Genomic DNA, 115,343 nt, shown 5'->3' with positions numbered 1-115,343 from the left:
TCTGCCGTTGGCCTGGCCACTTCGCTGTCGCGTATCGGCGCGGCCGTGGGCACCTACCTGGTGCCTATTTCCCTGGCCACCTATGGCATTGCCAACACCATGTTCGCCGCCGCGTTGATCTCACTGTTCGGTGCACTGATCTCGTGGTGGCTCGCCCCAGAGACCAGCAAGCTCGACCTGCAGCAAGCCGCCGCGTTGGGCGGGGCCGCCCCTGCACCGTCACCGTCCTACAAAACCGTTGCCCGTAAAGCCTGAAGGAGCCACACCATGAGCCACGTGCTTACCGTTGTCCGCAATGCCGCTGCCTCGCCCCTGGGCACGCCAGCCCCTGCCCGGCTGCCGATCGGCGAACCGATCGCCCACGCCGCCAGCGCCCAGGACCAGACCGATGAAGCGGTGGGCGCCAGCATCGGCGTCTGGGAAAGCAGCCCCGGGGTGTTCCGCCGCTTCCTGAAAAACCGCGAGTTCAGCCATATCGTCAGCGGCAGCTGCACCTTTACCCCCGACGGTGGCGAGCCGGTCGAGCTGCGGGCGGGCGATGCGGTGCTGTTCCCAGAGAACTGCGAAGGCGTGTGGGAGATCCACGAGACCCTGCGCAAGACCTACGTACTGTTCTGAGGAGCGCGCTGATGATCGAACGTATCAACCCCGGCAAACGGGCCAGCCAGATGGTTCTGGTGGATGGCCGCCTGGAAACCTCCGGGATCGTCGCCCTTGCACCGGGCGATATCGCTGCGCAGACGCGGTGCGTGCTGGCGCAGCTGGAGCAGTGGCTGGCACAGGTTGGCGCAGGTAAGGGCAACCTCACCCGCGTGCAGATCTGGCTGGCTGACATGGGGGAGTTTGCGGCGATGAATGAGGTGTATGACGCCTGGGTCGGGCAGCAACCACCGGTGCGGGCGTGTGTGGGCGCTGCACTGGCGGCGCCTGAGTATCGGATCGAAATTCAGGCATTTGGTCAGCTTTGATAGCGCCGGGGCCGCTTTGCGGCCCATTCGCAGGCAAGCCAGCGCCTACACGGGTAGCGCTGGAGATGGCTACACAGCTACAGCTCCGGGTCCAAGCCTACTTTGTCCCCATGCCAGTCAAACCGCTCCACTTCATGGCGCCGTTTGCGGAAGCTGTAAGGCGTCTCGCCGTACTGCTTGCGGAACCACAAGATGAAGTGCGACGCATCGGAAAAGCCACACGCCAAGGCAATGGTGGTGATGTTCTGGCTGGTATTCACCAGCAAGCGCCGGGCATGGTCCAGGCGCAGCTTGCGCCAGTAGTTGGCCGGTGGCTCTTGGGTGTTGGCGACGAATTCGCGGTGCAACTGCCGCGGGTGCGTGCCCACTGCCTCGGCCACGGCCTTGAGGGTCATCGAGGCATCCAGGTTGGCGCGCATGAAGGCAATGGCCCGTTGCACACGGTCGTTCTGGTAAACGCTTTCGCTGGCGGCCTTGTCCTCTTGCGCGTCGGCACGCTCGTCCACCAGCAGGTACTCCAAGCCCTTCTGCGCCCGCACCGCTCCGCAGTGCCGGCGAATCAGGTTGGCCGCCAGGTCGATGGCCGTGCCGCCCGGGCAAGTGATAATGCCGCGGTCATCCACATAGCTCTTGTCGATCACGGCGGTGGACAGCGGGAAGCGCTCCTTGAACTCATCGCGCAAGGTAAAATGCAACGCGCACCGCCGGCCATCGAGCAGGCCGGCCTTGCCCAGCACGAACGAACCTGAACACAGGGCGATGATCGGGATATTGGCGGCGTACACCTCACGCAGCGCATCGAGTAGCCAGTCTGGGGGGTTACGCGTTTCGCCCAGCAGCCCGCCCGCCAGCACGATGTAGTCGTAATGGGCAAACAGGTTGAGCGGTTTGGTCGGCGAAATGGGCATGCCGCAACTGGCGGTGATCGGCTGGTCGTCCAGGGTCATCCAGTCCCATTGGCAATACACTTGCTGGCTGCGGAACGACTTGTCGGCGGCGAAGCGCAACGAGTCGACCAGGCCGGCGACCGGGACCAGGGTGAACTGGTTGAGGAGCACGAAGCCGACCCGCAGTTCAGGTTTGATCTGCAAGGCGGCTTCGGGGGGCTGTGGTTGTTGTTGATCTTGTAGGGCGACCATGGACGCTGCTCACATGACATCCGAAGTGGGTATCATTCTAGGCGTCTTCAGGCGTCCGCCATATCATATTTAGCGCCAAGAATAGTAGATTTCCGACATGAAATAGCTCATCAGCTACAATATACGCAACTGCTGCCAGTCCCTTTTCTCTCGGTAATTGACGCCCTGCGCCTTAGGATTGGCACCCAACACACTGTTGTCATCTTTGAGCTGAACCGCGAGGAGGCGCTTGGTCCCTTTGAAATCGAACTCATAAATCGGTCGGCCGACTTTGCCTGGTTTGACACCTTGCATGCCGACGATGCTACCGTGAATCAAGGCCGTCATCACCACATTGACGATGGGTTTTCTTCCAACAAAGCCCATGCGCGCGAAGTCGGCTCTGTGCTCGGTGGTAATATGGCTTAAACCCTGTGTTGTTGTACCCTCGTCCAAGAAAACAACCTGTCGTTTACCTGTATCGGGGTTTATCCTTTGGCCTATTGCCGCAACGCTGCTCATATTCAATTGTCTATCCCGAGGAATCTCCGACTTCAGACGATCAAATAGTTCGCTGCCGTTAAGACCGAACTCACTCTCGAAATTGACTTCCTTTGCCGTACTCTCCTTCTTTTTTTCCGCCTTTTTTTCCTTTTTTTCCTTACGAGTAGGTACGGATTCCCATTCCTCCTTGGCCGGACTATCTGCAGTAGGTAGCTCTGGGCCGGAAGATAAGGCCACCGCGCCAGCACCGTCACGGCTCGGCCCTGCTGAAGATGAGGTTGACGCGACCGGTTCACTTACAGCTCCATCACTGCCGTTCGCAACCGGCGTGCCTTGTGCTCCGGAACTGTTCCCCCCGCCCTTTTTCTTGCCCCCTCGCAACCCCAGCTCATCAACCAATGTCATCGGGTTGTTACGCACCATCGCGTACAAATTCAAGCCATCCACGGTACCTGCCGGATCCGCACTCAACCACCGCCCCAGCCAAGATTGGTAATAGCGATACCCGTAGTAGTACAGCCCCGTCGCATCACGCTCCTTGCCCGAATAACGAACGAACTTGTAGCGCCCCTGCACTTCGCTGCTAGCGGCCCATACCGCAGTGCCGCCGTACGGGTAGTACTCCTCTCGGCTGATCACCGCACCACTGCCATCGACTTCCAGGCAACCGCTGCCCAGCTGGTCGGCATAGCTGTAACGCAATTGCGCGTCGGCAAGTTCTGGCGGCTTACCTGTAGCCCAGTGCAAGGCCCGCACCTGGGCGTGCCCGGCTTCGCCCACCAGCACCACCTGCAACTGCTCGGTCAGCGTGCCGCCCTGGGTTGTACTGCGCAGCTCCAGGCCTGGCAGGTACTGCACACGTTGCGTGCGCATGTGGGTCGCAGTCTTTTGGGTACTGACCTTGAGCACCCGTTGGTTGCCGATGTCGTAGCGGTAACTTTCGCCATCGTCCGCCGCCCCTTCGCGCATGACCTGGGTAACGGCGTGCAACTCACCGCGCGGTGTCCAGCTCAGTTGCTGCCCCGGCAACAACGCCTTTTGCTGGCCACTGGCATTGAACAACGCGTCGACGGCGGCCGGGTCCTGGGTGAGCGCGCTGTGCACCGCCCGGTTGCTGCGGTCGCTGACAGTGATATCGGTGGTGTAGCTATGATTTGTGGCAGGCGCGCTGTGGCGGATGCGGGTCAGGTTGCCCGCCATGTCGTAGGTATAGGAGCGGTTGTAGCGGCTGTAGGTGATGTTATCGAGGGGCGCCATATCCGGCAGGTTGACGCCCTGCTGGCCGGCATTGGCCATCTCGCGCCCGGTGGCGCTGGCCAGCTGGTACAGGCTGTCATAGACATAGGTGCTTAGCGGTTCGACTTTCTGATTGCGCCAGAAGCGGGTTTCTTCGGCGTCGTTGCGCACACTGAGCACATTGCCCACCGGGTCGTAGGCGTAGCGCAGGTCTTGCAGCACCTTGGCCCCTTGCGCGTGCCCTGTCGGGCGCTCGGTACGGACTTCGGCCAGCCGCTGGGTGCGCGGTTCGTAGCAGTAATGGGTGACCAAGCCGTTACCGTGCTCCTCGCGCAGCTTTTGCCCAGCCGCCGAATAGCTCAGGGCTTTGAGAATGACCTGCTCAGGGCCGCCCTTGAGCGTCAGCCAACGCTGCGTGAGCAGGCCCGCCACGTCGTAGGCCAGACGGCGCAGATGGCCTGCGGCATCACGCGTGGCCAAGGGGGCGCCGGTCGCATCCACCGTGGTCAGCGTGGTGCAGGCTTCGCTTTCCGGCTGCAGTTGGGCCTCCCAATCAGCAGGCTGCTCACTTTGCCAATCCGCCCCCACCTGCGGGTTATCGGCATCCGCCAGCAAGCGTTGCGTGGTCGCTAGCGGGACGCCGGTCAAGCCAACGCCATGGGTCTGCAGCAAACCGGCGGTGTGGTAGTGCCGGCTCGCCTGGCCCGCCAAATTGTGGGCTTTTTCTGCGGCGCTGTTGCCGGCATAAATCAGCCGCTCCAGCCGACACGCCACGTGGCCATTGGCCTGTTCGCTGATGCCCAGGAGGCGCCCTGGCAGGTTGGCGTTCTCGTAATGCCAGGTGCGAGTGACCGCTTCACTGCGCAGGTGCTCGCCGTGTTCATCGAGCGCGATTCGCGATACGGCCAGCAACGGGCGCCCTGCTGCGTCGCTCAGGTTGATCGACACGCCGGCGTCGGCGCTTTGGGTGCACACCGGGGTGCCGGCCAGGTCGGTCAGCCAGGCAAAGTTACCCCGGCCGCTGGCGTGCAGGCGCGGGTCGCTGCTGTGGGTCATGGAGCCCTTGGCGTCATGCTGCTGACGCGTAATCCGAGGTTGCGTCAGGGTCGGCGTGTCTGGGTGGCGGTGGTAGTGGATGGTCCGGGCCACCAGGCCGCGGTTGTCCACGACCGTGACGGTAGGGGTATTACGATGGACAGCGTTGTCCGAAAGAGCAGGCATCGCGTGCCTCCTGTTCTTGAATTCTGCATGGGGTTGAGTGGATGGCGCGCGCCAGGTAGCGCGCGCCATCAAGGTCGCGTTCAGGCCGTGTCGTTCTCGTCCTGCGCTACCGTGAACCAGGGGTAGTACTCGGTACGCCGTTCCCAGCCGGCGGCGGTGAGGACGCGGTAAACGCGCCCCATGGCGTCATACAGCTGGGTATCGGCATACAGCCCGGGCTGGCCGCTGTCATCGCTTACAGGGCGCCAGTCATCGAGGTAGTACGGCAACCAGGTGCGCACTGGCTGGCCTTTGTTGTCGTACTCGGTCTTGCCGGTTACCGCCCAGCGTCGCGCTGCCGGCTGCACGAGCGCAGCACCGTTGGCATCGCGCTCGAGGCTGCCTGCGGCGGTACGCACCCACGCATCGCCAGGCGCACTCAGCACAGCGGTCTGCAACAGGCGGCCGGCGCCATCGCTATGCGCCATGTTTACGCGCAGCTGCTGCGCGGGGTCACCGTCGTAGCGGTCGGTCTGCAGGCTGATGATGTGCGGTGGCTGGCGGCTTTCGCCGTCATCCACAGCGGGCAGGCCAGTCGTCTTGAGCAGGCGACGCAGCGCCAACTCGCCGATACGGGTAGCCAGAGGGCGCCCTTGGCTGTCACGTGCCAAGGGCATCCAGCTGTCGGTCACTATCCGGTGCGCCGTGGCCACGGGTACCTCGCCTCCTTCGAGTGCCAGGATGCCGTCGACCGTTGCCGGCAGCGTGAATGCCTTGCTGCTATAGCCGGCCAACTGGCCTTGCTCTGTGCCGTGGAAGCGGGTTTGTGTCACTCGCCCCAAGGCATCGAGGCTAACTTGGTGCTGGTTGTCGTTGGCATCGGTCATGGCTACGGGCGTGAGGAAACGCCAGTCATATTCGAAGCCGGTTTCCAGGCCAGCGGCGTCGGTTATCTTCAGCACTTGCAGGGCGTGTGGGCTCCAGTCAACACGCTGCTCGCCAAGCAGCTCGCTGGCACGCAGCGTGGCCAGTCGATAAAACAGAGGCGCCCCCTGGTGCTTGATCAGGTCGTGGCGGCTGACATACACCTGCTTGCCGTCCTCGGCCAAGGCGATGAGGTGATAGCCGCCGTTGGCCTGCCACTGTGCCAGCTCGTGCGGCAAAAGCGTTGTCTCGAGCGCAGCCAAGGTGGCGTGTTCGAGCATGGCGGTTTCGCGGTAGGCCACCAGCGCCTGGCGGATTGGCGCCGTGGTCGGTTGCCCCTGGGCATCACACCATTGCTTGCGCTGGTAGCCCGACAGCGTGGCAGCGTCCAGGCCCTCCAACGGGCTGCCAGGTGCCAGCAGATTCTCCACGCTGAAGCCGCCCTGCGGCAGCGCGTGCGCTGGCAGCGCCAGCACATCGGTACGGGTCGCTTCGATCAGCCCGGACACGTAATCATGGCCGTCCTCCAGGTTGCGTACCCGATGGCGCGCGTGCTCAAGCCAGGCCATGTCCTGCTGAGGGTCGCGGGCATCGTCCAGCAAACCGGCTGGCAGCGAGGCTGGATAAGGCGATGGGGAGACTGCAACCCGGCGCGGGTAATGCACCTGCACCTGCTGCAGGACATGGCCGTACTTGTCTTGGCCAAGCACCAGGGTCTGCGTGATAACCGGGTCCTGGACAATGCGCTCGGCGGTGAACGCCAGGGTCTCCACTGCCGTTACCAAGGCCGCAGGCCGGTCGGCGTGCGCGGTCTCGTAAACCCGCACTTGCCAGCGCTGACGGGTGATGCTGTACGGCACCCCAGCGTGTTCAGTGCCGTCAAGGCCGTAGGTTTCACTGCGCACTTGCGCCCCTTTCAAGGCACAAAGCAGCCAACGCCGGGCTGCACCTTGCGGCGAGTAAGGCACATCGCAGTCACCTTCAAGGCGAGTGAAGCGCACCGGTTGCAAGGGAAAGTCCGCCTCTGCGCTGCGCTGCCCATCAAGGCCCTGTGGCGCGATGCTATCCAGGTCTTCGATGCCACTGAGGAACCAATGGCGTATTTGCGCCGGCGGCGAACGCTCGGCGGCCGTGCCCTGGGCGTCGCTCAGGGTGTCGGTCTGGATCAACTGCCTGAAACCGCGAAACTCGCGCTCGACAGGGTCCCAGACCGGGCTCTGATAGCGCATGCCACTGACGGTACGCAGGCCACTGATGTCGTCCACAAGGGTCACCTGGGCCAAGGTGTGAACCGGGAACGGCAAGCGACTGATCGCTGCCTTGCCTTCCCCTTGCAGGGCACGCTTTTCATCCAGCCAGCTCTGCGCCGAACTGCGGTAGTCGAACAGCGTACGGCCACCGGTGTTGCTGCACACCTCAGCCAGCAACCAGGGGCGTCGGTCGTTGAAGCGGTACGCCCAGCTACGGGGAGAGAGGTGCGGCACAGTCAGCACCAGCTCTGCACAACCCTGCCCGCGCAAATCGACCAGTTGCAGCTTACAGCTGGCGTCGAGCACGACCCCCTCTGGCGCCGGCACGCAATCGCTTTCGACGAAGCGATTGCCGTTATGGCTGACGAATACCCGGATGCGGTCCGCGTCCACATAAAGGATATCGGTAGTACCACTGCCGTCGGTATCGCCAAGCAATACCCGCGCGGCGTTGAAATGTTCGATGGCAAAACCCGGCATCTGCACAGGGTTGGCAAAATGACCGTGGCCAAGCATCGGCCAGTAGGTGACGCCTTCGGCCGTGACCTCGATCAATTGCTGCAAACCTGTGCCCGCCAGGTCGGCAAATGCCACCAGCCGGTGCTCGCCGCCAGGCAATGGCAGCGCGGTGCCTGCCACGATGTCGCTGGCCGGCTGCCAGCCGGCACCACACACCCTGGCAGACAAGCGCACGCTACGTGGCCCGATCATCACCAGGTCCTGCTGCCCGCCACCGCTGAAGTCGACCAGTTGCGCATCCCCATGGGCCAGCTCGCTGGGCATGGCGTCGGCGGCAATGAAGTCACGCCATTGCCCATCCGGCGTCAGGGTGAAGCTGCCGCGAACACCCGGCAGGTTGACCAGCCATTGTGGCTGGCCGTCACCCTCGAGGTCGGCCAGCATCCCGGTGCCTGGACGTGGTGCTCCCGGTAATACCTGTGACTCGCCCCACGTGATGGCATCGCCACCCAGGTCACTGTTGCGTTCTGGCGCGCGATACCACCAGGCACCGGCATCCTGGAACAGCAAACCCGGCACCCCCTCGCCGTGAAGATCTACCATCTGCCAGTGCGGCGCACTGAAGCCATCGAGGTCGGGCAATGCCTCCCAGCTTGAGTGCTGACGCCCTGGGCGACTCGGCTCGAATTCCACCGGCGGCAGCAACAACGGCGTGCCATCCGTTTCGTAAGCGACCTGTTGCGCGGCGACCAGCACCGAGGCGACGCCCGATGCGTCATACCCCAGGTGCAAGCGCGAAACCAGTTGCGGGCTTGGGTCAGCCTCCCCGGCCATCATGCGCGTACGGTGCCACAGCAGCACCTCGTGACAAAGCCGCCGCACCCGTTTATCGAAGCCCCAGCGCCAGTACGAAAAGCAGTCCTCGCGCACCGGCCAGGGTGCCTTCACCTCGAACGCTGGTGGGGTGTTCACATCCACGCCGCGCTCGCCGTAATCCAGCTGCATCACGGTCATGAAATCATCCGGGCGAAAGGCCTGCTGCGGTATCAGCAGCGCTGCGCTTGGGGTTGCATTCATGGCGTGGACGGCAACCAGGTAGGTGTTGGCAACCTGCGGGTGCATGGCCTGTTCGTGCGCATCGCAGCCCGCCTGGTCTTCGTTGCGGTAGGTGTAGACCACATGCTCACCCGTGGCACTGACGATCTCTTCGGCATACCAGCACGCGACCTCTGCCGGTACGCCGGGCTTGGCCAGGCGTGCCGAGGCCGACCAGCCAAACAGCGTAATGCTGCCGTCGGCATGGTATTGCAGCCAGAAGCCCGGCGAGTCGGGGCTCGCTTGCGCTTGCCAATGCTCCAAGCGCTGGTCGCGGCCGCCGCTGCGCTGCACCCAGGCGGTTACCGTGTGAGCAGCGGGGGTATCGGAAAACGGCAAACTGGCAACAGTGCGCGGCGCCCCGTGGTCGAGCAGGATTTCTTCGCCATCGGGGCCCTGCCAACGGTCACTGCTGGTGTAACGGGGGACCCCCAGGCGGTCCAGGCGGCAGACAGTGGGCGGGCTACACTGCCAGCCAGCACCGAAGGCGCCATTACCTGCCGAAGAACGGTAGGCCAGGCTCAACGACGGCGACAACGCGCGGCCGACCGGCAATGGCAATGGCAGCGACCAACCTGCGGCGCCGTCGGCGCTGCCGACTGACAGCATGCCTCCGCCCGCCGAAACCGTACCGCCGCCCTTGGGCAGCGAGGGGGGGCTGAACACAGGTTCACCGCCGGCACCCGAAGGGGTGACAGACATATCATTCATGATGTTGCTCCTTGACGACCCCCGCGCCTTGGCGCAAGGGTCAGGAATAGGAAGTCGGCCTCAGCGGGAGGGCACCGGGGTACCCTCCCCTGCTCCTTAGCGGACGGTGAACTGCACGTGCAAAATGATGTCGTTGAGACGTTCCAGCAGTGCCCGCTGATCGCCCTGGGCCTGGTCGAAGTTCAACGTCATCTGGGTCTGGTCTTCGCGATCATCCGCCTTGGCGATGTGCAGCCCTTCGAACGGCAGCAACTGGTTACCTGGGCGGAATGCCGGGTAACCATTGAGCTGGCTGAACTGGCCGTTGTCCTGCATGGCATGGGAGATGTTCATCTGCTCACAGCCCGCAGGCAGGCCTTGGGCATTGGTCAGCAGCCGTGCATGCACATCCTGGTAGGGGCCCAGCAAGGCCGGCAGAGAGACCGCAATACTGCGGATACGTCGCGAAGCTGCAGTTTCGAAGCCTGCTGCCAGGTTCAACGCTTTCAGGCCGAACTGGATCGACAGCATGCCGTTCGCAGCCAGTGCAAAGCTGCTGTTTTCAAGCGTGTCATCGACCTCAACTGTTTTACCGTCAAGCAGCGCCTTGACCGCCTCACCCAGGGTGACGGCTTGGTCTTGCGAGCTGAGCTTGCCGTCGAAGAGCCTGGCCAGTGACACCGTGCGCGTGACCTCTAGTTCGCGCTTCTGCCATTTGACCCAGGCCGTTTCCATCTGCCCCAGTGCCAGCATCAGCCCCTCACCACACAGCAAACCCGACCAGGCGCTGTTCCAGGTGCCGGTGCGCAGGTACATATCCGTGTCGCCTTTTTCCCACTGCAGGGCCTTTTGTGCCATCAGGCAGCGCGACACAGTGAGGTCGTAATAGGTGTAGAAAATGCTCGCCAAGCGTGCGCGCAGCCAGCTGTACATGGCCTTGCCAGTGTACTTGCCTTGGAACAAGGCAAGCTGGGCCTGTGAATGGGCAGCTTGGGTGTTCAAGTGGGCAATGTGCATCTGGGCGGAGGCTTCACGTACTGCCAGGGCATCGAGTTGCGCTTGTACGGTCGCCATCTGTTTTTCTGCCGACTCATACTGGAACTTCCAGTCAGCACGACGACGCGCGAAGGCCTCCTCTTGGCTAAGGCGCGACGCCTTGATGCCATACACTTTCGAGCGCGCGCCAAAGCCGTAGGCAACGGCCTTCAAGGCGTCTTCCGGTTTACCGCCACCGTTGGAGAAACCAAAGATCTTGGGGAAGGCGGCAATGATCGCAGCCCCGGCCATGAGGGCAGATTCAGCCGCACCTGCCTGTTCAGACTCGGTTCGCAACTTCAGCGCAAGGTGCTCGCGATCAGAGATGTTCCTTTGGTAGAGGTTCAAGTAGTGATTCCGACTGGCCGTGGCCGCCACCAGCGAGCTTTGCAAGGTCACGCGGTCGGCTGCCAGCTCCTTGAGGGTGTGCTTGAACAGCGCCACATTGCTCTCGGCAAGCTCCGCACCCTGGCTGGCCAGCATGCCTGCCAACGCCTCGGCATCCTGGCGCTCGAGAATCCATTGCAGCTCGCTGCCAAAATGAATCAGCTGGGCGGCCATGCTACGGGCACCGTCGAGCAACACGGTGAAGCGCAGCGCCGGCACGTCGTTGACTTCCGTCAGGCCACGTTCGCCACTGGCCTCTGCTGCCACTGCCGCGGCCAGCAACGCCTTGGGATCGGCCGGTGTGGCGTAGAGCGGCAAGCTTAGCGGCTGGCCATCGAGGGTCAGGTTGTGGCGCAGGTTGTACTGTCGAATGCGCAGCGCCTCCCAGTAACCGAGCATAGTCCGGTTAACCTCTGGCAGAAACGGGCTTTCGCCGGGCGCTGCGGCCTGCCCCAGCACGGGTTCGTTCCAGCCCGTTGCCGGCGGTGCCCAGGGGGCGTCGCCCAGCAGGCTCACCGCGCGCTGATACCAGACGCTGGCTTCGCTGAGGGTGTCGCGCTGCAGCCTGCGGTAGGCGGCATCGCCGCGGCCGATGCAAATGTCCAGCAGGCGCATGAAGACGTTGTACTTGTAGTGCATCGGGTCGTTCTGCGCCACGGCATCCGGGTCGAGCGACTTCAGGGGGTCGTCGTTCCAGCTGGTGTCTTCTTCCAGCGGCCGTACATTCCACATCCGCTGTGTGCCTACGCCGGATACTGAGTAGCCAGCCGGGTTGAACACGTACTTCAGCCACTGTTCGGCAAGGTCAAAGCGTTCTTCCTGAAGAAAGCGCTGCATGACCAACATGGGGGTGTAGTAGAACAACTCCCAGAAATACAGGGCATTGGCGCCGGTGAAGTCCATGCTTTCAGTGTCGTTCCTGCCAAATACCTGCACACTGTCCACATTGTCCTTGAGCAGCACTTGGCCGGTAGATGCCGCATCAGAGTCACGCTGAATTGCCAGGGTCTCGCTTGAGATCATGATGCTAAGGCCTGATATGGCCTTGTTGTGTTTAGCGCTGTATTTCGTCTCCAGGTGGTAGGACTGTTGCCCGACATACCGCTGATCCGACTCGAACATCATGCTGGCGAGCACCTTGGCGTTGCTGAGCTGGCCCCTCCAAAGCAAGGTGCGCTCCTCTTTGTCGGTAGCAAGCCAGACCTCGGCCCAGCGCTCTGGGCCGTGATACGTTTCCTTGTACACCGGAAGTGTCAGACGCACGACGACGCCCAGTTTCGGCTCGGGCATGAGCTGGGTGTCGTAGTTCAGGATTGAGTCGATCCCTGAGACCGCCTTTACCGTCAGCTCCCGGGCGAACAGGGTGTTGAGGCGGGTTACCTGCCCTCTGTGCGCCAGATACTGAGCGCCTTGATCAGTGGCACCGATGATGGCGGTCTTAAGCACATCGGCATCTTTGTAAACCTTGAGGGTGTAGTTGCGGGTGTTGCCGTTGCCGAACATGTACTCGACCCGGTGCAGGGCTTCGCTCGCCCCCTCCCACTCGCTGATATCGCCCATGGGTGCGGTGGTGTTCAACCGTATCTGTGCCGGCCCTTGTGCCAGATCGTACTCCTGGCTGGCCTGTGCGGTTTTAAAGCGCTTGCCATCGACGCTGTAGACGCGGCATAACACTTCATTAGCGGGAACTCTGCCAAGCAGGTTCAGGTAATCCCGAGGGTAGAGGGTGTCGTCAAAATGGCGCTGTGTGTAGCCCAAAACCCCAGGTACATCATTTGGTGGAGGAGGATTTGAGCCTATGCCCTCACTAAAGTAGAGACTCGCGTGCCTTAAGTCACCCTGTTGCGGAAAATTGACTTGTGCGACCACTGCGTTCCCGGCAACGGTCTCAACCCTCCTCAACACAGTCCAATTAGAAGTGCCCAGTACGTTAGCGACCCATACAATAGAGCCACTGTTGTGCCCGAAGTAGGAGCTCATTTGTGACTCACTGATGACCAGATACCCATAACTGACTGAGTTTACTCGACGCACCAGCAATGCACCCTCCTCACTGCGTATCAGGCCGCGTACTTGTCCTGTTACTAAGGCCAATGCAGGGTATTGCTCAAGGAGGACCTCAACCCATTTATTTTCAATGGGTGGCCGCTTTTGCGCTACCGATAACTGGCTGCGAAAATACAGGCTGTAGCTGTTCCCAGCCTCCCCTGCATCACCGACAACCTTGGCTTCATCGAGCCTTGCCTCAAATTGCGTAAAACCGCTGGGCGTACCATTCCCGGCAGTGACCGGCATGTGATTTTCCGCAGTTGGCAGCTCCTGCCATTCGAAAACCGCGCACATGCCGGTATCAAGGGTGGTATCCAGCCAGTGCTGCACCGGCCCCAGCAACAGTTCGACCCTGTCCAGCGTGCGGCTGCTGAAGTTCTCGGAAATCTCCAAGCCGGCAACAATAGAAGCTTCGCTAACTTTCTCTGCAGCCCGATCATAGATGGCTGCCAGCAGCCCATCACGTTGCGGCCAGGCGGCAAGAAACAACGAGAGGTCTTCCAGAACCGCTTCACCGCCAATATTGACCGCCAGCGGGTACTCGATAGGCACGCTCCACTTGCCGTCATAACGCAGCCAGGCCAGCTTGAACGTCCAGTTCCACTCGCGCAGTTTCGGCTGCCCGTTGTCATCGCGGGTAATAATCTGCTCCTGGCGCTCTACCCAGCCCAGGTGCAGACGCCCGCGGAATACCACAGGCCGAATCAGGCGCCCTTGCACCTGCGGGGCCAGTTCGATTTTCGTCCAGGCGGTCCAGGCATTGGCTGGCAGCACGCCTTCTGTGGCACGCTTGGCTTCGTCTACCGTGCGCCACCAGTACTGGTGAGGCTGGCTGCGGCTACGCCCGATAAACCAGGATTTGCCCGTGTCGTCTTCGCGGCTGTCGTGATAGCCACTGATGGTCTCCAGGTTGGCCACTTCCTCGAACGCACTCAGGTAGCCCTGGAAGGCATCGCCCACGGTATCGTCATTGATCTGCGCCTGCCCCAGCGTTTGCAGCATGTCGTCCATTGCCGGGGTTTGCCCCAGGCGTACCGTCGGGTCGATGTAGTTTTCTGGGTAGTACATCAGCATTTGCCCTGCAGCCCAGTTGGCATAGCTGGCGTTCCAACGCGTCCAGTCCTTGAAAAACTGGCGACCCAGCACAGCATGGCACACGTTGGCCGGGTCTTCTGGGGTCGACAGGGTGCAGTGGATGAACTGCTGCAGGGCCGACATCGCTTCGGCGATACGGCTGCTTATCACCTGTTCGGCGTTCAGCACGTCGATCAACAAGTGCTTGTTCAGCGCTTCGACAGTGAAGTGCTCTTTCGCGCCCAGCACGCCGGTCAGCGCCAGGCTAAGCGGCCGCTCCGTGGCAGCATGGGCCGCCGTGACCTGCGACGGTTTCAGGCCTGCCTGAAAAGCGTCTGCCATCTGCCGCCATGCGGCCCAGTCGTCGTCCTGGGCCAGCAATTTTGCCAGCGTGTCCGGCATCACGGCATAGGCCTCGGCCAGTTTCGCCCATTGCATCAGCAGTTCGATTTCCTGCCAGCTGTGGACCTTTGTCGGCTCTGTCAGCTCGTCTTGGTCATGTGCATGCACAGCCGCCTGCGCCAATGTCGCTTGAGCAACACCGGTAGTCATGGAAAGCTGGGGCAACGATACGCCTGCACCTTCACCAAGTTCCGCCAGCAGTGCGCCGCCTGCGCCTGATTGGTCCGCTAGCTTACTCAGCCAGTCACTGAAGTTGCCGAGCGCCATGACGGTCTGGACATCCCGCAGCAAGCCAGCGCTGCCACTGTGCCCGGCGTTGGCTGCCAGCAACTGCGGCTTTTCCACCAGCAGGAGCAGCGCATCGCCTGTGACGCCGCATCCATGTGCGATGAGTGCCGTTTGCGCGAGGGTGTAGGCAAAGTCGACCAAGGCACGTTCATGCGGGGCCGATGGGTCGGCCTTGCGCAGGCGTTCGCAGGCCTGCTGCAGCGTGAGCCCACTCGGCTCGGCAAGGTTTACCCAGTTCAACAAGGCTTGCGCCAACGCATCACCACTGAGGTTGAACGTGGAGGCGGTCAAGGGCGACAGCACGCCTAGCAGATCCTGCACGGTCGGTGCTTCGGGGAGTTGCGCGGCGCTCAAGGCGGCCCGCATGTCGTTGAGCAGATTGCCGACTTCCGTACTGGCTGGGATGGCCTCGACAGCGCGGGTCATCAGTTGCAGATCGTGAACGGTCCAGCCACGGGCAGCCATCCAGTCGGTGGTACTGCGCACCTCCTGCAACAACAGCTGCCATCCGCTGTTGTCCAGCGAATGCATCGGATGCGGCGCGCCCATCATCTGCAGCAGTTGGCGCAGCTCAGTAAGCGTCAGACCGTGATGCCGAGCCCACAGGCTCAAGGTGTACAGCGCGGACAAATGGGACATGATGACATTCATGCCGACGTCGGCATCCGCAAGGCCACTGATAAGCCGGCCCAGCTCGAGCAGCCCTTCGTCATCGGTTTGGTAGGCACGCTTGAGGGTTGCCTTGATGTCGGCATGCTCGCTGGCATGGTCCGGGTGCAGGCGCAGCCGCGTATTGTCTCTGATCAAACCGCCTGCAACCAGTGGCGGGTCATTGAACAGGCGGTCGAACTGGCTTTTTTCAGTGCCGTCGGACGCTTCGGAGATAAACCCCCTGGCCATGAGCAGCGCGTCCTGGTGATCGATGCCGTAACGCTTTACTGAATGGGCGGTGCGGAAAACAATGGCCAGCGTCTGGTCAGTGATCTGGCTTGGCTCGACGCTATTAATGATGTCTTGCAGTGCCCGTGGGGACAGCTGGGTCACTTTGTACAGGCGAACGATCTTGTTCAACTGAAGCAGGTATGCAGCGGTCGACAACCGCGTGCAGGTAACATTTAACGCGCTTTCACGGCTCTCATGGTCAGCGCTAGTGGACCGCGTCCATTTAGCGGTGAGCGCGGCCTCGGCCGGCACGTCGGCCCATTCGAAACTGTGGCGATACTCTACATCGGGCAAGAACAAGTCGTACCCATAATCTGAAGCTCTCAGTTCAAGCGCAAAAGGGCCGCTGAGTTCAAATTTAACAACGCGATTGATCTGGAACTTGAACGACAACTGCCAGGTGCCGTCATGCAATGGATACAGTCGAACATAACGCATGTTGGGAGGCGTATCACTCAACGTCAACTGGATAATTTCGTCATCGGCACGTGCCGTTAGCGTGCGCCCAATGTATTCAGCTTTATCCATTTCCCCCATGAAGCCTTGCAGCTCAGCGTCTGTCAGGCCAAACCAACTGCGCAAGCGCGCGGGCTGCATCATGGAGGTTGGCGTCATGCCAGGGAAGTACTTGATAAACTGCGCTTCAGCATTCTCCTCGTTGATGTCGTCCGTCAATAAACAGCGCAAGGCGGGCGAGATATCATAGTGAAGGCACGCCAGTGCAGCGTCATTCAGATGTTTGGCGAAACGGGAGGCCGCCAGCAAGTGCGACAAATCCGCATCGTTCTGGACAAACACCTGACGCAGGCGGTTGTAATGATGATGGTACGGCGTAGTGCTAGTACCGACATCAGCCGACAGGGCTTCAAGGAGCTGGTCATTATTCAACGCTGGGCTGCCCGGCGGGGTAAGCGCCGCAATCGCCCGGCTCAGCAATATCTCATTGGACAGGCTGAGGGCACTGATCGGCGTGTCCAGATTGTTCTGGCTGAGTACCAATTGCCGCAGGTCGGGGCGGCGTTCGTCGATATGCCAGGGGTTTTTCGCGGGGTATAACTCCTTCGCCTGTTTATACAGCTCTGCCAGATAAGCCGCCGGCGAAAACATCGAGGCCACATCCCCAGGGGCACAGTATCGTCCTGGGCGCTCGATCGGCCGATCGTTAACGTTCTGGAGACGCTTCGGCACAAGCGGAGAATGACGGATGATGATACTTTTCTCATCGAGCAGGGTTTGGTTGCGTGCCCGGCGTACGTGTTCGTGCAACTGGCGAGCTTCGTCAATATCAACCATATCGCCCAATTGCTCACGCAGTTCTTCAGCAGATAGATCGCCCATAGACGCCAGCGAATCGACCTTCAACTTGCTCATGAGAGACTTACTCTGTTCAGAAAAATCTTGAATCATTAGATAACCTTGCCGCAATAAACCACTAGACAAGCCCACCCCTAGGGTGAGCCACTTTTTAACTTGGCGAGCCAATTCAAACGCGGCAACACTAATGGATCACTCCTAAAAAAAGACCTCTCAGAACTGCTAGCTAGTAACTGTCACCCTCGAAAACATGCCGTCAGTTTCATTCCCTCATGTTGTAAGGGTTTTCAGAACGCACCCTCCAGGCACGCGCCCACGTCCTATCAATTGTCATGACTGTAATATCGCGCCCCGGCCGCACTGAGCATCATGTGTACACAAGACAAACATGCTCAGAGGCACCCCTCATGTACCGTGGATTCTGGTATGCCCAGGCGCTGGACCTGGACAGCGACCTCGCCCCTGCCCTGCAGGACTCGATTCAAGCCGACGTGTGCATTGTCGGCGGTGGCTTCCTTGGCCTGTGGTCGGCCATCCGCCTGAAACAGGCCCACCCGGAAAAAACCATCGTCATCGTCGAACGCGACCGTTGTGGCTCGGGTGCCAGTGGGCGCAACGGTGGCGTGGCCACCAACTGGTGGGGCAAGTACCTGTCGGTGCGGACCATTTGCGGCGACGTCGAGGCGCGGCGCATCTGCGAGGCTGCAGAGTCGGCCATCGACGAGATCGGCAGTTTCTGCCAGGAACACGGCATCGACGCGCAGTACCGCAAGGATGGCTGGTTGTGGACGGCCACCAACCAACGCCAGATGAACTCCTGGCGGGTGCTGACCGATGGCCTGCAAAAGCTAGACGTCAACCCGTTCCAAGAGCTTGACCGCCAGACCATTCGCGGGCGCGTCGGCTCACCGCTGGTACTGGGTGGCATCTATGACCCCAACGCCGCCACCGTGCAGCCCGCCATGCTCGCGCGGGGCCTGCGCCGGGTGGCGCTGAAGCTTGGTGTGCAGATCTTCGAGAAATCGCCATTCACCCACCTGCAACGTGGCGCCAACCCGGTGGTGCACACCGCCAAGGGCCATGTGAAGGCCAAGCACGTGGTGCTGGCACTCAACGCTTGGGGCGCGCAGTTCCCGGAGTTGCGCCGGATGATCGCGATCATGTCCAGCGACATGGTGGCGACAGCACCCGTCAAGGCCAAGCTCGATGCCATCGGTTTCAGCCGCGGCGAATGCATGACCGACTCGCGCACCGTGCTCAACTACTGGCGCAACACCCCTGATGGCCGCGTAGTCTTCGGCAAGCCGCTGGGCCAGTTCGCTTATGCCGGACGCATCGGCAACCTCTACGAGAAGCCTTCCCCTGCTGCCGACAAGGTGGCTGCCGAGCTGCGCCGGCTGTACCCGCAACTTGCCGATGTACCGGTGGTCAGCAGCTGGACCGGCCCCATCGACCGGGCCATGAAGGGCTTGCCGAACTTCGGCTACCTCGATCACCACCAGAACATCAGTTACGGCATCGGCTTCTCTGGCAATGGCGTGGCCACCACCGTGTTTGCCAGCCGCATCATCAAGTCGCTGGTCGAGCATGCCAATGACGAATGGGCCAACTGCGGCCTGGTCAACCAGAAGATGAAAATGCTGCCGCCAGAGCCGTTCCGCTTCTTTGGCGCGCACATGGTGCGTGACGCCCTGGTCCGCAAGGAATCCCTCGAAGACCATGATCAGGACGCCGGTTTCCTCACCCGTCGCCTGGTGGCCATGGCCCCGGCCGGCTACGTGCCGGCCCAGAAAAAATAAGGAAACGGACCGTGAGCGAACATATCGTACTGCTCGACGACGAGGGCCTGGCGCCCTCCACCCGCCTCAAGCGCCCGGCCTGCGAGCACACCTGGCAGCAGTTTGCCTACACCCACCCCGAGCAGGTGCTCGAACACCTCAAGGACGCAACCATCGCCTTTACCTGCAGCGTGCCGCTGCGTGAGGAACACCTGCGCCAGTTGCCGAAACTGAAGATGATTTCGCTGGCCCTCACCGGCCGCGATATCGTCGATGTCGATTACTGCGATGCCCATGGCATCGAAGTGGCCAGTGTGCCGGGCTATGCCGCCAATACCGTGGCCGAGCACAGCCTGGCGATGATCCTCGAACTGTTTCGCCGCCCGGCCGCGTTCACGCGTTTGATGCGCCAGGTGCATGCCGGCGAGAAGCCACAGCAGAACATCTACTTCAACCACCGCATCCGTGACGTGCGCGACAAGCAATTGGCAATCATCGGCAGCGGCCCGATCGCCCTGCGCCTGGCGCACCTGGCGCGGGCCTTCGGCATGCAGGTGCTGTTCGAAGACCGTGGCGGCAAGCGCCAGGGGCCGGACTGCCGACCGCTGGCCGAACTGCTGCGCAGTTGCGACGTGCTGTCGATCAACTGCCCGCTGACGCCCGACACCTACAACCTCATCGATGCCGAACAACTGGCCCTGATGAAGCCCGACGCCCTGGTGGTCAATACCGGCCGTGGCGGCGTGGTCAACGAAGCTGCGCTGATCCAGGCGCTACGGGACGGCCGCCTGGGCGGTGTGGCGCTGGATGTGGTCGAGCACGAGCCGCTGCAACCGAGCAACCCGCTGTTCCAGCTGATCGAGCGCGATGATTTCTTGCTCAACCCGCACATCGCCTGGAGCAGTGAAGATGCCATGCAGCAATTGATGGACAGCGCCGTGGACAACATCAGCGACTTCGTCGCCCGCCAAGCCAACGTAAAAAGGAGCCGAACCGCATGACCCTGGTCACCAAGAGCAGCTATGTCGATGGCGCCTTCGTCGCCCCAGGCGGCAGCGATGTGCTGGAAAACCGCAACCCGTCCAACCCGAGCGACGTGGTCGAGCGCTTCGCCCGCGCCGATCAGGCGCTGACCGAACAGGCGCTGCTTGCTGCCCGCCGCGCCGCTCCCGCTTGGGCGCGCAGCAACCCGCAGCAACGCGCCGATGCACTGGACTTTATCGGCAGCGAAATCCTCGCACGCCGAGAAGAACTGGCCACGCTGCTGGCCCGCGAAGAAGGCAAGGTGGTGCGTGAGGCACTGGGCGAAGTCGACCGTGCCGGCCGCTCGTTCAAGTTCTACGCCCAGGAAGCCCTGCGCGCCGAAGGCGAAAAATACCCGTCGGTACGCCAGGACGTAGGCATCGACGTGTTCACTCAGCCGTTGGGCGTGGTCGCCATCATCGCGCCGTGGAACTTCCCGATCGCCATCCCGGCCTGGAAGATTGCCCCAGCCCTGTGTTTCGGCAACTGTGTAGTGTTCAAGCCGGCCGAATTGGTGCCCTCCTCGGCCTGGGCGCTGGCCGAAATCATCTCGCGGGCCGGTTTGCCCGCCGGTGTGTTCAACCTGCTGATCGGGCCGGGCCGCAGCGTGGGTGACACCCTGATCCGCTCGCCGCTGGTGGATGGCATCAGCTTCACCGGCTCCGAGCACACCGGCCGGCAGATCGCCAGGCTGGCGGCCGATGGCATGAAGAAAGTGCAACTGGAGATGGGGGGCAAAAACCCATTGATCGTGCTGGACGATGCGAACCTGGAGCAGGCCGTGGAGGTGGCATTGAACGGCTCGTTCTACAGCACCGGCCAACGCTGCACGGCAAGCTCCCGGGTGATCGTCACCGCCGGTATTCATGACGCCTTCGTGGCGCGCCTGGCCGAGCGTACCCGGGCGCTGAAGGTGGGCGATGCATTGCAGCCCACCACCGACATAGGCCCCGTGGTCGATAGCCGGCAGTTGGAGCAGAACCTGTCGTACGTGGCCTCAGGCCTTGAGCAAGGCGCGAAGCTGGTGTGTGGCGGGGAGCGCATCGACAACGAGGCTGGGGCATACCTGTTCACGCCCGCACTGTTCACCGACGTGACGCCGAAGATGCGCATCTACCGCGAAGAAATCTTCGGCCCGGTACTGAGTGTGCTGAAGGTGCGTGACTACGACGAGGCGTTTGCGGCTGCCGAGGACACCGTGTTTGGTTTGGCGGCCGGGATCGTCACCACGTCGCTGCGCCATGCCGAGCATTTCAAGCGCAACAGTTCGGCGGGCATGGTCATGGTCAACCTGCCCACGGCAGGCGTGGATTACCACGTACCATTTGGTGGCAATGGTGCATCGAGCCTGGGCTCACGAGAGCAAGGCACTCACGCACGGCAGTTCTTCACCCGGGTAAAAACCACGTACCAGTTGGCCTGACCTTACGCACTGTGTAGAAGCAGCCTTGTGCTGCGAAGAGGCCGGTGACAGCAGCGAAGATTTACTGTGCTGTCACCGGCCTCTTCGCAGCACAAGGCTGCTCCTATAGGGAAATGCATAACGGCCGATGGTCTGGCCGGGCCCCATTCTGTTTTATCAGCTCGGCGATTCGACAACCGTGGTTTCGGCAGCCTCTGCCAGCTTCAACCGGTCAGCTTTGCTGATGTACTTGGGCTTGCTTTTCGGCGCCAGCTTGGCACTGGCTTTCTTGGCATGCGCCTGCATCAACTGTTTGATCTTCTTACGACGGTTCATGGTTCCACTGGGCCTGTAGGTCTGGTTACGCTGTAGGCATCATACCTGTACGCCTGAGAAATCAAACCCGCGAATATCCGCTACGAAAACTGCCCGGCGTCAGCCCCACCACCTTTTTGAATGCCCGGTTCAAATGGCTCTGGTCGAAGAACCCGCACGCGATGGCGGCATCGGCGATGCTCAGGCCTGCACGCAACAGGCGCTGGGCGTGGGCGACCCGCACCTGGATCTGGTAGCTGTGGGGCGAGATGCCCACGCTCTTCTTGAATACCCGGATCAAGTACAACGGCTCAAGGCCTACCAGGCTGGCCAGGTGCTCCAGCGAGACGTGCTGGTGGTATTCGTCTTCGAGCTTGTGCCGCACCTGCTGCACTGCCCGCTTTTCGATGGCCTCGGTGGCTGCATCGCACACGCCGCTGGGCGCGAACAGCAAGGGCAGCAACTCCAGTAACAGGCTTTCTCGCTCCAGGCTACAGTGCGACGCCTCGAGCGCTTGATGGTGATGCAAAAACGTGCTGGCCAGTGCCGGGCGCTTGGCGAACGCAGCCCGGAACAGGTGGATGAAGTCGCTGGCCTGCTTCGGCATCAAGGTGCCATTGAGCCAGTGCGGGTCCACATACAGCATGCGGTACATCCAGCCCTGCTCATGGGCGGGCACGCCATCGTGGATCTCCCCGGGGCTGATGGTAACTACACTCCCCGGCCCGCCCAGGTCATGGCGACCGCGGTAGTACATGCGCTCCATGCCGGCGCTGATAACGCCCACGGCATAGCGATCATGCGAGTGGCGGCCGAACGCCTGGTGGCTGTATCGCGCGGTCAGCAGTTCACACCCCCCTTCAGGTATGCGCCGGAACGCAGCGAAGTCCTTGTTCACCCTGTCCCCCACTCCCAAGCTCAACCACCGCGTGTGCAGTTTTTTACAATACGTTCCGACGGTAGCTGGCTACGTTATCACGCCTTAAACAGGCACAGATCAACGGGTACCCTCATGTCGACCAACAACAACCGCGCAATCCTCGAACTGACGTTCGGCGGGTTGATGCTCAGCCTTTCCGCCTTGACTGTCGCATTCGCCCAGATAGGCGCCGGCGGCGCGGGCTTCTACCGGATGCTGTTTGCCTCCATCCTGTTCTTCCTGCTGCTCAAGGCGCGCCGTACGCCGGTCATGCTCAAGGGCTTCAAGGCGCAGCTGTACACCGGGCTTGCCGGCGTGTTTCTGGCCATCGACCTGGCACTCTGGCACCAGAGCATCTACATCGTCGGCCCTGGCATCGGTTCGATCCTGACCAATTGCCAGGTGTTTTTCATGACCTTCCTGGGTTTTTACCTGCTCAAGGAACGGCCCTCGGCCAACTTCCTCGTCTCGATCACCTTGGCCTTTATCGGGCTGTACCTGTTGCTGATGCCAGAAATGAGCAGTGCGCTGGGCATGAAGGGCGTCATCTATGGGGTACTGTCGGGGCTGGCCTATGCCGTCTGTGTGTACTTCCTCAAGGTCAACACCCAGTTGCCCGACGGCGGTGGCGACAAGATCGCGCAGATGCTCAACCTGAGCCTGTGGGCTGCGCTGGTCTTGCTTGGCTACGCCATGGCCAACGGTGAGAGCCTGGTGATCAACGATGGGCAGACCTGGCTGATGCTGGTGATCTATGGCGTGCTGGTGCAGTTCGTCGGCTGGCTGTTGGTCAACCGTTCGATTGGCGCGATCAGCCTGGGCTTGGCGGGCTTGATCCTGCTGCTGGAGCCGGTGATCACCTACTTCATCGACATCGCCTTCCTCGGCAAGGCCAACTCGACGCTCCAGGTGTGCGGTGCGTTACTGACCATTGTGGCGGTGTACATCGGCTCGATCCGCCCCCCGAAAAAAGCCAACGCGACCCTGCCCGAGGCCACCTGAAACGCCCCGGGCGGGCGTGCATCCCGTCTCATTGCGCTGCGCCTTGACGTTATTTTCACAACCTTCAGATTAGCGTCACGCCCTTTCCGGCCACGCGCACATTGGGTGGCTGCCAAGGTTCTACGAGGCATACGTGTCAGCTATTAAAAAAATCCCCACGCGCAAAGGCGTGGACTGGGCCGGCCTGGGCTGGCTCCTGCTGTTCTTCTGGTATTTCTCCGGCGTTACCCAGGCGCTGCTGCTGTTCAGTGGCACCACCGGCTTTGCCGGATTTCGCGATGCGCTGTTTCTCAGCAGCCTGTGGCTGGCCCCTGTACTGCTGCTGCCGCGCTTTACCCGCGCCACCGCGGCAGTCATCGGCCTGGTGCTGTGGGCCGCCTCGCTGGTCGGCCTGAGCTACTTCGGCATCTATCGCCAGGAGTTCTCGCAAAGCGTCATCTTCGTGATGTTCGAATCCAATACCGCGGAGGCTGGCGAGTATTTCAGCCAATACTTCAGCCTCTGGCTGGGCCTGGCGCTGCTGCTGTATACCGTGGTGGCCGTGCTGCTGTACAAGCGCGTGCGCCCGGTCACGCTGCCCTTGCGCAGCCGCATTCCGGTGGTTGTCCTGCTGCTGGTGGCCAACCTGGTGTACCCCTTCTACAAACAGATGGTCACCCAGGAACGCAACTTTGCCGACGCTGCCGAAAAGGTTCAGCAGCGCATGGAACCTGCCGTGCCGTGGCAGTTGCTGGTCGGCTACAAGCAATACCGCCAACAGCTGAACAACATGCAGGAACTGTTGGCGCAGAACGCTGCGCTGCCGCCCTTGCAGAACCTGCGCAACAGCAGCGGTGACGCGCCGCGCACGTTGGTCCTGGTGCTGGGCGAATCGACCACCCGCGAGCACATGCACCTGTACGGCTACCCGCGCGATACCACGCCCAACCTCGATGCGCTGGCCGCCAGCGACAAGGGCCTGACGGTGTTCAGCAACGTCGTGTCGCCACGCCCCTACACCATCGAAGTGATGCAGCAGATCCTGACCTTTGGTGACGAACAGCACCCGGACCGCTTCCTCACCGACCCGTCGCTGATCAACTTGATGAAACAGGCAGGCTACAAGACCTTCTGGATCACCAACCAGCAGACCATGACCAAGCGCAACACCATGCTGACCACCTTCTCCCAGCAAACGGACGTGCCGGTCTACCTGAACAACCAGCGCAACCAGAACGCCAGCCAGTATGACGAAGTGGTGCTGGACCCGTTCGAGAAAGCCTTGCAAGACCCTGCACCGAACAAGTTCATCATCATCCATCTGCTGGGTACGCACATGGATTACCGCTACCGCTACCCGAATGCCTTCCAGCATTTCAGCGATCGCCAGGGCGTGCCGGCCAAGCTCTCGCCCAGCGAGGTGGAAACCTACAACTTCTATGACAACGCAGTGCGCTACAACGACCACGTGGTGTCGAGCCTGATCAAGCGCTACTCGGCCACCACCCCCAACGGCTTCTTGCTGTACCTCTCCGACCACGGTGAGGATGTTTACAGCTCGGGCGATCACGACCGCCTGGGGCGCAACGAAGGCGCCCCAACCCGGCCGATGTACACCATCCCGTTCCTGCTGTGGACCTCACCCAGCTGGCAAGCGGCCCACCCGCGCGACCTGCAGGCCACGACCAACCGTGCCTACAGCAGTTCGCACCTGATTCACACGCTGTCCGATCTGGCCGGGCTCAGCTATGACCTGTACGAGCCTGCCAAAAGCATCGTCAACCCGCAGTTCGAGGTTGTGCCGCGCTGGATCGGTGACCCCTACCGCAACAACGGCCTGCGCGAGTTCGACCACCTGCCACAGGACAAGGCCGAGCCTGTGCAGGAGACGGCCAGCAACGTGAAATAACCCCCTCACAACCACCGGGAGCGGCCTTGCGCCGCGCCCGGTCGGCGCTTAAATTAAATTTAAATTGATTTTAGACTAAGCCTGTTACAAGCTCTGCCTACACCCCCACAGCACAGAGCCCGCCATGCCCGCAGCCCCCCGAGAACCCCGCAAGGACGGTGCCGTCACCCGTACCCGGATCCTGGAATCCGCCGGTGAACTGTTCGCCGCGCTCGGTTATGCCGAAACCAGCAACAAGGCCGTGGCCGCCAAGGCAGAGGTCGACCTGGCGTCGATCAACTACCACTTTGGCAGCCGCAATGGCCTGTACCTGGCCGTGCTCGACGAGGCGCGCCAGCGCTTTCTGGATATCAGCGACTTGCAGCGGATCACCCAGGGCACACAGCCGGCTGCAGAAAAACTGCGGGTATTGGTAGAACTGGTGGTTCGCAAGGCCTCCCAGGCCCAGGACAATTGGCACCTGCGTGTGCTGGCCGCCGAAATCCTCGCCCCCAGCCCCCACGGCCAGGCTCACCTGCAGGCCGCAGCGCCGCTGAAGCTGGCGCTGTTGAAGGGGCTGTTCAGCGAAATCACCGCCATCCCCGTGGAGGCCCCTGCCCTCACCCGCTGCATCCTCTGCGTCACCGCGCCCTGGGCCATGCTGCTGATCGGCCCGCGCGGTGGCTCCGGGGCGCTGCACGAGATTCTTCAAATGCCCGGCGATGCAGTGGCTGCCCAACTGTACAGCTTCGCCCTGGCAGGCCTGCAGGAAGTTGGCCGCCAGTATGCCCAGGCGGGCTTCAACTGATCACGCACGGACCGCGGCCCCCACGAACGCCTCACTCAGTTCAGGTCAGCCCCATGCACTCGACAGCCGATAACACCTCCCTCACCGCGCAGGCCGCAGCGGATACGCACACGTCTATTCCGCTGCTGCTGGCCGCACTGATGCTGGTGATGTTCCTCGCGGCCCTCGACCAGACCATCGTCTCGACCGCGCTGCCGACCATCGTCAGCGACCTCGGCGGGCTGCGCTGGCTGTCCTGGGTCGTGACCGCCTACCTGCTGGCGTCCACGGTGGTGGTGCCGTTGTACGGCAAGTTCGGTGACCTGTATGGCCGCAAGCGGGTATTGCAGATTGCCATCGTGCTGTTCCTGCTGGGATCGGGGCTGTGCGGTGCGGCGCAAGACATGGCCCAGCTGATCGCCTTCCGGGCCCTGCAAGGCTTGGGCGGCGGCGGGCTGATGGTGGTGGCGATGGCCGCGATCGGCGATGTCATCGCGCCAGCCGAACGCGGCCGTTACCAAGGCTTGTTCGGGGGCGTGTTCGGCCTGGCGACGGTGGTAGGCCCGCTGATCGGCGGTTTTTTGGTGGAGCACCTGTCCTGGCACTGGATCTTCTACATCAATCTGCCGCTGGGCCTGCTCGCGCTGCTGGTGATCGGCGGCGTGTTCCGGCCACACGTGGCCCGGGTCAAACACGTGGTCGACTACATCGGTGCGTTTTTTCTGACCGTCGCCCTGGCGGCCGTGGTGCTCATCACCAGCCTGGGCGGCAGCCTGCTGCCGTGGGCTTCGCTCGATGTGCTGTGCCTGGCGTTGTTCGCCCTGATCGGCCTGGTCGGCTTCGTTTTCGAACAACGTCGCGCCGCCGAACCGATCATGCCGCTGCACCTGTTTCGCCATCGCACCTTCGTGCTCGCCGGCCTGATCGGCTTTATCGTCGGGGTGTCGCTGTTCGGTGCGGTGACCTTCCTGCCGCTGTACATGCAGGTGGTGAAAAACGCCACGCCGACCAGTGCCGGCTTGCAGATGCTGCCTTTGATGGGCGGCCTGCTGGTGGTGTCGGCGATTACCGGGCGGTTGATCAGTCGCTGGGGCCGCTACCGGATCTTCCCGATCGTCGGCACCCTGCTTCAGGTGATTGCCCTGGGCCTGCTCAGCCGGCTCGACCTGCACACCCCCATGGCGTTGATGAACGTCTACATGGGCCTGCTGGGTGCCGGGCTGGGCATGGTCATGCAGGTGCTGATCCTGGCCGTGCAGAACAGTGTCGAGCCTCGCCACATGGGCGTGGCAACGTCTGGCGCCACGCTGTTCCGCTCGATTGGCGGCTCCATCGGCGTGTCGCTGTTCGGCGCATTGTTTTCCCATGCGTTGCTGGGGCAACTGAGCGGCGACTTCGCTACCCAGGCTGGGGCAGCGGCCAGCCTGTCACCCACCGCGGTGCATGCATTGCCGGCCGCCTTGCAACAGGCCTACCTGGAAGCGTTTTCCGCCGCCATGCACGAGGTGTTCCTGATGGCCTGCCTGATTACCAGTGTGGCATTCGCCTTGTCGTGGTTGCTGCGCGAGGTGCCACTGCGCCGGGCTCAAGCGCCTGACAAGGCTGCACCCGTCGCTGTGCCCAGCCGTCGATAGCTGTAAAGCGCCACCAACGCGACCGCCACCCCCGCGACTACCGCGACTTGATAACCCGCCTTGGCGCCCACCAGGTCGACCACCTGCCCGGACGCCACCGCCCCCAGCGCGACACCGACATTCAACCCCGCCAGCAGCCAGGTCATGCCCTCGGTCAGCTGCTGTGCGGGCACACGGCGCTCCACCAGCGACATCGCCACGATCAGCGTCGGCGCAAAGAACAGGCCCGCCAGCAAGACGGCGGCAGCTAGCCCGAAGACGCTGTCAGCCAGCAGCAACGGCAAGGTCGTTACTGCTGTCGCCAGGCCGCCCAGCAACAGCAGCCGGTGCAAGGGCGTTGGCAATTTCAAGGCCCCGAATACCAGGCCAGCAGCGCAGGAACCGACGGCATAGCACGCCAATACCACGCTGGCCGCTGCCGGCATGCCGGCCTGTTCGGCAAAGGCCACGCTGACGATGTCGACGCTGCCGACGATTACGCCCATGGCCACCATCAGCAACGCCAGCAGCCGAACATCCCAGTGCTGCAACACCGAGCCCTGGCCTTTCGATGCACCCGCGTCTGCATCCACGGGCGGTTCGCTGCCGGTTTGAGCGACCAGGGCGAACACCCCGATCGCCAACAGCAGCGCCGCGACCAATGGCCCGGCCTGGGGCAGCACGCCCACGCAGAGCCCCACCGACACTGGCGGGCCAGCAATAAAGGTGACCTCGTCGAGCACCGTCTCCAGGGAATACGCCACCTGCAACTGCGGCGTGCCCCGGTACAGCGCCGTCCAGCGCGCACGCACCATCGCCGACATGCTGGGCATGAAGCCCGCCAACGCGGCCCCGACGAACAGCCCCCAATCGGGCGCTTGCCACCAGGTACAAGCCAGCAGCACCAACAGGCCCACCACACACAAGCCTGCAGCGGCGGGCAGCACACGGCGCTGCCCGTGCCGGTCGACCAAGCGGGACACCTGCGGTGACATCAGCGCATAGGTCAACACAAACGTCGCCGCCACGGCCCCCGCCAGGGCATAGCTACCGCGTAGCTGCGAGAGCAGGGTGATGATGCCGATGCCCGTCATTGGCAAAGGCAAACGTGCCACCAGGCCTGCCAAGGCGAAGCCGGCCGTGCCTTTTGCCTGGAACAGCTGGCGGTAAGGGTTGAGCATGATCGACTCTCCGTATCGAAAAAAAGCGGCTTACATACAAACCGTATGATTAAAACCCTATTATCATACGCACTGAATGTAAAGCCGCGTTTCCAGGAGCCCCAATGGTCAGACGTACCCGCGCCGACATGGAACAGACCCGCGCCACCCTGCTGGAGACCGCTCGCCAGGTTTTCAGCGAACGTGGTTATGGTGAGACATCGATGGACGACCTGACGGCCCAGGCCAACCTCACCCGTGGTGCCCTTTATCATCATTTCGGCGACAAGAAGGGCCTTTTGGCCGCCGTTATCGCGCAAATCGACGCAGAAATGGACGCGCGGCTGCACGCGATTTCCGACACGGCCAGCGACCCCTGGGAGGGCTTTCGCAACCGCTGCCGCGCCTACCTGGAAATGGCCCGCGAGCCGGAGATTCAGCGCATCGTGTTGCGTGATGGGCGTGCCGTATTGGGTGCCCCTACCCCGCAAGCGCAGCTGCACTGCGTCGCGTCGCTGCGCAGCATGCTGGAGCAGTTGATGGCGCAGGGCGTGGTCGCCCAGGCCAATCCACAGGCGTTGGCGTCGCTGATCTGCGGGGGCCTGGCAGAAACGGCATTCTGGATTGCCGAAGAAGAGGGCCAAGGCCAAAGGCTGGAGCAGGCCCTGGACGCCATGGAACTGATGCTCAAGGGGCTGCGCAACCCCTGCTGAAAAACCGCGCAGGCGGACTATCCTGTGAGAGGGGGTTCACGCCCACAGGAGGTGTGCCATGCGTTCGCTCACATGGAGTTACCTGCTGGTGCTGCTGTGCACAGCACCTGCCGCCCAGGCGCAGTCAGTGGTACCGCTGAAAGGCCAGAGCAGCCAGCAGATGCAATTGGACATCAATGATTGCAATACCGTCGCCACCAATGCCGCAAACAGCGCCTCGACATCCAGCGATGCCCACGTTGGTGGCCGGGTACGCGGCGCAGCAGCTGGCGCAGCTGCAGGTGCCGTGGGTGCGCAGGTCCGCGGCAATCAGCATGAAGAGCTATACGACCGGGCCAGCGACGATGCCAAGCAGCAATACCGGCAAAATCGCGCCGGTGAAACCGCCGCTGCCGGTGCGGCAGTGGGTGGCATGCGCCAGCGCCAGGATCGCCGCCAGGACCGGCGTACCCAGGGCGAAGCGCAGAGCTCGGCCCATGCCAGCGCGTACAGCGGTTGCCTGCAAGGGCGTGGGTACCAGGTCAACCCTTGAACGTTTGATGCACCAAGGTCAGGCCGACGACAGGCATTAGAACTTGGCCAGTTCTTCCCGGCAAAACTCGACGAACAGTTGTGCCGGCTTGGTCAACTGAACCCGCTTCAAGCGGGCTGCCGCCAGCCCCGACAGCGCCACAGGTTCGGCGATATCGACCATCGCCAAGCGCTGCCCATCGTAGGTGCATTCTGAATGTGGGCGGGTCACCAACAGCGAAAAGCCGAACCCCTGCCCCACCATCCCGCGCACCATCTCGATCGACGGCGAGCTGAAGACGATGTTCGGGGTCAGGCCCATTTCGTTGAACAGGCTGACGAAGTAGGTCCGGCTGGGCGCCACGTCCAGCAGAATCATCGGCTCGGGGCAGAGATCGCGCAGCGAGACCTGGCTTTGCCCAGCAAACCGGTGCTTTTCGGGCAACAGCACATAGGGTTTTTGCGGCGGCATCAGCGGCTCGGCCTCGATGGTGCCGTCCAGGTCGTGGTCGTAGAGAAACGCCAGGTCGAAGGTGCCGGCGGTCAGGCCCTGAATCAGGTCCTGCTGCTCGCCATCGCGCAACCGAATGTCGACGCCGGGGTAGCGTTCGCGAAAGCCGGCGATCAGGCGTGGCAAGTACAGCGGCGCCACCGTCTCGAAACAGCCGATATCGATTTGCCCGGCAACGGTGTCGTTATCGGCTAGGGCGTTCTGCTCGAACTCGTGGGCCATCTGTAGCAGCGATTTGGTCTTGGCGTAGAAGCGCTTGCCGCTGGGTGTCAGCGACACACCTTGGGCGTGGTGGCGGATGAACAGTTGTACGCCGAAGCTTTCCTCCAGGCTTTTGATGGCCGTGGAGATCGAAGGCTGGGCGATGTAGAGCTGGCGCGAGGCCTCGGCGACACTGCCAGCCTCCACGGTGGTGACGAAATACTTGAGTTGTCGCAAGGTATAGGAAGCCACAGGCACCTCTCCGGCGCCGCCTGGGCGCGCTGGTATTTTGCCTGTCACTTTAACGTGGCGCCTGGCTGGCGGGGGATTGGGTGATGAAGGATTTACCTATGGCTTGAGCATGTTTTTTAGTGAGGGGCGCCATGCGCCCCCCGTTACGCGGCTCACTCAAAGGGAATGTTCTCTAACACGCACTCGTCACCGACGTGCTTGTAGCCTGGCGCACAAGGCATGCCGACTACAGGGGCTGCACCTCGGGTACGCCACGATACGGTTTTCTGAGTTACCACTTCCTCCACGTGCTCAAGGTGATCAAGGGATGGCGATTCGTTCTTCGGTTCATCTTGCATGGTCATTTCTCCGGTTTATGTGAATTGCCTATTCAAGCTACAACCTGCTCGCGCCCATACCCACCGGGAAATGCCCCTGCACACTGAAATGAACCCCGGCGCTGCCCAAAAGGTCTTTACTGAAAGTGGACAAGTCCCAAAAAACGGTGTGCGCCTATGAAGATCGTTGTCACCAGTATTCTTGTCGACGACCAGGCCAAGGCCTTGGCTTTCTATCACTACGTGCTCGGCTTCATGCCCAAACATGACATCCCCCTGGGCCGGCACCGCTGGCTTACCCTGACCTCACCCCACGAGCCAAACGGCGTCGAGCTGCTGCTGGAGCCTGATGCCCACCCTGCCGCCAAGGTGTACAAGGCTGCGCTCAAGCAGGACGGCATCCCTGTAACCTCGTTCGGCGTGCGCGACATCCAGGCTGAATACACCCGTCTGTGCGCGGCCGGTGTGCAGTTCACCCAACCGCCAACGGCCGCAGGCCCGGTCACCGTGGCTGTGTTCGACGACACCTGTGGCAACTTGATCCAGATCGCCCAGAAACACTAACGGCCACCCCCGCCTGGCGGGCACCCGTGGCCAGCCGTCCGCTATAGTTGCCTTTGCTTACTTGCGCAGCCAACAAGGAAAACAAATGCGCCACGAATTCAGTGAGGTCCTCAACGACCTGATCGATTACTTCCTGGTCGGCGACATTCAGTTGCTTGAGCGGTTTAAGCAAGACAACGACTTGGCGGACGACTTGGCCCACGCATTCACCCATGACGACAGCGGTGACAAGGCGGTGCGCGAAGGTGTGGTGCTGCCCATTGCCGGCATCGATAACCTGCCCTATCGGATCATCTTCACCCTCGATGGTCACACCCCTGCCCTGCGTGAGCCGGGTAGCCGCCTGAAGCATCAGCGTGCCGGCTACGTACTGCGCGTTGAGCACCGCGCGTTGATGCTGTACACCTGGCGCATCCTGCAGCACTTCACCAACAAGGCCCTCGGCGATCTGCTGGCACGCTACCAGGCGCCTGGGCGGCCGATCATCGAGCTGGACAACGGCTGGTATGACGTGGAGGTGCTCGGCGGTGCGGTGGTGCGGGATGGGTTGTACGAGCCGGCGTTCGAGTTCGTTTTGAAGAAGCGCTGGAGCCGCGGGGAAGCCACCGGGGTGGATACCGGGTACGCCTTTACCCTGCGAGGGTATTTTGACTGAGGCGGGCCATGCACGCTTCGGTAGGAGCAGCCTTGTGCTGCGAAGAGGGATAGCAACGGAGATCTTCGCTGCTGTCACCGGCCTCTTCGCAGCACAAGGCTGCTCCTACACGGGTGCCATAGCCTGACTCAGGTGTGGCTGATATCGCGGCAAGATCCCCAGCACTTCGGGGAAGCCACCGGGGTGGATACCGGGTACATCTTTACCCTGCGAGGGTATTTTGACTGAGGCGGGCCATTCACGCTTCGGTAGGAGCAGCCTTGTGCTGCGAAGAGGCCGGGGATAGCAGCGAAGATCTTCGTTGTTATCACCGGCCTCTTCGCAGCACAAGGCTGCTCCTACACGGGTTTCATGGCCTGACTCAGGTGTGGCTGATATCGCGGTCCTTGGTCTCTGGCATGAAGAAGATCCCCAGCACCGCCGTCATCAGCGCAATCACGATCGGGTACCACAAGCCGTAGTAGATATCCCCGGTCGCCGCCACCATGGCAAACGCCACGGTCGGCAGGAAGCCGCCGAACCAGCCGTTGCCGATGTGGTACGGCAACGACATCGAGGTATAGCGGATGCGCGCCGGGAACAGCTCGACCAGCCAGGCCGCAATCGGCCCGTAGACCATGGTCACGTAGATCACCAGGATGGTCAGCAGCAACAGCACCATCGGGTAGTGAATCTTCGCCGGGTCGGCCTTCTCGGGGTAACCCGCCTCCTTCAGCGCCCCGACGAGGGTGGCGGTAAAGGCATCGCTCTGCGTCTTGAGGTCGGCGGCGGCCAGGCTGCGGCCATCAAAGCTTGGGATCACCCGCTCGCCAATCCGGATCTGCGCCACGCTACCAGGCTCGGCCTTCTCGTTCGAATACGGGATCGCCCGCTTGGCCAGCAGGCTCTTGGCGATGTCGCAGGAGCTGGTGAATTTGGCCTTGCCCACCGGGTCGAACTGGAACGCGCACTGGCCAGGGTCAGCTACCACCACGACCGGGTTCTGCTCCTGGGCGACGAACACGTCCGGGTTGCCGTACTCGGTCAGCGCCTTGAAGATCGGGAAGTAGGTCAGCGCAGCGATGATGCAACCGGCCATGATGATCTTCTTGCGGCCGATGCGGTCCGACAGGCTGCCAAAGATGATGAAGAACGGCGTGCCGATCAGTAGCGAACCTGCGATGAGCAAGTTGGCAGTCTGCGGGTCGATTTTGAGCGTCTGCAACAGGAAGAACAGCGCATAGAACTGCCCGGTGTACCACACCACCGCCTGGCCGGCGGTGCCGCCAAGCAGCGACATGATCACCACCTTGAGGTTTTCCCAACGGGCGAACGACTCGGTCAACGGCGCCTTGGACGCCTTGCCCTCGGCCTTCATCTTCAAGAACACCGGCGACTCGTTGAGCTGCATGCGGATGTACACCGAAATGGCCAACAGCAGGATCGACAGCAAGAACGGAATGCGCCAGCCCCATGCCTCGAACGCCTCGGTGCCCATGGCCGTGCGGCAGGCCATGATCACCAGCAGCGACAGGAACAGCCCCAGCGTCGCGGTGGTCTGGATCCAGGCAGTAAAGAAGCCACGCCGGCCCTTGGGTGCATGTTCGGCCACGTAGGTCGCCGCGCCGCCGTATTCACCGCCCAGTGCCAGGCCCTGCAACAGGCGCAGGCTGATCAGGATGACCGGCGCCGCCACGCCAATCGACGCATAGCTGGGCAACAACCCGACCAGCGCGGTGGACAGGCCCATGATGACGATGGTGATCAGGAAGGTGTGCTTGCGCCCGATCAAGTCACCGAGGCGGCCAAACACAATGGCCCCGAACGGCCGCACGGCAAAGCCTGCGGCAAACGCTAAGAGGGCGAAGATGAACGAGGTGGTTTCATTGACGCCGGCAAAGAAGTGCTTGGCGATGATCGCGGCCAGTGAGCCGTACAGGTAAAAGTCGTACCATTCGAACACCGTGCCCAGGGATGATGCGAAGATGACCTTGCGCTCCTCCCGGGTGATACCGCGTTGGGGCGCGCTACTGCCCGTGGATGCGCTGTCGAGAACCGCCATGGGTTGCCTCCGTCTTGTCGTTATCGCAGGCCGGAGTACCTCACACCCATTTCACCGTCGCACCCAGGCCCTAGGGCTTGCATTGGTTGCGCGAAGCACGACGAGGCAGGCCGCCTCGAATCGCAGCAAGGTATCTGAAGCATAATCGGCTTTGCCGGGATATCCACTCGCCTTGATGGCGAGCGGCCACAGGGTGGACTGCCCCCGAAACTCGAACAATTTACCGCAGAAAACGCCCAACCTCCGCCAACACCCCATCGGCCTGTTCCCGGTGCGGCACATGCCCACAGCCCGGTATCAGCCGCAACACGCCGGGGCCTGAAGTAAGCGCGACAAGGCGCTCGGGGTGAGCCTGGGAGCCGAACTCATCGTTATCACCGTGCAGGCTCAGCAAGGGGCAATGTACCTGCGGCAACAGCGCATCCAGGCTCCACTCGGCGAAGTCTTCACTCAGCCAGTTATCCACCCACGCACGCAATACCCATTCGGCCTTGTCGCCATGATAACGGCGCAGCCGCTGCAACTGCCCGGGCTCTGCAAACTGCAGATCCGCCGCACGAATACCCTCCAGCGTCCGTGCTTCGACAAAGGCCTGGGCAGACTCCGTGATCAGCCCCTGGCAATGGTCCGCGAACGCTGCCGCACACCCCACCGCCATGCCCCCGCCCACGCTGTGGCCGAAGACAATGAAGGCATTGATATGCAAGTGTTCGCGCACCGCCGCAAAGCCCTGGCGCGCTTCGGCCTCGACAAAGCCCAGGCGCAACCGGGTGGGATGCGCGTCGGAGCGACCGAAACCGAGGCGGTCATAGGCGATTACCGGGTGCCCGGTGCTGCGCGCCAGTTGCGCAGGGAAGTCTCGCCACAAGGCCACACACCCCAGCGAATCGTGCAACAGAATGATGGGGGCACCCTGCGCCTGCGACGGCGACCACTCGTGGGCGAACAGCATGCCTTGGGCCGTGGCGATCCAGTGCTCGTGCGTCTGCAAACCCGTCATGACGCCTCCGGCACCGGCCCTTTGAGCTCGACCTGGTTGCCATCGGGGTCGAAGCAGTACAACGACGGCCCTTCGCCCTCAGCGCCGTAGCGTTTCTCGGCAGGCTCCACCGTTACACCCGCAGCGCGCAGGTAAGCGGTCAAAGCCGGCTCATCGAAGGGCTCGATACGCAGGCACAAATGATGCAGGTTACGCCCCTCTGCGCCCGGCGCGGCGCCACCCGGCTGCCCCAGCACACCGTCCAACGCGACCAGGTCGATCATGGCAGTGCCCGTCGCCAGGTGGACCATGCCCAGGTCTTTACGCACCTTGCTGACCGTGCAGCCCAGCACGTCCACATAGAAGGCGAGGCTGCGCGGCAGGTCGCTGACCCGCAGGACGAGGTGGTCGATGTGCTTGATGGCAAACGGTCGCATGCCGGGGACTCCTTGTGGCGTGTGCGCGAGGGTCAGACGCCACCATAGCCCACTATTCGGCGTGCTCGCTACTCATTGACCAAGCGCTGTAACTGGCCACCTTCATGACGTGCCAGCAGCCGCAGCAACTGATCGACCAAAGCCCGGTCCGGTGCCTCAAGGTGGAAGTGATGCCCGCCAGGGTGCCACGAAACCCGCGCATGGCCAGGCAAGGCCGTTTCACGCTGGGCGTACGCGTTGCCGCTAAAGGCCCCTTGTCGGCCGAACATCAGGTACAGCGGGCATTGGATCTGGCTGAGCAGGTCACAGGCCTCTCGCTCGGTCAACGGCATGGGTTCGGGCAGCACCAAGCGTGGATCGTGGCGCCAACAATAGCCGTCGCCAACCTGCAGCAGGTCACGACGGGCCAGCAACCGCGCAGCGTCCTCCGACAGCTCGCCGTCCAGGCGCTGGCGGCGCTGCTGCAAGGCCGCTTCAATCGTGTCGAAGCGGCTCGCGTCGGGTTCGCCGAACCCCTGTAGCTGGCTGCGCTGGACCATCCGCTTGAGCCGGTAGGAGCGCGCCAGATGCTGCACGCGGTCATCCTCCGCGACCGTGAACGGCGCGCCCATGCCATCGAGGAAGGTCATGCTGGAAATGCCGCTGGACAGGGCGGCGAGCAACGAGGCGATGCCGCTGCCCATGCCGTGGGCCAGCACATGGAAGTGCGCCAGACCCAGGCTGTCGACCACCGCCAGCATATCCTCGGCATGCTCCCAGAGGTAATAGCCGCTGTCGTGGCGCCGATGGCTGGAGCGGCCATGGCCGACCAAGTCTGGCGCCACCACGAAACAGCCGTCGAGCAACGGCCCGAGCCGATCGAACGAGGCGGCGTTATCCAGCCACCCATGCAAGGCCAGCACCGGGATACCGTCTTCCGGCCCCCAGGTGCGTACCGCTATTTCAATACCGTCGAGGTCAAGCAAATGATCCTTGGGACCGCACAGCGAACGCATAGAAGCTCCCCTTGGCTGCAAACCGGCCGCCATGGCCTACCCCACCCTCTCGCAGATGCACCTGCACTGTTGGCCCCTCACCGACCCGTACATGCGCGAGACCGACTGCTGCCGGCAATTATCTACCGCCACTCGGCACCCGGATGAGTGTCGACTACCGCCTCCCTGCTCAAGAGGTCGGTACCATGACAAGCACCCCACCCTTACATCACGCGCAGATCACGCGCACGCTGCCGCTATGGAGCAAAGCCCTGCACCCCGGCCATGCCGAACGCGTCGTGCAGCGGGTACGCAAGGATTACCTGGCGGCCGATGGCACGCCTTACAGCTGGTACGCCAGCGCCGAACCCGAGCAACGCCTGCAACTTCGACTGCTTGTCGAGGCACGCGACACTTGCCTCGCCCAGCTCCGTCAGGCACTGCCCGGCTTCAAAGGCATCATCGAATTCTGCCGACCGCTGCTGACTGATCGCCTAGGCCTGAACATGGCCGTGGACCAGGCCCAGTACGTGTTCCAGCCCTTCGAGCCCATCATCAACCCATGGGTCGGCGTACCCGACCCCCAATACCCGTTGGTGCCGGACCAGCCGGTAGACGTGCTCGCAACCCGCCCCGTCGGCGCGCCGCAACCGCGCAGCTTGCTGGAAGCCGCCCTGCACAACTTCGAAGGCCTCACGGAAGTCGGTGCCTATAGCCGGCTGACCCGCGCCGCAGGCGATGATTCACCCTTGCTGGGCCTGAACATGGCCAGTTTCGTTGAGCAGTGCCGGGCGCTGGACCTGGGCCAACAGTATCAGGGCCACCTGCAGGCTACCCATGAAGGCGCGAACCGGCTGGAGGTCGAGCGCCTGTCGATTCAGGCGAGCCGCGAGTCCTTGCGGGTGCAGGCGCAAGTTGCCTGGCTCAAGGGCTTGCTGAGCGAACGCGGGCGAACCGCACTGATGCAACTGTGCAGCAATGTCAGCGCCCCGGCCTATGGTGAACACAATCTGCAGTGCTGGCGTTTCAGCCTGTTCGATATCCCTCTGCACGAAATCCTGCTTATCGGGCCTGATGCGCCGCACCAGAGCAACCCTTGTATCCTCTACATCCCGGACGACAGTGAGCACCCGGTGCGCGAGTTCGTCTCGGTTCAGGCGGTCGGGCAGCACCTGCGGCACCGACTGCAGCGCAGCGAATTCCGTCGTGCATTGCTGCAGTTCGCCTACAAAGATCGCCAAGTGGAACTATCGGCCAAACTGGAGCACGCGCTGTTCGAGGTGGATGCGAGCGGCAACCGCACGCTGCGTAGCAATCCGCTTTTGCACGTTACCCCTTCGCCTTTGGGCAATGCGCCCTGGCCGACGTTGTACAGAGCACACCTGGCACGCATGAAGGCCGACGCCAAAACCATCGCTGTGCCCACCGCCGAGGTTGACGCCAAAGCGCGCAACGCGCGCCTGCAACACTGGTTTGAAATGGGCATGAACGTACTCAATGTCGCCGCGTTCTTCGTGCCGGGCCTGAACACCGCTATGCTCGGGGTATTTGCCTATGACCTGATGAGTTCGGTGTTCACCGGATTCGAAGCCTGGGAGGAAGGCGACACCGCGCAGGCGCTGCAGCAGGTGCAATCGTTGGCCATCAATGCCGCAGTGATCGCCGGGTTCGCCGCTGGCGCCAAGGTTATCCAGGCATCCGGTTTCGTCGATGCGTTGAAGGCGGTGTGGCAGGAAGACCGTGAACTGCTGTGGCACCCGGACATGGCGCCGTATGCCAGCAATGTGGCGCTTGCTGAAGGTGCAAAGCCCGATGCGCTCGGGCTTCATCAACACCAGGGCAAGACTTACATGGCGCTGGAAGGCAACCTGTACGAAGTGTTCCAGGACCCTGAACAGCACTGGCGCGTGCGTCACCCCGACTCCCCTCAGGCTTATGCGCCGCACGTGCGGCCAATCGGTGACGGCCGCTGGCAGCTGGCCCATGAACATGCTCACGAGTGGGACGACATACAGCTGCTACGCCGTCTCGGCCATCGCAGCCAGGGGCTGGACGATGCGCAATTGCTCACAGCCCTGCGCAGCACCGGCACCGACACGGCCAGCCTGCGCCGTGCCCATGCTGCTGGCTTACGCCCCCCGGCATTGCTGGCCGACACGCTGCTGCGCCTGCAACTGGACAACGAAGTGGGCACCCTCATTGAGCACGTACGGCACGGCCTGCCGCTCGCGGCCCACAAAAACTATGCCCTGCCCGAACTGCTCAACCTGCCGAAGTGGCCGCAGGATCACGTACTCAAAGTCTTCGAAGGCCCAGAGCCGTGGGGCAAGGCAGTGCGCTATGGTCCGCCCGCCGTACCAGGGCAGACAGAGATCGAGATCACCCGCGCCGACCTCGACAGTGGCGCACTGAGCCAGACCGTGTTGGCGCAGATGGATGAGCCCACGGTGCAATTGATGCTAGGTGATACCCCACACGCACAACGTGCCTCGGTACTGAACGACACGCTCGCTGAGCATCTGACCAACCGCCGCAAGGCGATATTTGACAGTTTGCAGCAAGGCCATCGTGAACCGCAGCGCCCCGCAGCGCAGGCCCTTGCCCGCCAGTTCCCAGGGCTGCCGGACAGCGCCCTCGACGAAATTCTCGACCATGCCAACAGCACTGAACGTCAGCGCCTGGCCGCAGGCCGATTGCCCCTGCGCATCGGCGAAGAGGCGCGCCTATTGCAAGCCCGCGCCAGGCTGGACCGGGCCGTCATCGGCCTGTTTCGGCACAGCCTGGCCAATACTGACACTGAACGATTGCAGCAGGCCTTGCAGGCCGAACACCCAGAGGCCACAGCCGCCGAACTGCTCGAGATCGCGCTTGCCGATCGGCAGCACTGTGCCGTCCTGTTGGGCCAGCAACCGATCAAGCCGGGGTTCCGCTCGCCTCTACGCCTGGCAAGTGGCAGGCTCGGTTACCCGCTCAGTGGCCGTGGTCAGACGGGGGCGGCAGCGCGCCGTTTGCGAGCGCTCTACCCAGAGCTCGACAATGCGCAAATCAGCGCGTTGCAAACCGAACTGGAAGAAGTAAGTGACCTGGGCACAGCGATCAACCGCCTGGAAGCCGAGCAGCGTACCCTAGACCGTGATCTGGGTCGCTGGATCGATACCGCGCAGGACCTGGAAGACCGTCGAAGCCGCCAGCAGTGTGCTGAGCGCCTGATGAGCGCCTGCCGCCGCGAAGGCGGCGAACAACGCAACCTGTTATGGCTGGAGCGTATTCACTTGCGCGAGTTGCCAACCATCACTGCCACCATGCCGCATATCCATGAATTACGGCTCGACGGCTTGCAACTGGAGCGCCTGGAAGGCGCTTTCCTGGCCAACTTCCCTCACTTGCACGCATTGGACGTGAACCGCAATCCGAACATGAATGTCGAGGCACTGTTCGAGGCGCTGAGGGCTGCCCCCAGGCTGCGCGATCTGAACCTGACCGGCAATGCTCTAAGGGCCCTCACCCCTGCGGGTCGGCAAGCCATTGGCGCGATGCCGGGCCTGCGCATACTCAATTTGCGCAGTAATTTTCTGGAACTGGATGACGCCAGTTTGCAGTTTCTGACCCGCCTGCGCTTGGGTGCGCTGGGCCTGGGGGACAATCACATCACTTTGGATGAAAGGCTTGCCGCACGCTTCCAGGACATGGTCCACCCAATCGTCTTGCACCTGGATTCCAACCCGCTTCAAGTGGCCCCCGACCTGCGCTTCATGGCCCGCCTCAGCCACCTCAACCTGCACCGCTGCGACTTGCAGCAATGGCCCGAAGGCCTGACCATACTGATGAGCCAGCCACAGTACCGGCTGCGCCACCTTAACCTGTCTTACAATCGCATCCGCAACGTGCCCGACCTGCCTGGGGTACTACGTACACCGTTTGCCCGTGATGTCTCGGCGCGCTTGCCCGAGCGCCACTGGCTGTTCAACTACAACGACCTGGAGGCCGAAACACGTACACGCCTGGGCGACAGTGGCGTCAACGTCTTTGAGCGCGCAGGGGCGATGGCCGAGTGGCAAGCGCTCTGGCGCAACCCGGCGAGCGATGCCGAGGAGAAGCTGTGGCGCGACCTGTTCGAGCCGGGGGAGAACAACGCCCTGCAAGGGGTCTTGGAACGCCTGAGCCAATCCGCTGAAGCACAGCGCGATGCGCAGAGCCTGCGCAACCGTGTTTGGGCCTTGCTGGAAAAAGCGGCTGGGGACAGTGCGCTGCGCCAACGCCTGAACACGGTGGCCCAAGACTTCCCGCCCACCTGCGGGGATGCCGGGGCCGACGCCTTCAGTGCCCTGGAGATCGAAGTGCTGGCTTACGAGGCGGCGGGCGGCGCCGGTACTCGCCCTGGCGAGTTGCTGGCGCTGTATCGCAAGCTGTACCGGCGCGATCAGGTCAATCAAATGGCCGACCGCATCAGTGTCCAAAGGTTGATGCGCAAGCGAGCCCTGCAGAACGGCGTGCTCGACGAAGCCCTACCACCTCACGATGAACTCGATGACCCCGCTGCTTATCCCGATGTCGAACTGATCGGCGGCGCAGTGGACGATATCGAGCTTCGCCTGGCCTTGCGCCAATCCCTGGCTGAGCCGCTGAGCTTCCCAGAGCCCAGCCACGGCATGCGCTACCGCGCTACTGCCAACGTTAACCAGGTCATCATCGACAGGGTCGAGGCCGCCGTGCTCGCCCTCGACGCCGACCCCGATGCCCGGCTGCAATGGCTTCTCGAGCAGCCGGGGTGGGTAAGCTACCTGGAACGCGAGTATGCCGCGCAGTTCACGCTGCTCACCGACTTCTGGCGACAGGGCCACGACTATCTCTTCTACTGCGTGAATGAAACACACGAAGCCGTTACCCGCCTGGACAGATCGGTAATACGTGCGTTGATCGATGTCCTGCCAGCGTCGCCCGTGGACGAGCAAGGCAACCTTCACCGGGTGCCACTCAACGAGGGGCAGTTCAACAACGCCATGGATGCATTGACCGTCGAACAGCAAGCGGTGCAAGCGGGGTTGCTAGCCAGCCTCACCCGCCAGGCGCAAACCCTGGGCGGTTAAACCGCCCTCACTGCCCGCGCAGGTCTTCGAAGAAGGCCTGCCGGCCATCTACCTGGCTCGAGGCACGCGGCGCCGCCGGCGCTTCACTGTTGGCCGCTTCCACGTGCCAGTAGCAGTGCCTGACCGCACGCGTGACCGCAACGTAGGCCAAGCGCTGTACTTCTTCCTTCTGCGCGGTATCGAATGCCTGGGCATCACCGGCCTTACCCAGGCCGGCCAGGCGATAGACCTGGTTCTTGTACGGCGAGCTGGTCAGGTACTGGCAGTCACCAAGCATGAACACCGCATCGGCCTGCAAACCTTTGGCGCTGTGGTAGGTCAACTGCCGCAGCCGGCGTTGCTCGGCCGGCAGCGCTGCCTCAGCGTGCAGCACGGCCTGCAGGTGGTCGTTCATCAGGGCTTTGTCGCTGCCCTTGCGGTACAGCATCATCACCGACTCGCCGCGTTGATAATGCTCGATCAGGGTCTCGCCCAGCGCGGCCTCGTCGCGGTCGAATACCTTGACCGGCGAGCCCGGCAACTCGGCTGCCGGGCCACTGGCGCGGGCCTTCTTGCCAGTAATCGCGGGCGTGCCCTTGACCAGGAATTCCGCCGCATCGATGACCTGCTGTTGGCACCGGTAGTTCTCGACCATCATCACCCGCGTGTTGGCCGGTGACACAAAGGCCTTGGTGAACTCCATGAAGTACTTCGGCGAACTGCCGCGCCAGCCATAGATCGATTGCCAGTCGTCACCCACGCACAACAGCGACGAATGCTGGGCATTACGGCCGGTGTGCATCGACGGCCCACGCCGGCGGATCTCGGCAAGGCAGGCACGCAGCCAACTGACGATTTGCGGCGAAACGTCCTGGAACTCATCGATCATCAAATGCGCCAGGGGCCTGAGCAAGGGGTCGGGCAGCAGTTGCAGGTTTTCCGGGTTGTTCTCGCCAAACAGGGCAAACATGCGGTTGTAGCTCATCACCGGCGGCGACTGGTCCAGCAGGTGCGCCTCCAGGGCCTTCCAGTACAGCGCCAGGGCTTCGAAGAACAGGCCGTCGCTGTCGCCTGCCGGGAAGCTCATCGCCGCCACGGCGCCGTTCACGTCAAGCCCCAGGTTCTCGATGAAGTTGGCGGCACCGACAAAGGCGTCGAGCAGCGGTGCCGGGGCCAGTTCGCCCTTGACCTTGTACTCGAAGCCGGGGCCAGCCACCGCATCACCGGCCAGGGAGGCCGCCAGGCGTCGCGCGGCCGCGTAGTTGTCCAGCCAGATCAGCGGTTTGTCGCAGAAGGCCTGCAGCAGGGTGCGCTTGACCGCCCATTCGGCACGCACCGCCAGCTTGGCGCCGGGGCGCTGGTACTGGGCGCTTTCCGCGGGGTCGAAACCCAACACCACCCAAGGCCCCTGCCCCTCAAGGCGGCCATGCACATGGAAACGGCTGCCACGGATTTCGACCGTGTCGCGGCACGGCTCGATGCCTTTGATCGGCCAGGCGCCTGCGGCGAACCACAGGTCTTCGATGACATCGCACAGCTCTTCGTCGCGCTGGGCGGCCAACTGGGTCACCTGCGCACGCTTTTGCACGTCCGGGTGGTTAGGGTCCACCGGCTTGAGCTGCAACGCTTCGCTGCGCAGCAGGCCAATGAGTTCAACAAAGCGGGGGTTATCGCCCAGCAAGGTGCTGTAGCAGAGGTTCAGTTGTTGGCGCTGCGCATCGTTCAGGCGCAGGTCGAACGGGTTACTCTCGGCTTCGGCCTCGCGGCCCGCCGGCATCTCGTTGCCCAATGTCTCGAACGCGCGCACCTGGCCAAAGCCTGGCAGGCTGCGCACCAGCGGCAAGATGCGCGAATGGAAGGTGCGCACCAGCTCGCGGGCCAGCGCGGGCTGCAGGTCGATCTGCCACAGGGCGAACACCTGCAGCAGGCGTTTGATGAAGTCTTTGCGCGATTCGCGGGTGAAGGTGACCACGGTCATCGCGTCCAGCTCGTAGCCCAGGTAATGGCGCAGCAACAGAATGCGCAACACCAGCGAGGTGGACTTGCCCGCCCCTGCCCCCGCCACCACACAGGTGGACGGCGTGTCGCTGAAAATCAGCTTCCACTGGGCCGCGCTGGGTTGCGCCTCGGCGGGCAGGCGCTGGGCCACATCGGCCTTGAAGCGCTTCTTCAATTCGGCGGTCAACGGCAGGCGCCAATCGTCGAAGAGGTTGTCGTCCTGGCCGGGTACGGCGGCGGTGTCAGGGCGGGTATCGCGGATGACCAGCACCTGGCGCCCCGCCTCGTACCCTTCCACACGCCCGCGCTCGAAGCCTTCGCGCACCCCGTCGGCATGGCCACTGCGCTGGCCTGTGGCGTGGCCGAGGAACCAGGAGTCGCGATGCTGGGCTTGCAAGCGGGTCAGGCCCCGCCCCAAAAGGCGGGCGGCCAGGCGGCGAAACCACGGTAACTGGGCAGGTGGGGTCAGGTCGGCAGGCGCCTGGGGATGCTCGTGGGCCACGGTCACTCCGATGGAATACAAAATCAGCGTGCCATGTTCGCCGCATCCACCAAAAATCACCAGCGAATGCTTGCAGATCAGTGGATTAGGCGATGAAACGGATAAAAAGCCGCAGCCTTAATGATCTATCAATTCGATCATTATTAGCCGATATTTACGCTTATTTTCGATCTTTCTTTGTCGCATCATGGCGTCATTCCACTGATTCAAGGAGCACGACCATGCTGCAACTGCGACCGTTCGAAAGCCTCGGCCACGCCAACCACGGCTGGCTCGATGCCCACCACCATTTCTCGTTTGCCGAGTACTACGACCCTGCTCGCATGCACTGGGGCAACCTGCGGGTCTGGAACGATGACCTGATCGCCGCCGGCAGCGGTTTCCCGCCGCATCCGCACCGTGACATGGAGATCATCACCTACGTCCGTGAAGGCGCGATCACCCACCAGGACAGTCTGGGCAACAAAGGCCGTACCGAAGCGGGTGACGTGCAGGTGATGAGTGCAGGCTCCGGCATCGTGCACAGCGAGTACAACCTGGAGGACGTCGACACGCGGATCTTCCAGATTTGGGTAGTGCCTGAGCGAGTGGGCGATGCGCCGACCTGGGGTACCCGCCCTTTCCCCACCGGTGAGCGTGGCGAAGGCTTCGTGACCCTGGCCAGCGGGCGTGAAGGTGACGAAGACAGTTTGCAGATTCGCACCGATGCCCGGCTGGTGGCCGCGACCCTGCGTGCAGGGGAAAGCGCCGAGTACCGCTTCGATGCCGGGCGCCGTGGCTACCTGGTGCCGGCCAAGGGATTGGTAGAAGTCAATGGCCTGCAGGCGAAAGCACGCGATGGGGTGGCGATCGAGCAAGAGGACGTGTTGCGGGTGACGGCCATCGAGGACAGCGAGATCGTGCTGGTGGATGTTGCCTGAATCGATTGCCTGCTCCCATAGAGCAAAACTTAACGCATTGAGCTAGCAGCGACTCTGTTGGAGCAACTGTCTTGCTCATTGATTTAGCGGCGACTCTGTGGGCTTGCCCCGCGAACACCGGCGAAGCCGGTGCCATGCACCGCGTAGCTTCATTCGCGGGACAAGCCCGCTCCCACAATGTGAACTGCCCCCAAGAGGCTGGGCAGTTTCCCTGAAAGTCAAAACGGCAACGTCAGCTTCACCCAATACGCGTCCCCTTGGGCGCGGTTACGCACTTCGGTCTCCTTCGACCATTTCGCCGTCACAAACCACCCTCCCTCGCCGCTGTATTTGATCGACGGCCCGATGGCAAAGCTGCGCCCTTTGTTATCTTCAATACGTTCGCCGTCCTGGCGGTCGTCAGTCGTCTGGCGGTAGTAATAACCACCTACCCCCAACACCCACCCGTTGCCCAGCCCCCACCCCACCGCATAGTCGACATGAAACTCCTGCCCAGACCGGTAATCGGTATCCGGGTTGCTGCGGTTGAAGTCGTACATCACCTTGGCATCCAGGTTGAGCCCTGCAGGGTCGACGTAGCTCATCGCGTACACCGGCTCGAACACCCAGTAGTTGCGCCCAGGGTTGGCCAGATCGTTTTTGTCGTAACGGCCCGTGGGCGCAATCATGTCGAAGGCCAGGATGCTGTGGAACTTGTCGCTGTGGTGAAAACCCAGCGCCGGGCCAAAAATCACATCCCCCAGGCCACGGTTGTGCTGCGACTGGCCATTGACCGAAACCTTCAGGTCCACCAGCGGCACTATCGCGTGCAGCGCAAGGCTGCCGCCCAATACCGTGTAATCACTCACCCAGATCAGGCGTGGCACGATCGCATTGGCGCGCACGCGAAAGTCTACCGGCAGCTTGCTGCCGTCGTTACCACGCAGGTTGTCGGCCTCATAGTGGTTGACGAACAACTGGCCATAGACACCCGGCGGCGGCATGGCGCCGGACATGTAGTTCTCGGCACCGAGCGGGTACGACGTGCCGCCCCCTTCGGTAGCCTGTGAAGGGTTGGCTGCGCCGAACAGCGTGGCGCAGGCGGCAAGGCGTAGCAGGTTGGCAAGCTTCGGGTTCATCGGGTCAACCTTTGTTGTTGTTATCGGTCGTGCAATAAGCCGGTCAGATGCGCTTGAACAGCGCCGAACGCTGGCCTTCACCTGCGGCATCAGCAGCGCTGTAGAAGCGCTCCATGAAGATGTCGCGCTCGAACAGGCGGCCCTGCATCAGGCAACTGATGGCGGCGTCGATCATCGGTGGCGGGCCGCACAGGTAGGCCTTGTGGCCGTTGAAGCGGCCGTCGAAATGCTGCTTGGCAGCGTCGTGCACATAGCCGTGTACCCCCTGCCACTGCTCATCCTCGGCCGCCTGGCTAAGGGCTGGCACATAGCTGAAGTTGGCATGGCGGGCCGCCAGCGCTTCGAACAGCTCGCGGTTGTACAGCTCGGCGCGGGTACGTGCGCCCTGGAACAAGGTGATGTGCCGCGTGTCGCCCCGCGCCAGCAAGTCGAGGATCATCGACTGCGGGCTCGACAACCCTGAGCCACCGGCGATGAAGATCAGGTCGCCCGGTTGAGCGCTGCGCACGAAAAACTGCCCGTAAGGGCCGGACAGGCCCAACGCATCACCCACCTTGAGTTGCCGGTGAATGTGCCCGGTCGCCACGCCGCCTTCCACCAGTCGCACGTGCAGCTCCACCTCATCGGGCCGGTCAGGCGGGTTGGCCAGGGAGAACGCGCGCGTGCCTTCGATGCCAGGCAACTGCAGGTTGACGTATTGCCCGGCCTGAAACGCCATCGGCCGGTCGAGCTTGAGGTGCACGCCGCGAATGGTCGGCGACAGCTCAACCAGTTGGGTGACCACGGCGCGGTAGTCCTGCACCGGCAAGCCGGCAAAGTCAGGGTCGACGTCGATGTCGGCCTCGATCACCAGGTCGCTTTGTGGAATGGCACAGCAGGCCAGCACCTTGCCCTCGTCGCGTTCCATGTCCATCAGGGCAAAGGAGGACGCCGCCCCCAGGTCGACCTCACCTTCCAGCACCTGGCACTTGCAGGTCGCGCAGGTGCCGTGGCCGCAGGCAAACGGCAGCCACACGCCCTGGCGCAAGGCAGCCTCGAGAATGGTTTGGCCTTCCTCCACCTCGATCTGTTCACCGGTGGGTTCGATGGTGACTTGATAGCTCATGGCAGCGCTCCTCAGTTATGGCTGCCGCCCAGGCCTTCAAGGCCGGGGGTATGCAGGTGCAGCAGGCTCTTGTGGACGACACCGTTGGCAGCCAGCCCACGGGACAGGTCAGGCGTGAATGACTGTTCGTCCAGGCGCCAGCGTACGGCGGTGAAATCCACCTGCGCAGCATCGGGGTGCAGGGCAATGGCCGGCTTGACCACGTGCTCGATGAAGGCCGCGAACGGCTGCGCCGGGTCCACGGGCAGGGTGAACGGCGCGCAGAACAGCAGGTGGTTTTCCCAGCACAGGTACACCAGCTGGGCGCCGTGGAAGTTGGCCTGAAGGTCCAAGGGTTGGGCGGTGTAGGCGCCGATGGCGGTCACGGGCATGGCAAGGTTCCTCTTGTTCTTGTTTGGGCCCGGGCGCAGCAAGGCGCCCAGGCAGTTACGGTGTTTTGGCGGCTCAGCCGGCCTTGCGCCCGGCACGTTGCAAGGCCTCCCAGCGCTGCTGCTCGGGCGAGCCCTGGTACTCGAAGTTGTCCTGGCCGGGGGCGATGTTGTAGTAGTCGCGCACCACCGCCTCGACATCCTCACCACCACAATTGCCCTGCAGGATCTGGTGCACCGGCAGCCAGGCCTGCACGTATTTGTCGGGCTCGTAGGCGAAGATGTCGCAGCAACCATCGGAGCAGAAGTGGTAACGCTCGCCTTCATGCACCAGGCTGCGGTGGCTCAGTTGCGTGGGCGCGTCCGGCTCGGTGAAGGCCAGCGGGATCTGGCAGATCTGGCAGAGCATCGGCAGGGTCGGGTTGTAGAAGCGCTCGCCGCGCGCCTGCAAGTCACGCCAATGCTCGTAACGCGGCCGGTAGTAGCGGTCGAACGTGTCCGGGTACTTGGCCGAGAGCCAGTCCAGCTCCTCGTCGGTGGGGATCCAGGTATGGAAGTTGGTGGCCTGGCTGTACTGGTAGAAGATCGACCAGGCCTGGTGGCTGATGTGTTCTTTACCGATGGTGGTCTGCTCGACGTATTTCGGCGGGCGGATGCCATAGCGTTCCAGGTCCTTGAACAACGCGCCGCCAGCCTGTTCGAAGTACACCTCCCAGGCCTCGGCCCACGACATCACTTTGTTCGGCAGCATGTAGTCCATCATCATCCCGACCAGGGTCAGCAGCCGGTAGCCACGCCAGAACCATTTGTCGATCCAGCGCTGGACGATCGGCACGTTGTCCTCGTGCTGCTCGAGCAAAAACTTGATCACCTCAAGGCCCAGGGTCATGTGCCGGGCTTCGTCCGACTGCGCCGAGAAGCCGAAGGTGACGGTGGCCATGTCGCCGTTGAACGCGGCGCCGGACATGAACGGCACGAACAGTAGGTTGGTCAGCACGTACTCGAAGGAGAACGAGATGGCCGTGAGGAACTCGAACGGGCCAGCCGTGCGGGCGTCCTCGAAAAACGACTTGGGCACCGAGAGGAACCACACCCGGTCGTGCATGTGGGCAAAGTCATGCAGGCCGTTGAAGTGCTTGTTGTAGTGGCTCATCGCATGCACTTGGGTCTGCACGTGGCGCAGTTCGTCTATCGCCTGCATCTGGCAGGCCACCCGCGCACCGGCACCGCCAAAATGCCGGCCGACGCGGGCGAAGCCTTGGTAGGCCTGGTATTCCAGGGGCGTGACACCACTCAAAAACAGCTTCAACGCGTTGACGTAACGGGCATCGGAGATGTTCTGGTGGCCATTGTTCTGGGCGAAGGCGTCGAAGATCGCGTACAGCTTTTTCTCTTTTTCGGCCTGGTATTTCCAGTAGGCGTCCATGGTCAGGCGGAAGGGGTCTTCCCACTTGTCCCAGTCGGTGATCTTGATGCCCTCGAAGCGTTCGTAGGGGTAGATCGCGTCTTTGCTCTGGTAGCTCGGTTCCCAGCCCAGGTCACGGGTCAGGCAACGGTATTTGTCTTTCTGGTTGAGGCGCTTGGCGGCCATGGTGGCTCTCCGAATGCTGGTCGTTGGGCGGGTCAGTTCCAGTGCAGGGCGAAGCAGTCTTCGTCTTCCTCGACGTTGCCGCCGAGGGTGATGACGTCGATCAGCATTTCCTGCACGTCCCATTCACGCCCGGTCTTTTCCTCCACCGTGGCGCGGTGAATCTCCAGGCGCCCTTCGGCCTGCACGCGGATCATCGCGGGCTGGTGCTGGACGACTGCGTGCGGGTTGTCCTGGGTGATGGCCTCGACGATGTAGCGGGCGCTGTCGTTGTCCTGGAACGCGATGTAGACGAGGGAAGTCATGCGGCGTCTCCACTGAGGCCGAGTTTTTTCAGGCGTGCGCCAAAGGCGCTGTCGATGGCATCGAGGGCTTCGCGCCCAGGGCCGACCTCGGCCAGCGGCAGCAGCGCCTCCCGTGCGCGCACGCGCCACTGGGCCACCCAGCCGTCGACCCGTTGGCGGTTGTGTGCGCTCTCCCCGACCACGGTCTTGACCAGAGCGTCGACCCACCGCTGGCTCTCGGCGAACCACAAGCGCATGAACTCGGTGAGCATGCCGACCTGCCCTGCCCCGTCGGCCACCAGTTGGGCATCGAAGTGCTCGAACAGCAGCGGGTACAACAGCCCATCACTGACCAGGTTTTGCGCCAGGGTCAGCTCGAACCAGTCCTGCACCACCAGGCTGTCTTCGACATAGCGGCGCAGCCCTTGCCAAGCCGGTTCGTCCAGCCAGCGCTGCTTGGCTTCGGCCAGCAATGCCAGGCCGTCCTCTTCGAGCAGCAGGCCGATGCGCGACAGGTACTGGGCAATGGCCAGGCGGTCCATGGCCTGGAACATGTGCATCTGGGTGACGCTGGTACCGAAGGCGTCCGCGGCAATGCCGCTGTTGTTCATGTTGGCGCCCAGTTCGGCATGGCGCAGCGGCAGCAGTACGCGGGCGATCAGGGCACGGGTTGCGACGGGCAGGCTACCCAGCAGTTCGCGCTTTTCGCAGAAGGCGAAGCTGTGCTCTGCGTTTTCCTGCATCCGTGCCCGGGCCTGCACGTAGGTGCCGTAGTAGTACTGGCGCGGGTCGCTGACGGTGTACCAGTCGGCCATGCACACGGCGGTGCGGCTGGGGTCGTTGAGCAGCTTGTCGGGCTGCCACAGCGGGCGGTAGTGGAAGTTGCTGGCGGCTTCGATGTCGAAGCTGGCTTCCTGGTAGCGACTGGCAGGTTTATCGCCGAACCGCCGGCGGGTGTGGCTGAAGGTCTGGCGGATCGGCTCGACCGTGGCCGTCTTGATCTCGATACTCATGCAAGGCGTCCTGTACTTGTTGTTGTGGGGAAGCAATGCGCCGGCAAACGGCGCGTCAGTCGTTGTCGTCGTGGCGCTCGCCGTAACGCCACTTCTGCATGTCGGCATCGACGGCAGCGGCCATTGCGGCGTCCATGTGAAGCACCCGGTTGCTTTCGCAGAAGCGCGCGAAAGCAGCGCGTGGCAAAACCAGTTCGACGAACAGGTCCGGGTAGGCGATGGCAAAGTCGAACTCGACAAAGGCGGCGTCCGGCGCGCTGCGTACCCGGACGTAGCGCGGCATCTGCTCGAAGGGCGTGGTGGTTGGGGTCATCGGTTGTGCTCCGGTAAGGCTTGCAAGGGCTAGAGCAACCGCTGTGCCAGGCCTGCTTCCAGAGCAGAAAAACAATTCAATTAATTGATTTAAAAAGACTTTTAAACCAATCAAAGATAAGCCGAGGCGCGATCAAGCGGCCGCCGCAACCCGCCCGATTGATCATTTGCTCAATCGCGCAACGGCACTTCGAGCAAATGACCAACGCGTCCTGCGATTGACTTTTGCGCAGGTTTCAGGCGGTTTAGAAAGAAGAGATGACCCGAGCCTTGCCTGAGCCGCCGAGGTCGTCCCGGCGCGACCAACCACCCGCCCATGCCTGAGCGGAACGCGCCGATTCCCCATACAACTACAAGCAAGGGGCGCACGCGAATGATTACCCAGTACAGGGCGCCGGAACCTGCGCCGGCGCTGAAGGACCTCACCGAACGGGTGCGTTTCCTCGGCACCGAAGGCAAGATCTGGCTCGACGAACAACGCATGCTGCTGGTGCAGGCGGCGATGATGGCCGGCATGCGCCGCGAGCTGATCGAAATGCTCGGCGTCGAACGCGCCAAGGGGTTTTTCCTGCGCCTGGGCTACCAGTCCGGCCTCAAGGATGCCGAGCTCGCCCGCAAACTGCGCCCCAACGGCAACCCAGTGGAGATGTTTTTCATCGGCCCCCAGTTGCACTCGCTCAAAGGCATGGTCAAAGTCCGCCCGCTGCAGCTGGAGATCGACCTCGACAACGGCCATTTCTACGCCGACATCGAATGGCAAGACTCTTTCGAGGTGGAAAACTGCCAGCAAGAAAACCTGCAGTCCGAGCAGCCAATCTGCTGGATGCTGCTGGGCTACGCGATCAGTTACAGCTCGTTCTTCCTCGGCCGCCAGGTGCTGTACAAAGAGGTCAGCTGCCGCGGTTGTGGCGGCAGCGAATGCCGCATCATCGGCAAGCCGGTGGAGCAATGGGAAGACGCCGAAACGTTCATGCGCTACTTCCAGAGCGACCCGGTGATCGACGAGTTGCAGTCCTTGCAAGTGCAGGTGGCCAACCTGCGCCAGCGCCTGCAGTACGAATCGGGGCAGTTCTACGGCATCGGCCAGTCGGCGGTGTACCGGCGCTGCTGCGCGCTCACCGACAAAGTCGCCTCGGGCAAGGCCTCGGTGTTGCTGCTGGGCGAAACCGGCGTCGGCAAAGAAGTCATCGCCCGCAGCCTGCACCTGCGCAGCGAGCGCGCCGGTGCGGCGTTCGTCGCCCTGAACTGCGCGACCATACCGCCCGACCTGATCGAGGCCGAACTGTTCGGTGTCGAGAAAGGCGCCTACACCGGCGCCCAGCAGGCCCGCATGGGCCGTTTCGAGCGGGCCAACGGCGGCACCCTGTTCCTCGACGAAATCGTCGAGCTTACACCACGCGCCCAGGCCAGCCTGCTGCGGGTGTTGCAGGAAGGCGAACTGGAGCGGGTGGGCGACAGCCGCACACGCCAGGTGGATGTGCGGGTGATCGCCGCCACCCATGAAGACCTGGAGCAGGCGGTCAAGGACGGGCGTTTTCGCGCCGACCTGTTCTACCGGCTGAACGTGTTCCCGGTACGCATCCCCGCACTGCGCGAGCGCCGCGAGGACATCCCGCTGCTGATCGAGCACTTCCTCGGGCGCCTGCATGAAAGCTACGGCAAGAAAACCCGCGGCCTCAGCGACCGGGCCATGGAGGTGTGCCTGCATTACGACTGGCCGGGCAACATCCGCGAGCTGGAAAACCTCATGGAGCGCGGCGTGATCATCACCGACGAAAACCAGAGTATCGGCCTGGATGCGTTGTTCCCGCATGCACCGCCCGCCATCGACAGCATCGGCCTTGGCAGCGATGGCCGGCTGGTGGCCGACAGCGACCTGCAAACGCCTGGCTGGGTGGCGCAGATCTTCGACAGCGGCGCCGGCCTGGATGCCGTCGAGGAGGCGCTGATGCAAGAGGCCATGGCACGCTGCCGGCAAAACGTTTCGGAAGCGGCGCGGCTGCTCGGCATGACCCGCCCTGCCCTGGCTTATCGGCTGAAAAAGGCACCCGGCGAGAGCGTAGCGGGTAAGCCTTGAGCATTTGGGGCTGCTTTGCAGCCCATCGCGACGCAAGGCCGCTCCCACAGGGGGATGCGTTCTGTTGTGGGAGCGGCCTTGCGTCGCGATGGGCCGCAAAGCGGCCCCACCATTTCAGCGCCCACGCAAATACCGCAAGCGCATTGGCGCCATTCGCTGCCCTGCACTAGCGTTGTGCTATCCAGCCAGCCACTTGCCGTTCATGCGGAGCGAACACACAACATGCCGGATCTGCGCCCGAACCCGACGCTGAGCCTTGATTACCGTGCCGAACAGCCGATTTTCCAGGCCTTTGTGGAGCAGGCGAGCCGCTCGCCCGAGGCAACCGCGATCATTGCCCACGAAGCCACCTGCAGCTATCGACAACTTGAGCAGATCAGCCAGGGTATCGCCACGTACCTGCTCGAAAATGGCGCCATCGGTGCCGATCGGGTAGTGATTGTCGCAAGCCGCGGCGCGGCGCTGGTCTATGCCATGCTCGGCGCTTTGCGCGCCGGGCTGACCTTCACCGTCGCCGACGCCGCGTACCCAGCTGCGCGTATCGGCCAGATCATCCGCACCCTCGAACCTGCCTTTGTAGTGCGCTGTGGCGACGCCGAGGTCGAACCTGGCCGTGCGCACTGCGTGAACGTGCCGCACGCCCCCGCCGATGCCCTGCACCACTTCGCCAGCCTGTCAGCGCCCCTGCCCGCAGTCAGCCCTGCTCAGCCGGCCTATATCACCTTCACCTCGGGCAGCACTGGCGAACCGAAGGGCATCGTCACCCATCATGCGCCGCTGGTGCACTTCGTCGACTGGCACGTGCAGCAACATGGTTTTACCCAGGATGACCGCTTTTCGCTGCTTTCCGGCCTGGGCCACGACCCGGTTTACCGCGATGTGTTCACGCCGCTGTCGATTGGCGCCACCATCCTCTGCCCGGCCCAATCTACCCTGACCGACCCGTCGCGCTTGGCTGCGTGGATACACGACCACGGCGTGTCCGTCATCCACCTGACGCCGCCTTTGGGCAAACTGATCGAAACCGGCGCACGGATGAACGGGCTGCTGTTCGAACGCTTGCGTTACCTGTTCTGGGGCGGCGATGCGCTCAGCCCTACGCTGTACCAGCAGATTCGTGCAATTGCGCCACACGCCACCAGCGTCAACTTCTACGGCACCACCGAAACGCCACAGGCCATGGCCTTCCACGTGCTCGACCCGCACGCGGACAACAGCAAAATCCCGTTGGGCAAAGGCATAGGCGGCGCGCAACTGTTGCTCGTCAACGAGGCCAACCACCTGGTCGAAGCCGGCGAAGTCGGGGAAATCCTGATCCGCAGCCCCTACCTGTCGCTGGGGTATTGGGGCGACCCGGCACTGACCCAGGAAAAGTTCGTGGTAAACCCGTTCACCGGCGCCCCGGCCGACCGCTGCTACCGCACCGGCGACCTGGGCACGTACCTGGCCGATGGCAGCGCCACTTTTCTGGGGCGCGGCGACAGCCAGGTGAAAATCCGCGGCCATCGCATCGAACTGGCGGAGATCGAAAACGCCATCACTCGACTGCCGCGCATCAAGCAATGCGTGGTGCTGGCCAACCATGACAACGCAAGTGTCAGGCTGGTCGCCTATTGCGTCGCCGATCAGCCCATAGCGACCGCTGAACTGCGCCAGGCCATCGCAGGCATGCTACCGGACTACATGGTGCCGGCGATGTTCCTGTTCGTGCCGAGCATTCCACTCACGCCCAACGGCAAGATCGACAAGCGCGCCTTGCCTGCGGCTTTCGATGACAGCGCCTCCAGCACCCCACAGGCGCTGTCACCGCTGGCGTTGAAACTGACCGAGGCCTGGGCGCAGATACTGCAGGCTCCGCACATCGATGCCCGCCTCACCTTCGTGGAGCTCGGCGGCGACTCGCTGTCCTTCGTCCGCGCCTCGATGGTGCTCGAAACGCTGATTGGCCACTTGCCGGATCGCTGGGAAATGATCCCGGTACAGGACCTGGCCGACCTGGCCGAACCAGGCACCCCGGCCAACACGTGGTCGATGCGGGTCATGGAAGTGCCGGTGTTCCTGCGCATGGTCGCCATTTTGCTGATTGTCGTCGGGCATTTGAATGTGTTTTCCGAATGGCGCATAGCAGGCGAGACGTCGGTGCTGTTCCTGATCTCCGGCATCAGCCTGGCCAGGTTCCAGTTCAAGGCCATCGATGAGCGCGGCGATGCGCGCATGCTGCTCAAGTCGCTAGCCGCCATCGCGGTGCCGACGATTCTGTACACAGTACTGGTGCAGGCGGTATTCGACCGAGTCCACTGGCAATCACTGCTGTTGATCTCCAACTGGTTCCCGCCCGACAAGGTCGGCGTGTTCAATTACTGGTACATCGAAGTGCTGGTGCAGATGCTGCTGATCCTCGGTGTCGTGTTGTCGATCAAGCGTGTGCGCAAGGCGATCATCGCCAAGCCGTTCCCCTGCCTCATCATGGCCTCGTGCGCACTAGTGGTGGCCGATGTGCTGCTCAGCCGTTTCGTGTTCGACACCACAGCCCTGCTCAACCGGGTACCTCAGCATTACCTGGCCGTGATGGTGTTGGGCATGGCCATTCACTACGCCGACACCACGCTGCGCAAAGCGGTCGCCAGTGCGGTGGCGCTGCTGCTGATTGCCGAGCTCGACCTGGTGGCCCTTGCCGGCCTCGGCTGGCAGGCGTTTGCCCGTTACATCGATATCGCCCTGCCGGCGATGCTGGCCTTGATCTGGTTCCGGTCCGTGCCCGTGCCGGGCGTGGTCGCCAGAGCGGGCGCGATGATCGCCTCGTCCACCTTGTTCATCTACCTGACGCACTTCCAGTTCCAGTCGCTGGCACGGCGCATCGTCGATCAGCCGTTGTTCGCGGTGGCCCTGGCCCTTGTTGGTGGCGTGCTGGTGACGTACTGCTGGAACACGCTGACCCGGCGAGTCATTACACGCGTTAGCGGGCGGCGCAAGACGCGTGGGGCACAGGCCGTGGAACGCGCGACTTCCCCTTGAAGCGGTAACGCTGTCGGCCCGCGGGTCATTGCCAAGCCTGAAACAGTTTGCATAAAATGCGAACCATTAACATTTGCAACTCTTTCAGGCGGCATGGATGAGCACCCCGGACGTAGCCCTCAATACCCAAGTCACCCGGCTCTACCGCGCGCAGAGCAAGTGGCTGCACGGTTGGCTGACGCCCCGGGTCAACTGCACCCACCTGGCCGCGGACCTGGTGCAGGACGTGTTCGTTCGGGTGATGTCGGCCGCCGACGCTGCGGCCAAGCTCGAAGCGGTACGTGAACCCAAGGGCTACTTGGCCACCATCGCCCGTCGCCTGATGATCGACCACCTGCGCCGCGTGCACCTGGAAAGGGCCTGGTTGCAGGTACTGGCCGAGCAACCCGAAGCGTTGGACATCTCGGCAGAACAGCGTGTTGCCCTGCTGCAGACCTTGTTCGAGCTCGATGCGATGCTGGCAGCGCTTGGCACCAAGGTGCGTGAGGCGTTCTTGCTTTCGCAGGTCGATGGCCTGCCCTACAAACACATCGCCACCCAGTTGGGCATCTCTGAAGTGACGGTGCGCCGCTACGTTGCCAAGGCGGCCGAGCACTGCATGATCTACAGCCTGACGCACGGCCAGTGAGCATGGCCCTGAGTACCGAGCAACTCGCGGCCCTGCGCCAGGCCGCGCACTGGTACAGCCAGCTCAACAGCGGTGAAGCGCAGCCCAGCGAGTACAGTGCCTGGCAGGCGTGGCTGAACGCTACCCCGGTCAATGCCTGGGCCTGGCAGCAAGCCGAGCGTTTGCAGACACGCATGAGCACCCCCCATGCCCCGGCCACCACGCGGATGTTGGCCGTGGCCGCACATGGCCGCCACGCCTCCCGCCGCCGTGTGGTCAAAGCCGGCCTGGTGTTGCTTGGGGGCAGTGCCCTGGGCTTGGGCAGCTATCGCGAAATGCAGCACGCGCCGCTGTTGCCAGACGTGCGCAGTGGCGTGGGCGAACAGCGCTGGCTGACCTTGAAAAACGGCAGCACGGTGCTGCTCAACACCGCCTCCTCCGTTGACATCGACGAGACCCGCGAACAGCCGTCGGTGCGGCTGCGCCAAGGCGAAATCATGGTCGAGGTGCCCGCGCAGCAACGCTGCAGCGTGGTGACCCGGTACGGCAGCGTAGAGGCTGGCCACAGCCGCTTTTCCGTGCGGCTGCTGGACGACGCCGGCAAGCTCGAGGTGTTTGGCCAACAAGCACGCGTGGCGCTTGCCTCTGGCCAGGCGATGGCGCTGAACAGCGGCCAGAGCTGCCAGTTCAATGGCCAGGGCTTTTCTGCAGTGCAGGCCTTGGCCAGTGCCGCAGACGCCTGGAGCCGCGGCTTGCTGATCGTGAACGACCAGCGCCTCGACACCTTCATCAACGACCTCGCGCGCTATCGGCCCGGTTGGCTGCGCTGCGCGCCCTCGGTGGCCGGCCTGCGCATCAGCGGCACCTACCGGCTCAATGACACCGATCAGATACTGCGGGCGCTGACCACGTCCCTGCCGGTGCAGGTGCAGGCCCGCACCCGCTACTGGGTCACCGTCACCGCCGCATAAAAAAATGGCCAAGGCCTGATCACTTTGCTGCGGCTCATCCGACTCATAGGTAACCCCAGCCCTGGCTGACTCTTTACCTTTCAGAGAACAACGACGATGACCTGCCGCTTCACTCTCAGGCCGTTCAGCGCGCCAGACCTGCGCACCTGCCTGTTGCTGACTGCATTGCTCGGTGGGCCAGGCGCAGCCTGTGCCGCGCAAGTGCATGACTACCACCTGCCGCAGGGCGACCTGGGCGAGACACTGACCCGGTTTGCCGCAGCGTCTGGCATCGTCTTGTCGTTCAACACCCAATGGACGCGCGGCAAACGCTCTCCCGCCTTGAATGGCCAGTACCCGGTGGACCAGGCTCTGCAGATGCTGCTGAGCGGCACCGGCCTGCAGGCCGTACAGGAAAGCGACGGCCGCTACTCGCTGCTGCAAACCCACCAACAGGGTGACGTGGTGGAGCTGGCCCCCAGCCGCATCGATGGCCAGGGCCTTGGCAACATCACCGAAGGCACTGGCGCCTACACCACCGGCGGTTCGACCACCGCGACCAAGCTGCCGCTGACCCTGCGCGAAACGCCGCAGTCCGTCAGCGTGATCACCCGCCAGGCGATCGACGACCACGGCTCGCAAGATATCGGCGAAGTGCTGCGCAATACGCCCGGGGTTTCGGTGCAGGCGTATGACAGCGAACGCATGGAATACTCCGCACGCGGCTTTGCCATCACCAACTACCAGTACGATGGCGTCAACACCATCTATGACGGGGTCTATGACGAAGGTGCGACCCACGTCGACATGGCCGCCTACGACCGCGTCGAGGTCATCAAGGGCGCGACCGGGCTGATGACCGGCTCCGGTGACCCCTCCGCTACGGTCAACTTGATCCGCAAGAAGCCCACCCACGACTTCAAGGCCTCGATCACCGCCAGCGCCGGTTCCTGGGACAACTACCGCACCGAAGGCGATATTGCCGGCCCGCTCAACGCCAGCGGCAGCGTGCGCGGCCGCTTGGTCGGCGCGTACCAGGACCGCAAGTCTTACCTGGATCACTACAAACAGAAGAAGGACGTCTACTACGGCATTCTCGAAGCCGACCTGACGCCCGACACCCTGCTGACCTTCGGCATCGACAACCAGACCACCACGCCGCGTGGCGCTTCCTGGACTGGCAACCCGACCTACTTTGCCGACGGCAGCCGCACCGACTTTTCGCGTTCGCACAACCCAGGTGCCGACTGGAGCCGCCGCGACTTTCAGTCCACCACCTACTTCGGCTCGCTGGAGCAGGCCCTGGCCAATGACTGGAAGGTCAAGCTCAGCCTCAACCACATGATCAGCGACCATGACACCCGCCTGGCCTCGGCCAGCGGCGGCAACCCCAACCCCGCAACCGGCGAAGACATGTTCTTCTACTGGGGGCGCTGGGAAGGCCACCGTGTGCAGAACACCGCCGACCTGAATGTGTCCGGGCCCTTCACCCTGTTCGGCCGCCAGAATGACTTGGTCGCAGGCTTCATGACCTCGCATTCGCGCCAGACCGGCGACACCTTCGACGGCAGTGCCTTCGCCCAGGTACCGGGCTCGATCTTCGACTGGAACGGTAAGATTGCGGTACAGGACTTCCCGAAAAACGGCGACTACACCACCACCCAGAGCCAGAACGGCGCTTACGTGGCCACGCGCCTGAGGCCAACTGACAACCTGTCGCTGATCCTCGGTACCCGGGTCAGCACCTTCAAATACAACGACGATCAGGATTACTACCCGACCTCGTCCCTGGATGACACCCACGCCAGCTACAAGCAACACGGCGTCGTCACCCCGTATGCCGGCGTGGTCTATGACCTGGACGATACTTACTCGGTGTACGCCAGCTACACCTCGATCTACCAGCCGCAGGTGTACAAGGACGTCAATGGCGCCACCCTCGACCCGGTGGAAGGCGATGGTTATGAAGCGGGCCTGAAGGCGGCCTATTTCGATGGTCGGCTCAACGCTACCCTGGCGTTTTTCCGGATCGAACAAGACAACGTCGCCTCCTCCGTCGGCACCAACCCGGTCACCAACGAGGGCATCTACACAGCGATCGACGGCGCCACGACCCAGGGCGTCGAACTGGAGCTGGCCGGTGAACTGGCCCCGGGCTGGAACATCACCGCCGGCTACACCTACGCCCGTACCCGCGACGCCGACGACAACCGCCTGTTCGGCTTCCCGCTGGCGACCACCAAGCCTGAGCATGTGGCGCGGCTGTTCAACACCTACCGGCTGCCCGGCGCGCTGGACCGTGTCACCGTCGGTGGTGGGCTACGTTGGCAGAGCGCGTTCTACGGCAATATCTACAGCCCGACGGCTGGCGACTACACGCGCATCAAGCAAGGGGGTTACACCTTGGTGGACCTGATGACCCGCTACCAGTACAGCGAGCACCTGAGCTTCACGGTCAATGCCAACAACGTGTTCGACAAGGTGTACCTGACCGGGCTGGGCAACTTCGACACCACCTACTACGGCGAGCCACGCAACTTGATGGTCACGACCCGCTGGGATTTCTGAGGCTGCTGGTGGTGTAGGAGCAGCCTTGTGCTGCGAAGAGGCCGGTGCATAAGGCCTAGATGTGAGGGGCCTGCACCGGCCTCTTCGCAGCGCAAGGCTGCTCCTACAAACAGCCCTAGGCCTGTCAGTTAGGGCCTAGGCCTGGGTGCTGACCATCCCACCCGCGCTGCTGCCACCGCTCTCTTGAAGCGCTTCGAGCAGTTGCGCGGTCGCCTGCATGATTTGCCCAGTCAGGGTAGCGATGCTGGCCTGCTTGGCGCTCACCGCAGCGGCCTTGGCAGTCTCTTCCATCTTCGATGCCATCAATGCGGCCAACTGCTTCTGCTCTTCAGCCAGCTGCTTTTGCAGTTCCTTGATCATCTGCCGCAACTGCTGCACCGCTGCCGACTCGTCGCTGCTCTCGCTGCCTTGGGCCGACTCCGCCTGGCCACCGCCACCCACCTTCAAGGTGTCGCCACTGATGCTCAAAGGCCCGCCTTTTTCGCTCTGCGCGGCCTGCTTGGCCTGCTCGCGCTCGGCGGCCGCCGCGGCGCTCATCGCCTGGGCGGAAACACCGTTGATGTGGAGGTTACTCAAAGATATTGCTGTCATGCCGATTCCCTGCCTTCAGGTGAGTCCTTGCCTTGACCCCCTATCGGCCGCCGGACGCAGTTCTTTAGCCAGCGGTGACAAAACCCTGTAACCCCACCAGTAAATTCCCCCTCGTGTGGCTCGTTCCAACACATGTACTTGCGCAGGAGCCGGAGCCCCGGCGGGCGTCCACATTCGACCATTCAGGGAATCGCAGCCATGAGCCAGTCCTCACAGCAGGAAACAATCAAAGATCTGATCGGCGTGGGCTTCGGCCCTTCCAACCTGGCCTTGGCCATCGCCCTGGAGGAGCTCGCTCAATCCCAGGGCCATGCCCTGGACGCGCTGTTCATCGACAAGCAAAAAGACTACCGCTGGCACGGCGAGACCCTGGCGACCCAAAGCGAGCTGCAGATTTCGTTCCTCAAGGACCTGGTCTCGCTGCGCAACCCCACCAGCCCTTACAGCTTCGTCAATTACCTGCACCAGAAGCAGCGCCTGGCCGACTTCATCAACCTCGGCACCTTCTACCCCTGCCGCCTGGAGTACAACGATTACCTGCGCTGGGCTGCCGAGCACTTCGCCACCCAGGCGGTGTATGGCGAAGAAGTGGTGCGTATCGAGCCCGAAGTGACGGCCGGCCGGGTCGAACACCTGCGCTTGGTCTCGCGTGACCAACAAGGCCGCGAATACAGCCGCCGCACGCGCTCGGTAGTGGTCGGCAGCGGCGGTACGCCGAAAATTCCGGAAAAGTTCGGCGCCTTCAAAGATGACCCACGCGTCTTCCACCACTCCCAGTACCTCAGCAGCCTGAACAAACTGCCGTGCACTGAAGGCAAGCCGATGCGCATCGCGGTGATCGGCTCTGGCCAGAGCGCCGCCGAGGCCTTCATCGACCTCAACGACAGCTACCCGTCGGTCAAGGTCGACATGATCCTGCGCGGCTCGGCACTCAAGCCGGCCGACGACAGCCCGTTCGTCAACGAGATCTTCTCCCCAGGCTATACCGACCTGGTCTACAACGAGCCGGCCGACCAACGCAGCAAGCTGCTGGGCGAGTACCACAACACCAACTACTCGGTGGTCGACCTGAACCTGATCGAACGCATCTACGGCATCCTCTACCGCCAGAAGGTCGCCCACCAGTTCCGTCACAACGTGCTGTGCCGGCGCCAGGTGGAAGCGGTGGTGGCCACCCGCGAAGGCCTGGAACTGACCCTGCGCGACCTCGCCACTGGCCAGCACCAGACCCACCGCTACGATGCGGTGATCCTGGCTACCGGCTACGAGCGCCGCTCGCACCGCGACCTGCTGGCACCACTGGCGGGTTACCTGGATGACTTCAGCGTCGACCGCAACTACCGGGTACTGGCCAGCCCAGACCTGCAGGCATCGGTTTACCTGCAAGGTTTCTGCGAGAACAGCCACGGCCTGAGCGACACCTTGCTCTCGGTGCTGCCCGCCCGCGCCGCCGAGATCGGCCAGGCGCTGTACCAGGACCTGTCGCGCCTCAATGGCCGTTCGCAACCGGCTGTCGCCCTGACCAGCGCCTGATTCCCGCCTTTACTCGCCGGCCTGTCGCCCTGCGCGAAGGCCGGCTTGTGCTTTCTGAAACATTTGCTTGCATTTAAAACGGCAGGATTTCCATTCTCATTCGTCTTTATAAGTGCAGCCCTCTTGGTTGGGCATAAGCTCGACTACACATTTCAGAAGACGATCAGATGGCCAAATCCCCGAAAAAATCCAAATCCAAGTTGTGGTTCCTGGTCCACAGCTGGCTCGCCCTCCCGATCTGGTTCTTCGTGCTGATCGTCTGCTTTACCGGCATGCTCGCCGTGGTCAGCCAGGAGATTGTCTGGCTGGCCAACCCGGACGTGCGCGCCAGCAAGCCTGACGGCGATGCCGAACGCCTGAGTTACCAGCAGGTGCTCGATGCCCTGCACAAGGCCGAGCCGGACATGGCCGTGGAGTCGCTGAGGCAGCCGGATGGCTCGCACTTCGCCCTGACCGCCGATGTGACCTTCCCCGACGGCACTAGCCCAACGCTCTACGTCAACCCATACACCGGGGCCATCCAGGGCAAGAGCCCGGACTTCAACTTCGAAGGCTTCACCCGCGCCTTGCATGGCTGGTGGCTGGTGCCCTTCACCAATGGCTTCAGCTGGGGTTGGTACCTGGTCTCGATACTCGGCCTGCCGATGCTGGCCTCGCTGGTCACAGGCCTGGTGGTCTACAAGAAATTCTGGAAGGGCTTCTTCAAGCCCGTTCGCACCGGCCATGGCTCACGCATCTTCTGGGGTGACCTGCACCGGCTGGCCGGGGTTTGGTCGATCTGGTTCATCGCGGTCATTTCCATTACCGGTACCTGGTTCCTGATCCAAGCGATTTTGTTCGACAACAACATCAGCATCTCCAGCCGACCTATCGTGCCGGTCATCGCCCGTGAGGATGTGCCGCAGACAGCCGATGGCAGCCAGGCACCGCGCATCGATGTGGATGAAGCGGCGCGCATCGCCGGCTTGGCGATCCCGGGCCTGGAGATCAGCTCCGTCTCACTGCCGGCTACTGCCTACAGCCATGTCACCCTGGGTGGCCGCGGCTGGTACCCGCTGATGTTCCAGTCGGCCGCCGTCAACCCCTACACCAGCAACGTCGACAGCCAGTTCCTGATCAGCGACCGCTCTGCCCTGGAGTTCGTCACCGAGTCGATGCGCCCCCTGCACACCGGCGACTTTGGCGGCCTGGCGATCAAGCTGATCTGGTTCTTCTTTGGCCTGGTCCTCACCCTGATGGTGTTCAGCGGCCTGTTGATCTGGACCAAACGCACCGCCCAGGCGACCGCCGCCGCCCTCAAGCGCAGCGAGCGTGCGCCACGCGCGGCCAGCCGTGAAACCACCGTGGAGATCCGCCCATGAGCCAGGCCAAGACCCTGCCCGCCAGCCCGCTCAAGCAGTGGTGGCTGAAATGGCGCTTCCACCTGAACATCCTGCTGATCCTCATCCCGCTGGGTTTCATGCCCAAGTACTTCGAAAACGCCAGGCTGTTCCGTGGCGACGCCGGGCTGGGGGCGAACATGATCAGCGACATCCAGGTCGGCCCCTACAGCCTGAACTTGGCCGAACTGCGCGACGAGGCACCACGCGCCGACGGCCCGGCCGGCCATTTCAAGTCGTTCAGCGCCTCGCTGTGCAAGGCCTGCATCAATGACGTCAAGGCCGTCTACCTGCGCATCGGCAAACCGCGCAGCCTGCGCGCTGCTGGCACCATTTTCTTCGGCGCGCCGTACCGCATGGGCACCAACCTGCTGATACCGCCGCGTACCCAGCCTGATGCACAGATCTGGATCACCCTCGAAGGCTGGGACGGCAGCATGCACCAGGCTTCGGTCCCCCTGGCCAAGGCATCGCCCGCCACCGTGGCCTGGCTCGAGAAACAAGGAGGCAAGAAATGAAACACCTGATGCGCAAGCTCGCCCTGCCCTTGCTGGTACTGGCCGCCGGCCCTGCCCTGGCCCACAACCCGATGTGCGAATGCGAAGAAGTGGCCAGCGGCCAGGTCAAATGCACCGGCGGTTTCTCGGATGGCAGCGGCGCCCCTGGGGTGACCCTGGATGTGATCGGCTATGACGAGCAGGTGCTGGTCGGCGGCAAGCTCGGCGACGACTCGACCCTCACCTTCAAACGCCCCGACGGTGAGTTCTACGTGCTGTTCGATGCAGGCCCTGGGCATGTCGTCGAAGTCGACTACGCCGACATTGCCCAACCATGAACAGCCCGGCCATGAATAGCCCAGCCATGAACCGCGCCCAGGTAGTCCGCCCGGCCGGCGCCGGCCACGAAACCCTGTACGTGCTGCTGGTCAGCCTGCTGATCGTGGTGCTTGCCGCCACGGTGGTGATGCTGCGTGGCGAACGCGAGGACGAACAGACCATCGCCAGCCACCAGATCGACGCCCGCCGCGACCTGACCCCCGCCGAACAAGGCCTGTACACCGACCTGCGCGTGGCCTTCGACGAGATCCAGTTGCTGCGCGAGGAAACCGCCGCCGTGCCCAGCGTACAAGCCCTGGCCGACGACGGCTTGCCACCTTTTGTGGTCGATGCGGGCAGCCAGAGCCGCGGTGGCCACCAGTGGTCGTGGCTGGCAACTGGCGCCTACCTGGGCCGCAGCCAGGCCCCTCAGGTGGCCGGCAGCCTGCTGCTGATTCTGCCTGACGACAGCACTGGCCAGCCGGATGTGTGGCTGCGCCGCGACAGCGCCGCCGTTACGCCGGACGACCTGGGCCACGCCGCCCTGATCGCCGCCGGCTGGCAACAGGTGGTCAGCCACTACGACGCCGGGGTCACCCGCGAACACCGTCACTGAACCCAAGGACTCCCCCATGTTCCGCTCCGCCCTCGCCCTGCTCCTGGCCCTTGCCCTGCCGGCACTGGCCCTGGCCGATAACGGCAAGCCACTGCGCATCGGCATTACCCTGCACCCGTACTACAGCTACGTCAGCAACATTGTCGGTGACAAGGCCGAAGTGGTGCCGCTGATCCCGGCGGGCTTCAACCCGCATGCCTACGAGCCGCGCGCGGAGGACATCAAACGCATCGGCACGCTGGACGTGGTGGTGCTCAACGGTGTGGGCCATGACGACTTCGCCGACCGCATGATCGCGGCCAGCGAAAAACCGGGCATCGCCACCATCGAGGCCAACCAGAACGTGCCGTTGCTGGCCGCCACCGGCATCGCCGCGCGTGGCGCCGGCAAGGTGGTCAACCCACACACCTTCCTGTCGATCAGCACCACCATCGCCCAGGTCAACAACATTGCCCGCGAACTGGGCAAGCTCGACCCGGACAACGCCAAGCTCTACACGCAAAATGCCCGCGCCTATGCCAAACGCCTGCGTGCCCTGCGCGCCGAGGCCCTGGCCAAGGTCACCGAAGCGCCCAGCGCGACCTTCCGCGTGGCGACCATCCATGCGGCCTACGACTACCTGGTGCGTGACTTTGGCCTCGAGGTCACTGCTGTGGTCGAACCGGCGCACGGCATCGAGCCAAGCCCGGCCCAGCTGAAAAAGACCATCGACCAGCTCAAGGCGCTGGACGTGAAAGTGATCTTCTCGGAGATGGACTTCCCGTCCGCCTACGTCGAGACCATTCAGCGCGAATCGGGCGTGCGCCTGTACCCGCTGACGCATATTTCCTACGGTGACTACACCAAGGAAAAGTACGAAGTGGAGATGAAGCGCAACCTCGATACCGTGGTCCGCGCCATCCAGGAGAACCGCGCATGACCGCCGCCGCCCACCTCGCCGCGGCCAATGGCCCGCGCATCGAGTTTGCCGCCATCGACCTGACCTTGGGCCGCACCCGCATTCTCGAACAGGTCAGCTTCAGCGTGGCGGCCGGCAGCGTGCATGCGATCGTCGGCCCCAACGGCGGCGGCAAAAGCTCGCTGATCAAGACCCTACTCGGGCAGATGCCGCACCAGGGCCAACTGACCTTGCACTGGCCGAGCCCCCACGAAGTGATCGGCTACGTGCCTCAGGCGTTGGAGTTCGACCGTGGCCTGCCGATGACCGTGGACGACTTCATGGCCGCCATGTGCCAGCGCCGGCCAGCCTTCCTCGGCCTGTCACGCCGCGTGCAACCGGCCATCGATGCCGCGTTGGCCCGGGTCGGCATGCTCGACAAGCGCAAGCGGCGCATGGGCGCGCTGTCCGGCGGTGAACGCCAACGGGTGCTGCTGGCACAGGGGTTGATTCCCGAGCCGCAACTGCTGGTGCTGGATGAACCCATGTCGGCCCTCGACGAAGCGGGCATTCAGGTGTTCGAGCAGCTGCTGCACGGCTGGCGCCAGGCTGGCACCACTGTGTTGTGGATCGAGCACGACCTGGAGGCCGTGCTGCGCCTGGCCGACCGGGTCACTGGCCTGAGCCGCCAGGTGCTGTTCGACGCCCCACCCGCACAGGCCCTGACCCCAGAGCGCCTGCTTGGCCTGTTCTCCGTTCACCCGCGCAGCGAGAGCCTTGCCTCATGAGTTTTGAAGCATTTCGCCAACTGGTCCAGGAATGGGCCAACACCGGCTACCTGCCCGAGGCGCTGGCCTACGGGTTTGTGGTCAATGCCCTGTTGGCCGGCCTGATGATCGGCCCGGTGCTGGGCGGCTTGGGCACCCTGGTGGTGGTCAAGCGCTTTGCCTTCTTCTCCGAGGCGGTCGGCCATGCCGCGCTTACGGGGGTTGCCATTGGCATCCTGCTGGGCGAGCCGTATACCGGCCCTTACGGCAGCCTGTTCGGTTACTGCCTGCTGTTCGGCATCCTGCTCAACTTCCTGCGTAACCGCACCGGGTTGTCCCCGGATACGCTGATCGGCGTGTTCCTGTCGGTGTCACTGGCCCTGGGTGCGAGCCTGCTGCTGATGCTGGCGGGCAAGATCAACGTGCACATCCTCGAGAACGTGCTGTTCGGCTCGGTACTGACGGTCAGCGCCCAGGACCTGGTGGTGTTGGGTATCGTCGCGGTGCTGGTGCTGGCGCTGGCCTTGCCGCTGTACAACCGCATCATGCTGGCCAGTTTCAACCCGCAACTGGCGGCGGTACGCGGGGTGGCGGTGAAGACCCTGGACTACCTGTTCGTGGTGCTGGTGACCCTGGTCACGGTGGCGTCGGTGAAGGTGATCGGGGCGATTCTGGTCGGTGCGCTGCTGGTGATTCCCGCGGCTGCGGCACGCCTGGTCAGCCAGTCGCTCAAGGGCTTTTTCTTCATTTCGGTGCTGATCGCCACGCTGAGCACCCTGCTCGGCATCTTGTTGCCGATCGTTTGCGACCTGCCGGTGCCCTCGGGCGCTGCGATCATCCTGGTCGCCGGCATCTGCTTCGCCTTGGCCGCACTGGCCCGCGCGCTTGTTCCACGCCTGCAAGGAAACCCGGCATGAACCTGAAACAGCTGACCTTGGCACTGACCCTGGCGAGCCTGCCTTCGCTCTCTTTTGCCACGCAAGTGCTCACCACCTTGCCCGTGACCCACAGCCTGGCCACCGCCCTGCTCGACGGCACTTCGGTGCAGCTCAAGCGCGCAGCGCCTGCCAACCTGCCGGCCAGCCGCCAACCTTCGTACTTCAGCAGCCGCGGCGGCGAAAGCCTGGCAAACGCCGCGCAACAGGCCGACGCAGTCATCGGGGTGCGCTCGATCTGGCGTGACGACCCCCTCTACCCGATGGCCCGGCGCAGCAATATCCGCATCGTCGAAATTGATGCAGCGCGCCCGGTGGACGGCGCCTTGCCAGGGATTGCGGTGACCGGCGACGACGCCTACGGCGCCTACCCGTGGCTGAACCCGACCAACCTCGGGCGCATGGCCGATGTGGTGGCCAATGACCTGGAACGGTTGTCGCCGGCCGACAAGGCGAAGATCCAAGGCAACTTGGCCGGCCTCAAGCGCCAGCTGCTGGAGCTGACGGCCAGCAGCCAGACCCGGCTGGCCGAGGTAGATAACTTGACCGTGGTCAGCCTGTCCGAGCGCTTGGGCTACCTGGCCAGCGGGTTGAACCTGGATGTGGTGGAGCAGGCGCTGCCGGCCGAGGGCAAGTGGGATGCGGCGGCGCTCAAGGCGCTGGGGGAAAACCTGAAAAGTCAGGACGTGGCATTGGTGCTGGACCATCGCCTGCCGGAGCCAGCGGTGGCTGAGGTGATCAAGGCTGCAGGGGCCCGGTTGGTGGTGGTGAACAGTGATGCCGATGATGCGGTGGCCGGGTTGAAGGCCAGTGTTGACCAAGTGGTTGGCGCCTTGAGCGAAAGCTGATGCCGCCTGTACTGGCCTCTTCGCGGGTAAACCCGCTCCCACAGGTCTCCGTCGGTGACGGGCCTGGCCGGGAAGAGGCCGGCACAGGCCATCGACATTCAGCGCTTCATGCACCGCTGATACCGCTCATCCACCCTGCCCGCAAACCACGCGGTGGTGAGCTTGCGGGTAATCTTCGGGCTCTTTAGCTCGATCCCCGGCAAGACCGCACGCGCCACCGGTTTGCCTGCCGCCGCATCCGCCAGCTCGAACACACCGCTGTACAGCTTGCTGTCTTCAAAGGCCAGGCTGTCACCCGACTCCAACTGGCTGCGAATCTGTGGGTTGCGCAAACCCAGCTTCACCCCCAATTTGCGCGCCGCCAGTTCGGTGGTACCGGGCATGATCGCGCCGGGGGCAATCAGGTCGCCATCCAGCGCCAGGCTGGTGCCCGTCACCTTGCTCAGCGCCGCCTGGAACGCCGCATTGCGGCTGGCGTACCAGCCTGCATTGAAATCAGCGAAGCGGTACAGCTGGCGATCGTAATGCGCCGGGTAGCCCAGCAGGTGGGCAATGCCGAAATACAGGCCGCCACGGCGGCTGAACACTTCTTGGCGGATCGTGCCGTCATAGCTGTAGGGGTAGTCCTTGGCGTGCTTTTCGGCGAAGTCGATGCTGACCTGCATCGGCCCGCCGGTGTGCACTGGGTTTAGCCCCCCCAGCAAGGTCTTGCCCAGTGGCAGGCGGGCAATGACTTCGTCGTACAGCGCACTCAGTTGCTTCTCGCTGCGCACGGCCAGCAGCCGCTGCTGGTAGCTCTGGCCGTTGCCGGAAGGCGTCTTTAGCGCGCCATCCACCAGCAGGCGGGGAATGTGCAGGCGCGCGGCGCGGCGGTCGATTTCCTCGCGGGCGATGCGCCCGAGGTTGGGCACCTGTGGGTCGGCGTTGAAGGTCGACTCCTGCTCGGTCACCGCCAGTACAGCGCACAGGTTGCTTTTGCTAGGCGCAATGCGCTGGGCTTCGAAGGCCTGTTGTATGTCCTTGGCCCAGCCTGCACGGTCTTTGGCTTGCACGGGTAATAAGCGCATCAGTTGGGCGCGCACCTTGGCAGGGTCCGCTTCAGGCTCTTCTTCACGACGCCCCGCGCAGCCTTGCAGCAGCGCCAGGGCCATCAGGGCCGTCGCCAGTAACCGCGCGTTCAGGGCTGCTCACCGATCATGTAGGTCTTGCTGATATGGCGGAACTGCGGGTGGCTGGCACTGCCCATCAGTTCGAACAGCACCATCTCACGGGTGACGATGTGCGCCCCGGCTGCGCGCATGCGCGCCAGGCCCGCGGCCTTGCTGGCTGCGGTGCGGCTGTCACAGGCATCCTCGACCACGAACACCTGCTTACCCAACGCCAGCAGGCCGAGCACGGTTTGCAGCACACAGACGTGGGTCTCCATACCGCAGACGATCACCTGCTCACGTGCCATCAAACTGGCCGGCAAGCACTCGGCGGCCACACAGGAGAAATGGCTTTTTTCCACTACCTGGGCAGCAGGCGCTGCAGCGGTCAGTTCCGCCACGGTAGGGCCAAGCCCTTTGGGGTACTGTTCGGAAATGACCGTCGGCAGTTCCAGCTCCGCAGTCGCCGCCAGCAACCAGCGCGCTCGCGCCCGAGTGCCTTCGGGGTCGCTCATGGCGCCGATGAGTTTTTCCTGGATGTCGACGACCAGCAGCGTGGCCTTGTGTGGATCGATCAGCATTGTCTGCCCCTTGCCTGGGAAAAGGCCTAGCCTCCCCCAGGCAAGCGGTGACGTCAATCAGGCCGAAAGCCGATGTGGCTCAAGCGACGCGGCCAGCACGCCGAGCACACGGTCTTCGTGTTCGTGGATGAAGAAGTGGCTGCCGGGGAATATTTCCAACGAAAAGTCGCCCAGGGTTTCCTTGCGCCAGGCCAGCAGTTGCTCCTCGCTGGCCCGGTCGTCTTCGCCGCCCAGCACGTGCAGCGGGCATTGCAACGCTGGCCGCTGACGATAGGCATAGCGGCCGCACAGCAAAAAGTCGGCGCGCAGGATCGGCAAGGTCAGGCTCATCAACTCGGCATTGCCCAGCACTTCCTCTGGCGTACCGTTGAGTTCGCGCAATTCGCTGATCAGCTCATCGTCGCGCTTTGGGTCGCGCCAATTCTTACCATCGTAGTCTTCGCGCCGGGTGGGGGCGGCGGTGCCGCAGGCGAACAACGCCAACGGCGGCGCACACCCCAGCGCCTGTAGCTCATGGGCCAGCTCGAAGGCCAGCAGCGCGCCCAGGCTATGACCGAGCAAGGCATACGGCGCGCTGGCGGCCAGGCGTTGCTCGGCCGCCAATTGCCGGGCGAGCGCCTGCATGTCGGTCTGCAGCGGTTCGCCCATGCGCGCACCGCGCCCAGGCAGCTCCACCGGCCGCACCTGCAGCCAGGCCGGCAGCTTGCGCCGCCAGCGGCTGTAAACCATGGCGCTGGCCCCGGAATACGGCAGGCACAGCAGGTTCAGTGAGGTCACTGCGCTGCGGCTTCGGCCATCTTCTGGCGCAGGCTCAGCGGGCGCATGTCGGTCCAGACCTCGTCGATGTAGGCCAGGCAGTCTTTTTTCAGGCCGCTCTTGCCTACTGCTCGCCAGCCATTGGGGATTGCCTTGTAGTCGGGCCAGATCGAGTACTGCTCTTCGTGGTTGACCACTACCTGGAACTGGATATCGTCGCGGTCGAATACGGAAGTCATTGCCTGTCTCCTTGAGTGATAGGTGCCGGTACGCGCTTGGCGTAGGACGGTTCTCAAGTAGACGTAAGGCGGTGCGGGAAAATTAGGGGGTGATTGATAGGGGGCATGGCGTTGTTTTTGCTGCGCCTGGGAGATCGAGCGCCGCCCGCGCGGCGCTTCGCAGCACAAGGCTGCTCCTACAGGTGTTTCGGGCCAGTTATTCCTGGGGCATTGGCGCCCGCCTCGATATCACGTCGGACCAACCAGGCGGTCGCGCGCCGCCCTCACAAGCGTGACTGGCCCGAAACAGATGTAGGAGCAGCCTTGTGCTGCGAAGCGCCGCGCGGGCGGCGCTCGATCTCCCAGGCGCCAAAGCAATAAAGACATGCCCTGTAACCCATCCCCTCACGCCCCCCGCAGCAAGTCATGGTCATCCAGCAACCGATAAGCCACCTGCGGATTACGCTCCAACCCCCGCCGAATCGCCGCCGGTATCAACTGCCGGGTCTTGCGACAAAGCCCCGGTTGTTCATCCAGCTCGATGACAATCCCGCGCATGGTCCGCACCTCATTGAACCCCGGGGCAATGTGCACACGGATGCCAAGGTTTTCATACATCCGCTGTTGCAGGCGCTGCAGGTCTTCCAGGTCCTTGAGGTTCTCCAACCGCTCGAGCAGGCGCTTCTCCTCCTGCCGCGTGAGCAGGAGGATGCGCTGCGCCGCTGACGGCTGCTCGGCCAGGTGCTCGCGGCCGCAGTTACAGGCGCCAGGGGGGCACGGTTGGCGAAGGTTGGGTGGTGTGCTCATGGGGCAAGCATAGCCTTCTTCGCCATCAAGCCCCAGTGCCTCAAAATCCAATTTATTTCCTGCCAGGCAAAAAAATTTCACTAAGCGCTAGACCTGAACCCATCACTTCGCCTATAAATCGCCTAAAGGAAATTTATATTCCTACGAAGAAACACTCTTCGCCATCCCGCGAACCCCTTTGCCCTTGTGCCCGACCTGCCCCACTCCACCACGAGGCCCCGACATGCATCCCGCTCCCGATCATTTCATCCTGCGCGTCAGTTGCCCGGCCGTGTCCGGCATCGTCGCCGCGGTGACCACCTACCTGGCCGAGCAAGGTTGCTACATCAGCGAGATGGCGCAGTTCGACGACGAGGACAATGGCCGCTTCTTCATGCGCGCAGTGTTCCGCTACAACACCGGTGTCAGCGGTGATACGCCGCAACTGGAAGCGGGCTTTGCCGACGTCGCCCAGCGCTTCGACATGCAATGGAGCCTGCACAGCAGCGCCCGGCCGATGCGTGTGTTGCTGATGGTCAGCAAGTTCGACCACTGCCTGTCCGACCTGCTCTACCGCCACGCCAAGGGCGAACTGGACATGCACATCACTGCCGTGGTTTCCAACCACCTGGACCTGCGCCCCATGGCCGAACGCCAGGGCATCCGTTTCGTCTACCTGCCGGTAACCAAAGAAACCAAGGCCGAGCAGGAGGCCGCGCTGATGCGCATTGTCGAGGACACCGGCACCGAGCTGGTGGTGCTGGCGCGCTACATGCAGATCCTCTCCGACGACCTGTGCCGGCAACTGTCGGGCCGGGCGATCAATATTCACCATTCGTTCCTGCCCGGTTTCAAAGGCGCCAAGCCTTACCACCAGGCTTACCAACGCGGGGTCAAGCTGATCGGCGCCACTGCGCACTACGTCACCAGCGACCTCGACGAAGGGCCGATCATCGAGCAGGAAGTGCAGCGCGTGGACCACGCCTACGCCCCCGACAACCTGGTAGCCATCGGCCGTGACACCGAGACCATCGCCCTGTCGCGTGCGGTGAAGTACCACCTGGAACACCGGGTGTTCCTCAACCACGACCGCACGGTGATCTTCAAATGAACGCCCTCCCCAGCGTCAAGCTGATCGACGGTAAGGCCACGGCGGCGCGGGTGCTGACCGAGGTCCGTGAGCAGGTGCACACTCTGCGCCAGGGCGGTGTGCAACCAGGCCTGGCCGTGGTGCTGGTAGGCGCCGACGCCGCCAGCCAGGTGTATGTGCGCAACAAGGTGCTGCGTGCCGAGGAAGTGGGCATCCGCTCCCTGGAGCATCGCCTGCCGGTAGACACGTCTCAAGCCCACCTGCTCACCCTGATCGACCGGCTCAACCGTGACAACGCGGTCAACGGCATCCTCGTGCAACTGCCCTTGCCGGCACACATCGACGCGCACCGCGTGCTGCAAGCCATCAGCCCGCTCAAGGACGTGGACGGCTTCCACAGCGAGAACGTCGGCGGCCTGGCCCAGGGCCGCGACGTGCTCACCCCCTGCACCCCCAGTGGCTGCATGCGCCTGTTGCGCGATGCTTGCGGTGAGTTGCGCGGCAAGCATGCGGTGGTGGTGGGGCGTTCGAACATTGTCGGCAAACCCATGGCCGCCCTGCTGCTGCAAGCCGACTGCACGGTGACCGTGGTGCACTCGCGCAGCCACGACCTGCCGGCGTTGTGCCGCCAAGCCGACATCCTCGTTGCTGCGGTGGGCAAGCCGCGCCTGATCGGCGCCGACTGGCTCAAGCCCGGCGCAGTGGTGATCGACGTCGGCATCAATCGCATCGATGAAGACGGCCGCAGCCGCCTGGTCGGCGACGTCGATTTTGCCGCCGCCCTGCCCCAGGTCGCCGGCATCACCCCAGTGCCCGGTGGCGTCGGCCCGATGACCATCGCCTACCTGATGAAAAACACCCTGCTCGCCCTCGACCTGCAACAACAGGCCGCCCACCAGGAGCGCACCGCATGCCTTTCGCCCTGCTGAAATACGGCCTGAGCGCCGACTACCCGGTGGAGGTCGACCTGCCGCCACCCTGCGAACTCAAACCGCGCTACGACGTAGTGATCATCGGCGGCGGCGGCCACGGCCTGGCCATCGCCTACTACCTGGCCAAGTACCACGGCATCACCAACGTCGCTGTGCTGGAAAAGGCCTACCTGGGTGGCGGTAATACCGCACGCAACACGGCGGTGATTCGCTCCAACTACCTCACCAGTGAAGGCGTGCGCTTTTACGCAGAATCGGTGCGGATGTTCCAGAACCTGTCCAACGAGTTCGACTTCAACATCATGTACTCCGAGCGCGGCCAGCTGACCCTGGCGCACACCGACGCCACCGTGCGCGCCTTCCGCCAGCGTGCCGAGGTCAACAAGCACTTTGGCGGGCGCACCGAGATGATCGACCGCCAGCAGATCCGCGAACTGGTGCCGAGCCTGAACCTCGACCCCGGCCACCTGCCGGTGCTGGCCGGGCTGTGGCACATCGACGGCGCCACCGCACGCCACGACGCGGTGGCCTGGGGCTACGCCAAGCAGGCCGCCAAGCGCGGGGTCGAGATTCATCAACTGACCGAGGTGCAGGACCTGCTGATCCGCAATGGCCGCATCGAAGCGGTGAAGACCAACCGTGGCACGGTGCAGTGCGGCTGCGTGGTCCAGGCCGTGGCCGGGGCCAGTTCGCTGTTGATGGCCAAGGCCGGCATCCGTGCGCCGATCCATACCTACCCGCTGCAGGCCATGGTCACCCAGCCGTTCAAGCCATTTCTCGATCCGCTGGTCAGCTCGTCGGCGCTGCACTGCTACGTGCAGCAGACCAGCCGTGGCGAGATCGTCTTCGGCGGCGGCTCCGACCCCTACCCGCTGTACAACACCCGCTCCACCCTCGACTTGAAGGAAAGCCTGCTGGCCCACGCCATCGAGATGTTCCCGTTCATGGCCAACGCCAAGCTGATGCGCCAATGGGCCGGGATGACCGACATGACGCCGGACTACAGCCCGATCATGGGCCTGTCGCCGGTCGACAACTACTACCTGGACGCCGGCTGGGGTACTTGGGGCTTCAAGGCCACGCCCATCTGCGGCAAGACCATGGCCGAGCTGGTCGCCAGTGGCGGCAAGGTGCCAGAGATGATCGCGCCCTTCGCCCTGGAGCGCTTCAGCCGCTTCCAGCAAGTCAACGAAATGGGCGCGACCGCCGCCAGCCACTAAAAGGAACGCACGATGAAGATCCTGACCTGCCCCTTGAACGGCCCGCGCAACATCAGCGAATTCACCTACGGCGGCGAGTTCAAGCACATGCCCGACCCGGCCGCCTGCAGCGATGCCGAATGGGCCGACTACGTATTCAACAGCGACAACCTGGCCGGTGTGGTCATCGAGTGGTGGCTGCACAACGCCTCCAGCTACTGGTTCCTGGCCGAGCGCCACACCGTCAGCGACCAGGTGCTGCGCACCTTCGATCCAAAAGAACTGTTCGACCGCCGCGTCGACTTCACCCCCGCCGCCACCCCGGAGATCGCCGGATGAACAGCCACACTCGCCTCCCCGCGCCCATGGGCCTGCTGATCGACCGCGAGCGGCCCCTGCGTTTCAACTTCGATGGCCAGGCCTGCCAGGGCTTTGCCGGCGACAGCATCGCCAGTGCCCTGCTCGGCAACGGCCGCTGGTTGCTGTCGCGTTCGTTCAAGTACCACCGCCCGCGAGGCCCGCTGAGCCTGGCCGGGCAGGATGCCAACACCCTGGTGCAACTGCCCGACGAACCCAACGTGCTGGCCGACATGGAGGCGGCGCGTGATGGCCAGGTGGTCGAGGGGCAGAACTTCAACGGCAGCCTGGAACACGACCGTGACGCCTACCTGGGCACGTTTTCGCGGTTCATGCCGGTAGGTTTCTATTACCGCTCGTTCTACAAGCCCAAGGGCATGTGGAAGGTCTGGGAGCCGCTGATTCGCAAGAAGGCCGGCCTCGGCGTGCTGGACCTCGGCTTCAAGCCGCAGTACTACGACAAGGCCTATCTGTTCGTCGATGTGGCGGTGATCGGCGGTGGCCCTGCCGGCTTGCGCGCGGCGCTGGACGCAGCCAATGCCGGGGCCAAGGTGCTGCTGATCGAGCAACAGCCGGTGCTGGGAGGCTCGCTGACCTACGCCCGCTTCGACATTGCCGGCACCCGCGCGGCCAGCCTGCGCCAGGAGCTGCTGGCGGCTGTCGAGGGCCACCCGAATATCCACGTGCTGCTCGAGGCCACCTGCAACGGCTGGTTCACCGACAACTACCTGCCGGTGATTCAGCACAAGCGCCTGTATAAGGTACGCGCCACGCGCTGCCTGGTGGCGGCGGGTTCGTTCGACCAGCCGGTGGTGTTTCGCAACAACGACTTGCCCGGGGTGATGCTGACCAGCGCCGCGCAACGGCTGATGAAGCTGTACGCCGTCAAGCCTGGGCAACGGGCGGTGATCCTCACGGGCCACGACGACGGCTACCTGGCCGCGCTCGACCTGCAGGAGCAAGGCGTGGCCATCGCTGCCCTGGTGGACATGCGCGCCGCGCCCGCCGATGCCGCGCTGGCCAGCGAGCTCAAGCGTCGCGACATTCCCCTGCACCTGGGCAGCACCGTCTATGAAGCCCTGCACGACAAGGGCATGCGCCATGTGACTGGCGTCGATATCCGCCCGATCACCGGCCTGGGCAAGGTCGGCGACCATGGCCTGCGTTTGGCTTGCGACTTGCTGTGCATGTCGGCCGGCTACATGCCGGTGTACCAACTGCTGTGCCAGGCTGGCGGCAAGCTGGCCTATGACGTCAACCGCGACGAGTTCACCCTCAGCAACCTACCGGCGGGGCTGCATATCGCAGGCTCGGTGAACGGCCGACATGTGCTAAGCAATGTGCTCACGGACGCCACCCGCGCAGCTAGCGAGGCCCTGGCGGCGCTTGGCCTGGAGGCCCCTGCGCAGGCAAGCTTCGTCGCAGAGGCCAAGGTCAATCATCCGTGGCCGATCTTCCCGCACCCCAAGGGCAAGGATTTCGTCGACTTCGACGAAGACTTGCAGGTGCGCGATATCGTTAACGCCACCCGCAGCGGCTATCGCGACGTGCAACTGGTCAAGCGCTTTTCCACGGTCGGCATGGGCCCATCGCAGGGGCGTCACTCGGCCTTGACGACGGCTCGGCTCGTAGCGCTGGCGACCGGCCGCAGCATCAGCGAAACCGGCGTGACCACGGCGCGCCCCCCATTCCAGGCGGAAAAGCTGGCGCATGTCGCTGGCCGCGCTTTCGACCCGTACCGGCAGACACCGATGCACCGCCGCCACCTGCAAGCAGGCGCGAAGATGATGCCCGCCGGCATCTGGCAGCGCCCGGCCTACTACGGCAAGCCCGAGGACCGCGAACGCTGCATGCAAGAAGAAGCGCGGCATGTGCGCGAGAAGGTTGGGCTGATCGACGTCTCCACCCTCGGCGGCCTCGACGTGCGCGGCCCGGATGCCGCTGAGCTGCTCGAGCGCCTGTACACCTTCGGCTTCGCCAAACTGGCGATCGGCCGCACCCGCTATGCCCTGATGACCAACGAGCACGGCGTGGTGATTGATGACGGCGTCTGCGCCCGCCTGGCCGAGCAGCACTTCTATGTCAGCGCCACCACCAGTGGCGTCGACCGCATCTACCAGCAGATGCTCAAGTGGAACGCGCAGTGGCGCCTGGACGTCGACATCACCAACGTCACCGCCGCCCTGGCCGCCGTCAACCTGGCCGGCCCCTTGTCGCGCCAGGTGCTGACCAAGGTGTGCGAAGGCGTGGAACTGTCGGCCGAGGCCTTCCCTTACCTGGGCGTACGCCTGGGCAAGGTGACGGGCATTTCGGCGCGCATCCTGCGGGTCGGTTTCGTCGGCGAGCTGGGCTATGAAATCCATGTGCCGGCGCGCCATGCCGAACGCCTGTGGGACGCCTTGATGCAAGCAGGCGCCGGGCTGGGCATTCGCCCGTTCGGGGTCGAGACCCAGCGCCTGCTGCGGCTGGAAAAAGGCCATGTGATCATCAGCCAGGACACCGATGGCATGACCCACCCCGCTGAAATCGACATGCAGTGGGCGATCGGCCGCAAGAAACCGTTCTTCGTCGGCAAGCGCTCGATCGAGATCCTCGAAGCGCAGCCGCTCAAGCGCAAGCTGGTTGGTTTCACGCTGCCCAAGGGCAGCCCGCAGCCACTGGAAGGCCACCTGGTGCTGGACGGCCCGGACATCAGCGGCAACGTCACCTCGTGCGAGTACTCGCAAACCCTGGGGCAGATCATCGGCCTGGCTTACGTCGGCGCCCACCAGGCCACCCCCGGCATGCACATCCCGATCCGCGTGGAGGGCGGTGTGATGGTCAATGCCAAGGTGGTGCAACTGCCCTTCCATGATCCCGACAACCTGCGCCAGGAGCTGTGAGCCATGACTAGCCTGAAGACAGAACAGTGCTTCTCTCCCCAGCCACAGGCCGAGCCACTGCTGGCCTGCGCGCTGACCGACCTGACCGACCTGGCGCGGGTGGGTTTTCGTGGCGCCGACAGCGCGGCCTACCTGCACGCACGCGGCTATCGTTTGCCGCCACAGCCCAACCAGGCGCTGCGCCAGGACGGCGGTAGCTGGGTGGCGCGGCTGTCGGCCACCGAATACCTGCTGCTGGGCAGTTTCGCCGACCAAGGGGCGCGGATTGCCGCCGAAGAGGCCGACTGGGTGCAGGACGCCCAGCGCAACTACCTGCTGCCGCGCCAGGACAGCCACGCCTGGCTGCAGCTGTCGGGGCAGCATTGCAGCGCGGTGATGGCCAAGCTATGCGGGGTTGACCTGCGTGCCCAGGCGTTCCCGGTCGGGGCCGTGGCGCAGACATCGGCGGCGCGGATCAATGTGATCGTGATGAATGTCGGGCGTGAAGCAGTGCCGGCCTTGCAGCTGCTGTTTGACCGGGCTTCGTGGGCGTATTTTTGCGAAGCTATGCGGGACGCGATGGCGGAATTTGAAGGGGTGGAGATTGCGCTGGACGCTGCGTACTAGCGGCAGGCGCGATTGAGGTAGGAGCAGCCTTGTGCTGCGAAGAGGCCCGTACCCGCAGCGAAGATCCACGGTGTTGCCACCGGCCTCTTCGCGGCACAAGGCTGCTCCTACACCCTTACAGCGTGGCCAGCGGTGAGGCCTGGACGGCCCGCGAGCGCCAGGCAAACAGCAACACCATCACCAGGCCCAACCCCGCCATCAACGCACCCGCCAGGGCCGCGCCACCCAGTGCGGCACCGATCGCATTGCCTAGATTGGGCGCCTCCTTGGCGGCCTCCATCACTGGCAGCGCCCCACACCAGCGGCAACGCCTTGCCCGCACACCTTGCGTAATACCAAGGCCAGGCGCGATTGAGGTAGGAGCAGCCTTACAGCGTGGCCAGCGGTGAGGACTGGACGGCACGCGAGCGCCAGGCAAACAGCAACACCATCACCAGGCCCAACCCCGCCATCAACGCACCCGCCAGGGCCGCGCCACCCAGTGCGGCACCGATCGCATTGCCTAGATTGGGCGCCTCCTTGGCGGCCTCCATCACTGGCAGCGCCCCACACCAGCGGCAACGCCTTGCCCGCACACCTTGCGTAATACCAAGGCCAGGCGCGATTGAGGTAGGAGCAGCCTTGTGCTGCGAAGAGGCCCGTACCCGCAGCGAAGATCCACGGTGTTGCCACCGGCCTCTTCGCAGCGCAAGGCTGCTCCTACACCCTTACAGCGTGGCCAGCGGTGAGGACTGGACGGCACGCGAGCGCCAGGCAAACAGCAACACCATCACCAGGCCCAACCCCGCCATCAACGCACCCGCCAGGGAAATCGCCGGGTAACCCAGCCCTGCATTGATCACCGCGCCACCCAGCGCGGCACCGATCGCATTACCCAGGTTGAACGCCCCGATATTCACCGCAGACGCCAGGTTGGGCGCCTCCTTGGCGGCCTCCATCACGCGCATCTGCAGCGGCGGTACCAGGGCAAAACTGGCAGCGCCCCACACCAGCACCGCCAGTGCGGTAGGCAGTGCCCAGGGCATCAACAGCGGGAACACCAGCAACACGGCAATCAGCACCGCCAACGAGACGATCAGCGTGCGGTCAACCGAACGGTCCGCCGCCTTGCCACCCCACACGTTGCCCAGCGTCAGGCCAATACCGAACAACACCAGCATGGCGGTGATGAACGGTGTGGAGGCCTGGGCTTCACTGTGCAGGATTGGCGCAATGTAGGTAAAGACGGTAAACATCGCACTGGAACCCACCACAGTCAGAGCCAACGCCGCCAGTACTGGGCCACGGCCTAGCACGCGGATCTCGGCCATCACCCCGTCGCTTTTCGGCAGCGGCACATTAGGCAGTGCGTACCACAGCGTCGTCATCGCAATCAGCCCCAGGCCCGCAATGCCCCAGAAGGCCGTACGCCACCCCAGCAATTCGCCAAACCAGGTGGCCAGCGGCACACCGCCGATGGTCGCCAGTGTCAGCCCCATGAACATGGCCGCCACGGCCCCTGCCCGTTTTTCAGGCGGCACCACGCTGGCCGCGACGATCGAGCCAATGCCAAAGAACGCGCCATGGTTGAGCGAGGTCACCACGCGGGCAACCATCAGGCTGGCGTAGTCAGTCGCCAGGGCCGACATCAGGTTACCCAGGGTGAAAATGGCCATCAGCCCGATCAGCAGGTAACGCCGTGGCACCCTGCCGGTGGCCAAGGTCATCAGCGGGGCGCCGATCAGCACGCCGAGGGCGTAGGCACTGACCAGCAGCCCGGCTGCGGGGATCGACACGCCAAGGTCGGTGGCAATACTGGGCAACATGCCCATGGGGGCGAACTCGGTGACGCCGATGCCAAAGGCACCGATGGCGAGTGCGACGAGGGGTGGATTGATGCGCATGAAACGGCTCCTTATCTGTGCCTGAAATGCTACGATCCGTTTCATGCGGGCACTAGTCTGCATTTTTGCCAACCACCTTTGCGCACGAGGCACAAATGGACTTCACCGGAAGGTCTGGAGAGATGGAGATTTTTGCCAAGGTGGCGCAAGAAGGCAGCTTGTCTGCGGCGGCACGGGCGCTGGGGCTGACGCCGTCGGCTGTCAGCCGGATCATCGCCCGTACCGAGCAGCGCCTGGGCACTCGCCTGCTGTTGCGCACCACCCGCGCCATTACGCTGACCCCAGAGGGCGACGCCTACTTGCGCGGTGCACGGCGCATCCTGGCCGACCTGGATGAGGTCGAGGATGCCATCACCGACCAAGGTGTACCGCGGGGCCGGCTGCGGGTCAGTGCCGCACTGGGCCATGCGCGGCTGACGGTGGTGCCTTTGCTGGCGCAGTTCAGCGCCTTGTACCCGCAAGTGCTGGTCGACCTTACCTTAAGCGACGAAGTGGTCGACATCGCCGGCGGCCAGGCCGATGTCGCGCTGCGTTTCGGCCACCTGCCGGACAGCTCGCTGAGCGCCCGCTACATTGGCGACACCGGTCAAGTGATCGTCGCCTCGCCCGACTACCTGCAACGCTGCGGTACCCCGGTGGAACCTGAAGACCTGGCCCGCCACAACTGTTTGCGCTTCAACTTCCGCCGCGCTGTAGCCGACTGGCCGTTTCGCCGGGACGGGCAGGCCTTTGCCCTGAAAGTCACCGGTAACCTGGAGTGCAGCAGCGGCGAGGCACTGGCCCAATTCGCCAGGCTGGGGGCCGGCATCGCGCGCATCGGCACCTTCACAGTGGCCGATGACCTCAACAACGGGCAACTGGTGCCCGTGCTGGAAGCCTACAACCCCGGCGACCGCGAGCCGATACACGCCGTATTCGTCGGTGGCCCGGCGATGCCGGCACGGGTGCGGGTGTTCGTGGACTTCCTGGTCCAGCATCACCAGGGCTGGCCAACCCGCCACGAACCGCCACGATTCACACCCTGAGCGCAATTCATGCGCATATTTCTGCGTTGCACGCGAACACTTAGCAACCCCGCCTGAACGCCTTGCGATAGCATTGGATCCAATCGTTACCCCTGCTCGCCACACACGGCCCGAGGAGATTGGCATGCAAGCTTTGGGAATGGACTACCGACACGGCGAAGTGGTTGCCAGCCACTGCCATGCCGAAGATCAACTGATGTATGCCGCCAACGGCGTGATGCGCGTGTGCAGCGATGGCGGCAACTGGGTGATACCGCGCGGGCAGGCGCTGTGGATACCTGCCGGCATGAGCCACGAAGTGCGCATGCAAGGCGAAGTGTCGATGCGCACCTTGCTGCTGGGGTCGCACGTGACTCGCTGCCATGTGATCGCGGTCTCCGGCCTGCTGCGCGAGTTGATCCTGGCGGGGTCACGGATGTTGCAACGCGACGAGCCGCTGGGCGAGCACGCTCGGGCACTGATCCAGCGTGAACTGGAGACGGCCGAGCGCATCGACGCCTATGTGCCGGTACCGCAGCATGCGCGGCTGCGCGCCTGGTGCGAGGGGTTTCTCGAAGACCCGGCCCAGGACCTGACGCTGGAGCAGTGTGGCGCGCAGTTGAACATGAGTGCCCGCACCCTGGCGCGGTTGTTTCAGCGTGAGGTGGGGATGTCGTATGGCGAGTGGCGGGCCCGCACCCGCATGATCCTCAGCCAGCAGTGCCTGGCCGATGGCAAGCCAATCCTGAACGTGGCGCTGGAGCACGGCTACCAAAGCGCCAGCGCATTCGCCGCAATGTTCAAGCGCATCCTTGGCTACAACCCCAGCGCCTGGCAAATCAGCGTGCTGGGCACCGGCACCGCGCCCACGCACTGACCGCCGAGGCTGAGGTTGTCCCAGTTGCGCGCACGGTTGTCCCGCTTGCGGCAGCGGGGCCGCCCTGCCCCTCGATAAGCTGGCTTCACGACCCCTCATACGACTTTGCGTGATGCCAATACGATCCCTTTCCTGCCCTGCCGGGCGCGCCGCCGCCCTCGGCTTGTTCGGCGTGCTGACGGCTTGCACCGGGCACCCCACAAACGCCGTGCCCCCCACTGTATTCCAGGCAACCCCTGCACTGCACCTGCCTGCCGGCGTCAGCGACCAGGCGCTGCCCGCGCGCTGGTGGGCGCTGTACCACGACCCGCAGCTCAATGCCTGGGTGCTGCAAGCCTTGGCGCACAACCAGGACTTGGCGCAGGCCGAAGCCAACGTGCAGGCCATGCTCGCCGGCATTGGCGAGTTCGATGCCCGGCGCTGGCCGTCCACCTCCATTGGCATGGGCGCGAGCTATGGCAAGAGCGCCGATGACCAGACCCTGGCCGAGGCGACCGACAGCCATGCGCCCTCGCAATGGGCCTTCAACCCGGCCATCGAGCTGGCTTACCAGGTCGATGTCTGGGGCCAGGTGCGCGCCGCCATCGAGCGGGCGCGAGTGCAGGCCGAGGCCAGCCGCGATGCCCTGGACCTGGTGCAGCTGCACGTGGTCAGCCAGACCACCCGGGCCTACATTGACCAGTGCGTGTACGGTGCCCGCATCGCCGCGGCCAGGCAGTCCCTGAGCACCCTGGAGCGCAGTGTGCAGCTCAGCGACCGCCAGCGGCAGGCCGGGGTCGCTACGGAGCTCGATAGCGTGCGCCTGCTGGGGTTGCGCGAGCAGGTGCGGGCGCAGCTGCCGATGCTGGAGGCACGTCGGCAGATGGCGCTGTACGAACTGAGCATGCTCAGTGGCCAGAACCCGACAACGCTCACGGACGACACTGACACCTGCCAGCGCATCCCGACCCTCGCCGCGCCGTTGCCCGCTGGCGACGCCTGGCGCCTGCTCGAACGCCGGCCCGACGTGCGCAAGGCCGAGCGCGAACTGCAGGCTGCCGCCCTGGAAGTCGATATCGTCAAGGCCGACCTGTATCCGAAAGTCAGCTTCGGTGCCTCGCTGACCTCGTCGGACCACCACCTTGCCAACCTGGGTGACAGCCGCGCGGTGATGTTTGCCATCGGGCCGTTGATCAGCTGGGAATTCCCCAATATCAAAGCCAACCGGGCACGGGTGAACAAGGCCCAGGCCTTGCAAAACGCGCAGGTCGCCCATTACCGCGGGGTAGCGCTGGCGGCACTCAAGGATGTGCGCCAGGCGCTGGCGCGCCTTGAGGGTGAGCGCCAACGGGCCTTGGCCCTGGGTGCGGCCCTGGCGCAAGGCGAGCGTGGCTTTGCCCTTGCGCAACGCAACTATCAGGCAGGCACCGTTGATGCATTGGCGTTGCTCGACAGCGAGCGCGACCTGATCCAGGTCAGGGCCAGCCACGTCGTGGCCCAAGGCCGCCTGGCGCGTGCCCAGATCAACCTGTTCCGCGCCCTCGGCGGGCGCTGGCAGTCGTCACCAGCGCCGGCCCCAAGCCAGGTGCACCGCTCCACCCCCGAGACTGGAAGCCAATCATGAATGTTGCCGTTAGCAAGAACCCGCTGCCCGATGACCAGGCCCAGGCAGTTGCCACCGCCCCCAGGCCTACCCGTCGCCGCCTGGCGCTGTACGCCGGTGGTGGCCTGACGGTGCTGGCAGCGCTGGCATTCAGCGGGTACTGGTTGACCACGGGGCGCTACCTGGAAACCACCGATGACGCTTACGTGCGTGCCGACTGGGTGGCCTTGAGCGCGCGCGTGGCCGGTTATGTGGCCAAGGTGGAAGTAGAGGACGACCAGGCCGTCAAAGCCGGCGATGTGCTGGTACGCCTGCAGCACCGCGACTACCGCGCCCGCCTCGACCAGGCCACTGCCGGCGTGGCCGAAGCGCACGCCGCGTTGGCCGCCGCCCAGGCACGCCAGCAAGTGGCCGCCGAACGCATCAACCAGCAGCAGCAGGCCATCGTCCAGGCTGAAGCGGCCGTGCACAGTGCCAGCGCCGAGCGCCAGCGCAGCGAGCTGGACATGCAGCGCTACCGTGGCTTGGTGCGCGATGACGCAGCCACCGTGCAGCGCCTGGAAGCCGCCCACGCCAACGCCGTGCAAGCCGGTGCCGCGCTGCAAGGCGCGCAGGCACATTTGCGTGAACAGCGCTCGCAGCTGGCGATGGCCAAGGCACAGGCGCTGGCGGCCGATGCCGAGATCAAGCAACGGGCAGCAGGCCTGAGCCGTGCCCAGGCCCGGCAGGCGCTGGCCGACCAGGACGCACAGGACACCGTCCTGCGCGCGCCCATCGACGGCGTGGTCGGCCAGCGCCGTGTGCGCGCCGGGCAGTACGTGGTGCCTGGGCAGCCGCTGCTGGCGGTGGTGCCGTTGCAGCAGACCTACGTGGTTGCCAACTACAAGGAAACCCAGCTGGCACACATGCGCCCAGGGCAACCGGTGCAGGTCCGTGTCGACAGCTTTTCCAGCCAGCCTGTGCAAGGCCACGTGGCCAGCTTCTCGCCGGCGTCCGGCAACGTCTTCGCACTGCTGCCATCGGACAACGCCACCGGCAACTTCACCAAGATCGTCCAGCGTTTTCCGGTGCGCATCGTCCTCGACCGGCCGGCAGACGGCCTGCAGATGTTGCCCGGCATGTCGGTGGTGACCACGGTCGACACACGCCCCGTGGAGCCTGCCGATGAGCAATGAGCAACGCGTACCGTTACGCGCCTGGGTGGCCGTGTTCGGCGGCCTGCTCGGCTGCTTCATGGCTGGCATGAACGTGCACGTCACCAGCGCGGCGCTGCCCGAGATCCGCGGCTCGCTGGGCGCGAGCTTCGAGGAAGGCTCGTGGATTTCCACCGCCTACCTGGTGGCGGAAATCGTCATGATTCCGCTGACGGCCTGGCTGGTCGAAGTGTTTTCCATGCGCCGGGTGATGTGGACGGGTTCGTTCATCTTCCTGCTGGCGTCGATCGCCTGCTCGTGGGCCCCCAACCTTGAGGCGATGATCACCCTCAGGGTGATTCAGGGCGCTGCCGGCGCCGTGCTGATTCCCCTCTCCTTCCAGCTGATCATCACCGAACTGCCCGCCAGCAAGATGGCCATGGGCATGGCCCTGTTCAGCCTGGCCAACAGCGTGGCCCAGGCGGCCGGACCTTCCATTGGCGGCTGGTTGACCGATGTCTATTCGTGGCGCTGGATCTTCTACCTGCAGCTGTTCCCCGGTATCGCCTTGCTGCTCGCCATCGCCTGGTCGATCGAGGCCAAACCCCTGCAACTGACCCTGTTGCGCCGTGGCGACTGGCTGGGCATCACGGCCATGGTCGTTGGCCTGGGCGGGCTGCAGATCGTGCTGGAAGAAGGCGGCCGGCTGGACTGGTTCGGTTCGACATTCATCGTCGGCATGTCAATCATCGCCGGCCTGGCGCTGGCGGTGTTCGTCTACACGCAGCTGTACGGCCAACGCGCGTTCATCAACTTGCGCTTGCTGGGGCGGTACAACTTCGGGGTGGCCAGCGTTGCCATGTTCATCTTTGGCGGGGCTACCTTTGGCCTGGTGTTCCTGGTGCCCAACTACCTCTCCCAACTGCAGGGTTACAGCGCCCGCGACGTGGGGGTGGCGCTGATCGCCTATGGCGTGGTGCAACTGCTGCTGGCGCCATTGATGCCACGGCTGATGGCCTGGACCAGCGCCAAGTTCATGGTGGCCAGCGGTTTTCTGATCATGGCCGCCGGCTGCTGGCTGGGTGCGAGCCTGACAGCCGACAGCGCCGACAACGTCATCATCCCATCCACGGTGGTACGCGGCATTGGCCAGCCGTTCATCATGGTGGCGCTGTCGGTACTGGCGGTGGCGGGGTTGGAAAAGCGAGAAGCGGGCTCCGCTTCGGCGGTGTTTTCCATGCTGCGCAACCTCGGGGGCGCCATCGGCACTGCGGCGCTGACGCAGATCGTGGCCACGCGCGAGCGTTACCACAGCGAGCGCATTCACGAGCATGTCACGGTGTTCGCGCCCAGCGTTCAGGAGCGTATAAGCCAAACTGTGCAGAGCTGGCTGCCGGCCCAGCAGCAGGCGCTGGAGGGGGTGGCGGCGACCATTCGGCGCGAGGCCTACCTGATGGCTTACAGCGATGCGTTCTACCTGGCGTGCCTGGCGCTGATAGGCTGCGCGGTGGCGGCGTTAGTGTTGCGGACCCAGCGACCGGCTTGACCCCCCCCTGAAAACGGCCCGCACACGCGGGCCGGCTTCACCTGGGCAGGCAGCAGCCTTCAATCGGCGAATTGGATCACCATGCGGCCTTTGATCTTGCCCGCTTGCATCTCTTCGAAGATGTCATTGATGTCTTCGATCGGGCGCAGGGTCACCTTCGGCACCACCTTGCCTTGGGCGGCAAACTCGAAGGCTTCGTGCAGGTCTTGGCGGGTGCCGACCAGCGAACCGACAACCTCGATACCGTCGAGTACCAGGCGTGGAATATCCAGGCTCATGGCTTCTGGCGGCAGCCCCACAGCGACGAGGCGACCGCCCGCGCGCAGTGCATCCACTGCAGAGTTGAACGCGCTCTTGGCCACTGCCGTGACCACGGCAGCATGGGCGCCCCCGGTCTTGGCCTGGATGACTTTCGCGGCGTCTTCGTCGCGCGGGTTGACCACCAGGTCGGCGCCCATTTCGCGGGCGAAGGCCAGCTGATCATCGTTGACGTCGATGGCAATGACCCGGGCGTTGAAGACGTTTTTGGCGTACTGCAGGGCGAGGTTGCCCAGGCCGCCAAGGCCGTAGATGGCCAGCCATTGCCCAGGGCGGATATTCGATGATTTCACCGCCTTGTAGGTGGTCACGCCGGCGCAGGTGATGCTGCTGGCGGCCGCTGAATCCAGCCCGTCCGGCACTTTAACCGCATAGTCGGCCACCACGATGCACGCCTCGGCCATGCCACCGTCGACCGTGTAGCCAGAGTTTTTCACCTCACGGCACAGCGTCTCGTTGCCGCTGTTGCAATATTCGCAGTGCCCGCAGCCCTGGAAGAACCACGCCACACTGGCCCGGTCACCCGGCTTGAGCGACGTGACACCCGGCCCCACTTCCACGACCACGCCAATCCCTTCGTGGCCCAGAATCACACCCGTCTTGTCGCCAAAATCGCCATTCTTGACATGCAGGTCGGTATGGCAAACGCCACAGCACTGCATCTTCAGCAACGCTTCACCGTGCGCCAGCGGCCGCAGTGTTTTCTCCACCACGTCCACGCGACGCCCTTTGGCAACGACAGCAGCTTTCATAAACACCTCCGTGTCTGTCTGAGTGAGCTTGAGAGAATGCCCGGATCAGCATAGTGGCGGATGGACGAAGAGGCGTTGCTTCAGGTCAGGTTTTGAAGGGAATCCTGGGGGAGCGGCAGGCTAGCCAAAGGTCCTGATGAACGGCCCTGCAGATTGCCGAATGGCACCCACCACACTGGGAGCCTGCTCGCAGAGTTCAGCAGAACGAGCAAGAACTCGCTCAAGCGCCTGTAACTGCTCCTGGATGATCTCCTTGGGGCGAGCCACATCACAGGTATCAGCGAAGTCCATCAATCCTTGCCGCGAAGCGAACAATGACTTACTGCCGCACAGGTCCAGTGCCAGTACATCTTCAGGGATGTAGGCTGTTGTATTGACGATGTCGTATGCCGGTGCCAGCCGTGCGTCCCGTTGAGACGGATCGGAATACAACAATCCGAAGTTTTTCAAATGCGCATCGCCATTACCGACAATACAAGACAGGCTCACCATGGCAAACAACTGCGCCAGTGAACCTTGCACCTGCTCGGGTGGGCAGAACAGGCGAATGGCCTTGGCAATTGCCGCATAGCTCTTGCTGTATTTCTGCTCGGCGGCAAGCCCCATCAGCGCTGCCATGTCTTCAAAGCCAATGGGGTCGAGTTGCTCATCACGGTCGAAGCGGCGCATGACGAACAGCTTGGTATTATCGGACAGGTAGAACTCGGGTACCGGAATTCCCACATCCTTGGCCACAGACATGCAAAGGAACTCATTGATAGCCAACCCCGGAAACTCGTCGCGCCCGCTTTTAATTATCAGGTCGGAGGTTTTCGAGGTAAAAGGTTGCGGTGTACTGCTCGGCGCTTCTGGTACCAGTACCTTGGGCTGCACCCCTGATATTCCAGCACGCAAGATGTACCGGTCCACCAGACCAGCAAAGATATCGTCAGCGCCATCCCAAGTCAGAATTTCCTCTAGTCGCTCACCAGGAAACTGCTGGCGGCGCAAGAGCGCATCCACCTCAGCTGAACTCACTGCCACGCGCCCGATAGGGGAACTGCTGCCCGAAAGCGCCAACAGCAACATCGGATCGACATTGGCGACCTTTGCCAACCGGTTACGTAATTGTTCCAGAACATAGCCCTCAGGCAAGTTCATTTGGAAAATAGGATGCAGGTCCCGATGACGGTAATCATCCAGGCGTACCGGCATTAAAAGGCTGATCGCAGCATGAGCATCAGCACTTTCGTGGTAGCGAAACACATAGTCGCCAGCGGAATTGAAGATTTTCCCGCTTTCCCCTCCCGGTGTTGCAACCCGCAGCGTGGCCGTCTTCACTCGAATACCCCCTGGATCTCATCTAACGTGGGCATGGCTGCGGTCACCAACGCGAACTCGCAGTCCAAGGCGCCCACCACTCGCACATAGGCAGCCATGCCGACAGATAGGTCGCCCCGCTCGATCGCGATAACCTTCTGCCGAGTAACGCCGGCCAACGTTGCCAGCTTGGCTTGAGTGAAACCAAGGCTGCGGCGGCGCTGCCGAACCTGCTGGCCAAGGCGTACAACGATAAATGAGGGGTCCATGTTCTGTATACGTAACAAATAAGAGTTAATGTAACGTATACATGACCTTGAACAAATGTCAAAGCTGAGGGATATCGCCTTCGTATTTGCAGTGCATAAGAATAGCCTTGTGGTGCGATGCGGCCGGTGAAAACGCACCGAATATTCGCTGCTTTCACAGGCCTCTTCGCAGCACAAGGCTGCTCCTACCCGACGATGGGCCGCAGAGCGGCCCGGTAGGGTCAGTCGACGCGCACGAACACTTGCTTGGCCATGTTGTTGCCACCAATCGACTCAAGACGCTTGCCGCCGTCCAGCACGCGGACGTTGATCAGCGCGACACCGTTGGCATCACGGGCTACAACCACGTCGTCCTTGCGCTCCCACTCGTCGACCTTGATCTTGTTGCCTGCCGCAATGATGTAGTCGCTGGAGAACTCGACCGTCTGCTTGCCTGCGCTGTAGCCCATCACGCTGGTCGTGGCCTCGTAGGTGCCATCCAGCGCGTCGTTGCCGCAGCCAGCCAGTACACAGAACGGCAGTGCTGCCAGCACGTATTTGAAGTGACGCATAGGTAATCCTTGTCTGTAGATCCTGAAAGAAACAATCAACCCTTGGCGGTGCCCACCAGGGAGTCGATCAACATCGCCGAGGCCGTGTCGCCGTTTTCCAGCACCAGCTGGCGAATCGATTTGCCGAACGCCGCCAGCGGCGTGTCGAAGGTGAAGTCGGACTTGCCCTGGTAGCTGGCAGCGAAGCGGATCACGTTCTCGGACCAGCCCACCCGCTGCCCGGCTGCCGCCAGGTTGTAGCTGTTGAAGAAGGCCGCGGCCACCGGCGTGGTGCCATCGACATCGGCTGCATTCAGGTCAGCGCCCGCCGCGACCAGCGCGTCGGCGTAGCTGTGGTTACGCTGGGCCATGCAGGCATGCAGGGCCGTCTCGCCGCCGTAGGCCTTGGCGTTGACGTCGCTGCCCTTGAGCAGTGCCTGGAACAGCGCTTCAGGCTGCTGGCCGGCGCCATGGCGGCGTTGCAGGCTGCCGGCTTTCTGGCAGAACACCGACAGCGCGGTGTCGCCGTAGACGTTGTGCGCCTTCAGGTCTTCCTTGCCCGCCAGGGTGATCATGTGCGCGAAGCTGCACGAGCTGTAGTCGCTGCCCGCCAGGCAGTTCATCAGGCGCGTGTTGCCGTTGATATCCCGCCCCATCGGGTCGGCGCCAACCGAGATCAGGTAGTCGTAGGCGTTATCGGCGACCACGGTGATCAGCGGCTTGTTCTCGTAATGCAGGCGTTGATTGACATAGATGCCGGCGCTTTTCAGCAGGTAGGCGAAAGCGTCGAGGTCCTTGATCTCTTTTGCCCAGTCCGACGTACGCGCCTGGCCCTGGGCGGCGTCCCACAGGCGCATGGCCATGGGCGAGGTGTCTGGCGGGCTGTCGACATCACGTACCTGGGCCGAGCCAGGCTGATAGTTGACCCACACGCCAGCCTGCTTGTCGTCCTTGTAGCTGCCCTTTTCGGACACCGTGCCGGCAGGCCAGCCGCGAATGAAGTACACCTCGTACAGGCCGTTTTTTTTGCCTGCGCTGTACTCGACCTTTGTGGCCGGCACCGACGTGCCATCCGTGAACGACGTCCAGGTCTCACGCACGCCATCGAGCTCGCCAGCCTTGTAGGTAGCGCGGTCCTTCAGTGTGCCCTGGTAGTCATAGTGCTCCACCAGGCCATCGAGCTTGCCGGAGCCATCGCTGGCGAAGGTCTCCAGCAGGGTGAGCTTCTGCTGGCCATCGATCACCTTCCACTCGCGCTGGGTGCCGACACGGATCGCGCGCTTGCGGAAATCAACGGTCGGGATCTCTGTGCTGTCACTGACCTGCAGGCCTGTGGCGCAGTCGTAGTGCTGCTCGCTGCGGCGCCCGCCTTCGAGGGTGATGACGTTGTCCAGGTGCTCGGCGAACTCGCCCTTGCACCAGGTTTTCTTGGGCCCGACAAACGCACCGTCCTGCAACTGGCCTTCTACCAGCAGCTTGCCGTCCTGGTCGAACTCCTTCCATTCGCCGACCACTTTGCCGTCTTCGACCTTGAACGCCTGCAGCACCCGGTCACCCACCTTGTGCACCACGGTGCCGTTCAGCCGCTCGCCCGACTTGCGCTCGAGGTACAGCGCATGCGGCGACCCGACAGTGCCGGTGTAGCTGGTGACTTCGTCGAAGTTGTATTCGGAGTTGCAACCTGCCAAGGCGGAGGCCAGGGCACAGAGAACGAAACGCTTTTTCATGAATATCCTTGTTGAAATGCGTGCAGCCTGTTGCGGGGCATGGCTTCGCCAACGCCCAGCAATGGCCTGGATGCAACGGAGTAAATGCAATGCGCAAAATGGCGGGCAGTGCCGCTGGAGGGCATCGGCTAGAAACGCATCAAGAAACTTGCCTTTCCATGGTTAACCGCTCTGGAATGCGGGTTTCGGCGGGATTACACATAGTAGCCTAACGATGGCAACGCTCATGATCTGTGCCGCGTTTGCCAGCATGCGCCTTCCCTGTGGGCTTGCCCGCGAAGGGGCGCGGAGCGGCCCCAATTAACCATCACCCGCCTGCATACCCGTATACTCGTCACCTGCACCCCTCAAGGAGCACGTTCAATGCCCTACCCCATCGAACACAAGCTGGTCGTTGGCGTGGCCTCCAGTGCACTTTTCGACCTCACCGTGTCTGACGACATCTACAAGGCCGACGGCGTCGAGGCTTACCGCCAGCACCAGGAGCAAAACCTGGATGAACCCTTCCCGAGGGGCGTTGCGTTCCCGTTCATTCGCCGCTTCCTCAGCATCAACCAGGCCTTCCCCGACCAACTCCCCGTGGAAGTGGTGTTGCTCTCGCGCAACTCGCCCGAAACGGGCTTGCGCGTGTTCCGCTCCATCAGCCATTACCAACTGGACATCACCCGCGCCGCCTTCATGTCCGGCCGCTCGCCCCACGAGTACATCCCGGCCTTCAACGCCTCGTTGTTTCTCAGCGCCAACGAAGACGACGTGCAGCGCGCCATCGACGCCAGCTACCCCGCTGGCCTGGTGCTGCCGACGCGCATTTACGACGATGAGATCGACACCGAGCTGCGCGTGGCCTTCGACTTTGACGGCGTGATCGCCGATGACGAAGCGGAAAGCGTGTACAAGCAGAACGACAACCTGGACGACTTCCAGGCCCACGAGCGGGCCCGCAAGGCCATCCCCCACCAGCCCGGTCCACTGGCGGACCTGTACCGCAAGCTCTCCCACATTCGCACGCTCGAAGACCAGAAGCTGGCACAAGACCCGAACTACAAACGCATCTTGCGCATCGCCATCGTGACCGCGCGAAACGCGCCGTCGCACGAGCGAGTGGTGACCACGTTGAAGGATTGGGGTGTGTCGCCGGATGAGTGCTTCTTTCTAGGCGGGATGGAAAAGCCCCGGGTGTTGTCGATTCTCAAACCCCACGTGTTCTTCGATGATCAACGCAGCCACCTGCAATCACCGGCCGGCGACCTGCCGATGGTGCATGTGCCGTTTGGGGTGGCAAACAGAAGTGGGCCGAAGCGATTTTCGAAACAGCCGGTGGAAACACCACAAAGCAACGCACTGGAGAAACTTGATTAGCCCCAGCAGGCCAGCGAGTTGGTAAACTCCAGCGGCAGTATTTGCCGATAACAGGAGTTTACGGATGCCATTTCCACTGACGGAACACACAGCATTGCTGGCCCTCAAGGGCGTAGGGCCAACCGTTGTCGCTCGCCTTGAGCAGATGGGGATTGATTCGCTGGCGATGCTTAGCGAAGCGAATGTCGATGACATTTTGGCCCAGGCATCAGCGGCCGTTGGCTCCACATGCTGGAAAAACAGCCCCCAGGCACGGGCTGCGATCAATGCGGCTATTCAGTTGGCGAAGGAAACCCAGTTGAGTGCATCGGGGGCGCGAGAGTGAGTTGCCCTATTCGCTTGGCGAATGCAGACGATGCCGAGGGCATAAGCCGAGTCGTGATAGCGGCCTTACGCGGGTCGAACGCGGCTGACTATGATGCCGAGACTATCTCGCGCATCGAGGCGTCTTTCAGTGCGGCTGCCATTCTTGTGATGCTGACTCGGCGGTTGGTGTTTGTGGCATTGATTGAGGATGAGGTGATTGCCACGGCCAGTCTTGACGGGGATGTGGTCAGAAGTGTGTTTGTCGAACCCCAGCATCAAGGGCTTGGGGTCGGGAAACAGATGATGGCAGTGATCGAAGATGAAGCGATTGCGCGTGGGCTGAAGGTCTTGCGTGTGCCCTCCTCCATTACGGCGGAAGGGTTTTATGCAGGGTTGGGCTTTTGCAAAGTGCGGGATGCGTTTTATGGGGAGGAGCGGACGGTTGTCATGCAGAAAACGCTTCCAGCCTTTGACCCTTCAGGCGGATCGCGTTTTGTGTGAAATCACCTAGACCTTGCGCTGGAGCTGCCCACTTCAACGACTCCTGTCATTCTAGCAAGTGGGCTAGTCTGCTGGCTCATGGCCTCCCGATGCAGCTCGTGCCACACACCCGCGGTACGACAATCTCCCACCGCTCAGATTTATGCCACGTTCGATACTGCTCCTCAGTATCTTCCAGATACCGAACCAGCACCCCTGCCACCTCGCATCGCTCCACTTCAATGTTCAACACAAACGACTTGGCGGTTCGCCCAACCACACGCCCCAGCCCATCGCGTATCTCATACCGGTCACCCTGCCTCACAAGCTGCAACTCATCCCCCGGTTGCAACCCTCGCAGTGCCTCATGGATGACATCCGTCGACGCAGTGCGCCCGGCAAAACCGATATCGATGTCTCTCAACCCGAGCTGCAAAAATCGCCGCTCCAAAGCCCGGTCATGTTCACCCTTGAACACCAAGGGTGCGACGTTTGCTGTCAGGCTGCCACTGAACGGGTTAGCCGCATTGAACTCACACAACGTCAACGTCTGTTCGGCCCGCGTCATGCCTACGTAATACAGCCGACGTTCATCGTTGAGCCCGTCTGCCTGGGTATTCCAGCCGCCATCAAGCAATACCACATGCCTGAATTCGAGCCCCTTTGCCGAATGCACAGTCCCCAGATACAGGCCATTGCGTGCTTGCTGGCGCATTTCCCGGGCGTAGTCATAAAGCCATTCGACAACCGCGCTGCAGCGAAGCTGGCATTCCCCCAACTCGACGTGTAACTGGGTAAAGGCCTCGTCAAAAAAACTGCGCCAGCCGGCACTGACATTCACCGAAACCTGCGCCCACGCCTCTGCCGCAGTCAGTGTTTTGCCAATATTCCGCAGCTGATCAACCACCGCTACGAAGTCACGCTGCCGTGTGATCGGCAACCCGCTGTCCTTGTCGGCAGCCAGAAAATAGGGAATGCCTGCAAGCTCGCAAAGGGCCTGAACCGGCAGCAAATATTGGTGAGTACGCGCAAGCAGGGCGCAACCGTGCCAGGCGCCCTCCTCCAGCGCCAGAAGACGCTTGAGCTCGTTCATGGCGGCCTGGGCCTGAACATTGCCAACACCACTGTCACCTGGGTCAATGGCCAGGCGTGCAACCCGCCCTGCACGCCCTGGGTCGAGCGATTGCCAGGCGCCACCTGGAGGGTTCGACTGGCGACTGCGATCAATCCGGATCGGGTGGGCAACCTTCAACCGTTCGGGGTTATGGCCTATCAACTGATTGGCTGCCGCGATGATGTGCTGCGTCGAGCGGTAATTTTCGATCAAATAGCTGGTGGTGGCCGAATAATCCTCGCGAAAACGTTCGATATAACGGTTGTTGGTGTCGCGCCACGCATAGATGTTCTGGTCATCGTCACCCACCGCCAAGATGCACAAACGGCCCTCCTCGCTGGACTGCCTGCCGGCCAGTGCACTCACCAAACGGTATTGCAGCGCGTCGATATCCTGATATTCATCCACCAGAATGTAGCGATAGCTACGCAATAGCTGATCTCGCAGGTCATCCTCGCCTTCAGCCATGCCTTTGCCTTCCAGCATCAGTACGGCATTTTCCAGCACCTGCTTGAGCGCCCCTTCATCCACTCCGTCCTTGCGCTCGAAACGGGTGCCAGTCAGGCGCATGGCCATGCTGTGGTAAGTCATTACGCTGACACCGTAAGCATCCGCACCCACCAGCTGTAGAAGCCGCTTGCGAATTTCATTGGCAGCATGCCGATTGAAGGTCAGGGCCACGATCGCATGGGCCGGTACCCGCCGCACGCGCAACAGATAGGCGATGCGGTGCACGATGACCCGCGTCTTACCTGAGCCCGGCCCAGCCAGCACCAGGCGATTGATGTCGTCGTCATCGACCACCACAAGCCGCTGCTGAGTACTCAGGTCTTCGACAATCGAACGCCACGACTCCTCGCTGGTGGCGTGCTTGAGCACCTCTTCGCGGCCAGAGAAATAGCGCTGTAAAAAAGCATCTTTCGAGTCTGTGAAGTAATGCAGTACCAACTCCAGCGCACTTGCCATCGCCTCCAGGGCCACCTGCGCGTACTCACGCATCACATGCACCTGGATGCGTTTTTCGCTGTAATGCTCGTCCAGGCGCAAGTAGTCGTCCTTAAGGTAACTGCCCTTTTTCTCGGCATTCACCTCAATGGTCATTGCCCTGCGCATCACTGTCATACCATGGTTAAGCGTAAGCACTTCTTGCTTGTGCAGGTACAGCAGCACGTGCTCGATGGCCCTCTGGCGCTGGTTGGCCTGCACGGCTTGAGCGAGGACGAGGTCCGAATCGATCAAGCCGGCCAGCTCACCGAAGGTACTCTGCACCATCAGGTCTTTGCCTTTTGAAGCAGGTGCCAGCTTGCTGGTCAGAAACTGCAACAACTTTGTGGCAATGATCCGTCGTTTTTCGCCAAACCGTTCGAGCTGTGCCCAGCTGTATTTACCCTGGATCCTGAGCTTGATGTAGTCATGGTTGACCTGCTTGAGTTCGAAACTGCTGCGTGGCTGGCTGTTGCTCTCGCGGTCGTAGGACAGGCTATGCAGCAGGCGCAACACTTGAAGGGGGATAAGATCTTCCTGCTCCAGCCTTGCGCGCAGGCCCGCAGTCAGTGCAGTGAGGTTCAAGTCTTGCCAGCTGCCATCGTGTGCGTCCGGCGCCAGTTCGCTGAGTAATTCGAACAGGGCCGCCTCCAAGGCCAGGGTCTGTGCCAGACGCTGGCTCGAAGCCCCCACCACGCCATGGCGCAGCAATACGGTCAACTGGGTGTCGTTGACCAGCAACCCCAGCGCTTCCATCTGCCTTAATGTGCTGACGACCTCTTCAGAGGTGAGGCTGGTGAGTGTCATCAAGTTGTCGGTGCTGACCCGCTCGTCGGCCTCGGCGCGGTAAAGGTACTTCAGGATCGCGTCGAACTCTTCATGGCGCCGCTTCGACAGGTTGGCCTTGTGTAAACGCTGGCTGGCTTCCCCTTCGCTCAGGCTCAAACGCGCCGGGAAGATCTGGTTGCTGTTTTCTTCCCGCTTTAGGTATTGCCCGCGCTCCAGCCAGGCAACGGCGGTGACCACTTTGGTTTCAGCATCGATGTCGCCGGCATCGAACGAGGTTTCGACGTCCTCATCCATGAGGATTTCGCCTGCGGTAATCACCAATTCACCGCCCTTGCGCCTGGCGTACTCAAAACGAAGCTTGCGCAAAATTTGCTGGATGTCGCGCAGGCTGAGCCTGGAGCGCTCGCAGAGGCCGAATTGGGTTTCAATGTCTTGCGCATCGTAAAGCAGCACGCAGCGTGCGGCGCCCTGGTCACGCCCGGCCCGGCCAGCCTCTTGCAGGTAGTTTTCAAGCGAGCCTGGGATGTCTGCATGAACAACCAGCCGAATGTCGGCCTTGTCGACCCCCATGCCGAAGGCATTGGTGGCGACAATGATGCGGATACGCCCGGCCTTGAAGTCGTCCTGGATATCCTTCTTGTCATTGGGCTCAAGGCCGGCGTGGAAATGCCGGCAGGACCAACCTTGCTCGATCAGAAAGTCCGAGAGCTTTTCAGCCCCCTTTCGGCTTGAAACGAACACCACCGCCCCACCTTCCTGGCCACCGAGCTCTGCTTCAAGCAAATGGTGGATCCTCGGCCACTTTTCGTCGCGGCTGCAAGGCTGTACTTCAAAACTCAGGTTGGTACGTTCATGGCTGCCCAGAAACTGGGCAAACTCGATGCCCAGGCCATCCCTGAAATGCGCCCGGATATCAGCCAATACATCCGGTTTGGCTGTTGCCGTGAAGCAACCGATTGGTGCAAGTGGTTGGTCGCCCGTGTGCTCACGAATGAAGCGCGATGCATACAGGTAGTCGGGGCGGAAATCATTGCCCCACTTCGATAAGCAGTGCGCCTCGTCGAAAATCCAGGCACCGATCTGTCGCTGCCGAATGGCACGGCGAAACGCCCTGTTGCGAAATTGCTCGGGGGATACCAACAGGATGCCGACATCCCCCATCTGGATTTTCTCCAGCACATCGGCACGTTCAGGCATCGTCAGCATGCCATTGAGCGTGGCGGCGCATTGCACGCTGCGCTCCAACAGCCCGTCCACCTGGTCCTTCATCAGCGACTGCAACGGCGAAATAATGATGGTCAAGCTACCGTTGCGATGAAAGCGGTTCAGCGCGGGCAGCTGGTAACACAGTGACTTGCCGCCGCCTGTCGCCAGAATGGCCAGCACATGCTGCCCCTGCATGCCAGCGAGTACCACGCCATGCTGCAGGCTCTCGCCGGGGCGTTCGTAGCGGAAGTCCGCAAAGCCGAAGTAGCGCTTGAGTTCATGGCGTGGATCGTGGGTGGTGAGGCAGTACTGGCAATCCGCACGGCCACAAGGCACATCGCGCAGCTCACGAATAAGGCGCATCACCCCCGGAAACTGATGCCGCACCCACGGCGCGAGCACCGAGTTGCCGCCCGACACCCGTAGCCACGCCAGTGCGTAGGCCAAAGGCAAGTGCAAATCCCTCTGTTCAAGCTCAGTGCCCAGCAGTTGCTGCAAGCGGGTGTTACACACTTTCAGATCGCGACCTGTCGACGCATCGGTTTCCGTCAACAGGCCTGGAATCAGCTGGCGCAGCTGCGCGATAGACACCGCTTGCCGACCAGTCAGGGAGGCGAAAAAAGTGCCCAGGTCGCTGTCCAGACCTGGGGCCAGCAGCGCTTGATAGCACAGCAACTCGGCCTGGTTGACCTCGTTCAACTGCGCGAATGCATCGCGCTGGTCGCTGAACAAAACCAGCGTTGAACGGCAATCGGCAAGCGGCGAGTTGAGACTGTCGCGGATCAGCTTGTAGTCTTTGACCAGCCGGTGGTACGGGTTCTGCGGAAACGCCAGCGGTGACAGACGCAACGTATCGATTACCGGCAGCGCATGCAGGGCCAGTGCCGGTGCCTGTTGCAGAAGGATGGGCAGGTCGTGCTCGATGATATTGTGCCCCAGCAGGTAGCCAGCACCGTGCGAGAGCGTATCGACCTCAGCCAGTACCTGCGCAAGGTTTTGTTTGACCGCTACATCTATCTGTTTATCCAGGTCAGGCCTTGTGGCGCCGACTTTGATGATGCGATCGGGTTTGTCCCCCTTGGCGGGGACGACTTCCAGGTCGATGACCAGGCTATTGGACTGAAAAGTTGCTGACATTTGGTTTCGGCGCCTCAGGCCCCTCCCCCATATGAAGTCACCCGACTCGCCAAGCTGCTGCGGTTGACCTGGATCTCCTCGCTGACATCCGCGCCCCGATAAACCATCGAGGTCTCGTGGCGTACATACTCACCCTGACGCTGGGCGCTCAGCCAGTTGAAAGAGCCAACACACAGCACCTCCTGATCTGCCATGACCATCTTGCTGTGCACTTTGCTGACCACACGCACAGGAACATTTTGCGCCTGCAGGTAAGCAAGCACAGCCTCGAATTCAACCACTTTCTGTGGCTCGCCTTTGGGTTTTTGACGTGAGGTATCCGTGTTCAAGAGCAAGTCGGTATACACCTCGACCTGCACCCCACGTTGCACAGCAGCATGCATCTGCTGCAATGCTCCGGTTGTCTGCAAGCAGTGTAGCCTGACCCACGGGGTCACGATCTGTACCTGCTGGCGAGCAGTCTTCAGCGTCTGCATCAGAAACCGGTCATGCTCCTCCCACTCATGCAAATGGCTCAACCCGGTAGTTGCCGTTTGCAGGTCAAGCCTGGGCTGGTACTCGAACTGCAGCTCGCTGGCAGGGTCCGCCAGCAGGTACTTCGCTAATAATCCGCGCGGTTTGCTGACCGGCACCTGGCCAAACACATCCATATCGCCGAACACCAGAAAACTGTCCTTGGCCCGCGAAACGGCGACGTTGAGCATGCTATCTCGGCGATCGATAAAACCACCATCGGCATGCTTGGAATACACCGCTGAGAAAATCACCACAGGCCGCTCCGCGCCCTGAAACGAATGCACCGTGCCGACGGTAATTTCGCCCGCCCCTTTACCGGCGTGAATACCCAGCGCGGTGCAGGCGTCGACGATGGCACTGGTTTGCGCACCGAATGGCGTGATCACACCAAGGATCTCAAACAGCGCCTTGCCCTCGTAACGCTGCCTCAACTCGGCTTCATTGGCCTGTATCCAGGCCGCGATCGTCTGCGCTTCAAGCAGGTTGTCGCGGCTACCCTGGCTGTTTTGTTGGCATCTGCCATCGATATGCAGGTAGCCCAGGCCCGGCAAGCCCCCGTCTGGCTTCTGGCCACGCCGTGGCAGCAACTTGCCCTTGTAGCAGAGGGCATTGCAGAAGCTGATGATCGAGTCGTAGCAGCGACGATGCTCGTACAGATACATGCCTCGTGCCAAATCGGGATCGTAGTGATAGCGGCTGGTCGCTTGGGCGATCGCCATGACGCTACCACTCGCCGCGCTGCGCCCGCCCTCACAAAAGGCCTCGTAGTCCTCATCGACCTGGCTGTGTGAAATCAGCCCGGCGTTCGTCAAGTTACCGATATCCACCTTGGCCGGGATCGACCAGATGGGCTCTATCTGCTGTGTGTCACCGATGACAAGCGCCTGCTTGGCGAGGGCGAACGATGGCGCAGCCACCTCTGGCAGCACCTGCCCGGCCTCGTCGACAATCAGCAGGTCGATGAAGTCGATCAGGTAATCGTCGATGTAGTCACCGTCATCGTAGCGCTTGCACGACAGCTCTTTGGGCAGGCGGAAAAACGTCGAGACCACGCAAGGCGTCAGCTTCATCCAGCGACGCCAGCTGTTGACGAGGGTTTTCCTGCCGGTTTTCGTGCGGCTTTTGACAATGGCAGGCAGGTCTTCGCCTACCTCCAACAGCCAGCGCCCTTCCCAGTAGTGTGTGGTCAACCGAAAAATGTCGAAGCGCAACGTCGTATCGGCCCAACCGTCGCAGTCATCGAGCGTGGTTTCAGCTGCAGGCATGCCAATCGCCCCGGCCAGCGGGCCTATCACACCCTGCCAGTGCTGCAGCGAACGCTGTTGCGCCTCAAGCAGTTGCTGTGCAGTTTGTAACCGGGCAGTTAGCTGTTGATGCTGTGCACGCGCTTCATTCTCGGCCGCCACCAGACGGCTTTCGATTTCACTCAAGCTCGAGGCATTGTGCAGCGGGGTATCGGCGCCATCTAGCTGCAGCTTGGCCAGCCGAAGCCGCTTGGCCGCCACGGGGGGGATCCAGCTGAACAGGCTGTAAAACAGCGGCTCGTGGGCCAGGTAATGTCTGAAATTTTTCAGCCGTTTCTGTACGTTTTCCAATGGCTGCACATGGCCAGCCAGCGCCGCCTTTCGTGCTTGGATATCAGCCTGCGGGTCGTCGCCCAACGCTGCCTGGACAGCTTCCCGTGCCAAATTCAGGGCAATCCACGCCTGTTCGATAACAGCAAGTTGCTGCTGACGATCGACGATCTGCTGACGCAGCAGGTCCACCGCACCCTTCACGCTCATCTCTTGAACGCCTGGGAAAGCCAATGCAGCATGCTCCAGATAAGCCTGCTGCGCCCTCTCCAGGTACGCCTCTGATTCCAGTTCGGCGAAAAAGCTTTTGGTCTGGAAGACAGTGGCCATTTCCGCTTCGGCCGAGGCTCTCGGAAAATAAGCACCGAAACTATGAACGTCAGGCAGCCAACGTCCCGCGAAAGGCCCACTACCCTCGGCGAAGTCTTTGCCGAATGCCGCGATGATATTTGTGACTGCCTGGTTGTTAGTGGAGCTGGCAACTATTATCGGTGGCTCGCCGCCCTCCACGGCAGCCTTGGCCCATAGCGATGCAACCACCGACAACACCAGCGTCGTCTTACCCGTACCGGGCGGGCCGTTCACAGCCAGTACCTCGCCCACCTCGCCTGCCAGTAGATGAGCCAAGGCGTCACGCTGGACCGGCGCCAGTGCGTATTCGTCACCCGCATGGCCAAGCCGTGCGGCAAACAGGCTATTGGCAGGCAGGCAGGCTTCGTCCAGGCTTGGGGCGCGCTGGGCGAAGCGCTCGAACAGCGCTACGGCGGGCTTGTGTTGGCGCAGGTAGTCGTACAGGTTGACGATGTTCTGGCTGAAACCGTCGGCTTTGTCTTCTTTGAACAGCAGGCCGTGCTCAGCTCGACTCAGGCCGTCTGCCGTTGGGTCCCAGCCTTTGCCCACCTTGAGCAACATCTTCCAGCAAAAACGCATGAACAGGCGCCATTGCTCGTGGTGCTTCTGCGCATCCAGCACCTGCTCCCCTTCGGGAGGGGAAAAGGCAGGTACCTCCCTGGCGTTCAAGAACTCATCAAGCACCGACTGCGCGCCGATGCAGAACGTGCCCCTGTCGAGCGGTTCGAGAATATCGCGTGGCACGAAGGTCTGGCTGGTTGGATAAAGACGACCATCCCGCGCAACAAGCACAGTGCACATCACCGGCGTGACCGTGGCTGGTATACCCGACCGCGTCTTGCCGTGTTCCAGTTGCGCTTCGAATACCCAAGGCCGAAGGGTGACCTTAACTGTCGCAGTCGAGGCGGGCTCGTTGGTGAACAATGGGTCTGCCAGTTCCACAGGCAGGCAGCCTTTGTTGACGTGCTCCAAAAGGATGGGGGTCAGTGCCTTGGATTTATCGGAATTTAGTGCGCCATTGCCGTTTTCAGCGTCAGCGAGGGAGTTACGCCAGTAGGTGGCGAGTTTTAGGGCGTAGTCGTTCATCGTCCTGATCTGATGCGGACCGTCACTCACTGTAACGGTCGTAAACGAATGGATTGACGCAGGGGGAGCTGGGTGCAGCGGGGCGTCGTTGTTTGGGGATGGTCGTCAGCTGTAGGGCCGCTGTCAATTACTGATTACCGATGCAGCCCTTGCCTTACGCCGCAGTGCCCGCGCCGCAACCAACGGGCGTCACTCAGCACCCGGCGGGATTCCATCCTTGTTCTTGTCCTTAAGCTTGGCCTTTTCCTCTTCCGTGGAATGCGCCGGTACTTGGCTTTGTTGCTTCTGGTCGTCTTTGCGCTCAGTCATCGTGCTGCCCTCTGGTTGATGTTCATTAGGCACCCCTGCAGTTGGGCAGTTCAAATGTAGGGGCGCAGCACCACGGCGGTGGGTTGCCCCTACATACCGATAAAAACGCATTACCTCATGGCCGCATCAAAGGCTCGATACCGATCCATTTCTTCACAGGTTGGTAGCAGAGTTTGATCGGTGGAATCGGCAGTTTCTGGCCTTGAACCTCCAGCGCGCCCAGGTGGATGGTCCACTTGGAATTGGCATCGAACTTGTCGGTCTGGAAAACCACATAGGCGGAGCCGTACCGTTTGTTGTTGGTGATCTTGGGGATGTTGCGGTGTACTTCGTCGCTGTTGATGTCGTAGGGCGATGGGCGCGCGGTGGTTGGGTAAACGAGCGGATAGTCGTAGGTTTTGTCGATGCCTAGGTACACCTCGGGCCGCGCCTGCAGGCGTGAGCCATCTTCGAAGGTGATAGAGGCCTGGCGGCTGTCGTAGAGGATCGGGATCGGCGGCTCGCCGCGGGTGGAGCTGGACGACGGACGCTGGCGGTTTTTGTTGTAGGCGATCAGTTGCACATAGAATTCACGCCGCGCGTACTTCTCGCCGGGGTACTCGACGTGCAGGACTTGCTCGATTGGCCGGTCGCTCCAGTGGGCGGCGTGGTCGTAGAGGTAGGTTTCCAGGTAGAGGGTAGTCTCCCCCTGCGGGCCTGGCACTTTGAATTGAAATTCGGATTGGCAAAGGTCTGCGTAGGCGGGGCGCTCGCGCTTCCAGGGGACGCAGGCGGCGAGTGTGGCCGCTGCCAGCAATACCATAAGCGATTGGGTGCATTTCACGTTGGACATACCCCTCCTTGGTTCGCGTTTTCTGTACGCTAGGACCCCCGATCTGGCTTAGGGGTTCAGGCCTCTGACCTGAGCGCAGCTTTAATCAGAAGGCAATCGTTTTCAAGTGACACTCATGCAGGGAACCCGGCAGGAAAGCCCCTCGATGGAACGTAAAACAGCCCACGCAGCCACCTCCGACTGGGTCATACGCAGCGCTCAACCCGGCAGCGTAGAGCGGATCGAAGCATGGTTCGGTAGCCATGGCTACGATCCGCATCGTCACGACACCTATTCGATCGGCCGCACCCTCGCCGGCGTGCAGAGCTTTCACTACAAGGGGGCACTGTGCCACGGCGTACCCGGTAATACGCTGGTCCTGCACCCTGACGAAGTGCATGACGGCATGGCCGGCACGGATGCGGGCTTTCGCTACCGCATGGCCTACATCGACCCGGCGCTGATCCAAAACGTGCTCAGCGGTGAGCCGTTACCCTTCATTGCTGGCGGGCTGTCCAGCGACCCGCGCCTGTACTGCGCCAGTGAAGCCTTCGTGCAGGCACTGGACCACCCCCTGGAAACACTGGAAGAGCAGGACGCCGTCTATGACTTGGCCATGGCCTTGCGTGCAGTCGGCGGCAAGCCACGCGGTCGCAAACGCCTGGACTACCGCTCGGCCGAGCGCGCCCGGGCATTCATCATGGAGCACCTGCACCTGGGCATCACCCTGGAAATGCTCGAACAGGCCAGCGGGCGCGAGCAGTGGAGCTTGTCACGGGACTTCCGCGCCCTTTACGGCACCAGCCCCTACCGCTTTGTCACGCTGCGGCGCCTGGACACTGTTCGGCGGCTGATGCTGGATGGCTTCACGCTGGTCGATGCAGCCCTGGCTGCAGGCTTTCACGATCAAAGCCACATGACCCGGCACTTCACCCGCAGCTATGGCGTGTCGCCGTTGCGCTGGCTGGAACGGCTGCGGCCTACGCGCTGACTTGCAGGATCGTACAAGCGCCGCGCGCTTTGGGTTCGATAGGCTGACTACCTCAACTACAGAGAATCCGTCATGTCCGACACCAACTTGCAACCTGTAAACCTGGCCCAAAAGGCTTCGCTGATCGATCGACAGTGGAGCCCGAGAGTGGTCGCCGAAATGAACGACTACCAGTTCAAGGTCGTGCGAATCGAGGGTGAATTCATCTGGCACTCGCACCCTGAGACCGACGAAGCGTTTCTTGTGCTTGAAGGCACGTTGCGCATCGACCTGCCCGAGGGCTGCGTCTATGTGAACCCGGGCGAACTGTATGTGGTGCCACGTGGGGTGGAGCACAGGACAGCGGCCCAGGGGGAGGCGAAACTGATGATGATCGAGCCACGCGGCGTGCTGAATACCGGCCATGAAGGGGGTGAGCGCACAGCCTTGAACGACGTGTGGATCTGAGTCGGCGCTGCTTCAGGGCGGCATTACGGCAGAATAACAGGCCCAACGCCGCCCCCTGTAGGAGCGGCCTTGTGCCGCGAAAGGGCCGCATAGCGGCCCCAGCGATCCAAGCAAAGGCCCGAGGTAGTAAGGCCGCTCCAGTTCCGCCACAATCGGCTACTCAGTTCAAGCTGGGACGCCCCACATGCTCACCACCCTCGCCATCGGCAACTACCGCTCGATCAACCACCTTGTGTTGCCATTGGGCCAACTCAATTTGGTGACCGGTGCCAACGGCAGCGGCAAATCCAACCTGTACAAAGCCCTGCGCCTGCTCGCCGAAACCGCCCAGGGCGGCGTGATCGAAGCGCTGGCTCGCGAAGGCGGGCTGGATTCGACCTGGTGGGCGGGGCCTGAGATGAGCGCACGCATGAAGCGCGGTGAAGTGCCCATCCAAGGCCAGCACCCGAGCGACGCCAAACGCCTGCGGCTCGGCTTCGCCACCGAGGATTTCGGCTTTGCCATCTCACTCGGCCTGCCGATTCCCCTGCCCTATCCCAGCGCATTCATGCTCGACCCCGAGATCAAAACCGAAGCCATCTGGGCCGCCGGCGCGTACCGGCCATCGTCCTTGCTGGTTGAACGTAAAAACGCGATGGTTCGTGCCCGGGAGGGAAACAGTTGGACGGTACTCGATCAACATGCCGACAGCTGTGAGAGCTTTTTCAACATCGTTGGCCGGCCACGTCAGGCACCCGAGATCGGGGAGTTGCGGGCGTTCATCAACAGCTGGCGGTTCTACGATCACTTCCGTATCGACCGTGACGCGCCTTGCCGTCAACCACAGCTCGGGACTCGCTCGCCGGTTCTGCATCACGATGGGCGCAACCTTGCCTCGGCATTGCAGACCATCATCGAGATTGGTGAGGTTGAGGACCTCGTAGCGGCACTGGATGACGCGTTTCCTGGGAGTCGCCTGGCGATTGATTCACCGCCTGGTGGGCTGTTCAGCGTACAGCTCCATCAGCACGGGCTTTTGCGCCCGCTGGGGGGTGCTGAATTGTCGGATGGGACCCTGCGTTATCTGCTGTTGATGGCAGCACTGCTGACGCCACGGCCGCCGTCGTTGATGGTGCTGAACGAGCCGGAAACCAGCTTGCATGCTGACCTGCTTCCTGCGCTAGCGCGGTTGATCATTCGCGCTTCGCGTCGTAGCCAAGTTTGGGTCGTATCCCACAGCGCCCCGTTGATCGAGGCGCTGTCGGCCTGTGACGGCTGCAATGTGCTGGAGCTGGAGAAGATACAGGGGCAAACGCAGCTGCGCGGTGTTGGGCTGTTAGATGAGCCGCTGTGGCGCTGGGTGGATTGATCGCGACCTGAATGCTCTTTCGGGACTGTCAGATTCTTGGTGTGCAGGCCGGTAACGGCCTGCCGTCAGGTAGCCGTGGCTGTAAGCCTGGAATGCCCCTTCGCTGGGTCAATTTTTTGTAAATTTTCAGTAAATTATTTTTAACATTTTCTTTTAAACAATTCTCATTTGCGTTAGTGTCCTGCCCCGATTGCATTCTGCCCCTGGAATCCAACCGCTCGACAAGGACTGTTTCACGATGCCATGCCCACCTTTTTCCCGTGCCCTGCTCACCGTCGCGCTGCTCACCGCGACAGCCGTCCAGGCCGAGGAAGCCCATGAGCTTGAACCGCTCCCCGCCACAGAACTGGAAGCTTCGTTCGTCACCGCCACGGGCGGCGGCACTGATGTGCGCGACGCGCCGGCCAGTGTCAGCGTCATTACCCGGGAAGAAATCGAGCGACAGCCGGTCTACGACCTGAACACCCTGCTACGCCGCATACCCGGCGTCACCGGGGGCTACGGCCCGGTGGGCGAGCAGTCGAAAATCAAGCTGCGCGGCCTCGACGACAAATACACCTTGATCCTGGTGGACGGTAAACGCGTCGGCAGTTCCGCCGACACGAATTACCGCCGTGATCTGGGTCGCCAGGACATCAACTGGATCTCGCCGAACATGATTGAGCGAATCGAGATCGTGCGCGGGCCGATGTCATCGTTGTATGGGTCAGACGCCATGGGCGGCGTGATCAATATCATCACCCGTAAAGTGTCCCGTGAGTGGAGCGGCTCGCTCAACGTCAACACCACGATCCCGGAAGACTCCGACCGTGGTCAGACCAACCAGACCAGCATTAACCTTTCTGGCCCTGTCACCGACTCCCTGGGGCTGCGCCTGGGCGCCAACCTGACTCGGCGCGCTGCCGACGAAGCCGCGCCACGCCTCGATGCACTGGGTGACTTCGTTTACAACGACGGCGCCGGCGGTGCCAAAGACCACAGCGTCAACGCGTTGCTTAATTGGCAGATCAACGAAAACCATGAGTTGTCCTTCGAAGCGATCCAAGGCGTCGAGCGCTCGTGGTCGTCGAAGAAAACCTACGGCGACTGGGGTGACACGGTAGGTGAAGCCTTCGGTGCCGGACGCCTCACCCGTGATAGCTTCGTAGTCTCCCACCACGGCGACTGGGGCTTTGGCACCTCGCGTATCGACGCTTACCTGAACAAGTTCAACAACGACCTCAGCGAGGGCAAGGCTAACTCGGAAGAAAAAATCGTCGAGGGTAGCCTTAACATCCCGTTTGACCTGTTGGTAAACCAGCGCCTCACCGTTGGCGGCCAGTGGAAGCGTGAGCAACTGACCAACACCGACACGCTGGGCACCGTACCCGTTGATTACCAAGGGGCAGCGGTGGGCGGCGCGGACCTTGAGGGCGACTACTCTGCGCTGTTCGTCGAGGACGAGCTGTTTCTGCTCGATAACCTATCGCTGACGTTGGGGAACCGCTTCGACCACAGCGACGAATACGGCAACCATAACAGCCCACGTGCTTACCTGGTCTATCACCCTCACCCTGACTGGACGGTGCGCGGTGGCGTGTCACGAGGTTTCCGTGCCCCCAGCCTGAAAGAAGGCAGTGCTGGCGCGGCGACCAACTCGGGCGGTCGCGGTTGTACATCGCTACGCCCGCTGGGTTACGTCACCGGCAGTTGCTGGATGGCCGGCAACCCGAACCTGCGCCCAGAAATCAGCACCAACAAGGAGATTGGCGTCTCCTTCGACCGCGACGGTTGGGAGGCCAGCCTCACTTACTTCCACACCGACTTCGAGGACAAAATCGAGTACGCGCCGCTGGGGTATTTCCAGGGCCGTTGGTGGACCATGCTTGAAAATGCTGAGGAAGCCCGCACCCGCGGCTGGGAAGGCAGCACCAAAGTGCCGTTGTGGGAAAATGCCAGCTGGCGCACCAACGCTACCTACATGCTCGAAAGCCGCAACCTGTCGACCGGTGAAGACCTGATCAGCTCGCCGAAACTGTCGTTGTTCAGCGCCATCGACTGGCAGATCACCGAACGGATCGGCACAGAATTGTCAGCTCAGCACGTGGGCAAGCAACGCGGCCTGGGCACCGACTTCGTCAAGTCGTACACCACGTACGATCTGACCGCCAACTGGTCAGCCACCCGCTGGCTGACCCTGAACGTCGGCGTGCAGAACCTGCTGGATGAAGATCCACGTGATGACTCGACCAGCTTTTACGTACCCGGTCGGGCGTACTTTGCCGGGGTAACTACCTACTTCTAATTGGCAGCGGACAACCCAGAATTCGCACTTTTACGCGAATTCTGGGTGACTTGTGTGAGGCGCCGTCGGCGCTCAAGCAGCAGCGACCCGTTCGCCATCACCGCTGACCTCGAACTGCCCCACCAGCTTCTGTAGCTTGCCGGCATCCACCTTTACCTTCTGCGCGCTGTTTTGCAGCACCACTGCGGTTTGGCGCATCTCGCTGGAGGAGTGGTTAACCTGCTCGATGGTCTTGCCGTACTCGATGCTGCGGCGGTTGAGCTGCTGGATGATGGCGAACATGCCCTCCACCGCCTGATGAAGTTGCACGTTCTCCGACGATGCATCCTCGGCCAGGCGCAAACTATCATCGACGTTCTGCACGCCCTCCTCCATAAAACTCACCGCTAGCTGCGTTTCGTTCTGCAGGCCTTCAACCATGTGCCGGATATCGTCGGCCGCCCGTGCGGTGCGGGCCGCCAGGCTGCGCACTTCATCGGCCACCACCGCAAACCCACGACCATGCTCGCCCGCCCGTGCCGCCTCAATGGCGGCATTCAGCGCCAGTAGGTTGGTCTGGTTGGTGATGTCGCTGATCAGCCCGGTGATATTGCCAATCTGCGCCATGCGGCTGTCGAGCAGCTGCACACTGGAGGCCGAGCGGGCCACCACATCGCGAATCGATTGGGTGCCAGCCTGCACAGCCAGGTACTGCTCGCGGGCGCGGCTGACCACCTCGTCCATGGCCTGCTTCATCTGTTCGGCGCTGACCGACGCCTGCTGCAGCTCACCGAGCTGCTCCTCCATGATGATCATCATCTGATGCACCGCATCGGCCACCTCGACAGAGCTCACGCTCGCTTCCTGGCTGCGCCCGAGCATCATCTGGTTGGTGCTGCCAACCGTGCGGCTGGCCTTGACCACCTGCCCCACCACGGCATCCAGGCGGTCGATGAAACTGTTGATCCAGCGCGCCATGTCGCCACTCTCGTCATTGGCCAGGGCGCCCGTGTCCAGGCGCTGGCGCAGGTTGCCCTCACCCTCAGCGATGGTACGCAGCACACCACTCATGCCGTTCAACCTGGCCGCCAGGCGCCTGGGCCCGAGCACGCCGAACAGCAGCGTAGCGCCGACCATGCTAAGGGCCTGGATGGCGTCGTTCACGCCCTGTGGCAATCCGGCGTAATGCTGCACCAAGTAATTACAGCCGAACAGCCCAACCATGCTCGCCACGTAGGGTTTCATCAACCCGTAGCTCAGCGAACGGCGGCGGTAGACCTCCTCCAAGTCTGCCTCGCACATCATGCCCCAGCGGTCGGGCGACCCTGGTAACTGGAAGGTCACGCCCTTGCCGACCACCGGCACATGGCGGTAGTCCGAATAACCCGGGTACGTCACGAACAGGTTGGCGCCACGCCGGATGGTTTCGCGCACGCCGGGGTGCAGCTCACGCGTGGCGGGGTCGGTGAAGCGCAGCTCCAACTCGGTATGGCGCTGCACCTGCACAGTGCTCCAGGGCGTGCGCACGCCGCTCTTGAGGTTTTCACCATGGGTAAACGTCCCGTCTTCGAAGCGCGAACGGGACAAGGCGGTGCCTGGCTGCACAGTCGGGTCGAAGCGTGACTGCACCATGAACAGGTAATTGTCGCCCGACTCGGCATAGATATGCCCGGCCTCGCGTTGGATCAGGTCGCCCAGCACATCATTGGGGACCCGACCACACAGGCAGCCAAGGACTTTGCCCGCGTGCCTGATCGGTTGGTAGAACATCAGCGTCACCTCATCGTGAAAACGCGACGAGGATGGGCCGATCTGCAAGGTCATCGGGTCGCTGTAGGGCCCGTGAAGAAACGGCGCTTTCAAACCATGGGCCAACGCCGCGAGCTGCTCGATCTGCGTGCTGCCACGCTTTGGCCAAGTGGATACCCTGACGTTGCCCGTGCAGTCGATCACACTCAGTTCGGAAAAGTCTTCGGCCTGTGCCAGCTTGTCGAGTAATGCCGAAGGCTGCACATGAGCGAAGTCTGCTGCCAGGCATTCCGCCAACTCTGCCAGGTGATCCCATTGTTCGCACGCCCAGTTGTGCAGCAACTGCACCCGCGTTTGGGCAATGGCTTCGAATGTCTGCTCGATTTCTCCATAGTTCGAACGATTGAGGCGGCACGCCCACCCCATGCTGAACTTGCCGGCTTTGCCGAACCAGGGCAGCCAGCCCCGCTCGCTCGATGACAACTGCATGGAACTACTTGAAAGCGACATTAAGTTCACCATAAGCGACACAGATGCCAAAATGCCAGCAACTTCTACGCCAACTGTAATCCAAGCGTATTGAGGGGTAGTAGCTAGCACTGGACGCTTACTGATGGTGCATAAAGGCTGTTACTTCAGGCCACTTTGCACCCTGAAGGGGCGCGGGGAGAATGAAGCGATCGTTGTGGGAGCAACTGTCTTGTGGTGCTTGTGCCGGCCTCATCGCTGGCAAGCCAGCTCCCACAGGTGCGGCGCTAGCCTTTGAGGCTACACAGTTCGGGTGGGAGCGGCCTTGTGCCGCGATGGGCCGCAAAGCGGCCCCACTACAGGCGATGAATAACTTAAGTGAACAGCATTACGCACTAGGCGGGCTCTAACGACTATTGAGGTGTACGTTAGGAAGGCTGGAATCTCATGTTGCAGGCATGGCACAGCCAGGTACGACGCCACTCTTCGTACTGATCATATTGCACAACGTTGTGCCGCCAGTGTCGCACAAATCCGATCACACCGATGGTGATGAACGTCACACCAATGAAGAACCTGGTCCAGTCCACTTCCCAGGACAATTTTAGCCCATCGTAAAGGATGATGCCCCCCACCACTGTAAGCACCATCGGGCCACGCAGACGTTTAGCGCCTGGAGGTGCGACGCTAGCGCTCAAGTTAGTCTGCTGGCGCCCGGTCGTTTCAACAGTTACACGCGGCCCGAATCCTGAGTGCGCCTCATGAGTGGCTTGGAAATGAGAGGTTCCGGCGGCATGAATGACAGAAAGAAGCTGTACGTTTTGACCCTGACAGTGTGGGCAGGTGATGGCATTTTGACTTACCACAAATTCAGTCCTTTGAGATAGTAGAGGCGCGAATTTTAAACTAATTATGAATATCCGTGCACTCACATGGCGTTACGTTTCCCTGTGCGGTGAGCGCGATACATGTAGTTACGCCTAACCGCTGAAAAATCAGATTTAGCCCCTTTCTTGTAGGGCATTTCCCAAAGATACTCGCGACGCCTGTTTTTCGTTGCGCACGCAAAACGTGAGTCATAGTCTCGGCCTGTCGCTGCTAATCGGCGATACGGTTTTGACAGACCGTGGGTCACTGAGTGCATGTGCAATGCCAGTTATGGCAGCTGTGCGTGGGGCACCTTTGTGTGCGCCGGGACTCTCAGTACCCTCGGTCTGTCAACCCACACACAGCTGCCACCCTTCCGTTTGACAGCGGGTTTGCGGCAGCCCTTGAAGGTACTGAGAGGGTTTATGCTGAAGATAGTCCCCGATCCACCCCACAACTTCCACTCCCTGGAAGACACGCTAATGATGGCTGCGGACTACGCACTCTGTGCCGAAGCCGTCGCCCAGCAGGCGATGATGATGCAACCCAAATCGCCCTCCACCTTGTTGATCATGGCCTCAGTGCATGAACTCGAAGCCCTGCGCAGAATGCTTGAAGTGGCATTGGCACAGCTGCAAATGCCGACGGGTCCGACGAGCCAGCACTGAAGGGAGATCAAACCATGGCCACCGAAGAAACCAAATTCACTGTCGGTAAAACCACCTTCTACCAAGGTGAAAACCAGACCCACCCATTGTTCCGCATCGAACCCGGCATCCCCTGCCAAAGCGCCCGCGAACAAGCCTCGGAACTGATGGGCTATGCCCGCGACCTCTCAATCGACGGCCTGATGGAAGACAAACCCCAACTGCTCTGGGCCTCGCACTACCTCTGCGCCCTGGCCAAGGCCCTGCTCGACGATGCTGAACTTGGAATGATGGCCACCTCTTGATCACAACCCCCTCTAAAGGCCCGACGCTCCCACTGTAGGAGCGGCCTTGCCGGGGCGCCGGGCCGGTCGGAAAGGGCCGCAAAGCGGCCCCAGCGATCCAAGCACAATCGCAGACTTCCCCATTAATGCCGAAAGACGAAATCACATCGGTATCACCCTCGACGAGAGCACGAAGCGCCATCCAGGCCGATACCACCCCGTCGACGGCATCGAGTACGCCGAGATGGCTGAAGCGCTGCCAAAGCCACCGCGCCGCACTAACTTTGACCGTTAGTACGAAGAAGAGTGGAACTGCGATTTCCACGAGTTTTTGGGTATCAACCTGCCTCATCGCGAAAAGCGCAAGCATGAAGGTCAATGGCAATATCGGATGTACCGCACGCGCGATGGCCGCGAATCGGCCTATGACCGGGACGCGGTTGGCGAGTAGTGCCTGACCGCCCCGCTTGCAAAGGCCAGCTACAAGGCCGCGCTGATCAAGCGCAAAGTCGCCTGCCCCTCCGGCGCGGCCCGCCAGCGCCTCAACGCTTATCGTGCAGCTCTGGTGGCCAAGCGCTGAAGAACCCTATGATTCCCGGCATCATTACGTAGATCCAGTGCTTGCCAGGGTATACGCAGATACCGACAGCCCAGATAGCTAGCAACGCTCCGCCCGCTCGCCTCCTACGCTTAGGCGTGAACCACTCCTGAAACGCCTTATGTCTCTCCCGCAACCCCATTACCACGCTCCTTGTTTGGTAAGCGGCGAAGCTTACCACCACGAATTGCGGCGCTCCTCGCCAGCGCCATCCACGCTAACGAAAACGCCGCCTGATGAGGCGGCGCTGACTGACGAAGATCGGACGTTACCAGGTCTTCGGCTCTGACTTCTTGTACGAGCCACCGGTTATGCACTTCTCGACCAAGTCTTCGCGAGCCTCGTTGTCCGGAAGCGTTTTCAGGTAATCGGGCTGGCAGTGCTCTGCAGTGGGCTCGTAGGCGGCAGTGTCGGCGGTGTCTTCTTTGCAGCCGGCCAAGCCAATAGCGAGTGCGGCAACGAAGAGCGGAGCAATGGCTAGTTTCATGAGGGTCCTTCCTGTGAAATGGCCGGGCGTTATAGCAAAGATCCACCCCTCCCGCAAAACGTGACGCAACTCTAGCCCAATCAGAATCGCGCCACCCCGGCGAGGGCGGCGCCCTCAGGGCCAGCATCTAGCGTGGATGAAATACCAGTAGCAGAATCGCATCCTGACATAGCGGCGTTTTGATGTCCTGCTGGGTTACAGCTATCACCCATTTGTCCCTTACAATCGGCCCACGTAATTTACCAGGATCAGGACGAGATCGCATGACAACGCTGGCAGAAGCACTGCGAACCTACATAGAGCAGGCAACCGGTGGCGCTACAAGGCAAGAAATGAAGGAGTACATAGAGCGTGAATTTCCGAAACGATGGAAGCCAACGGCAATCGCTGCTCATTTCTATGCGTGCACCGTTAACAACCCAAAGGCCTACATCCATCACAAGTGGGCTGATCGTTTTTTCTACCGTTCAGAAGATGGTCGCTTCCATCGGTACAATTCTGAGCTCCACGGAGTAAATACCTGGGAGCCCTCTGCTGAGCCTGAGTCGGATGACTTCGAGGCTGCCGACGAAGCCAATATTGAGGAGCTCGTTGAGACCTCCATTAGTCTGGAACGGGACGTCGAAACCCATCTAGTTCGCAGTCTCGACAGCATTGAAAAGGGCCTACGCTTCGTCGATCGCCAGGTAAGCATAGATGTGGGTCGGGTCGACATCCTCGCGGAGGATACTAACGGCCGCCGTGTGATCATCGAGCTGAAAGTTGGCCAGGCAAAAGATGCTGCTGTAGGGCAAATCGCCCGCTATCTGGGCTGGTATGGGCGAAAGGATCGACAACGTCCCCGTGGGATGCTGATCGCTAGCGAGTTCCCTGAAGCCGTCCGCTACGCT

The 115,343-nt window shown here is 62.5% G+C and carries 90 protein-coding genes and 1 pseudogene (2 of these 91 cut by a window edge); 52 read left to right on the top strand and 39 right to left on the bottom strand.

All coding sequences use genetic code 11. From position 1 onward, the window contains the following. The 3 genes in view from GIB19_RS13125 to GIB19_RS13115 are tightly spaced (at most 12 nt apart) and all read left to right on the top strand, a layout consistent with a single transcriptional unit that may run on beyond the window. Positions 1-255 carry the end of an MFS transporter gene (locus tag GIB19_RS13125; protein ID WP_027593696.1) on the top strand. 1,125 nt of this gene lie to the left of the window's left edge, so only the last 255 of its 1,380 coding nucleotides appear in the window; the start codon falls outside the window, past its left edge; it ends in the stop codon at positions 253-255. Positions 256-267: 12 nt separating this feature from the next. After that, positions 268-618 carry a cupin domain-containing protein gene (locus tag GIB19_RS13120; protein WP_238212255.1) on the top strand — a complete coding sequence of 117 codons (351 nt, stop codon included), beginning with the start codon at positions 268-270 and terminating at the stop codon, positions 616-618. Between the two features lie 11 nt (positions 619-629). Next, positions 630-968: a RidA family protein gene (locus tag GIB19_RS13115; protein ID WP_027593698.1), complete on the top strand. Its 339-nt coding sequence runs from the start codon at positions 630-632 to the stop codon at positions 966-968. Positions 969-1,045: 77 nt separating this feature from the next. On the opposite strand, the gene GIB19_RS13110 is transcribed toward GIB19_RS13115, so the two are convergent. From GIB19_RS13110 to GIB19_RS13095, 4 genes are all read right to left on the bottom strand, one after another. Then, positions 1,046-2,107 carry a GlxA family transcriptional regulator gene (locus tag GIB19_RS13110; protein ID WP_274886359.1) on the bottom strand — a complete coding sequence of 354 codons (1,062 nt, stop codon included), beginning with the start codon at positions 2,105-2,107 and terminating at the stop codon, positions 1,046-1,048. Between the two features lie 114 nt (positions 2,108-2,221). Then, a complete protein-coding gene (locus GIB19_RS13105; protein ID WP_274886358.1) occupies positions 2,222-5,047 on the bottom strand; it encodes an RHS repeat domain-containing protein in 2,826 nt (941 codons plus the stop codon). Positions 5,048-5,127: 80 nt separating this feature from the next. Beyond that, positions 5,128-9,465, bottom strand: coding sequence for a SpvB/TcaC N-terminal domain-containing protein (locus tag GIB19_RS13100; protein WP_274886357.1), 4,338 nt, complete (start codon positions 9,463-9,465; stop codon positions 5,128-5,130). A 96-nt stretch (positions 9,466-9,561) separates the two neighbouring features. Further along, positions 9,562-16,992 carry a Tc toxin subunit A-related protein gene (locus tag GIB19_RS13095; RefSeq protein WP_274886355.1) on the bottom strand — a complete coding sequence of 2,477 codons (7,431 nt, stop codon included), beginning with the start codon at positions 16,990-16,992 and terminating at the stop codon, positions 9,562-9,564. A gap of 350 nt (positions 16,993-17,342) precedes the next feature. Between GIB19_RS13095 and GIB19_RS13090 the strand changes: the two genes are divergently transcribed. Genes GIB19_RS13090 through GIB19_RS13080 form a run of 3 tightly spaced genes read left to right on the top strand, consistent with a single transcriptional unit; the run spans position 17,343 to position 21,159 of the window. After that, complete coding sequence (locus GIB19_RS13090; protein ID WP_027593701.1) at positions 17,343-18,734, top strand: NAD(P)/FAD-dependent oxidoreductase; 1,392 nt, start codon at positions 17,343-17,345, stop codon at positions 18,732-18,734. 11 nt (positions 18,735-18,745) lie between these two features. Next, positions 18,746-19,714 (top strand): NAD(P)-dependent oxidoreductase, encoded by a 969-nt coding sequence (locus tag GIB19_RS13085; protein WP_274886353.1) that lies wholly within the window; start codon positions 18,746-18,748, stop codon positions 19,712-19,714. Then, positions 19,711-21,159 (top strand): aldehyde dehydrogenase family protein, encoded by a 1,449-nt coding sequence (locus tag GIB19_RS13080; RefSeq protein ID WP_274886351.1) that lies wholly within the window; start codon positions 19,711-19,713, stop codon positions 21,157-21,159. The genes GIB19_RS13085 and GIB19_RS13080 overlap by 4 nt, the downstream gene beginning before the upstream one ends. 156 nt (positions 21,160-21,315) lie before the next feature. Here the strand turns inward: GIB19_RS13080 and GIB19_RS13075 are convergent, their stop codons facing one another. Continuing rightward, on the bottom strand, positions 21,316-21,474 hold the full coding sequence (locus GIB19_RS13075; protein ID WP_081717545.1) for a DUF2986 domain-containing protein: 159 nt from the start codon (positions 21,472-21,474) through the stop codon (positions 21,316-21,318). A gap of 61 nt (positions 21,475-21,535) precedes the next feature. Further along, positions 21,536-22,351, bottom strand: a complete 816-nt coding sequence (locus GIB19_RS13070; protein ID WP_274886347.1) for a helix-turn-helix transcriptional regulator — start codon at positions 22,349-22,351, stop codon at positions 21,536-21,538. A gap of 114 nt (positions 22,352-22,465) precedes the next feature. On the opposite strand from GIB19_RS13070, the gene GIB19_RS13065 reads away from it, so the two are divergent. The 4 genes from GIB19_RS13065 to GIB19_RS13050 all read left to right on the top strand — a co-directional run bounded on the left by GIB19_RS13065 (position 22,466) and on the right by GIB19_RS13050 (position 27,662). Continuing rightward, a complete protein-coding gene (locus GIB19_RS13065; protein WP_274886346.1) occupies positions 22,466-23,374 on the top strand; it encodes a DMT family transporter in 909 nt (302 codons plus the stop codon). A 133-nt stretch (positions 23,375-23,507) separates the two neighbouring features. Next, positions 23,508-25,262, top strand: coding sequence for a phosphoethanolamine transferase CptA (locus GIB19_RS13060; protein ID WP_274886345.1), 1,755 nt, complete (start codon positions 23,508-23,510; stop codon positions 25,260-25,262). Positions 25,263-25,386: 124 nt separating this feature from the next. Continuing rightward, the gene (locus GIB19_RS13055) at positions 25,387-26,049 is read left to right on the top strand and encodes a TetR/AcrR family transcriptional regulator (RefSeq protein WP_274886344.1); all 663 of its coding nucleotides are present in this window, start codon (positions 25,387-25,389) and stop codon (positions 26,047-26,049) included. 53 nt (positions 26,050-26,102) lie between these two features. Continuing rightward, positions 26,103-27,662, top strand: coding sequence for an MDR family MFS transporter (locus GIB19_RS13050; RefSeq protein ID WP_274886343.1), 1,560 nt, complete (start codon positions 26,103-26,105; stop codon positions 27,660-27,662). Here the strand turns inward: GIB19_RS13050 and GIB19_RS13045 are convergent. Continuing rightward, on the bottom strand, positions 27,614-28,822 hold the full coding sequence (locus GIB19_RS13045) for an MFS transporter (RefSeq protein ID WP_099428944.1): 1,209 nt from the start codon (positions 28,820-28,822) through the stop codon (positions 27,614-27,616). The two genes, GIB19_RS13050 and GIB19_RS13045, sit on opposite strands and share 49 nt — an antisense overlap. A gap of 104 nt (positions 28,823-28,926) precedes the next feature. Between GIB19_RS13045 and GIB19_RS13040 the strand changes: the two genes are divergently transcribed. Together GIB19_RS13040 and GIB19_RS13035 are read left to right on the top strand one after the other, a co-directional pair. Beyond that, positions 28,927-29,514, top strand: a complete 588-nt coding sequence (locus GIB19_RS13040) for a TetR/AcrR family transcriptional regulator (RefSeq protein WP_027596221.1) — start codon at positions 28,927-28,929, stop codon at positions 29,512-29,514. Positions 29,515-29,572: 58 nt separating this feature from the next. Then, on the top strand, positions 29,573-30,046 hold the full coding sequence (locus tag GIB19_RS13035; protein ID WP_085273138.1) for a YMGG-like glycine zipper-containing protein: 474 nt from the start codon (positions 29,573-29,575) through the stop codon (positions 30,044-30,046). 36 nt (positions 30,047-30,082) lie between these two features. Here the strand turns inward: GIB19_RS13035 and GIB19_RS13030 are convergent, their stop codons facing one another. Continuing rightward, complete coding sequence (locus tag GIB19_RS13030; RefSeq protein WP_027596219.1) at positions 30,083-30,988, bottom strand: LysR family transcriptional regulator; 906 nt, start codon at positions 30,986-30,988, stop codon at positions 30,083-30,085. Positions 30,989-31,482: 494 nt separating this feature from the next. Between GIB19_RS13030 and GIB19_RS13025 the strand changes: the two genes are divergently transcribed. Both GIB19_RS13025 and GIB19_RS13020 read left to right on the top strand, forming a co-directional pair. Further along, positions 31,483-31,869 carry a VOC family protein gene (locus tag GIB19_RS13025; RefSeq protein WP_027596218.1) on the top strand — a complete coding sequence of 129 codons (387 nt, stop codon included), beginning with the start codon at positions 31,483-31,485 and terminating at the stop codon, positions 31,867-31,869. An 85-nt stretch (positions 31,870-31,954) separates the two neighbouring features. Beyond that, a complete protein-coding gene (locus tag GIB19_RS13020) occupies positions 31,955-32,524 on the top strand; it encodes a hypothetical protein (RefSeq protein ID WP_252824817.1) in 570 nt (189 codons plus the stop codon). A gap of 361 nt (positions 32,525-32,885) precedes the next feature. On the opposite strand, the gene GIB19_RS13015 is transcribed toward GIB19_RS13020, so the two are convergent. The 4 genes from GIB19_RS13015 to GIB19_RS13000 all read right to left on the bottom strand — a co-directional run bounded on the left by GIB19_RS13015 (position 32,886) and on the right by GIB19_RS13000 (position 36,976). Then, entirely contained in the window at positions 32,886-34,565 is a 1,680-nt protein-coding gene (locus GIB19_RS13015; protein WP_027596216.1) for an MFS transporter, read from the bottom strand. 220 nt (positions 34,566-34,785) lie between these two features. Next, complete coding sequence (locus GIB19_RS13010) at positions 34,786-35,565, bottom strand: alpha/beta fold hydrolase (RefSeq protein WP_274886335.1); 780 nt, start codon at positions 35,563-35,565, stop codon at positions 34,786-34,788. Then, positions 35,562-35,981, bottom strand: a complete 420-nt coding sequence (locus GIB19_RS13005; RefSeq protein WP_274886333.1) for a VOC family protein — start codon at positions 35,979-35,981, stop codon at positions 35,562-35,564. The genes GIB19_RS13010 and GIB19_RS13005 overlap by 4 nt, the downstream gene beginning before the upstream one ends. A gap of 68 nt (positions 35,982-36,049) precedes the next feature. Beyond that, a complete protein-coding gene (locus GIB19_RS13000) occupies positions 36,050-36,976 on the bottom strand; it encodes an alpha/beta fold hydrolase (protein ID WP_027596214.1) in 927 nt (308 codons plus the stop codon). 185 nt (positions 36,977-37,161) lie between these two features. Here GIB19_RS13000 and GIB19_RS12995 point away from each other — a divergent pair, with 185 nt between their 5' ends. Continuing rightward, the gene (locus GIB19_RS12995) at positions 37,162-42,042 is read left to right on the top strand and encodes an NEL-type E3 ubiquitin ligase domain-containing protein (protein ID WP_274886332.1); all 4,881 of its coding nucleotides are present in this window, start codon (positions 37,162-37,164) and stop codon (positions 42,040-42,042) included. Positions 42,043-42,049: 7 nt separating this feature from the next. On the opposite strand, the gene GIB19_RS12990 is transcribed toward GIB19_RS12995, so the two are convergent. Beyond that, complete coding sequence (locus GIB19_RS12990; protein ID WP_099430885.1) at positions 42,050-44,521, bottom strand: UvrD-helicase domain-containing protein; 2,472 nt, start codon at positions 44,519-44,521, stop codon at positions 42,050-42,052. Positions 44,522-44,742: 221 nt separating this feature from the next. Here GIB19_RS12990 and GIB19_RS12985 point away from each other — a divergent pair, with 221 nt between their 5' ends. Beyond that, entirely contained in the window at positions 44,743-45,441 is a 699-nt protein-coding gene (locus GIB19_RS12985; protein WP_027596211.1) for a pirin family protein, read from the top strand. Positions 45,442-45,659: 218 nt separating this feature from the next. Here the strand turns inward: GIB19_RS12985 and GIB19_RS12980 are convergent, their stop codons facing one another. The 7 genes from GIB19_RS12980 to GIB19_RS12950 all read right to left on the bottom strand — a co-directional run bounded on the left by GIB19_RS12980 (position 45,660) and on the right by GIB19_RS12950 (position 51,230). Next, positions 45,660-46,559, bottom strand: a complete 900-nt coding sequence (locus tag GIB19_RS12980; RefSeq protein ID WP_274886326.1) for a SphA family protein — start codon at positions 46,557-46,559, stop codon at positions 45,660-45,662. A gap of 43 nt (positions 46,560-46,602) precedes the next feature. After that, a complete protein-coding gene (locus tag GIB19_RS12975) occupies positions 46,603-47,664 on the bottom strand; it encodes an NADH:ubiquinone reductase (Na(+)-transporting) subunit F (RefSeq protein ID WP_099428935.1) in 1,062 nt (353 codons plus the stop codon). Positions 47,665-47,675: 11 nt separating this feature from the next. Continuing rightward, positions 47,676-48,035, bottom strand: a complete 360-nt coding sequence (locus GIB19_RS12970) for a phenol hydroxylase subunit P4 (protein WP_274886324.1) — start codon at positions 48,033-48,035, stop codon at positions 47,676-47,678. Positions 48,036-48,108: 73 nt separating this feature from the next. After that, positions 48,109-49,623: an aromatic/alkene/methane monooxygenase hydroxylase/oxygenase subunit alpha gene (locus GIB19_RS12965; protein ID WP_099428933.1), complete on the bottom strand. Its 1,515-nt coding sequence runs from the start codon at positions 49,621-49,623 to the stop codon at positions 48,109-48,111. A gap of 32 nt (positions 49,624-49,655) precedes the next feature. Continuing rightward, positions 49,656-49,925: an MmoB/DmpM family protein gene (locus GIB19_RS12960; protein ID WP_099428932.1), complete on the bottom strand. Its 270-nt coding sequence runs from the start codon at positions 49,923-49,925 to the stop codon at positions 49,656-49,658. Continuing rightward, positions 49,922-50,917, bottom strand: a complete 996-nt coding sequence (locus tag GIB19_RS12955; RefSeq protein WP_274886323.1) for an aromatic/alkene monooxygenase hydroxylase subunit beta — start codon at positions 50,915-50,917, stop codon at positions 49,922-49,924. The genes GIB19_RS12960 and GIB19_RS12955 overlap by 4 nt, the downstream gene beginning before the upstream one ends. A gap of 55 nt (positions 50,918-50,972) precedes the next feature. After that, positions 50,973-51,230: a phenol hydroxylase subunit gene (locus GIB19_RS12950; protein ID WP_265969703.1), complete on the bottom strand. Its 258-nt coding sequence runs from the start codon at positions 51,228-51,230 to the stop codon at positions 50,973-50,975. A 372-nt stretch (positions 51,231-51,602) separates the two neighbouring features. Here GIB19_RS12950 and GIB19_RS12945 point away from each other — a divergent pair, with 372 nt between their 5' ends. The 5 genes from GIB19_RS12945 to GIB19_RS12925 all read left to right on the top strand — a co-directional run bounded on the left by GIB19_RS12945 (position 51,603) and on the right by GIB19_RS12925 (position 60,446). Continuing rightward, complete coding sequence (locus GIB19_RS12945; protein WP_274886322.1) at positions 51,603-53,306, top strand: sigma-54-dependent Fis family transcriptional regulator; 1,704 nt, start codon at positions 51,603-51,605, stop codon at positions 53,304-53,306. 222 nt (positions 53,307-53,528) lie between these two features. Further along, positions 53,529-56,321, top strand: a complete 2,793-nt coding sequence (locus tag GIB19_RS12940) for an amino acid adenylation domain-containing protein (RefSeq protein WP_274886321.1) — start codon at positions 53,529-53,531, stop codon at positions 56,319-56,321. 97 nt (positions 56,322-56,418) lie between these two features. Further along, positions 56,419-56,949: a sigma-70 family RNA polymerase sigma factor gene (locus tag GIB19_RS12935; protein WP_274886320.1), complete on the top strand. Its 531-nt coding sequence runs from the start codon at positions 56,419-56,421 to the stop codon at positions 56,947-56,949. A gap of 2 nt (positions 56,950-56,951) precedes the next feature. Further along, entirely contained in the window at positions 56,952-57,899 is a 948-nt protein-coding gene (locus GIB19_RS12930; RefSeq protein ID WP_274886319.1) for a FecR domain-containing protein, read from the top strand. Positions 57,900-57,995: 96 nt separating this feature from the next. Beyond that, positions 57,996-60,446: a TonB-dependent siderophore receptor gene (locus GIB19_RS12925; RefSeq protein ID WP_274886318.1), complete on the top strand. Its 2,451-nt coding sequence runs from the start codon at positions 57,996-57,998 to the stop codon at positions 60,444-60,446. Between the two features lie 135 nt (positions 60,447-60,581). Here the strand turns inward: GIB19_RS12925 and GIB19_RS12920 are convergent, their stop codons facing one another. Then, on the bottom strand, positions 60,582-61,037 hold the full coding sequence (locus GIB19_RS12920; RefSeq protein WP_027596198.1) for a hypothetical protein: 456 nt from the start codon (positions 61,035-61,037) through the stop codon (positions 60,582-60,584). A 198-nt stretch (positions 61,038-61,235) separates the two neighbouring features. On the opposite strand from GIB19_RS12920, the gene GIB19_RS12915 reads away from it, so the two are divergent. From GIB19_RS12915 to GIB19_RS12875, 9 genes are all read left to right on the top strand, one after another. Then, positions 61,236-62,570 (top strand): lysine N(6)-hydroxylase/L-ornithine N(5)-oxygenase family protein, encoded by a 1,335-nt coding sequence (locus GIB19_RS12915; protein WP_027596197.1) that lies wholly within the window; start codon positions 61,236-61,238, stop codon positions 62,568-62,570. A gap of 167 nt (positions 62,571-62,737) precedes the next feature. Further along, positions 62,738-63,931: a PepSY-associated TM helix domain-containing protein gene (locus GIB19_RS12910; RefSeq protein ID WP_027596196.1), complete on the top strand. Its 1,194-nt coding sequence runs from the start codon at positions 62,738-62,740 to the stop codon at positions 63,929-63,931. After that, positions 63,928-64,467 (top strand): thiamine pyrophosphate-binding protein, encoded by a 540-nt coding sequence (locus tag GIB19_RS12905; protein ID WP_099428924.1) that lies wholly within the window; start codon positions 63,928-63,930, stop codon positions 64,465-64,467. The genes GIB19_RS12910 and GIB19_RS12905 overlap by 4 nt, the downstream gene beginning before the upstream one ends. Beyond that, a complete protein-coding gene (locus GIB19_RS12900) occupies positions 64,464-64,784 on the top strand; it encodes a hypothetical protein (protein WP_027596194.1) in 321 nt (106 codons plus the stop codon). The genes GIB19_RS12905 and GIB19_RS12900 overlap by 4 nt, the downstream gene beginning before the upstream one ends. Before the next feature lie 26 nt (positions 64,785-64,810). Further along, on the top strand, positions 64,811-65,380 hold the full coding sequence (locus GIB19_RS12895) for a DUF6162 family protein (RefSeq protein WP_099428923.1): 570 nt from the start codon (positions 64,811-64,813) through the stop codon (positions 65,378-65,380). A 16-nt stretch (positions 65,381-65,396) separates the two neighbouring features. After that, complete coding sequence (locus GIB19_RS12890; RefSeq protein ID WP_099428922.1) at positions 65,397-66,299, top strand: metal ABC transporter substrate-binding protein; 903 nt, start codon at positions 65,397-65,399, stop codon at positions 66,297-66,299. After that, positions 66,296-67,045, top strand: a complete 750-nt coding sequence (locus GIB19_RS12885) for a metal ABC transporter ATP-binding protein (RefSeq protein WP_099428921.1) — start codon at positions 66,296-66,298, stop codon at positions 67,043-67,045. The genes GIB19_RS12890 and GIB19_RS12885 overlap by 4 nt, the downstream gene beginning before the upstream one ends. Continuing rightward, positions 67,042-67,941, top strand: coding sequence for a metal ABC transporter permease (locus tag GIB19_RS12880; protein ID WP_027596190.1), 900 nt, complete (start codon positions 67,042-67,044; stop codon positions 67,939-67,941). Before GIB19_RS12885 ends, GIB19_RS12880 begins: the two co-directional genes overlap by 4 nt. Beyond that, positions 67,938-68,807 carry a metal ABC transporter solute-binding protein, Zn/Mn family gene (locus GIB19_RS12875; protein WP_099428920.1) on the top strand — a complete coding sequence of 290 codons (870 nt, stop codon included), beginning with the start codon at positions 67,938-67,940 and terminating at the stop codon, positions 68,805-68,807. The genes GIB19_RS12880 and GIB19_RS12875 overlap by 4 nt, the downstream gene beginning before the upstream one ends. Before the next feature lie 98 nt (positions 68,808-68,905). Here the strand turns inward: GIB19_RS12875 and GIB19_RS12870 are convergent, their stop codons facing one another. From GIB19_RS12870 to GIB19_RS12850, 5 genes are all read right to left on the bottom strand, one after another. Continuing rightward, entirely contained in the window at positions 68,906-69,958 is a 1,053-nt protein-coding gene (locus GIB19_RS12870; RefSeq protein ID WP_099428919.1) for a DUF1615 domain-containing protein, read from the bottom strand. Between the two features lie 26 nt (positions 69,959-69,984). Continuing rightward, positions 69,985-70,536, bottom strand: coding sequence for a hydrolase (locus GIB19_RS12865; protein ID WP_099428918.1), 552 nt, complete (start codon positions 70,534-70,536; stop codon positions 69,985-69,987). A gap of 57 nt (positions 70,537-70,593) precedes the next feature. Continuing rightward, positions 70,594-71,313 carry a thioesterase II family protein gene (locus tag GIB19_RS12860; RefSeq protein WP_099428917.1) on the bottom strand — a complete coding sequence of 240 codons (720 nt, stop codon included), beginning with the start codon at positions 71,311-71,313 and terminating at the stop codon, positions 70,594-70,596. After that, positions 71,310-71,531: an MbtH family protein gene (locus GIB19_RS12855; protein ID WP_003256222.1), complete on the bottom strand. Its 222-nt coding sequence runs from the start codon at positions 71,529-71,531 to the stop codon at positions 71,310-71,312. The genes GIB19_RS12860 and GIB19_RS12855 overlap by 4 nt, the downstream gene beginning before the upstream one ends. Before the next feature lie 384 nt (positions 71,532-71,915). Continuing rightward, a complete protein-coding gene (locus GIB19_RS12850; protein WP_027596185.1) occupies positions 71,916-72,317 on the bottom strand; it encodes a hypothetical protein in 402 nt (133 codons plus the stop codon). Between the two features lie 223 nt (positions 72,318-72,540). Between GIB19_RS12850 and purU the strand changes: the two genes are divergently transcribed. From purU to GIB19_RS12820, 6 genes are read left to right on the top strand one after another with little or no spacing between them, the layout of a single operon-like run. Beyond that, positions 72,541-73,407 (top strand): formyltetrahydrofolate deformylase, encoded by an 867-nt coding sequence (gene purU, locus GIB19_RS12845; RefSeq protein ID WP_027596184.1) that lies wholly within the window; start codon positions 72,541-72,543, stop codon positions 73,405-73,407. Further along, the gene (folD, locus tag GIB19_RS12840; RefSeq protein ID WP_265967843.1) at positions 73,404-74,315 is read left to right on the top strand and encodes a bifunctional methylenetetrahydrofolate dehydrogenase/methenyltetrahydrofolate cyclohydrolase FolD; all 912 of its coding nucleotides are present in this window, start codon (positions 73,404-73,406) and stop codon (positions 74,313-74,315) included. Before purU ends, folD begins: the two co-directional genes overlap by 4 nt. After that, on the top strand, positions 74,297-75,538 hold the full coding sequence (locus GIB19_RS12835) for an FAD-dependent oxidoreductase (RefSeq protein WP_019099481.1): 1,242 nt from the start codon (positions 74,297-74,299) through the stop codon (positions 75,536-75,538). Before folD ends, GIB19_RS12835 begins: the two co-directional genes overlap by 19 nt. Positions 75,539-75,550: 12 nt before the next feature. Then, positions 75,551-75,856 carry a sarcosine oxidase subunit delta gene (locus GIB19_RS12830; protein ID WP_274886302.1) on the top strand — a complete coding sequence of 102 codons (306 nt, stop codon included), beginning with the start codon at positions 75,551-75,553 and terminating at the stop codon, positions 75,854-75,856. Then, positions 75,853-78,756, top strand: coding sequence for an FAD-dependent oxidoreductase (locus GIB19_RS12825; protein WP_274886301.1), 2,904 nt, complete (start codon positions 75,853-75,855; stop codon positions 78,754-78,756). The genes GIB19_RS12830 and GIB19_RS12825 overlap by 4 nt, the downstream gene beginning before the upstream one ends. 3 nt (positions 78,757-78,759) lie before the next feature. Next, positions 78,760-79,362: a sarcosine oxidase subunit gamma gene (locus GIB19_RS12820; RefSeq protein ID WP_274886300.1), complete on the top strand. Its 603-nt coding sequence runs from the start codon at positions 78,760-78,762 to the stop codon at positions 79,360-79,362. 115 nt (positions 79,363-79,477) lie between these two features. On the opposite strand, the pseudogene GIB19_RS12815 reads toward GIB19_RS12820, so the two are convergent. The 3 genes and pseudogenes from GIB19_RS12815 to GIB19_RS12805 all read right to left on the bottom strand — a co-directional run. Continuing rightward, positions 79,478-79,645, bottom strand: a pseudogene (locus GIB19_RS12815) (MFS transporter); the annotation flags it as partial. An 85-nt stretch (positions 79,646-79,730) separates the two neighbouring features. Next, positions 79,731-79,895, bottom strand: coding sequence for a hypothetical protein (locus GIB19_RS12810; RefSeq protein WP_274886298.1), 165 nt, complete (start codon positions 79,893-79,895; stop codon positions 79,731-79,733). Between the two features lie 174 nt (positions 79,896-80,069). Further along, the gene (locus tag GIB19_RS12805; RefSeq protein WP_265967838.1) at positions 80,070-81,245 is read right to left on the bottom strand and encodes an MFS transporter; all 1,176 of its coding nucleotides are present in this window, start codon (positions 81,243-81,245) and stop codon (positions 80,070-80,072) included. Positions 81,246-81,340: 95 nt separating this feature from the next. Here GIB19_RS12805 and GIB19_RS12800 point away from each other — a divergent pair, with 95 nt between their 5' ends. The 5 genes from GIB19_RS12800 (at position 81,341) to GIB19_RS12780 (ending at position 87,387) form a co-directional block, all read left to right on the top strand. Next, positions 81,341-82,270 carry a LysR family transcriptional regulator gene (locus tag GIB19_RS12800; RefSeq protein WP_265967837.1) on the top strand — a complete coding sequence of 310 codons (930 nt, stop codon included), beginning with the start codon at positions 81,341-81,343 and terminating at the stop codon, positions 82,268-82,270. Positions 82,271-82,394: 124 nt separating this feature from the next. Next, positions 82,395-83,126, top strand: coding sequence for an AraC family transcriptional regulator (locus tag GIB19_RS12795; protein WP_238211205.1), 732 nt, complete (start codon positions 82,395-82,397; stop codon positions 83,124-83,126). 112 nt (positions 83,127-83,238) lie between these two features. Continuing rightward, positions 83,239-84,729 (top strand): efflux transporter outer membrane subunit, encoded by a 1,491-nt coding sequence (locus GIB19_RS12790; protein ID WP_274886296.1) that lies wholly within the window; start codon positions 83,239-83,241, stop codon positions 84,727-84,729. Beyond that, on the top strand, positions 84,726-85,883 hold the full coding sequence (locus tag GIB19_RS12785) for an HlyD family secretion protein (RefSeq protein ID WP_274886294.1): 1,158 nt from the start codon (positions 84,726-84,728) through the stop codon (positions 85,881-85,883). The genes GIB19_RS12790 and GIB19_RS12785 overlap by 4 nt, the downstream gene beginning before the upstream one ends. Beyond that, positions 85,873-87,387: a DHA2 family efflux MFS transporter permease subunit gene (locus GIB19_RS12780; RefSeq protein ID WP_274886293.1), complete on the top strand. Its 1,515-nt coding sequence runs from the start codon at positions 85,873-85,875 to the stop codon at positions 87,385-87,387. Before GIB19_RS12785 ends, GIB19_RS12780 begins: the two co-directional genes overlap by 11 nt. 59 nt (positions 87,388-87,446) lie before the next feature. Here the strand turns inward: GIB19_RS12780 and adhP are convergent, their stop codons facing one another. The 5 genes from adhP to GIB19_RS12755 all read right to left on the bottom strand — a co-directional run bounded on the left by adhP (position 87,447) and on the right by GIB19_RS12755 (position 92,282). Further along, positions 87,447-88,457 carry an alcohol dehydrogenase AdhP gene (gene adhP, locus GIB19_RS12775; protein WP_099428906.1) on the bottom strand — a complete coding sequence of 337 codons (1,011 nt, stop codon included), beginning with the start codon at positions 88,455-88,457 and terminating at the stop codon, positions 87,447-87,449. Between the two features lie 120 nt (positions 88,458-88,577). After that, a complete protein-coding gene (locus GIB19_RS12770; protein WP_274886292.1) occupies positions 88,578-89,777 on the bottom strand; it encodes a type II toxin-antitoxin system HipA family toxin in 1,200 nt (399 codons plus the stop codon). Continuing rightward, complete coding sequence (locus tag GIB19_RS12765; RefSeq protein WP_027596172.1) at positions 89,774-90,025, bottom strand: helix-turn-helix transcriptional regulator; 252 nt, start codon at positions 90,023-90,025, stop codon at positions 89,774-89,776. The genes GIB19_RS12770 and GIB19_RS12765 overlap by 4 nt, the downstream gene beginning before the upstream one ends. Positions 90,026-90,246: 221 nt before the next feature. Next, complete coding sequence (locus GIB19_RS12760) at positions 90,247-90,576, bottom strand: hypothetical protein (RefSeq protein ID WP_027596171.1); 330 nt, start codon at positions 90,574-90,576, stop codon at positions 90,247-90,249. Between the two features lie 35 nt (positions 90,577-90,611). Continuing rightward, positions 90,612-92,282 carry a hypothetical protein gene (locus GIB19_RS12755; protein WP_274886291.1) on the bottom strand — a complete coding sequence of 557 codons (1,671 nt, stop codon included), beginning with the start codon at positions 92,280-92,282 and terminating at the stop codon, positions 90,612-90,614. Between the two features lie 363 nt (positions 92,283-92,645). On the opposite strand from GIB19_RS12755, the gene GIB19_RS12750 reads away from it, so the two are divergent. The 3 genes from GIB19_RS12750 to GIB19_RS12740 all read left to right on the top strand — a co-directional run bounded on the left by GIB19_RS12750 (position 92,646) and on the right by GIB19_RS12740 (position 94,448). Continuing rightward, the gene (locus GIB19_RS12750; protein ID WP_274886290.1) at positions 92,646-93,641 is read left to right on the top strand and encodes a 5'-nucleotidase; all 996 of its coding nucleotides are present in this window, start codon (positions 92,646-92,648) and stop codon (positions 93,639-93,641) included. Between the two features lie 64 nt (positions 93,642-93,705). After that, positions 93,706-93,966 (top strand): Pathogenicity locus, encoded by a 261-nt coding sequence (locus GIB19_RS12745; RefSeq protein ID WP_099428902.1) that lies wholly within the window; start codon positions 93,706-93,708, stop codon positions 93,964-93,966. Then, a complete protein-coding gene (locus GIB19_RS12740; protein WP_274886289.1) occupies positions 93,963-94,448 on the top strand; it encodes a GNAT family N-acetyltransferase in 486 nt (161 codons plus the stop codon). Before GIB19_RS12745 ends, GIB19_RS12740 begins: the two co-directional genes overlap by 4 nt. Before the next feature lie 76 nt (positions 94,449-94,524). On the opposite strand, the gene GIB19_RS12735 is transcribed toward GIB19_RS12740, so the two are convergent. Continuing rightward, positions 94,525-99,657: a RecQ family ATP-dependent DNA helicase gene (locus tag GIB19_RS12735; protein WP_274886288.1), complete on the bottom strand. Its 5,133-nt coding sequence runs from the start codon at positions 99,655-99,657 to the stop codon at positions 94,525-94,527. Positions 99,658-99,671: 14 nt separating this feature from the next. Continuing rightward, complete coding sequence (locus tag GIB19_RS12730) at positions 99,672-102,350, bottom strand: AAA domain-containing protein (RefSeq protein ID WP_274886287.1); 2,679 nt, start codon at positions 102,348-102,350, stop codon at positions 99,672-99,674. A 15-nt stretch (positions 102,351-102,365) separates the two neighbouring features. On the opposite strand from GIB19_RS12730, the gene GIB19_RS12725 reads away from it, so the two are divergent. Next, positions 102,366-103,109 (top strand): hypothetical protein, encoded by a 744-nt coding sequence (locus GIB19_RS12725; RefSeq protein WP_274886286.1) that lies wholly within the window; start codon positions 102,366-102,368, stop codon positions 103,107-103,109. A gap of 499 nt (positions 103,110-103,608) precedes the next feature. On the opposite strand, the gene GIB19_RS12720 is transcribed toward GIB19_RS12725, so the two are convergent. After that, a complete protein-coding gene (locus GIB19_RS12720) occupies positions 103,609-104,295 on the bottom strand; it encodes a hypothetical protein (protein ID WP_446731382.1) in 687 nt (228 codons plus the stop codon). A 175-nt stretch (positions 104,296-104,470) separates the two neighbouring features. On the opposite strand from GIB19_RS12720, the gene GIB19_RS12715 reads away from it, so the two are divergent. From GIB19_RS12715 to GIB19_RS12700, 4 genes are all read left to right on the top strand, one after another. Continuing rightward, a complete protein-coding gene (locus GIB19_RS12715) occupies positions 104,471-105,295 on the top strand; it encodes an AraC family transcriptional regulator (protein ID WP_274886284.1) in 825 nt (274 codons plus the stop codon). A 72-nt stretch (positions 105,296-105,367) separates the two neighbouring features. After that, entirely contained in the window at positions 105,368-105,742 is a 375-nt protein-coding gene (locus tag GIB19_RS12710) for a cupin domain-containing protein (RefSeq protein ID WP_027596163.1), read from the top strand. A gap of 184 nt (positions 105,743-105,926) precedes the next feature. After that, positions 105,927-107,090, top strand: a complete 1,164-nt coding sequence (locus GIB19_RS12705) for an AAA family ATPase (RefSeq protein ID WP_274886283.1) — start codon at positions 105,927-105,929, stop codon at positions 107,088-107,090. A 238-nt stretch (positions 107,091-107,328) separates the two neighbouring features. Continuing rightward, positions 107,329-109,374, top strand: coding sequence for a TonB-dependent receptor domain-containing protein (locus GIB19_RS12700; RefSeq protein ID WP_099428895.1), 2,046 nt, complete (start codon positions 107,329-107,331; stop codon positions 109,372-109,374). 72 nt (positions 109,375-109,446) lie between these two features. Here the strand turns inward: GIB19_RS12700 and GIB19_RS12695 are convergent, their stop codons facing one another. After that, complete coding sequence (locus GIB19_RS12695; RefSeq protein WP_274886281.1) at positions 109,447-111,612, bottom strand: methyl-accepting chemotaxis protein; 2,166 nt, start codon at positions 111,610-111,612, stop codon at positions 109,447-109,449. Between the two features lie 1,250 nt (positions 111,613-112,862). Here GIB19_RS12695 and GIB19_RS12690 point away from each other — a divergent pair. Together GIB19_RS12690 and GIB19_RS12685 are read left to right on the top strand one after the other, a co-directional pair. Further along, positions 112,863-113,105 (top strand): hypothetical protein, encoded by a 243-nt coding sequence (locus tag GIB19_RS12690; RefSeq protein WP_099428893.1) that lies wholly within the window; start codon positions 112,863-112,865, stop codon positions 113,103-113,105. A gap of 14 nt (positions 113,106-113,119) precedes the next feature. Further along, positions 113,120-113,389, top strand: coding sequence for a DUF3077 domain-containing protein (locus tag GIB19_RS12685; protein WP_027596157.1), 270 nt, complete (start codon positions 113,120-113,122; stop codon positions 113,387-113,389). An 845-nt stretch (positions 113,390-114,234) separates the two neighbouring features. Here GIB19_RS12685 and trbK read toward each other — a convergent pair. Next, positions 114,235-114,453, bottom strand: a complete 219-nt coding sequence (gene trbK / locus GIB19_RS12680; protein WP_274886279.1) for an entry exclusion lipoprotein TrbK — start codon at positions 114,451-114,453, stop codon at positions 114,235-114,237. 263 nt (positions 114,454-114,716) lie between these two features. Here trbK and GIB19_RS12675 point away from each other — a divergent pair, with 263 nt between their 5' ends. Further along, positions 114,717-115,343: the 5' portion of an endonuclease NucS domain-containing protein gene (locus GIB19_RS12675; RefSeq protein WP_274886278.1), read on the top strand. Its footprint extends 78 nt past the window's final position; the window shows 627 of its 705 coding nt (coding positions 1-627); it begins with the start codon at positions 114,717-114,719; the stop codon falls past the right edge of the window.

This window comes from Pseudomonas sp. ITEM 17296 (genome assembly GCF_028895205.1).
In the GTDB taxonomy this organism is placed as follows: domain Bacteria; phylum Pseudomonadota; class Gammaproteobacteria; order Pseudomonadales; family Pseudomonadaceae; genus Aquipseudomonas; species Aquipseudomonas kermanshahensis.
The sequence above is the reverse complement of the archived record's forward strand: the minus strand, read 5'-3'. Positions and strand labels throughout refer to the sequence as shown.

Bases quoted from the DNA above. Each gene is read 5' to 3' on its own strand.
- GIB19_RS12825 (WP_274886301.1), top strand. From the start codon at position 75,853: ATGAACAGCCACACTCGCCTCCCCGCGCCCATGGGCCTGCTGATCGAC.
- GIB19_RS12910 (WP_027596196.1), top strand. From the start codon at position 62,738: ATGGCCAAATCCCCGAAAAAATCCAAATCCAAGTTGTGGTTCCTGGTC.
- GIB19_RS12780 (WP_274886293.1), top strand. From the start codon at position 85,873: ATGAGCAATGAGCAACGCGTACCGTTACGCGCCTGGGTGGCCGTGTTC.
- GIB19_RS12720 (WP_446731382.1), bottom strand. From the start codon at position 104,295: ATGGTATTGCTGGCAGCGGCCACACTCGCCGCCTGCGTCCCCTGGAAG.
- GIB19_RS12695 (WP_274886281.1), bottom strand. From the start codon at position 111,612: ATGTCGCTTTCAAGTAGTTCCATGCAGTTGTCATCGAGCGAGCGGGGC.
- GIB19_RS12805 (WP_265967838.1), bottom strand. From the start codon at position 81,245: ATGCGCATCAATCCACCCCTCGTCGCACTCGCCATCGGTGCCTTTGGC.
- GIB19_RS13110 (WP_274886359.1), bottom strand. From the start codon at position 2,107: ATGGTCGCCCTACAAGATCAACAACAACCACAGCCCCCCGAAGCCGCC.
- GIB19_RS13090 (WP_027593701.1), top strand. From the start codon at position 17,343: ATGTACCGTGGATTCTGGTATGCCCAGGCGCTGGACCTGGACAGCGAC.
- GIB19_RS12975 (WP_099428935.1), bottom strand. From the start codon at position 47,664: ATGAGCTATCAAGTCACCATCGAACCCACCGGTGAACAGATCGAGGTG.
- GIB19_RS12945 (WP_274886322.1), top strand. From the start codon at position 51,603: ATGATTACCCAGTACAGGGCGCCGGAACCTGCGCCGGCGCTGAAGGAC.
- GIB19_RS13045 (WP_099428944.1), bottom strand. From the start codon at position 28,822: ATGCTCAACCCTTACCGCCAGCTGTTCCAGGCAAAAGGCACGGCCGGC.
- GIB19_RS12705 (WP_274886283.1), top strand. From the start codon at position 105,927: ATGCTCACCACCCTCGCCATCGGCAACTACCGCTCGATCAACCACCTT.
- GIB19_RS12745 (WP_099428902.1), top strand. From the start codon at position 93,706: ATGCCATTTCCACTGACGGAACACACAGCATTGCTGGCCCTCAAGGGC.
- GIB19_RS12880 (WP_027596190.1), top strand. From the start codon at position 67,042: ATGAGTTTTGAAGCATTTCGCCAACTGGTCCAGGAATGGGCCAACACC.
- GIB19_RS12965 (WP_099428933.1), bottom strand. From the start codon at position 49,623: ATGGCCGCCAAGCGCCTCAACCAGAAAGACAAATACCGTTGCCTGACC.
- GIB19_RS12735 (WP_274886288.1), bottom strand. From the start codon at position 99,657: ATGTCAGCAACTTTTCAGTCCAATAGCCTGGTCATCGACCTGGAAGTC.
- GIB19_RS12870 (WP_099428919.1), bottom strand. From the start codon at position 69,958: ATGGCCCTGGCGCTGCTGCAAGGCTGCGCGGGGCGTCGTGAAGAAGAG.
- GIB19_RS12885 (WP_099428921.1), top strand. From the start codon at position 66,296: ATGACCGCCGCCGCCCACCTCGCCGCGGCCAATGGCCCGCGCATCGAG.
- GIB19_RS13065 (WP_274886346.1), top strand. From the start codon at position 22,466: ATGTCGACCAACAACAACCGCGCAATCCTCGAACTGACGTTCGGCGGG.
- GIB19_RS12690 (WP_099428893.1), top strand. From the start codon at position 112,863: ATGCTGAAGATAGTCCCCGATCCACCCCACAACTTCCACTCCCTGGAA.
- adhP (WP_099428906.1), bottom strand. From the start codon at position 88,457: ATGAAAGCTGCTGTCGTTGCCAAAGGGCGTCGCGTGGACGTGGTGGAG.
- GIB19_RS12925 (WP_274886318.1), top strand. From the start codon at position 57,996: ATGACCTGCCGCTTCACTCTCAGGCCGTTCAGCGCGCCAGACCTGCGC.
- GIB19_RS12855 (WP_003256222.1), bottom strand. From the start codon at position 71,531: ATGACTTCCGTATTCGACCGCGACGATATCCAGTTCCAGGTAGTGGTC.
- GIB19_RS13025 (WP_027596218.1), top strand. From the start codon at position 31,483: ATGAAGATCGTTGTCACCAGTATTCTTGTCGACGACCAGGCCAAGGCC.
- GIB19_RS13100 (WP_274886357.1), bottom strand. From the start codon at position 9,465: ATGAATGATATGTCTGTCACCCCTTCGGGTGCCGGCGGTGAACCTGTG.
- GIB19_RS12810 (WP_274886298.1), bottom strand. From the start codon at position 79,895: ATGGAGGCCGCCAAGGAGGCGCCCAATCTAGGCAATGCGATCGGTGCC.
- GIB19_RS12765 (WP_027596172.1), bottom strand. From the start codon at position 90,025: ATGGACCCCTCATTTATCGTTGTACGCCTTGGCCAGCAGGTTCGGCAG.
- GIB19_RS13080 (WP_274886351.1), top strand. From the start codon at position 19,711: ATGACCCTGGTCACCAAGAGCAGCTATGTCGATGGCGCCTTCGTCGCC.
- GIB19_RS13005 (WP_274886333.1), bottom strand. From the start codon at position 35,981: ATGCGACCGTTTGCCATCAAGCACATCGACCACCTCGTCCTGCGGGTC.
- GIB19_RS12895 (WP_099428923.1), top strand. From the start codon at position 64,811: ATGAACCGCGCCCAGGTAGTCCGCCCGGCCGGCGCCGGCCACGAAACC.
- GIB19_RS12970 (WP_274886324.1), bottom strand. From the start codon at position 48,035: ATGCCCGTGACCGCCATCGGCGCCTACACCGCCCAACCCTTGGACCTT.
- GIB19_RS13115 (WP_027593698.1), top strand. From the start codon at position 630: ATGATCGAACGTATCAACCCCGGCAAACGGGCCAGCCAGATGGTTCTG.
- GIB19_RS13010 (WP_274886335.1), bottom strand. From the start codon at position 35,565: ATGACGGGTTTGCAGACGCACGAGCACTGGATCGCCACGGCCCAAGGC.
- GIB19_RS12920 (WP_027596198.1), bottom strand. From the start codon at position 61,037: ATGACAGCAATATCTTTGAGTAACCTCCACATCAACGGTGTTTCCGCC.
- GIB19_RS12710 (WP_027596163.1), top strand. From the start codon at position 105,368: ATGTCCGACACCAACTTGCAACCTGTAAACCTGGCCCAAAAGGCTTCG.
- folD (WP_265967843.1), top strand. From the start codon at position 73,404: ATGAACGCCCTCCCCAGCGTCAAGCTGATCGACGGTAAGGCCACGGCG.
- GIB19_RS13035 (WP_085273138.1), top strand. From the start codon at position 29,573: ATGCGTTCGCTCACATGGAGTTACCTGCTGGTGCTGCTGTGCACAGCA.
- GIB19_RS13075 (WP_081717545.1), bottom strand. From the start codon at position 21,474: ATGAACCGTCGTAAGAAGATCAAACAGTTGATGCAGGCGCATGCCAAG.
- GIB19_RS12755 (WP_274886291.1), bottom strand. From the start codon at position 92,282: ATGAAAAAGCGTTTCGTTCTCTGTGCCCTGGCCTCCGCCTTGGCAGGT.
- GIB19_RS12835 (WP_019099481.1), top strand. From the start codon at position 74,297: ATGCCTTTCGCCCTGCTGAAATACGGCCTGAGCGCCGACTACCCGGTG.
- GIB19_RS12985 (WP_027596211.1), top strand. From the start codon at position 44,743: ATGCTGCAACTGCGACCGTTCGAAAGCCTCGGCCACGCCAACCACGGC.
- GIB19_RS12685 (WP_027596157.1), top strand. From the start codon at position 113,120: ATGGCCACCGAAGAAACCAAATTCACTGTCGGTAAAACCACCTTCTAC.
- GIB19_RS12995 (WP_274886332.1), top strand. From the start codon at position 37,162: ATGACAAGCACCCCACCCTTACATCACGCGCAGATCACGCGCACGCTG.
- GIB19_RS13020 (WP_252824817.1), top strand. From the start codon at position 31,955: ATGCGCCACGAATTCAGTGAGGTCCTCAACGACCTGATCGATTACTTC.
- GIB19_RS13050 (WP_274886343.1), top strand. From the start codon at position 26,103: ATGCACTCGACAGCCGATAACACCTCCCTCACCGCGCAGGCCGCAGCG.
- GIB19_RS13015 (WP_027596216.1), bottom strand. From the start codon at position 34,565: ATGGCGGTTCTCGACAGCGCATCCACGGGCAGTAGCGCGCCCCAACGC.
- GIB19_RS12950 (WP_265969703.1), bottom strand. From the start codon at position 51,230: ATGACCCCAACCACCACGCCCTTCGAGCAGATGCCGCGCTACGTCCGG.
- GIB19_RS12935 (WP_274886320.1), top strand. From the start codon at position 56,419: ATGAGCACCCCGGACGTAGCCCTCAATACCCAAGTCACCCGGCTCTAC.
- GIB19_RS12795 (WP_238211205.1), top strand. From the start codon at position 82,395: ATGCAAGCTTTGGGAATGGACTACCGACACGGCGAAGTGGTTGCCAGC.
- GIB19_RS12955 (WP_274886323.1), bottom strand. From the start codon at position 50,917: ATGAGTATCGAGATCAAGACGGCCACGGTCGAGCCGATCCGCCAGACC.
- GIB19_RS13095 (WP_274886355.1), bottom strand. From the start codon at position 16,992: ATGAGCAAGTTGAAGGTCGATTCGCTGGCGTCTATGGGCGATCTATCT.
- GIB19_RS12915 (WP_027596197.1), top strand. From the start codon at position 61,236: ATGAGCCAGTCCTCACAGCAGGAAACAATCAAAGATCTGATCGGCGTG.
- GIB19_RS12875 (WP_099428920.1), top strand. From the start codon at position 67,938: ATGAACCTGAAACAGCTGACCTTGGCACTGACCCTGGCGAGCCTGCCT.
- GIB19_RS12865 (WP_099428918.1), bottom strand. From the start codon at position 70,536: ATGCTGATCGATCCACACAAGGCCACGCTGCTGGTCGTCGACATCCAG.
- GIB19_RS12850 (WP_027596185.1), bottom strand. From the start codon at position 72,317: ATGAGCACACCACCCAACCTTCGCCAACCGTGCCCCCCTGGCGCCTGT.
- GIB19_RS12785 (WP_274886294.1), top strand. From the start codon at position 84,726: ATGAATGTTGCCGTTAGCAAGAACCCGCTGCCCGATGACCAGGCCCAG.
- purU (WP_027596184.1), top strand. From the start codon at position 72,541: ATGCATCCCGCTCCCGATCATTTCATCCTGCGCGTCAGTTGCCCGGCC.
- GIB19_RS12700 (WP_099428895.1), top strand. From the start codon at position 107,329: ATGCCATGCCCACCTTTTTCCCGTGCCCTGCTCACCGTCGCGCTGCTC.
- GIB19_RS13120 (WP_238212255.1), top strand. From the start codon at position 268: ATGAGCCACGTGCTTACCGTTGTCCGCAATGCCGCTGCCTCGCCCCTG.
- GIB19_RS12980 (WP_274886326.1), bottom strand. From the start codon at position 46,559: ATGAACCCGAAGCTTGCCAACCTGCTACGCCTTGCCGCCTGCGCCACG.
- GIB19_RS12800 (WP_265967837.1), top strand. From the start codon at position 81,341: ATGGACTTCACCGGAAGGTCTGGAGAGATGGAGATTTTTGCCAAGGTG.
- trbK (WP_274886279.1), bottom strand. From the start codon at position 114,453: ATGAAACTAGCCATTGCTCCGCTCTTCGTTGCCGCACTCGCTATTGGC.
- GIB19_RS12905 (WP_099428924.1), top strand. From the start codon at position 63,928: ATGAGCCAGGCCAAGACCCTGCCCGCCAGCCCGCTCAAGCAGTGGTGG.
- GIB19_RS12930 (WP_274886319.1), top strand. From the start codon at position 56,952: ATGGCCCTGAGTACCGAGCAACTCGCGGCCCTGCGCCAGGCCGCGCAC.
- GIB19_RS13055 (WP_274886344.1), top strand. From the start codon at position 25,387: ATGCCCGCAGCCCCCCGAGAACCCCGCAAGGACGGTGCCGTCACCCGT.
- GIB19_RS12760 (WP_027596171.1), bottom strand. From the start codon at position 90,576: ATGCGTCACTTCAAATACGTGCTGGCAGCACTGCCGTTCTGTGTACTG.
- GIB19_RS12940 (WP_274886321.1), top strand. From the start codon at position 53,529: ATGCCGGATCTGCGCCCGAACCCGACGCTGAGCCTTGATTACCGTGCC.
- GIB19_RS12960 (WP_099428932.1), bottom strand. From the start codon at position 49,925: ATGACTTCCCTCGTCTACATCGCGTTCCAGGACAACGACAGCGCCCGC.
- GIB19_RS12890 (WP_099428922.1), top strand. From the start codon at position 65,397: ATGTTCCGCTCCGCCCTCGCCCTGCTCCTGGCCCTTGCCCTGCCGGCA.
- GIB19_RS12750 (WP_274886290.1), top strand. From the start codon at position 92,646: ATGCCCTACCCCATCGAACACAAGCTGGTCGTTGGCGTGGCCTCCAGT.
- GIB19_RS12725 (WP_274886286.1), top strand. From the start codon at position 102,366: ATGAGCCAAGGCGTCACGCTGGACCGGCGCCAGTGCGTATTCGTCACC.
- GIB19_RS13105 (WP_274886358.1), bottom strand. From the start codon at position 5,047: ATGCCTGCTCTTTCGGACAACGCTGTCCATCGTAATACCCCTACCGTC.
- GIB19_RS12900 (WP_027596194.1), top strand. From the start codon at position 64,464: ATGAAACACCTGATGCGCAAGCTCGCCCTGCCCTTGCTGGTACTGGCC.
- GIB19_RS13040 (WP_027596221.1), top strand. From the start codon at position 28,927: ATGGTCAGACGTACCCGCGCCGACATGGAACAGACCCGCGCCACCCTG.
- GIB19_RS12790 (WP_274886296.1), top strand. From the start codon at position 83,239: ATGCCAATACGATCCCTTTCCTGCCCTGCCGGGCGCGCCGCCGCCCTC.
- GIB19_RS12830 (WP_274886302.1), top strand. From the start codon at position 75,551: ATGAAGATCCTGACCTGCCCCTTGAACGGCCCGCGCAACATCAGCGAA.
- GIB19_RS12715 (WP_274886284.1), top strand. From the start codon at position 104,471: ATGGAACGTAAAACAGCCCACGCAGCCACCTCCGACTGGGTCATACGC.
- GIB19_RS13000 (WP_027596214.1), bottom strand. From the start codon at position 36,976: ATGCGTTCGCTGTGCGGTCCCAAGGATCATTTGCTTGACCTCGACGGT.
- GIB19_RS12820 (WP_274886300.1), top strand. From the start codon at position 78,760: ATGACTAGCCTGAAGACAGAACAGTGCTTCTCTCCCCAGCCACAGGCC.